This is a genomic window from [Collinsella] massiliensis (assembly GCF_002161605.1).
In the GTDB taxonomy this organism is placed as follows: Bacteria; Actinomycetota; Coriobacteriia; order Coriobacteriales; family Coriobacteriaceae; genus Enorma.
Genome location: NZ_NFIE01000011.1, coordinates 1 through 88,358, shown reverse-complemented (window position 1 = coordinate 88,358; position 88,358 = coordinate 1). Strand labels below are relative to the sequence as shown.

Here is an 88,358-nt window from a genome sequence, read left to right as displayed (position 1 = left end):
TCTCCTTCCGGTAAGGGCACCGGTAGAACACCGGTTCGATAGGCGGCAGGTGCAAGCGCGGCGACGCGCTCAGCCGAGCCGTACTAATCGCCCGAGCTCTTTCCGCATCCCGGCCGGCGCCGGCGCCATACGAAGCGCTCCGGTCGCCGTCGCGATTGCCCCCACGCAGGTCTGAGCGGGATCGCATCCGCGCTGTGCGGCCCTGAGGGCACGCGGGGGACTCACCCCGCCCGGCGGGCGCCGCCCACCGGTCAGCGGCCATGGCAGGGGGGGCACGCCCGGACCCGTTCCGAACCCGGAAGCTAAGCCCCCGAGCGCCGAGAGTACTGCGGGGTCAGCCCGTGGGAGGGCAGGGCGCCGCTGACCGGTGGACGGCACCGAGCCGTGCACGAAATGAAGAGGGCTTCTGACGTATGTCAGGAGCCCTTTTTGCTATCGGTCGATTGCTGACCGCGGTATATACTTTCTATGGCAGGTACACGGGTACGTTCCTAGGAGGGAGGCGCGCATGGCCGAGGCGGGCATCGGTGTCGACATCGTCGAGATAGCTCGAATGAGCCGCGTTCTCGAGAAGACCCCTTCGTTTGCTCGAAAGATGTTCACGGAGGAAGAGCAGCGCTACTGTGACCAGGCGCCTCGCCGGGCTGCGCATTACGCCGCCCGCTTCGCTGCACGCGAGGCCGTGCTCAAAGCGCTCGGTACCGGGTTCGCGAAGGGGGTTGGGCGCAAGGACGTCTCCGTTTCCCGCGACGACCACGGAAGGCCCATCGCTGTCCTTCAGGGCAAGGCGCTGCAGATAGCCCAAGAGCAGGAGATCGTCGAGGTGGCGCTCTCGTTAAGCCTCACGAGCGATCTTGCCGTCGCGAACGCCATGGCCATTTCGGATGACGCGCGCCCGCGGCCCAAGCAGCAGCGCGAGGACGAGCGCGCCCGCGTGGCCCGCTCCTTCCGGGAGGCTCGATCGATCCTAGATGAGCTCGAGCGCGTGCAGGACGAATCCCTTGCCTCGCTCACAGGAGAAACGCTCATAGAGCATGGAGGTTCAGATGAAACCCATTCTGAGCTGTGAAGAAGTCCGGCGTCTAGAAGACTGCATCGAGGCGGAGGGAACCTCCAAGGCGACGCTCATGGAGCTCGCCGGCGAGTTCGCGGCCTCGGTCGTCGCCGCATCGGACCCCAAGCGCGTGCTCATCCTCGTCGGCTTCGGCAACAACGGCGGCGACGGGTGGGTCGCAGCCGACATCCTCGCCCATAAGGGCATCGATGTCGACGTGGTGAGCCCGGTCGAGCCCGATGAGATCCCTGCCGCGCTCGCCCGGCACGTCGCCCGTCGCACGGCGGGGCGCGATGTGAACATCGTCATCGGGCCTTCGCGCGACGAGCTCGCGGAGCTCGTCTCCCGTGCGGACGTCGTGGTCGACGCCATTCTGGGCACCGGCTTCCATGGGAGCCTGCGTTCGCCCTTCTCCATCTGGATTCCCACCGTCAACGAGCTCGCCGCCGAGGTCGTCGCCATCGACGTGCCCTCAGGCCTCGATGCCGAGACGGGCACGGTCGAGGAGGACGCCATCCGCGCGGCGCGCACGGCCACGATGCTCGCGCCCAAGATCGGCCTGTATAGCGCCGACGGCCCGGATTACACCGGTGAGATTCTCTGCGGCGGGCTGTATGACCGTCTGGACGAGGTCATCGACGACGTCGACCATGCGGCTGAGATGGTGGAGCCCATCGACCTCATCGACTTCCTCGAGCCGCTGCCCTCGAACATCGATAAATATTCGCGCGGATCCGTGCTCGTCGTAGCGGGTTCGAGCAGCTATCCGGGCGCCGCGATTATGGCCGCGAAAGCCGCTGCCCGCGCCGGAGCCGGATACGTCGCGGTCGCCACCCCCGCCACCTGCGCGAACCTCATCCGCATGGCGCTGCCCTCCGTGCCCGTCATCGACATCCCGGCAGATTCGCGCGGAGCCTTCGGCGCGGCCGCGCGGCGCGCGGTGTGCGATGCGGCGAAGAAGTTCTCGTGCGTGCTGTGCGGCCCGGGCATCACCACGGCCGCCGGCTGCATCGACGTGGTGTCCGGCCTCCTCAAGCTCGATGTGCCGCTCGTGCTCGACGCCGATGCGCTCAACTGCCTCTCCAAGCTCTCGATCGGCGGTCTCGACGAGACGCCGGAGCTGTACCGTCGCGAGGCACCACTCATCCTGACGCCGCACTACCGCGAGCTGTCCCGCTTGGTGGACGAGGAGGCGGTGCGCGATCTGGGGGGCGCCATCGAGGCTGCCCAGCGCCTGTTGTGGGCTGCTGGTTCCGACAACTTCATCGTTATCGCGAAAGGCCCGGTCACGGCCGTCGCCGGCGTCGAGAAGGTCCTGCTGCCGGTCTCCGGCCCGGCATCGATGGCCACGGCGGGGACGGGGGATGTGCTCTCGGGCATCGTTGCGGGAACCGTCGCGCTCAACCATGCCTACGAGGGGCCGTGGGAGCTGCTGTGCTCCTATGCCGTCTCGCTCCATTCCTATACCGGCTTCATCGCCGCCGACCGCTACGGCGAGAAGAGCGTCATCGCCACCGACCTGATCGATGTCATCGGCGATGCCATGGCGCTTGCATCCGAAGAGGCGCTCAAGGGGCTCGAAGACGTGCCCGCGACGACCGCGAAGGGGGCGTGAGCGGCATGCCCATGGAGAAGGTGCCCCAGACGCGCTGGGCGTGGGTCGAGATCGATCGCGGAGCGCTGCGCAGGAACGTGCGCGCGTTCAGGGGGCTGCTCGGGCCGCGTCAGCGCCTGTGCTGCGTGGTCAAGGCAGACGCCTACGGCCACGGCGCGGCGGAGTGCGCGCGCGTGATGCAGTCCGCCGGGGCGGACATGTTCGCCGTGGCGACGGTCATGGAGGGCGTGCGGCTGCGCGAGAGCGGCATCACCCTTCCCATCCTGCTGCTGAGCGAGCCGCCGATCGGCGCGATCCCGCTCTTGCTCGAGCACGAGATCATGCCCACGGTCTACACGATGGAGTTCGCGCTCGCCTATGGCGAGGGCGCCGTGCAGGCCGGGACGGTGGGCAAGTACCACCTCGCTATCGAGACGGGCATGAACCGCATCGGAGTGCACTACACCGAGGTGCTCGAGTTCCGCCGCGGCATCGATTTCCATCGCGGCCTGGCATGCGACGGCGTGTTCACGCACTTCGCCACCGCCGACGACGTGGACGGCTGGGACTATCGGCTGCAGTGCAAGCGCTTCGACGAGGCGGTCCGGGCGATGCAGGACGCTGGGTTCTCGTGCGGCACGGTGCACTGCGACAACACCCCCGCGACGATGCTCGACACCACCACGCGCTACGATATGGTGCGCGTGGGCATCGGTCTGTACGGCTTGCAGCCGTGCGAGGCGGCCGCGGCGCGCATGCCGCTCGAGCCGGTCATGAGCGTGCGGGCGCGCATCACCCGCACGACGCATCCGGCCATGGGCGAGGGCGTGAGCTACGGCTTCACGTACCGCGTCCCGCGCACCGCCGTCCAGATCTGTACGATTCCCCTGGGATACGCGGACGGCCTCTCGCGCACGCTCTCCAACCGGATGGACGTGCTCTATCGCGGCGAGCGCGCGCATCAGGTGGGCAACATCTGCATGGACCAGTGCATGTTCGCCATCCAGCAAACCCCGATCCACCAGATTCCGGAAGCGGAGCACGGCGACATGGTGACCATCATCGGCCGCGACGGGGACGCGGAGATCACCATGGACGAGATGGCGCGCCTGCGCGGCACCATCAACTACGAGGTCGCCTGCGACTTCGGCATGCGGTTGGAGAAGGTGTACCTCTAGGTCGCGCCGGCTCGGCCGCGCCATACCACAGGTCTCGACGCCAGGGCGCCCATGCCGTGGCGGGAAGCGAAGCGAGGAGTCCACGATGGGCATCATGCATATTCCCGGGCACACGCACCAGAAACCGCGCGAGGTGTCGCTGGAGGAGATTCGCGCCGTGATGGGCGATTGCCGCCTGTGCGAGCTCTGCCAGACGCGCACGAACATCGTGTTCGGCGTGGGCAACCCCCATGCGCGCGTCATGTTCGTGGGGGAGGCGCCGGGGCGCAATGAAGATCTCCAGGGCGAGCCGTTCGTGGGGCGCGCCGGCGAGAACCTCAACGCGATCCTCTCGCTCGCCGGCCTTACGCGCGAGGAAATCTATATCGCGAACGTGCTGAAATGCCGCCCGCCGGGAAACCGCGACCCCAAGCCCGACGAGGTTCTGGCCTGCTCGCCGTTCCTGCGCGAGCAGATCCGCAGCATCTGGCCGGACGTGATCGTGACGCTCGGCAACCCCGCCACGCATTTCGTGCTCAAGACCGAGACGGGCATCACCCGCCTGCGCGGCCGCTTCCACCAGACGGGCCACTTCACCGTCATGCCGACGTTCCACCCGGCTGCGGCGCTGCGCAACCCTGCCTGGCAGGAGCTGCTCGAGGCGGACTTCCGCATGCTCGGCGACTGGCTCGCGCGTCATCCCGCTGGCGCCGAGGCTGCTGCGCAAGGCGATGCTGCGAGCCCGGTGACGAGTCCGGCGGATTCCCCGCTCCCTTCGATCGAGGAGCCGCGATGACGCTGCGCAGGGAGGGCCCGCGCCGGTATCTCAGCGCGTCGCAGGAGGATACCGAGCGCTTCGGCGAGCTCGTGGCGCCCTTGCTCGCGGACGGCGACGTGCTCGTGCTCACGGGCGGCCTCGGCGTGGGGAAGACGCATTTCACCAAGGGCGTGGCGCGCGGCTTAGGCGACGCGCATCCGGTGACGAGCCCCACGTTCGCGCTCATGGCCGTGCACGACGGCGGCCGGATCCCGCTTTTCCACTTCGACTTGTACCGCCTGGAGCATGCCTACGAGCTCGAGGACACGGGCATCTTCGACGTGCTCGGATACGAGGGCGCGTGCCTGTTGGAATGGGGCGAGCAGTTCCAAGATGAGCTGACGGATGAGTTTTTGGGCGTCGTGATCGCGCACACGGGCGAGTCGACGCGCACCATCTCGCTGGAGGCGCACGGCGGGCGCGCAGAGGAGCTTGCGGAGGCGATCGACGCGGCGGTCGGTGCGGCTGCGGGCGCCTAGCGCGCCGTGCGGGCGGGTTTTTTGAGCGGAGCGGGCAAAACGTGGTGCTGGAATTCAGATATGCACGATTCCGGCACCCCACGAGCCCCGCTCACGCGGGAGTCGCGCGACCCGCGAGCGCTTCGCGCGACAAAACCGCAGGATTGCTTCGCGCGGGGCGCTCCGCGACCGGCGACGAGCGCCGACGGGGCGACGCGAATCGTGCATATCTGAATTTTTCCACCACAAAAGGACGCGAGAGATGAAAAACTGGGCCGAGACACACACCATTGCCGCGATCGACACCTCGACGGACATGCTCGCATGCGCGGTCGCGCGGGTCGGCGGCGCGGAGGACGCCGTCGAGGTGCTCGCCTCGGGCGACCATCTGTGCCGGCGGCACGCGAACATCGAGCTCATCAAGACGCTCGACGCCGCGCTCGCCGAGGCGGGGGTCGCGCGCGAGGGCGTGGATGCGTACCTCGTCGGTCGCGGCCCGGGCTCGTTCACGGGGGTGCGCATCGGCATCTCGACGGCGAAGGGCTTGGCGCGGGGCGCGAACGTGCCGCTCTACGGCGTGTCGACGCTCGACGCGACCGCGTGGACGGCGTGGCGCGCCGGCGTGCGCGGGCTCCTCGGCGTGGCGGCGGACGCGATGCGCGGCGAGGTGTACCCCGCGCTCTATACGCTGGACGATGAGGGCGCGCACCGGCTCTTCGACCGGGAGCGTGTGGTCAAGGCTGCGCAGGCGGTGGAGGAGTGGGCCGCACGGGACGATGCCGACCGGCTGCAGCTCACGGGCGACGGCCTCGTGCGCTACGGCGACCGCTTCGATGCCGCAGGGCTCACGACGCGCATCGACCGCGCGCTGTGGTGGCCGAGCGGCGAGGGGCTGGCGCTCGCATGGCGCGCCGCGTGCGAGCGCGCAGGCGGCGTGGAGGGCACGGGCGATCCCGCGGTCGTGCTGCCCATCTACACGCGGCTCTCGGATGCCGAGGAGAACGAGCGCAAGCGCCTGGGGCTCCAGCAGAGCGCGCGCAGCGAGGTGACAGGCGTCGCCGAGGAGCTGGCCGGTCGGCACCTGCAGTTCCGTCCCATGGGGCCTGCGGACGCCGAGGCGGCGGCGCACTTGGAGCGTGCCTGCTTCGAGGGTGCGGGGCACACCCCGTGGACTGCCGAGCAGTTCCTAGGGGAATTCAGCGAGCCGGCAGTCCCGCGGAGCTGGTGGGTCGCGCACGATGACGGCGAGCTCGTGGGATTCGCGGGCGGCATGGTCGTCGAACACGACATCGAGATCCTCGACGTGGCGGTCGCGGACGGGCACCGGCGCCAGGGCATCGCGCGCAAGCTGCTCTCCCATGTGAGCTACGACGTTCAGATGCTCGGGTGCACGACCGCCTCGCTCGAGGTCGAGGCGGCAAACGTGGGCGCGCGCTCGCTATATCGCGCGCTCGGGTTCGCGCAGGCCGGCGTGCGTCCGGGGTACTACGGGCAGGGTGCCGATGCCATCATCATGAAGGCGCAGCTCCCGCTCGTGCTGCCCGTCGACGCGGCCTCGCCCGAGCCAACCGCCGCCGCGATGCGCGCCTGGCCGCTCGCCGCTCCCGCTCGTTCCGACGAGGAGCGCGCGGAGATCGCGCGCCGCAAGCTCGTGCTCGCCATCGAGAGCTCGTGCGACGAGACGGCGGCGGCGATCATCGATTCCGAGGGCGCGCTGCTTGCGAACCAGGTTTCGACGCAGATCGACTTCCACGCGCGCTTCGGCGGCGTCGTGCCCGAGATCGCGTCTCGCAAGCACGTCGAGGCTATCGTGGGGGTGATCGACGCCGCGCTCGAGGAGGCGGCCGCCGCGCTCGGCCTTACGGGCGGCGCACTCGAGCCGCGCGAACTCGCCGCGGTCGGCGTCACGCAGGGGCCGGGTCTCGTGGGCGCGCTCGTGGTGGGCGTGGCCTTCGCGAAGGGCCTGGCGTACGCGGCGGACGTGCCGCTCATCGCCGTCAACCACCTCGAAGGGCACCTCTTTGCGAATCTGCTCGCCGAGCCCACCCTCAAGCCGCCCTTCATCTTCACACTCGTTTCCGGCGGGCACACCATGCTCGTGCACGTGCGCGATTGGGGCGACTACCGCGTGCTGGGCGAGACACTCGACGACGCGGTGGGCGAGGCGTTCGACAAGGTGGCGAAGGCGCTCGGCCTGGGATACCCGGGCGGCCCCATCATCTCCCGCCTGGCCGAGACGGGCAACCCCAAGGCCATCGACTTCCCGCGTGCGCTCAACCGCAAGGGCGACTACCGTTTCTCGCTCTCCGGGCTCAAGACCGCGGTGGTGAACTACATCGAGCAGGAGACGGAGGCGGGCCGCACCATCCACCTGCCCGACCTCGCCGCCTCGTTCGAGGCCGCGGTGTTCGACGTGCAGTATAAGAAGGCCTGGGGCGCCCTGCGCGAGACCGGGGCGCGTGAGTACTGCATCGGGGGCGGCGTGGCGGCGAATCCGCACCTGCGCGAGATGATGGTGAAGAAGCTCGGCCGCCAAGGCGTGCGCGTCACGCTGCCGCCGCGCAACGCATGCACGGACAACGCGGCGATGATCGCCGAGGTCGCGCGGCGAAAGCTCGAGCGCGGCGAGTTCGCCCCGCTCGATATCGACGCGGAACCGAACATGACGCTGTAGAGGCAGGGCAGCCCGGGAATGTAAATTTACCCCAGGGGTTATTTGACGTCCCCGACAGATTTGTGTGACGAGAAACCCCTGCGGGAATGTCAAATAACCCCTGGGGTAAATTTACATTCCCGGGACGTCAAAACGCTGGGGCAAATGTTCGCCGGCTCCCTAGAGCTCGATGGTGAGGGTGACGGGGCAGTGGTCGCTGCCGAAGATGTCGGAGCGGATGTCCGCCTCACGCACCTGGCCGGCGATCGAGTCGCTCACCAGGAAGTAGTCGATGCGCCAGCCCGCGTTGTTCTTGCGGGCATTGAAGCGGTAGCTCCACCAGCTGTAGGCGCCCGTCTCGTCGGGGTGGAGCAGGCGGAACGTATCGGTGAACCCGGCGGCGACGAGTTCGCTGAACTTGCCGCGCTCCTCGTCCGAGAAGCCGGCGTTGCCGCGGTTGCTCTTGGGGTTCTTGAGGTCGATTTCCTCGTGTGCCACGTTGAAGTCGCCGCAGGTGATCACGGGCTTGCCCGTCTCGTCCTCCAGGCCCTTCAGGAACGCGCGGTACGCGTCGTCCCAGGCCATGCGGCACTCGATGCGCGCGAGGCCCTCCTTGGCGTTCGGGGTGTAGACGTCCACGAACCAGAAGCGCTCGAACTCGAGGGCGCACACGCGGCCCTCCGTGGCGGCCTCGGCCACGAGCTGCGCGGCGTCGCCCTCGCCCGCGAAGGGCAGCAAGCTGTCCGCGTGGCGCACGGAGAGGGGCTCGCCGAGCGCCTCGGTGCGCGCGAACACGGCGGTGCCGGAGTAGCCCTTGCGCTCGGCGTAGCTCCACACCTGGGTGTACCCGGGGAGCTCGAGGGAGACCTGGCCGTCCTGGAGCTTCGTCTCCTGCAGGGCGAGGATGTCGGCGTCGAGCTCGCGCGCGATCTCTTCGAAGCTCGGTTCCTTCTTCAGCACGGCGCGCAGGCCGTTCACGTTCCATGAGGCGAACGAATAGGTTTCCATGGTCGCTCCAATGCGCGGGGGTCGGGTGGGCTGCCGCGGCGGCTCCGGGGTGCCCGGGGCGCCGCCCGGCGCGTTCAGACGGGTATCATGATACCGTGCGCGTTTGCGCGGCTTGGCGAGCGAGGGAGGAAGCCATGGCCCATCACGCAGAACCCATCACCGACGCTGCCCGTGCGGCGCAGACGCTCGAGCGCCTGTTCGACGAGCACGAGCACGCCGTCTTCTTCGGCGGCGCGGGCGTGTCCACCGCGAGCGGCATCCCGGATTTCCGCAGCGTCGACGGCTTGTATCGGCAGCACTTCGACTATCCGCCCGAGACGATGCTCTCGCATTCGTTCTACGTCGAGCACCCGGCCGAGTTCTTCCGCTTCTACCGCGAGCGCATGGTGGCGCTCGACGCGCAGCCCAACGCGTGCCACCGGACGCTCGCCGCGCTCGAGCACGTGGGGAAGCTCGATGCCGTGGTGACGCAGAACATCGACGGCCTGCACCAGGCGGCGGGGTCGCGGCGCGTCTGGGAGCTCCACGGGTCGGTGCACCGCAACATCTGCCAGGGTTGCGGGGCGGTCTACGACGCCCGATGGGTGTGCTCGCGCGAGCACGAGGACGGCCGCGGCGTGCCCGTGTGCCCGGTGTGCGGCGGCACGGTGAAGCCCGACGTGGTGCTCTACGAGGAGCCGCTCGACGAGCGCGTGCTCGAGGGGGCGGTGCGCGCCATCGCCCAGGCCGACCTGCTCGTGATCGGCGGGACGTCGCTCGTGGTCTACCCGGCGGCGGGGCTCACCCGCTATTTCCAGGGGGATAAGCTCGTTATCGTGAACCGCGACCCCACGCCGCAGGATGCGGCCGCCGACGTGCTCATCTCGTGCGAGATCGCCCAGGCGTTCTCGTTCTAAAGGCTGGGGAAGTGATAAAACCCAGACAGGCTGGTTTTTATCATTTTGGCGGAAGGCGGCGCGGCGTTTCGCGTGTGGATACAATAGGGGAACGCGTCTTTTCGAAAGGACTTCCTCATGGCTCAAGACATCAAGGCATGGAGCTGCGGAAAGTACACCCTCACGTTCGATCGCCCGCGCATTATGGGCGTGCTCAACGTCACCCCCGACTCGTTCAGCGACGGTGGTGAGCACTTCGATGCCGATGCGGCGATCGCCCATGGCGTGGCGATGCTCGATGCCGGTGCCGACATCATCGACGTGGGCGGCGAGTCGACGCGCCCCGGGTTCCATCCGGTCGATGCGGACGAGGAGGCGCGCCGCGTCCTGCCCGTCGTGCGGGCGCTCGCGCAGAAGGGCGCGATTGTGTCCATCGACACGCGCCACGTGGAGGTCGCGAAGGCGGCCGTGCGCGTGGGCGCGTCGATCGTGAACGACGTGACGGGCTTCACCGACCCCAAGATGGTCGATTTCGTGCAGTCGAGCACCTGCGGCGTCATCATCGTGCATGCGGGCGAGGTGTCCGACCAGCCCACGCATGCGCGCACGGCGGTGCAGCTCGACACCTCCGCCGCGGCCTACATGGCGGAGCGCGCCCGCGAGGCCGAGGAGGAGGCCGCCGCGGCGAAGAGCGGCAGGGGTCAGAAGCGCTCGCGCACGCGCCTGCTGGGCACGCCGAAGCTCTCGAGCGGGTACACGCAGCAGCAGCTTCCGTTCGCCGATGCCTTCGCGGCGGCGCCCGCGCACGATGGCGCCGAGGCCGAAGGGGAGGCGCCCGCCGCCCCGGACGCGCTGGAGGCGGCCGAGGGCGCCGCGGGCGGCGCCTCGCCGATCATGACCGACGAGCTCGCCGCCATGATGAACCGCGCGTCTCGCCAGGCGCAGGCGTACGTGAGCACCTCGCAGCTGCGCCGGTTCACCCTGCCGGACTCCGCGCCCATCATGCGCCACATCATGGGCTTCCTGTCCGACCAGGCGCGCGCCCTCATGCGCGCGGGCGTGGCGCGCGAGCGCATCTGCATCGACCCGGGCGCCGGCTTCGGCAAGTCGACGAACGAGGACATCATCATCCAGCGCGAGACGGTCAAGATGGCCTCGCTCGGCTACCCGCTGCTGTGCGCGGTCTCGCGCAAGCGCTTCGTGGGCGCGATCTCGGGCGTCGAGGAGGCGGCCGACCGCGACGCCGCGACGTTCGGCGTGTGCCTGGGCGCCATCGAGAACGGCGCGAACATCGTCCGCGTGCACAACGTCGCGGGGTTCGCGCAGTTCCTCAACGGCTTCTGGGCGGTGGCGCGCCCCAACCCGCGCCGCGCCTTCGTGGCGCTCGGCTCCAACAAGGGGCAGCGCCTGGACAACATCCGCGCCGCCCGCGACCTCATCGCCGAGATCCCGCTCACCTGCGTCTCGAACTGCTCGCGCATCTACGAGAGCGAGCCGGCCTACGAGACACGGCAGGCGCCCTTCGCGAACGCGGTCATCGAGATCAAGACCGAGCTCGCGCCGACGGTGCTGCTCGACAAGCTGCTCGAGGTCGAGGACAAGCTGGGGAGGAACCGCACGCGCAGCGCCCGACGCAACGGGCCGCGCGTCATCGATTGCGACCTGCTCTGGATGGACGGCGAGACGCATGGCGGCGATAAGCTGCGCCTACCGCATCCCAAGCTCGGCGAGCGCGACTTCGTGCTCGTGCCGCTCGAGGACCTCATGCATGATCCGGCGCGCTTCTTCCGCTACGAGGGCGTGCCCGTGCTCGATACCGAGGAGCGCGTGGGCCATGTGGTCGGCGAGCTCGGCTCCATGTAGCGCGGCGCGCGTGGAACGGGTTTCGGTGAGGCGCTGCGCGGGCGAGGGACGCGCATGACGCGGGACGAGGCGCTGAGCGTGCTGGGCGTGGAGCCCGGCGCGTCGCGCGAGGAGATAGCCGCCGCGCACCGCGAGCTCGCGCAGATGCTCCATCCCGACAAGTTCGGCGAGAACAAGCGCCTCCGCGCCCGCGCCGAGCAGCAGATGAAGCGCATCAACGAGGCGCGCGACGTGCTGCTGAACGGTGCGGGCAGGGGCTCGGCCGCTCGCGCCGGGGCTCACGGGCGCACGGCGGGCGCGGCGTCCGCCCGGGGCGCGGGCGCTCCGGGGAGCTCGCCGGAGGCCATCCGGTTCGAGGCGGAGGCCCGGGCGCGCGCGGCCGAGACGGCGCGGCTCGCAGTGGTCGCGCAGCTGCGGACGCTCGTCGAGCGCCGGCGCGCCATGGCGGGCATGGCGGCCGTCGCCGCGGCGGCGACGCTGCTGTTCTCCCGCGCGCGCGGGACGCTGGGCGTGCTCGTCGTCTCCGTGGCGTCCATGCTCACGGTGTGGGGCATCGTGGACGCGGTCATGCTGTCCGGCCAGGTGTCGGTGCTGCGGAGGCGCAACGCGGAGCTCGTGCGCCTGCGCGATGCGGCGCGCCGCGTGGCGCAGGAGGCCGCGCGGCTCTAGGGCGGGCCCCGGCGTCACGGCAGCCCGGCGCGACGCCGGGGCCTGGCAGCTCGCCGGCGCTGTGGCCGCCGCGATTCGCCGTTTCAAGGCCGTTTCGATATACTCGCTTCAGACGAAGGCGATGGGGGCGATTGACGATGCCGAGGGATTCTCACGATGCACGGGACGCGGCCACGGGGGCGGTCTCGCCCGAACTCGACGCGATGGTCTGCGATGTGATCGGTTACATGCTCGACGAGCTCGCGGAGGGGCGCGACCCCGGCGTGCTCGCGTGCGCCGAGGACGCCGGCCAGGGGCGCATCGAGGCGGCGTTCGCCGAGGACGGCATGGATGCCTGCCTCGAGGCGGCGCAGGCGCTCATCAAGGAGAACGCGCGCGGCAACCGCGACGAGGGGCTCGGGCGCATCGAGCGCTACGCCGTCGCGTACGCGGGCGTCGTCCGCCTGGAGAGCTGCTACCAGGATGCCGTGCTCGTGAGCTTCTATGAGCGCGGCCTCACGGACGAGGAGGGCGCCCCGGTGGGCTATTCGGCCTATGTGGCCTATGAGAACGCCGGCGCCGGCGATGAATTTGTATGGAGCGACCCCGCGCCCGCGGGAGAAGAGCCGCCGTTCATCTAGAAATCGTTTACAATTTCTAACGTTTGCGCTAGGAGACGCCGCGAGTTCGGTGCCCTGTCGTTCATCAGCCCAAAGGCTTCTCGCCGCGCATTCCGTTTGCATCATGTACGAGCATGTCGGTTCGGGAACCGCCTCGCCTGCGCGCTCCATTCGCTGCGCTCACCAGTCGCGCGCAGGCGAGGCGGTTCCCGAACCGGCTTCCAGATAGAACGAGGCAAGGAGCTGCACTATGCGCGTCGAGAATCTGAGAAACATCGCCATCATCGCCCACGTCGACCACGGCAAGACCACGCTCGTGGACAAGCTGCTGCGCGCGACGGACGCCTTCCGCGCGAACCAGCAGGTCGAGGACCGCGTGCTGGACTCCAACGACCAGGAGCGCGAGCGTGGCATCACCATCCTCGCCAAGAACTGCTCGATCGAGTACAAGGGCGTCAAGATTAACATCATCGACACCCCCGGCCACGCCGACTTCGGCGGCGAGGTGGAGCGCGTGCTCAAGATGGCCGACGGGGCGCTGCTGCTCGTGGACGCCTTCGAGGGCCCCATGCCGCAGACGCGCTTCGTGCTGCGCCACGCCATCGACACCGGCCTCAAGATCATGATCGTGCTCAACAAGATCGACCGCCCGGGCGCCGACCCCGACCGCGCCTACAACGACTGCCTCGACCTTATGGCCGACCTCGGCGCCACCGACGAGCAGCTCGACTTCGCCATGGAGCACGTGGTGTACGCGAGCGCGGTGAACGGCTACGCGCGCCTCGACCCGGCGGCCGACGGCGACGACATGTACCCGCTGCTCGACATGATCATCCACGAGATGCCCGCGCCCGAGGTCGACGAGACCGCGCCGCTCGCCATGCAGTGCATGACCATCGACCACTCGAGCTACGTGGGTCGCATCGGCATCGGCCGCGTGTTCTCGGGCACCATCCACGACGGCGACCAGATCCTCGTGGTGAAGAACGACGGTTCGAGCTCCACCGCCACGGTGAAGCAGCTCTACACCTTCGACTACCTCGGCCGCACCGAGTGCACCGAGGTGCAGGCGGGCGACATCGCCGCCGTGGTGGGCATCGACCGCACGGACATCGGCGACGTGTACACCGACCCGGAGCACCCCGTGCACCTCGATCCCATCGAGATCGACCCGCCCACGCTCTCCGTCGTGTTCGAGGCCTCGACCTCGCCGCTCGTCGGCCGCGACGGCGACATCGTGGGCGCGCGCCAGCTCAAGGAGCGCCTGGAGCGCGAGGGCGAGAACAACGTGACCATGCGCATCGAGGAGCTCGAGGACAAGAGCGGCGTGGAGGTTTCCGGCCGCGGCATCCTGCACCTCTCCGTGCTCATGGAGACCATGCGCCGCGAGGGCTACGAGTTCCAGGTGGGCCGCCCGCGCGTGCTCATCAAGACCGACGAGCACGGCAACAAGCTCGAGCCCGTCGAGCAGGCCGTGGTGGAGTGCCCGGATGAGTACTCCGGCAAGGTCATCGAGGTCTTCGGCAACGCTGGCGGCACCATGGTGAGCATGCACGCGGGCAGCACCGTCACGCACCTGGAGTTCCGCATCCCCACGCGCGGCGTCATGGGCCTCAAGAACCGCATCCTGAACGTCTCCCACGGCGAGGCCGTGTTCTACCACACGTTCCTGGAGTACGGCCCCTATGCGGGCGAGCTCGGCGGTCGCAACAACGGCGCCATGATCTCCATGACCACCGAGAAGGCCGTGGCCTACGCGCTCGGCACGCTGCAGGAGCGCGGCCAGCTCTTCGTGGAGCCGGGCACCGAGTGCTATGAGGGCATGATCGTGGGCGAGCGCAGCAAGCCGGGCGACATGGTGGTGAACGTGGCGCGCACGAAGAACCTGGGCAACCAGCGCTCCTCCACCGCCGACATCGCCGTGCAGCTCACGCCGCCGCGCACATTCACGCTCGAGGAGGCGCTCGAGTACATCACCGACGACGAGCTCGTCGAGGTCACGCCGAAGAACATCCGCCTGCGCAAGCGCATCCTGAACGCGACCGACCGCAAGAAGGCGGCCGTGCGCGCGGGCCTCGTGAAAAAGTAGGACACGGGAACAGAGGCGGCGCGGCCGGCGCGCTGCCGTATGCGATAGGGGATGGGCGCTCCACGGGGCGCTCGTCCCTTTTTTTGTTGAGCTGAGGCTGGGCTCGAGCGCGGGCAGGTCTCGCGGGCGGCTACACGTCGATGCGGCGCTGGGCGCGCTTGCGGCGGCTGCGGGCGATGCGGGAGAGCGCCTCGCTGCGGCGCTCCTGCTCGCGGCGCTCCTCGATGTCGGCGAGGGTGCGCTCGCGCCGCTCGGCGAGCGCGTCGGGCGAGCGGCCCGTGCTGCCGCGCCGTGCGGGGGCGCCTCCGCCCTCGGCCGAGCGCCGGCGCCGCGGCACCACGCGGGCGAGGTTGACCTCGGTGGGGGTCTGGATGTTGTAGTGGAGCGACGCCCAGCGCAGCACCATGGCGACGGCGGTGCCGGCCACAAGGGCGATCATGCTGTTCACGCCGAGCGCCTCGACGAGCAGGATGTAGGCGCCGGCGCCGGCGATGGCGCAGATGGCGTAGAAGTTGCTGCGTTGGAAGATGCCTGGGGTCTCCGCGAGGCAGATGTCGCGGAGCATCCCGCCGCCGACGGCCGTGAAGAAGCCCATCATGATGCAGACCGTGGGCTCGAAACCGTAGGCGTGCGCCTTGTCCGCGCCCAGCACGGCGTAGAGGCCCACGGCGAAGATGTCGAGCACCGCGATGAGGCGGTTCTGGTTCTCGATGATCATGGGGAAGACGAACACCACCGTCGCGGCGATGAGCGCGACGGGGATGGCGAGCGGCTGCTTCAGGATGTAGACGTCGCCCACCTGCAGGATGATGTCGCGCAGCAGGCCGCCGCCGAGGCCCACGAGCAGGGCGAGCCACAGCGCGCCCACGTAATCGAGCTTGTGCTGGCGCGCCGAGAGCACGCCCGTGGTCGCGGATACCACGACGACGAACATCTCGATGCCGATGGGGATGGTCGCCGGCTGGGCGAGCGAGCCGCCCGCGCTGGAGGCGGCGGCGATGACGGGGAGCTGTGTGGCGAGCGCTTCGGGCATCTGCGATCCTTTCCAGGGGCGGTGCGGGGCACCGCGCACCAGTATGACAGGGGCCGCGCCATCGCTGCCACATGTGCACATAAAATAGACGTTTGCAATATGGGGGAGATACGGTACAATTTCGTGTGCTAACAACGGAGAGTTGTCCGAGTGGCCGAAGGAGCACGATTGGAAATCGTGTAGGCGTCAAAAGCGTCTCCAGGGTTCAAATCCCTGACTCTCCGCCAGTTGCTTTCCCCGGCGCGCCCTCACCCTGGGCGCGCCGATGCACCCCATGCGGAGGGGTGGCAGAGTGGTTGAATGCGGCGGTCTCGAAAACCGTTTATCCGGTAACCCCGGGTACGAGGGTTCGAATCCCTCCTCCTCCGCCAGCAGATCGTGAAGCCCGTTGCCCGTGCGGCAGCGGGCTTTTTTGCATTTCGGGCGGCTTGCGGCGCCGCGCGCGGGGAGGCGTGCGGCGCGAGCTCGTGGAATCGGCGTGGTGATTTCGCCTGGGTGGTTCTCACTGGTATGGCCGCCTGCACGCGATGGGCGGCCTGCCAGCTGGGCGGATGCGCGCGTGCCAGATCGGAGACAAGGTTTCTGCCAGGTTCGTGCAAGGTTCGCCGGGAAATCTGTCGGGTCGGCATGAGATGCTTGCGGTGCATGGAAGGGACGCGGGGGAGCCGCTCCCGCCTGGCGCATCTTGCAGGCGTGACCTGCGGGGATTTGTGAAACTCATGAGGTGGTAGCTGCGCCTCCTTGAGATTCGCCGGGCAAGCGGCTATAGTAGCTGAGTCCTTTCCTGCTTCGGGCGCACCTTCACGACCCGAAGCCGTTTGTCCAGAGGAGGTGACCACATGAAGGCCTATGAACTGCTGTTCTTCGTCAACCCTTCCCTCGACCCCGAGACCCGTCTCGCGGTGATGAAGCGCATCGACACCACGATCGCCGAGGCGAACGGCAAGGTTGACAACGTTGAGGAGTGGGGTAAGCGCAAGCTCGCTTACGAGATCAACAACCTCACCGAAGGTGACTACACCCTCATCAACTTCCATGCAGATCCCGCGTCGATCGCCGAGCTCGATCGCGTTCTCCGCATCACCGATGCGGTGGAGCGCCACATGATCGTCCGTCGTGACGACAAGGAGTAGATCCGTATGGAAGGGGCGCGCCACCATGCGGACGGCCTGGCCGCCGCGCGCGTCCCGAAACATGAGAGGTAGTGAGCACGTATGAGCATCAACCGAGTGAATATCTCCGGCAACCTCACCCGAGACCCGGAACTGCGCATGACGAGCGGCGGCACGCAGGTGCTCTCGTTCGGCGTGGCGGTGAACGACCGTCGCCGCAACCCGCAGACCGGCGAATGGGAGGATTACCCCAACTTCGTGGACTGCACCATGTTCGGCGCGCGCGCGGAGGCGGTGAGCCGCTACCTCAGCAAGGGATCCAAGGTCGCCATCGAGGGCAAGCTGCGCTACAGCTCGTGGGAGCGCGACGGCCAGCGTCGCAGCAAGCTCGAGGTCATCGTCGATGAGATCGAGTTCATGAGCCGCTCCAACCAGGGTGACGGCGGGTATGCCCACGCGCCCCAGCAGGCTTCCCATGGCTACGCGCCGCAGCCCCAGCCCCGACCCCAGGCTCCCGTCCAGACCCCGCCGGCAGCGGATTTCTTCGATCAGGATATCCCGTTCTAGGCGGGCTGGCTTGCACGAACGCACGGAGGCGTGAGCCCCCGTGTCACACGAAAGGTATTTTGACATGGCTAATGATTACTCAGCACGTCAGCCGCGTCGTAAGTACTGCCAGTTCTGCAAGGAGAACACCGAGTACATCGATTACAAGGATACTCAGCTTCTCCGTAAGTACATGACCGACCGCGGCAAGATCAAGCCGCGTCGCGTCACTGGCGCTTGCACGCAACACCAGCATGACATCGCGAACGCCATCAAGCGCGCTCGCGAGATGGCGCTTCTGCCGTATGCGGTTCCCGTGGTTTCCTCCCGCGGCGGCCGCAACCGCGACTAGCAGCCGGCTCTTCGCTTCATGATGACACCCGGCGAGCGACATGACGTGACGGGAACCGACCTGGTTCCGGCCGCCACCCGCCCCGACGGTTCCCGCTCGGGACTGCTCTGGTACGTGGGCGTGGCCGCTTCCGTCGCCATCATGGCGCGCTACCCCATGCTCGGGCTTCCGTGCCTGGCGATGGGGCTGCGGACGCAGGCGGAGCGCTTCGGGCTCAAGGGCTTCGGATGCTCCATCGGCATCGCGTGCGGCGTGCTCGCCGCCTGGTGCCTCGCGTTCGGGCTCGAGAGCATGGTGTACGCCGCCACCCTCACGGGGGTGTGCATCGCCGTTTCCGGCCTCATGTGGAAGCGGCGGGCGAGCGTCCTCGCCATCTCGCTCGTGGTTGTGGCCTGCGCCGCCGTGTCGATGGGAATCGACGCGGTGTCGCTTGCCCGCGCGGGCTACGGGCTCGCCGAGGCGATGTGCGCGATGCTCGCGGAAGCGGCGCGCGCATATACGGGAGGCGGGATCGAGGCCGAGCTCACGCTCACGGCCCTCGAGCCCGTGTTCGAGAGCATCTGGCCGATCGTCTACGTCACCACGGCGCTCGTGAACGTCGGGGCGGCGGGCTTGGGCTCGATGCTGGGCGGCATCTCGCCCGTGCGGCCGGGATCGCGCCCGTCCCCTGCGGATGCGCGCGGGCACATCCCGCAGCCCTCCTCGTTCGACGCGCCCCTGTGGGCGGTGGGGCTCCTCGTCCTCGCGGTGCTCGGCATCGCGGCGTCGACGCTCTCGTTCCCCTCTGCGGGGATCGTCCGGACGGCCTCGTGGACGCTGCTCCTGAGCGTGAGGTACATCTTCACGATCCAGGGGCTCGCCGTCGTCCTCGCGCTTCTCGCGCGCTGGCGCACCGGGTGCTTCCTGCGCGTGGTCGTCATCATGTTCGCGATCTCGCTCGAGACGATGTTCGTCTTGAGCATCATCGGCCTCGTCGACGTGTGGGCCAATTTCCGCAAGCTACCGCGGGATGGCGCGCACGCAGGGACCCAAGCGTAAATGTGCGCCGCTCCGGCGGCGTGTAGGTTAGGAGATCTCATGAAAGTCATTCTTCTTGGTGAGATCAAGGGCAAGGGTGGCGAGGGCGACATCGTCGATGTCGCTCAGGGCTATGCCGAGAACTACCTCTTCCCGAAGAAGCTCGCCGTTGCGGCGACGAAGGGCGAGCTGAAGCAGCTCGAGCAGCGCCGCAACAACATCGCGAAGCGCGAGGAGAAGCGCCTCGCCGATGCCAACGCGCTCAAGGCGGCGCTCGATGGCCAGCAGGTCACCGTCGACGTCAAGGTGGGCGACGAGGGCATCCTGTTCGGCTCGGTGACCGCCGCCATGGTCGCCGACGCCATCAAGGCCCAGCTCGGCATCGACATCGACCGCAAGCGCGTGGAGCTCGGCAAGCCCATCAAGGTTGCCGGCGCCCACACCGTGCCCGTCTCGCTGTACCGCGACATCCGCGCTGAGGTTGTCGTGCTCGTCGGCGTGACCGCGGAGGAGGCGGCCGAGGAGGCTGCTGAGGAGATCGTCGAGGAGGCCGCCGAGGCGGTTGCCGCCGAGGAGATCATCGAGGAAGTCGTCGAGGAGGCCGTCGAGGCCGCTGAGTAGCGCTTCCGCCCATCTCATCGCATTGAGTGAAGGCCCGTGCCCTCGGGGGTGCGGGCCTTCTTCATGTAAAAATACCCCAGGGGTAATTTGACGTGTAAAAATACCCCTGGGGTGTTTTTACATCTGCCGGGGGCGTGGGGGAGAGCGATGCGCGGCGCGCGAGGCGGTGCAAAGTTAAAGCTCATCTTGAAAGTTATGCTTGACAAATCGAGTGCTGAAGAAATCCACAGGTAGCATGTGGAGTACGTGAAAAACCGTCCCCGTCGGGCGCGCCAAAGCCGTCGCGATGAGCTCCCTGAGCGCATGATGCATAGCCCCGTTTTCCTGCGCAATGAATAAGATAGGAGCAAATACCTGCGGTTTCACGAAATGCACAAATCTATATATCAAGAATACTGGTAAAAGAATCATGCAAAATGAATAGTACCAGTTAAGGCGTGGTGGTGTGGAAAACGAGTACCAGCGGCGGCTTCACATTGTGGAAAGTGTGGAAAACTCCCGTTTACGCAGAAGCGCGGCGCGCGGTTATGAACAGGCGCCTGTGGAAAGAAATTGACCTGCTGCGACCCCTAATCTGGGCATCCTCCGCACGTGGATGCACTAAGATGATGCTCCCAGAGCAAAGTCCCCGCATCCGGCCGGGGCAGGTCGGCGAATGAAAGGAACGCGCGTGACGCCGAACGATTTCGTCCCCGAAGCCATCGATCGCGGTGCGCGCCAGGGCCTTCCCAATAACTCCGAGGCGGAGGCGAACGTCCTCTCCGCCATGCTCCTGTCGCCCGACGTGGTGGACGACGCCATCTCCGAGCTCCGCATCGACGACTTCTATCGTCCCGCGCACCGCGAGCTCTTCAACGTGATGGTCTCCATGAACGAGCGCGGCATCCCCATCGACTCCATCTCGGTGGTGGACCACCTCGCGTCCGAGAACAAGCTCGCCGCCGTGGGCGGGGAGGCCTACATCCTGGAGCTCGTGGGCAACACGATCCCCCTGGCGAACTGGGAGCACCATGCCGAGATCGTCCGGCGCGACTCCCTGCTGCGCGAGCTCATCAAGGCCTCCGACCAGATCAGCCGGCTCGCCTACGACGCCCCGCTCGACGCGAAGGAAGCGGTCGAGCAGGCCGAGGGGCTCATCCTCAAGATCACCGACCGCGAGGTCTCGAACGCCTACCGCACGCTCACCGACTTCATGATCGAGGCCTACGACGAGGCGGCTGAGGTCGCGGCGGCCGGTGGCCAGGCGCACGGCGTCGCCACGGGCTACCCGAGCCTCGACCGCCTGCTGCTCGGCCTGCGCGAGGGCCAGCTCGTCATCCTGGGCGCGCGCCCGGCGGTCGGTAAGACCTCCTTCGCGCTCAACCTCGCGCTCAACGCCGCGGCCGACGGCTACACGGTGGGCTTCTTCTCGCTCGAGATGTCGGGCAAGGAAATCGCCCAGCGCCTCATCTGCGCGCATGCCATGGTTTCCATCTCCGATTTCCGCACCGGCCGCATCGAGCCGGCGCAGTGGGCGAACATCACCGAGGCCACCCAGGAGCTCGCCAAGCTCGACATCCTCATCGACGACACCCCCGGCACCACGGTGACGGAGATTCGCGCGAAGGCGCGCCGCATGCTCCACAACAAGGAGAAGTCGCTCATCATCCTGGACTACCTGCAGCTCGTGAGCCCGCCGGCCGGCCGCCGCGCCGAGAACCGCTCCGTCGAGGTGTCGGAGATGAGCCGCGCCCTCAAGATCTTGGCGAAGGAGCTCGGCGTGCCGGTCATCGCGCTCTCGCAGCTCAGCCGTGCCGTGGAGAGCCGTACCGGCAAGCGCCCGCAGCTCTCCGACCTGCGCGAATCGGGCTCGATTGAGCAGGACGCCGACATCGTGCTCTTCCTCGACCGCTCCTCCGACGAGCAGGAGGCCTCGCGCGACGACCGGCCGGATCTGGGCGTGACGCGCGTGATCGTGGCGAAGAACCGCTCCGGCCCGGTGGGCGACGTGGACCTGGCCTTCGTGCCCGCGTCGACGAAGTTCTACGAGCTCGACGGGATCCACGGGGAAGGGTAGCGCACCGGCAGGGCGTTCCGCGGATCGCCTGCGCGACGCCCGCCGCCCGCCGGCTATGGCAGCCGCCCCGTCACCCGCTGTGTATCATTCGCGATCGGGCCGTGGCCGTCGCGCGATGCGGATATAATGGAACCTGTTGTGTTGTGCGCCCGGTGCGCCGGGTACGGGGAGCTCATCTGGGAGCCTCCCTGCGTGTGAGGAGTAGTTCATGGGCTCGACAGTGCTGGTGGGAACCCAGTGGGGCGACGAGGGCAAGGGCAAGATCTGCGACCTGATCGCCCGCGACTTCGATTGCGTCGTGCGCTACCAGGGCGGTAACAACGCCGGCCATACCATCGTGGTGGGCGACCGCACCTACGGCCTGCATCAGGTGCCCTCGGGCATCATGTACCCGGAGTGCATCTCGGTCATCGGCAACGGCTGCGTGGTGAACCCGAAGGTCCTGCTCGAAGAGATCGACACGTTCGAGGCGGACGGCATCTCCACGGCCAATCTCAAGGTGTCCGGCAACGCGCACATCATCATGCCGTACCACATGGACCTGGACGGCGCCTTCGAGCAGCTGCTCGGCGACCACAACATCGGCACCACGAAGCGCGGTATCGGCCCCTGCTACCAGGACAAGATGGCGCGCATCGGCCTGCGCATGCAGGACATGCTCGACGAGGGCGTGTTCCGCGAGAAGCTCGCCCGCGCGCTCGACCGCGTGAACCCGCAGCTCGAGAAGGTCTTCGGCATGCCCACCTACACCGTGGAGCAGATCTGCGCCGAGTACCTCCCCATGGCGGAGCGCCTGCGCCCCTACATCTGCGAGAGCTCGCGCATGCTCAACGACCTCATCGACGAGGGCAAGTCCATCCTGTTCGAGGGCGCGCAGGCCACGCTCCTCGACATCGACCACGGCACGTACCCCTACGTCACGTCCTCCAACTGCACCGCCGGTGGCGCCGTGACCGGCTCCGGCGTGGGCATGAAGCACATCGACCGCGTGCTGGGCATCATGAAGGCCTACATCACGCGCGTGGGGTCCGGCCCCATGCCCACGGAGCTCGACTACACCCAGGGCCCGGGCAAGGAGCTCACCGAGGGCGGCCACGAGTACGGCGTCACGACCGGGCGTCGCCGCCGCTGCGGCTGGTTCGACGGCCCCATCGCCAACTACGCCGCGCGCGTGAACGGCCTCACGCACATCGCGCTCACCAAGCTCGACGTGCTCTCAGCGTTCGACACCATCCCCGTGTGCGTGGCCTACGACTGCGACGGCGAGCGCTACACCACCGTGCCCGAGCACGAGCGCGCGTTCGCGAGCGCCGTGCCCGTGTACGAGGAGCTGCCGGGCTGGAAGTGCGACATCTCCGCGTGCCGCACGTTCGAGGAGCTGCCGAAGAACGCCCAGGACTACGTGGCGCGGCTCGAGGAGCTCGCCCACACGCCCATCGCGTTCGTCTCGGTTGGCCCCGACCGCGAGCAGACCATCAACCGCTCGTGGCGCTAAGCGGGCGCCGCGCCCCGCACGCCGCGTGAAGGATACGCGTTCCAAGGAGTGAGCATGAGCAAGTTCGCCATCGTGTTGGATAGCGCCGCCGACCTCCCGGCGCGCCTCGTGGAGAAGTACGACCTGCACGTCGTGCCGCTCCACGTGACGTTCGGGACGACGGAGTACTCCGACGGCGTGGACATCCAGATCGGCGAGTTCCTGGACCGGCTCGAGACCGTCTCGGAGCTGCCCATCACCTCGCAGCCCGCGCCGGCCGACTTCATCAACGTCTACAACGCGCTCGCCGACGAGGGCTACACCGAGATCCTCTCGATCCACCTCTCCGCGGCGCTCTCCGGGACCTACGAGTGCGCGCGCACCGTGGCCGCCGCGGTGGCCGAGGAGCGCGGCATCCGCATCGAGGCGATCGATTCGCGCTCGGCGACGGTGGGGCAGGGCGCGATGGTGCTCGAGGCCGCGTGCATCGCGCAGGCCGGCGGCACCATGGACGAGGCCATCGAGCGCGTGAAGAACATCCGCCGCACGCACAAGATCTACTTCATCCCCGATTCGCTCACCAACCTCGTGAAGGGCGGCCGCGCGAGCAAGTTCCAGGGGCTCGCGACCTCCGTGCTCAACCTGAAGATCGTCGTGTCGCTCACCGAGACGGGCGCCATCGAGGTGCTCCACAAGGCGAAGGGCATGAAGAACGCCGTGAACTACATCGTGAAGCTCATGGCGGAGCGCACGCGCGAGGTCGGCCCCTCGGTGTACTACAAGCTGCACACCAAGGCGTACAAGGCGCTCGAGTACATGGACCGCGCGCTCGAGAAGGTCGACGCACCGGTGCGCTTCCTCACGGTGGCGACGATCGGCCCCACGATCGCGACGCACGTGGGCCTGCATGCCGTGGGGCTCTTCACCTACCCCGAGGAGTACCACAACCCCGAGCTCGACGACATCGCCGAGTACCTGACCCCGGAATTCTGATGCATGAGGACGGGCACCCCACGAAGCGGTGCCCGTTTCTGTTGCGCTCGCTAAGGAGGAGCCATGACCGATACCACCCAGACCATCGACATCCTGCTGTTGGGGAGCGGCGGCCGTGAGCACGCGCTCGCGATGAAGCTCGCCGAGTCGCCGCGCTGCGGGACGCTCTACATCGCGCCGGGCAACGGCGGCACCGCCCAGGTGGGCGAGAACGTGGCGATCGCCGAGGACGACCCGCAGGCCGTGGCGGACTTCGCGCGCGGCGCGGGCGTGGGCCTCGTGGTCGTGGGGCCGGAGGCACCGCTCGTGGCGGGCGTCGCCGACGCGGTGCGCGCGGCGGGCATCCCCTGCTTCGGCCCGGGCGCCGCGGGCGCGCAGATGGAGGGCTCGAAGAAGTTCTCCAAGGAGCTCATGGAGCGCGCGGGCATCCCCACGGCGGCATACGGCTCGTTCACCGACGAGGAGGCCGCGCTCGCGTACGTGCGCGCGCAGGGGGCGCCCATCGTCGTGAAGGCCGACGGCCTCGCGGCGGGCAAGGGCGTCATCGTGGCGGAGACCCTCGAGGAGGCCGAGGAGGCGGTGCGCGAGTGCTTCTCGGGCGCGTTCGGCGCGGCCGGCTCGACGGTGGTCGTGGAGGAGTGCCTCACCGGCCCGGAGTGCTCGCTGCTGGCGTTCACCGACGGCAAGACCGTGCGCCCCATGGCGACGGCGCAGGACCACAAGCGCGCGCTCGAGGGCGATATGGGCCCCAACACGGGCGGCATGGGTGTCTACAGCCCCGTGCCCATCGTGACCGACGACGAGCTCGCGGCGATGAAGCAGGTCATGGCCGATGCCGTGGCCGAGCTCGCGGCCGAGGGCATCGACTACCGCGGCTGCCTGTACGGCGGCTTCATGCTCACGCCGGAGGGGCCGAAGGTGCTCGAGTTCAACGCGCGCTTCGGCGACCCGGAGACGCAGGTCATCCTGCCGCGGCTTGAGAACGACCTCGTGGACGTCATGCTCGCGTGCGCGGAGCAGCGCCTGGACGAGGTCGAGCTCGCGTGGCGCGACGCGTGGGCGGTGGCCGTGGTGCTCACGAGCGCCGGCTACCCGGGCAGCTACGAGAAGGGCAAGGTCATCACCGGCATCGAGGACGCCGAAGCCATGGACGGCGTGACCGTCTACCATGCGGGCACGGCGGTGCGCGAGGACGGCGAGCTCGTGACGAGCGGCGGCCGCGTGCTCGCGGTGACGGCGTTGGGCGAGACGTTCGAGGCCGCCCGCGACCTGGCCTACGCGGCGTGCGAGAAGATCGACTTCGAGGGTAAGACGCTCCGCCACGACATCGGCCTGCGCGCGCTGCGCGGCCGCGAGGCCTGGGCGTAGCCAGGCATTGGAAAGGATGTGCGCATGAGCCGAATGCGCTTCTACCCGGCCCTGTGGGCCTCGAAGGCCGCCGCGCTCGCGCTGAAGGTCGCGGGCCGCACCGGCGGCCAGCTCCCGGGCGTGGTGGCCCATGCCATCGACCCGATGTTCCTCGACGATATCGAGAAGCCTGAGCGCGTGGTCTTCCTGTCCGGCACGAACGGCAAGACCACCACGACGAACGTGCTCTCGGATATCCTGCTCGACAACGGCATCCAGCACGTGTCGAACCGCTCGGGCGCGAACATCGTGAACGGCGTCGAGACCACGCTGCTCAAGAACGCCACGCTCACCGGCAAGCAGCGCGTCCCGTTCGCGGTCATGGAACTCGACGAGGTGTCGTACCGCACGGTCATGCCGTACGTGACGCCGGACATCTCGGTGGTGACGAACCTCTACGGCGACACGTTCACGCGCAGCGCCGACCCGGCCTACGTCTTCGACATCATGACGAAGTACACCCCGGCCTCGTCCAAGCTCGTGCTCAACGCCGACGACCTCATCAGCTGCCGCATCGCACCGCAGGCAAACGACCGCGTCTATTTCTCGATCGCCCACCTGCCGGAGGACACGCCGGGGCCGCAGGGGATCGTCTGCGACCTCACGGCCTGCCCCGAGTGCGGCGGCAAGCTCGAGTACGACTGGTGCCACCTGCGCCACCTGGGCCACGCGCGCTGCACGCGCTGCGGCTTCACGAACCCCGAGGCCGACTACGTGGTGACGGCCATCGACCACGAGGCGAAGACGTTCACCGTGCAGGAGCGCCGCGCGGAGGGCGCGCCGGAGTACCGCTACCCCTTCAGCCTGTACTCCGTCGCGAACATCTACAACCTGCTCACCGTCGTCGTGACGGCCCGCGAGCTGGGGCTCTCGCCCGAGCAGATCGCGGCGTCGCTCGGCCGCGTGAGCCTGCCCTCGGAGCGCTTCGTGGAGCGCACGGCGGGCGGCAAGCGCATCGTGACCATCGCGGCGAAGGGCGAGAACGCGACGGCGAACTCCGTGGCGTTCGATACGATTCGCAAGGAGCCGGGCACCAAGGCGGTGTTCATCGTCATCTCGGATGCGCACATGGCCGAGGTTCCCGAGGACACGGAGTACACCGGCTGGTACTGGCAGGCGGACTTCGAGTACCTCAACGACCCGGACATCAAGCAGATCGTGCTCTACGGCTGTACGGCGGACGACATCAAGCTCCGCCTGCTCATGGCCGGCATCGACCCGGGCATCATCGAGATCGTGGACGATGCCTCGAAGATCGCCGACGCCATCGACATCGAACATGTGGACGGCGCGTACATCGCGCACTGCGTGACCGATGTCGAGATCGCGCATGAGACGGCGGACAAGCTGATCGACCGGATCCAGGAGGTGCGCGATGCGCGATAACACGGCGATCGAGATCCTGTTTCCGGAATACGGCAACCAGGGCGGCGACAACGGCAACGCGATGATCCTGCGCGAGAGCCTACCCGAGGCGACGTTCATCGAGACGTCCTACGGCGATATGCCGTACTTCGTGGACCATGAGCCGTCGCTCATCATGATGAACAGCATGCCCGAGATGCAGCAGGAAAACGCCATCAAGGCGCTCATGCCGCACAGGGCGCGCCTTCAGGAGCTCGTCGACGCGGGCACGCCTGTGCTCTTCACGGGCATCGCGGGCGAGGTGCTCGCGCGCTCCATCGCGAACCCCGACGGCTCGGTCGTCGAGGGGCTGGGCATCCTCGACGCGACGGTGGAGCGCCGGGAGCCGCAGCGCTTCCGCGACGTGAACCTCGGCGTGTTCGATCCCGGCGACGGCAGCGCGCCCATCGAGCTCGTGGGCTACAAGATCCAGTTCACGCAGGTGCGCGGCGACAACAGCCGGGACTATTTCTGCAAGAACGAGGTCGGGTTCGGCCTGAACGAGGGCACGAAGCTCGAGGGCTTCCGCATGAAGAACCTCATGGTCACGTGGATGCTCGGGCCCCTGCTTCCGCTCAACCCGGATTTCACGGCGTGGTTGCTGCGCCTCGTGACCGGCGAGGAGGTGCGCCCGGCCTTCGAGGAGGCGTCGCGTGCGTCCTACGAGCGCCGGCTCACGGAGTTCCGCATCCCCGGCGTCGGCATGCACGTGTAGGGGCCGCCGGCGCGCCGTGCGGGTTGCACTGGGCGAGATCGAGGGTCGTCGCATTTGCCGTGGCGACCCTCGTTGTTGTCGCGATGGTGTCATCCTGTGTATACGCGGTGCGTTTGGCGGGGTCGTGTCCGAGATGCGCTAGACTTTTCGCTTTAGTGTAATGGGGTGCGCCCTTCGGGGACGCGTCCCGCCCTGTGTGAGCCGGAAGGCGAGCTGATGACTCAGAACACTTGGGAGCAGGCCGGGGATGGCGCGCAGCGCGCCGCGACGGCCGGGGATGGCGCGCAGCGCGCCGCGACGACCGCGGTGAACGCGACGACCACGTCGACCATGCCGCAGGATACCCCGGCGCTCGAGCGCTCCCTGGGCACGAAGCCCGTGCTCCCGCTCTTTTTGCGCTACGCTTCCGTGTCGCTTCTGGGCGTGATCGCGCAGATCGCCATGGTCGTGTCCGAGGGCATCGTGGTGGGCAACGGTATCGGCGGGCATGGGCTCGCCTGCATGAGCATCGTCATGACCTTCGAGATCGTGAACCTTTCGTTTGGCAGCTCGTTCGGCCAGGGCGTGTCCACGGTGTGCGGCAAGCTGCTCGGCGCGGGCGACGTCGAGGGCGCGCGGCGGGCGTTCGGCCAGGGCTTCTGGTTCACGTTCCTCACGGCGCTCGCGGTGGCCACAGTATTCTTCATCTTCACGCCGGTCATCGTCCCGCACATCGGGGCGACGCCGGACATCCTCGACGACACGATCGTCGCGGTGCGCATCTTCATGGTGGGCTACCCCTTCTGCATCACGGGGCAGATGCTCTGCCAGATGCTCCGCCAGGACGAGCGCCCGGGGCTTGCGAGCGCGATCCAGACGGCGGGCTCGGTCGTCGCGGCGACGTGGCTCGTCGTGTCGGTCTTCGTGTTCAAGCTCGGCGTGGCGGGCGCGGCGGCGTACTACGCCATCTCGACGGGGCTGTGGTTTTTGGCGATCATCCCGTTCCTCAAGCGCCCTGCCCAGGCGAGGGGCGCCGGCCAGAAGGGCGACCGCGGCCTTCTCGCGCTTCACGAGGGCGGCGTGTTCTCCATCAGGCTGAGCGACATCGCCGTGAAGCCGCGCCTCATGCGCGAGGTGTGCGCGTACGGCTGCCCCATCTTCCTCGTGCAGATCTCGAGCGCGATCTACGTGGCGTTCATGAACGGCACGCTCGGCGCGGGCGGCGACTCGGAGGGCGTCGCGTCGTTCGCGGTCATCAACAGCTACTTCATGTACACGCTGAACATCGTGTGCATGGCGCTCGCCTACGCGCTCCAGCCCATCGCGGCGTACAACTGCGGGGCGGGGCATCGCAAGCGGCTCGCGCAGCTTATGGTGGACGCTCTGGTGGTCGAGGTCGTGAGCATCGGGATCCTGTCCACGCTCACGTCCCTGGCGGCGCCGGCACTCTGCCTGGTGTTCTCGGGCGGCAGCCCCGGCCTCGCGGAGATGAGCGCGGGCCACGTGCGGATCGTGCTCATGCTCTGCGCACTCGGCTTCTCGAGCCAGATACTAAGCGCGTACTTCGAGAGCGTGGGAAGCACCGCCCGCGCCGTGGTATTCGGCGTTATGCGCTACGTGATGTTCGCCGTCCCGCTCATCGCGCTCATCCATGCGACGGCCGGCGCCGACTACATCTGGTGGGCGCTGCCCATCGCCGACGGCCTCACGTTCATCCCCGTGGTGATCGTCGCCGCGCTGGAGGCGCGCCGCCTCCTGCGCAGCTAATGGGTTGTTTGGGGACGTGTTCCAACCAACCCCTTTTTGCGCCGATGGGTTGGTTGGGGACGTGTTCCAACCAACCCCTTTTTGCTCCGGGTTCCCAAAGTGAGCGAAACGAGCGGTTTATGCGGGGGTGGCCGAGTAGCCGGGAAAACGGCAACCTCGCTACCTGCGGTTTTGCTGGCATGCAACCCCTTGCTACTTTAGGGGGTGCCAAAAAACCGTTCGTTTCGCGCAGTTTGGGTTCGCGGGCCATCTGCGGCGCGAAAATAGCCACCCGATACCGAGGCGCCAGGCGGCTTGAGGGACCCCAACGCTCTGAAAAAGGGGTTGGTTGGAACACGTCCCCAACCAACCCATTCGGCCGGACGAGGATGGCCGGGTGATTAAACCTTTTTGCTGAGAGCGTGGAAATTGCTCGGCGTGGGAGGGTATGCCGTATCCTAAAACCTCGCATACGCTGCGCGCTCCCCGTTGGGGGACTGCGCCCTCGCCCCTGGCTACGCGTCGGGCGGTGGAGTATAAGAAGGGAGTGCCGGATGTCCAAGCCCTTGCGGTTCCACGTTGCCCTGTGGGCGTCCAAGGCGACCGCGTTCGCGCTGAAGGTCGCGCATCGATCCGGCGGCCAGCTTCCCGGCGTCGTGGCGCTGCGCCTCTGTCCCGATTTCCTCTCGTACGTGGGCGTGCCCGCGCATACGGTGTTCGTGACGGGCACGAACGGCAAGACCACCACGACGAGCCTCATCGCGGACCTGCTCGGCGCCTCCGGCAAGCAGCCGCTCATCAACCGCGCGGGCGGCAACGTGACGGCGGGCATCGCGAGCACCCTGTTCAAGGACGCCACGATCGGCGGCCGGGCACGGCGCGACCATGCCGTGCTCGAGCTCGACGAGCGTTGCGCCAAGCAGGTGTTCTCCCATATCACGCCCGAGCTCATCGTGGTCACGAACCTCTACCGCGACACCTTCACACGCAACGCGCACGTGGGCTATGTGGCCGACATCCTCTCCAAGAGCCTGCCCGCAGCGTCGAAGCTCGTGCTCAACGCCGATGACCTCATCAGCGGTCGCCTGGCGCCCCAGTGCGAGCGGCGCGTTTACTTCTCCCTCGACGAGCTGCCGGGGGATACCCGCGCGCCCGAGGGCATCGTCAACGACCTCAACGCCTGCCCCGTCTGCGGTGGCCGTCTCGTCTACGACTACTGTCACCTGGGCCATGTGGGGCGCGTTCGGTGCGCGTCCTGCGGCCTCGAGAATCCTCCGGCGGCATACGAGGCGGTCGACGTGGACCCAGACGCGCAGCTTATCACGGTGCGCGAGAACGCCGCGCCCGGTACGCCGAGCTCGCGCTACCACTTCAGCGCCGGCTCGGTAAGCGATCTGTACAACCTGCTCGCCGCCATCACCGCGGCGCGCGAGCTGGGTCTTTCCGCCCAGGAGATCGCGTCGGCGCTCGAAGGGGGCGTGGGCGTCGTGGCATCGCGCTACAGCGAGGTCGTCGCCGGCGGCAAGCGGCTCGTCCGTATCGCGTCGAAGGGCGAGAACGGCATGGCGTGTTCCCGCGGCTTCGCCAACATTCGCCGCGAGCCGGGCAGCAAGGCCGTCGTGCTCATGCTCGAAGACTACTACATGGCGAAGGACCCGACATCGACGGAGTTCATCGGCTGGTTCTACGAGACCGATTTCGAGTATCTCGCCGACCCGAGCATCGCACAGGTGGTCATCACCGGCGTGCGCTCGGAGGACATGATGCTGCGGGCGCTGCTCGCGGGCATCGATCCGGCCAAGATCGCCCGGGCGAAGGACGGCATCGAGGCCGCCCAGGTGGTGGACTGGCAGCACGTGGACGCGGTGTACTACTCCCATGCCATCCATAACGAGCACGTGGCCGAAGAGAGTCGCAACCACCTCGCCCGGCTCATCGAGGGTAAGGAGGCCGCGTGATGGCGCGCCCGGTGATCGAGAGCCTGTTCCCTGAGTTCTGCAACCAGGGCGGCGACAACGGCAACATGATGTATCTGCGCGCAAGCCTGCCCGAGGCCGAGGTCATCGAGACCGGCTTCACGGATGAGCCGGCGTTCGCCACGCGCGACGTCGACTTTATCTACCTGGGCTACATGACCGAGGAGGAGCAGGAGCTCGTCGCAGCGAAGCTCATGCCGCTGCGCGATCGGCTCATCGAGCTCGTGAACGCCGGCTGCACCATGCTCTTCACGGGCAACGCGGCAGAGCTCTTGGGCGAGGGAATCACCATAGCCGACGGCCATGTGGTGCCGGGGCTGCGGCTGTTCGATTTCACCTGCACGCAGGATCTCTCCGACCGCATCGTGGAGGTGTTCCTCGGGCGCTTCGAGGGGGAGCAGGATGCATCCGCGCGGGTGCCTGCCGAGGAGAGCGCCGCGGCTCAGGGCGCTCTCGAGATCGTGGGCTACAAGATTCAGTTCACCCGCGCGCGGACCGGTGGCGGCACGGCGGCGTTCGCCGGGGCGCAGCCGTTCTGCACGGCCGAGGTGGGCTTCGGCCTGAACCGGGAGAGCCGCCTCGAGGGCTTCAGGTACAAGAACCTCTTCGCCACCTGGCTATGCGGTCCGCTGCTGCCCTTGAACCCGCTGTTTACCGAATACCTCATGGCACGTATGGGGTGTCGCTCCGAGGCCGCCTTCCGCAGCGAGGCCCTGGCGGCGTACGCCAAGCGGCTCGAGGAGTTCCGGACGCCGGGCATCACGATGCCCATCTAGCCGCGTATCGCGCATTTGCCCGGCAGGGCACGCGTCAGCAGCGCGCTTCTGCGGGCGCTGGAAACCCAAACGGCGCGAAACGAGCGGTTTATAGGCACCCCCGGAAGTAGCGAGGGGTTGCGTACCAATAAAAGCCCAGGTAACGAGGTTGCCGTTTTGCCGGCTACTTGGCTACCCCCGTATAAAACGCTCGTTTCGCTCACTTTGGGTTTGAGGGGCCTAAACACCTTGGGAATGGGTTGGTTGGGGACGTGTTCCTTTCAACCCATCTAAGGCGTTTGAGAAAAAGGGGTTGAAAGGAACACGTCCCCAACCAACCCATCCATCCAGGAGAGGGCGGCGCGGTAGGCTTCCATCCCAGCGGGGTTGGTGAGGTCGCGGTCGAAATCGTGCGGCAGGTAGTACACCGTCTTCATGGTCGCTCGGGGCGCGGTGCGCGCGAGGGTCTTTGAGGCGCGAAGCGGCACGTCTTCGTCGCCCGTGCTCGCCGCGATGAAGAGCGGAGGTAGCTGGGCGATGTCCTCGGCGGAAAGCGACCAGGCCTCCGCCGTGCGCTCGGGCGTGCTCCTGTCGAGCCCCATGAGCTCGAGCCAGGCGCCCTCGTGCTGACGGGAGTACACGTAGAGGCTGTAGCGCAGTGGCTTCGGGCCCGAGGTGAGTGGCGCGGGCCGCACCATGGCCTCCGCCGTCGCGCGCGTGACCTCGGGCAGCGCGGTATAGGCGCGCGCGGGCTCGCGAAACGCGCGGTCGGTGAGGTCGTAATACCCATAGAAGTCGAGGATGCCGAGGGGTTGCGGCAGCGCGCGGACATTGGGGGCGCCGTCGTCGCCCGTCCCGCGCTCAATCCCACCCCGGCGCAGCTCGCGCGCGAGCACGAGCGAGAGGTACGCCCCCGCGGACCGGCCGAAGAGGAAGTACCCCGTAAGCTCGCCCGCCTCGACGCGCCTGCCCACGGCCTCGTACCAGGTGCGCGCGATCGCATCGACCACCTCGGGCAACGCGGCCTCGGGGCAGAGCGGGTAGTCGGCGCACACGAGGGTGTAGCCTGCGTCGGTGATCGCGCGGACGTACGGCGCGGGGAGGTCGTCGCGCTCGCCGTAGAGGAGCCCGCCGCCGTGCAGGTAGAAGACCGCGATATGGCGGTCGCGCCCTGCGGCGGGTTCGTGGATGGTGACGAGGTCCGCGAGCGTGCTCGCGGCGTCTGCGGCCGTGGCCATGGCTACCCCTTCCGGCTCAGCGCGATGATCTTGTCCGCGAGGATCACCTGCAGGAAATCGTCGGAGTTGCGCACGTCGACGCCGTAGACCTCGCGGACGCGGTCGATGCGGTAGCGCACGGTCTTGGGATGCAGGAAGAGCTCCTCGGCGGTCTCGTGGAAGTTCAGGCTGTGCTCGCAGAGCGTCACGGCGGTGCGGAAGAGGTCCGGGTTCTCGTCGTGCAGCCGCTGCAGCCGCGGGTCGATGAGGCCGTTCAGGCGCGAGGGGTCGTCCGCCGCGAGCAGCAGCTTGTAGATGCCCAGGTCATCGAAGCGCAGCGTCACGTTCTCGAAGCTCGAGTCATCGAAGAACCGGTAGGCGTTCATGATCTCGTTGTTGGTCACGGGGAGGTTGTAGCGGTCCACCGTGCTCGAGAGCACCGCGAAGTGCTTGAAGAGCGGCAGCGTGGAAGAGGCGTGCAGGTCCTCGAGGATGCGCTGCACCTCGTTCACGTCGATGCCCGAGAGCTCGCTGCGGAAGTTGTGCAGGATCACGAGGCGGTCGCCGTTGACGTACCACACGATGCCGGGGTAGGCCGAGCGCAGCCGCCGGCGGATCGCCTGGTGCAGCTCGTCTTGGCGGTCGGTGTCGCTCGGGTCCTCGAGCATGGCGCGCACGAGCAGCAGCTGGTAGCAGGGGCAACGGTCGACGCCGAGCAGCGTGAGGGCGCTGTCGATGCGCTCGCGCGTGGTGAAGCGTCCCAGCAGCAGGTCGTGCACCGTGTTGTTGTTCTGGTAGAACAGCTTCTGCTTCACGGCGTTCTGCTTCAGGATCTCGATCTGCAGAAGGCTCACGATGTTCTCGACGAACATGGTGTCGACGAGCGAGAGCTGCGAGGCGCTGCCGTGGATGATGAGGTAGTAGTCCACCCCGTCCGAGCTGGGGATGCGGATGGCGAGCGCGTCGCGGGTCTCCTCGGTATACAGGAGCTTCGCGTCGAAGTAGGCGTGCGTCTGGTAGGGGCTCGGGTCGCGCCGCGTGAACGAGTAACCCGTGAACTCCGCGAGCGCGGCGTCCGTGCCGATGCGCCGGTCGCGCCGGGCGTCGAGGTAGGTGGCCTCGGTGTGCAGCGAGTTCTTGATGGTGTTCAGGATGTAGGGGATGGACGGCTGCTTGAGCGCGAGCGCCATGACGTGCTGGTGCGATTCGTAGAAGCGGTTGAGCAGCGTGAGGTTCGAATCGAGCACGTGCCCGAGCACGTCTGAGAGGATCGCCTCGTACTTCACGGAGGGCGAGAGCCGTATGAGCGGCAGGTCGAAGTCGTCGCAGAGCTCCACGATCTTGTGCGGCACCTCGTCCACGGCGCGGCCCGGCTTGATGGCGAAGGCGCCGATGCCGATGGTGCTCATGGTGCGGAAGAACTTCCCCAGGCCGTTCTCGTCGAGGTTCATGAGGGCGAAGTAGCTCGAGATGATGAGTTGGCCGCGCTTGCCCCAGTTCTGGATGTCGGCACCCTCGAGGATCATGGCGCTCGAGATCTCGTTATCGAGGTAGTCCTCGCCGGCTATGACATCGGAGCCGGCGAACGAGGGAAGCGTGAGCATCTCCTTGACGTTCACCGGGGCCTCCTGTCATGCACGCGTGCGGTCGGGACAACGGTATCCAGCCTAGCGGGAGCACGCGGCGCCCGGCGAGCCGTCGCGTCTCGAAACGCGATAGATGCCGGCCGGTTACCGCGAGGATACCGTCTCGTTATCCATTCGATACATAAATAAGTATATCGGCGCCGTTGACGTGCTCATTTCCCGTTTGGACAAAGTGTTCCGACAAATCCTAGCCTGCCAGCGCATCAAGCCCCGGCGACGGAATGGTTCAATTCGAGGCAATCGCACGGTGCGGCTGCGTCCCGGGATCGCCGCACGAGCGCCCCGCAGCGGCGTGTCTGTATCCAACGCACGAACAGGAGGAACGCGATGCTGCAAACGGTAATCAAGCCGAATTCCTACCAGGATTCCATCAACTTGATGCTCCTCACCAACAAGATCAACACCCTCGACGGCGTCATCCAGAGCCAGATCATGATGGGCACGGATGCCAACAAGGACATCTACAAGGCGGCCGGCCTCCTCACCGACGAGGCCGCGGCCGCGAACCCGTCCGACATGGTCATCGTCGTGGAGAGCGACGACGCGGCCATCCTGGACACCGTGCTCGCCGAGACCGAGGCCTTCCTCGCGGACCTCTCGGTGAAGAAGGAGGCCGCCGGCGGCCCCGCCGAGGCCACGAGCTGGGAAGAGGCCATCGCGCAGCTCCCCGACGCCAACATGGCGCTCTTCTCCATCCCCGGCGAGTACGCCGCGCCCGAGCTCGAGCGCGCCCTCGACCTGGGCCTCAACGTCTTCTCCTTCACGGATAACGTGCCGCTCGAGGACGAGGTGCGCCTGAAGCAGAAGGCGCACGAGAAGGGTCTCCTCTTCATGGGCCCGGACTGCGGCACCGGCGTCATCTCGAGCGTGCCCATCGCCTTCACGAACGTCATCAACCCCGGCAACATCGGCATCGTGGGCGCCTCCGGCACGGGCATCCAGGAGGTCACGTGCATGATCGACCGCCTGGGCGGCGGCTGCGTGCACGCCATCGGCACCGGCGGCCGCGACCTCAACGAGAAGGTCGGCGCCGTGACGGTGAAGGACGCCATCGTGGCGCTCGAGAACCATGAGCCCACCGACGTCATCTGCGTCATCTCGAAGCCGCCCGCGCCCGAGGTCCGCGACGAGGTCGTCGATTTGCTCGAGAAGTGCACCAAGCCCGTCGTCGCCATCTTCATCGGCGAGAAGCCCGAGGCGCACCAGGGCAAGGTCTACCTCGCGCACACGCTCGAGGAGACCGCGCGCATCGCCGTCGACCTCGCGAACGGCAACCCCGTCAAGAAGAACTACCTCGAGCCGCTCGACTTCACCTGCGACGAGCCGCTGCCCGAGGACAAGACCGTCACCGGCCTGTACTCCGGCGGCACGCTTGCCGGCGAGGCCGCGATGATGATCACCGAGGCGCTCAACCTCGGCTCCATCATCAAGGAGGACGGCTACATGCTGCGCCACGGCGGCTACGACGTCATCGACCTCGGTGACGACGTGTACACCCAGGGCCGCCCGCACCCCATGATCGACCCGGAGGTCCGCATCAAGATGATGCGCGACTACTGCGACATGGACACCACCGGCGTCATCGTGTTCGACTGCGTGCTCGGCTACGGCTGCCATCCCGACATGGCCTCCGCGCTCGCGCCCGTCATCGCCGAGTGCAAGGCGAAGGCTGCCGCCGAGGGCCGCACGATCCAGTTCGTGGGCACCGTCGTGGGCACGAGCCACGACCCGCAGGACTACGAGCGCTCCATCAAGATCCTCGAGGACGCCGGCGCCATCATGGAGCCGTCGAACGCCATGGCCGTGCGCGCCGCGCTCGAGTTCAAGGGCGTCCACTTCACCGAGGAGGACCGCGAGGTCGTGCCGTACGAGGTGAAGGACACCTCGCCCCTGCCCGAGCCGAGCGAGGCTGTCATGGAGCTCCTCACCACCAAGCCGCGCGTGATCAACGTGGGCGTCGAGAGCTTCAACGACCCGCTGCGCGCCTACGGCGCCGAGAGCGTCCAGTACACCTGGAAGCCCATGGCCGGCGGTAACAAGCGCATGATCCACCTGCTCACCGAGCTCGCCAAGGTCGAGGGCATCGACGAGGCCAACGAGCGCATCTGCCAGCGCTTCAAGGAGAGCCAGCCGCAGCTCGTGGACGTCGTGGTGGCCAAGGACGTCATCCCCGAGCTCAACCGCGAGAAGAAGACCCTCCTGCATGCCGGCCCGCCCATCACCTGGGAGAACATGCAGGGCCCCATGCGCGGCTCGTGCATCGGCGCGGCGCTCTTCGAGGGCTGGGCTGAGACGGAGGAAGAGGCCGTCAAGATGCTCGAGGCCGGCGAGGTCGAGTTCATCCCCTGCCACCACTGCCACGCCGTGGGCCCCATGGGCGGCATCACCTCGGCGAACATGGCCGTGCTCAAGGTCGTGAACCAGGCCGACGGCACCACCGCCTACTGCACCATGAACGAGGGCATCGGCAAGGTGCTGCGCTTCGGCGCCTACAGCCAGGAGGTCGTCGACCGCCTGCACTGGATGGCCGACGAGCTCGGCCCGGTGCTCGCCAAGGCGCTCAAGCTCTCCGACGGCGGCATCAACCTCAACGTGCTCATCGCGCGCGCCATCACCCAGGGCGACGAGTTCCACCAGCGCAACATGGCCGCGACGCTCAACTTCCTGAAGGAGGTCGCGCCGCTCATCGTGAAGACCGACGTGCCCGAGGACGCCAAGGAGCGCGTGATCCAGTTCCTCGCCGACACCGACCAGTTCTTCCTGAACATCATGATGGCCATGGGCAAGTCCATCGTGGACTACGTGCGCAAGGACGAGGAGGGCTGCGTGGTCTCCACCATGACTCGCAACGGCTACGAGTTCGGCGTGCGCGTCACGGGCCTCGGCGACCAGTGGTTCTGCGCGCCCGTGAACACGCCCATCGGCCTGTACTTCACCGGCTTCACCGCCGAGGACGGCTGCCCGGACAACGGCGACTCCGCGATCTGCGAGACCGTGGGCGTGGGCGGCATGGCCATGGTGGCCGCGCCCGGCGTGACCCGCTTCGTGGGCGCCGGCGGCTTCGAGGACGCGCTCAACATCTCCAATGAGATGGAGAAGATCTGCGTCGAGCACAACCCCAACTGGTCCATCCCCACGTGGGACTTCAAGGGTACGTGCCTGGGCATCGACATCCGCAAGGTCGTCGCCACGGGCATCACCCCGCTCATCAACACCGGCATCGCGCACAAGAACGCCGGCGTGGGCCAGGTGGGCGCCGGCACCGTCCGCGCACCGCTCGCCTGCTTCGAGCAGGCGCTCGAGGCCTACTGCGCCAAGCTCGGCATCGAGTAGGAAGCGGGGCGTGACCGCATGAACGTCTCCTCCGTCAGCGACTATGCGCTCAAGCTCCTGGGCGAGCGCGCCCAGGGGAGCGTGCACAGCGTCTTTGCCACAAGCTTCAACGTGGAGCTCGCGGGCGAGCTGATCCATATCGGCTCCGAGGACGCGCCGCTCTCGTGCCTGGGCGCCACGGTCGCGGCGGGGGAGGCTTCGCTTGCCGTGCGCGCGATCGAGGCGGGCGATCCCGCGGAGTGGGACGGCCGGAGCCTCGTGGTGCACGGCCGCGCCCGCACGCTCGCGTTCGACCTCGCGCACGCGCCGCGGCGCGGCATGCGCGTCCCGCACGCGCTCGCGGCGGAGGGCATGGGCCTCGACGCCGAGCTCTACCGCGCGCTCGACAGCCTGCACCTGGCGGAGCGCATCGGGCTGCCCTGGGAGGGGGAGGAGCGCTCGCACACGGCGCTCATGAGCCTCGCCCGGTTCTCCTCGATGTGCCTCGCCCACGCGCTGGGCTACGAGAACCCCGTGCGCGTCGAGGCGGCGAGCCGCGCCATGAGCGGGGCCGTGGGCTACCTCGTGGGACGGGGGCTCGGCCTCACGCCCTCGGGGGACGACGTGCTCTGCGGCTTCGGCTGCGGCCTGCGCTTCCTCTACGGGGTGGACCCGCTCGCGCAGCGCTTCTTCGACGACGTGGCCGCCGCGGTGCTCGGTCGGGGGAAGACCACGGCGGTCTCGGAGGCCTACCTCGCGGCGATATGCGAGGGGTATGCCAACGCGGACTACCTCGAGCTCTGCGAGACCCTGCGAAGCCATGAGGTGGCGATGCTGCCCACCCGGCTTTCCCGCGTGCTCGAGGTCGGCCACACCTCGGGCGCGGACGGGCTCTTCGGGTTCGCGGCGGCATTCTGCTGCCTTATGTAATGTCCCAGAACACAGAAAGGAAAAGGGCACATGGCAACTGCTGAAGTAACAAAGAAGAAGGGGCCGGATATTACCATCCTGCTGCTCGTCTCGATGGTGCTCGCCGTCATCGTCGGCCTCATCGCCGGCCCCGTGATGTCGAACATCCAGTTCATCGGCGACATCTTCTTCGCGCTCATCCAGATGTGCATCCCGGTCTTCGTGCTGTGCACCGTGGTGAAGTCGGTGGGCGGCCTCACGCCGCAGATGCTCACGGGCATCGGCCTCAAGGGCCTCGTCGTCTTCATGGTGACCACCGGCCTCGCCGCCGCGCTGGGCATCTCGCTCGGCGTGCTGCTCCAGCCGGGCGCCGGCCTCGAGGGCTCCTCGATCGTGGCGAACGCCACCTACGAGGGCGAGGCCACGGCCATGATGAGCATCACCGAGACCATCAAGGGCTTCTTCGGCACGAACATCATGAACTCGCTCGCCAACGGCACCATGATCCAGATCATCATCTTCGCCGTGGCGTTCGGCCTGGTCATCAGCTACTGGCGCCACAGCCACAACGGTGAGTGCCTCGTCTACGACGTGTGCTGCGAGGTCTCCGAGCTGCTGCTCAACATCATCCGCGGCGTCATGCAGATCGCGCCCATCGGCATCTTCTGCTACGTTTCCGCCATGGTGGGCACCCTCGGCATCCCCGTGCTCGTGCCGCTGGCCAAGTACTTCGGCGTCATGATCCTCGGCATGGTCATCATGTTCGTGGCGTACTTCATCGTGTGCGGCGCGTACTGCCGCGTGAGCCCCTTCAAGCTCGCCGCCAAGCTCGCCCGCACGTTCGTGACCGCCTTCACCACCATCTCCTCTGCGGTGACGCTGCCCACCGCCATGGAGGACGCCAAGGGCAAGATCGGCATCCGCGAGGACGTCGTGGACGTGCTCCTGCCGCTCGGCATGCCGCTCAACTCCAACGGCGTGGCCATCCACATGACCGTCGACGCCCTGTGCATCTCCCAGATGTTCGGCGTGCACTTCGGCATGAACGAGCTGCTCACCGTGTGGGTCATCTGCACCATGATCTCGTTCGTGAACGCCGCCACCCCGGGCGCCTCGCTCGTGTCCCTCACCATGATGGTCCCGGCGCTCGGCCTGCCCATGTCCGCCATCGGCATCTTCGGCGGCCTCGAGTATCCCACCGGCGCCTCCCGCACCCCGCTCAACGTGTGCGGTGACGTGTTCGCGGCCATGCTCGTCGCAGGCCCCAACGGCATCGACCACGACATCTTCGACGGTAAGAAGCAATACCAGGAAGCTGTCTAACCGCATGGCGCGGGCCGTGCGCCCGTCGCCGTAGCATCTCCCTTCGGGAGCCGCCGCTTGCAACCATCTGTCTCCTCTTGGGCGGCGGCTCCCCTCATATCGCGAGCTCGCGCTCGCAACCAGTTCGCTCTCAGGCGGGTCCCCACTCGGACCTAAAAGCCTTGTGCTGCGCGCCCACGGGCCGCAGCCGCCCCGCCGCGCGGGGTGTGTCTCATCCACCTACGAGGGGAAGAGTGGTTTCCCCGGGGGAATCAGTGATCAATCATGAGCAATGAAGGTACGCTACGCACCCGTAAGTTCACGTACAACGCGACGCTCGCCATCGTGATCGCGATGGTGGCAGGCTATATCGTCGGCGCCATCGGCGGCAAGCCGCTCGCCCAGATCCAGTTCATCGGCGACATCTTCTTCCGCCTGGTGCAGATGGGCATCGTGCCCTTCGTGATGTGCACCATCATCGAGGCCGTGGGCGGGCTCACGGCGCGCGACCTCTCGGGCATCGGGCTCAAGGGCATCGCCTGGTTCGCGGGCTCGTCGGTCCTGGCCTCGGCCTGCGGCGTCGCGGCGGCGACGATCTTCCAGCCGGGCGCCGGCCTTGCGGGGACCGCCCTCGTCCAGGAGGCCGCCTACGACGCCACCGGGACCACGGCCGTGACCGTCCAGGACACGCTCACCAACTTCTTCAGCAGCAACATCGTCTCGTCCATGGCGGCGGGCGCCATGGTGCCCTGCATCGTGTTCTCCATCGCGCTCGGCCTGGCCATCAGCTTCTGGCGCACCACGCACGAGGGCGAGCCCTGCCCCGTGCTCGACGTGACGAAGCATCTCGGCGAGCTGCTGCTCATCGTGATCCGCGGCGTCATGACCGTCGCGCCCATCGGCATCTTCTGCTACGTCTCGTCGATGGTGGGCCAGCTCGGCCCCGAGGTGCTCATCCCGCTCCTCAAGTACTTGCTCGTGCTCGGCGGCACGGTGTTCGCGTTCCTCGTGCTGTGGATCGTCGTGGTGTGCGTGCGCTGCGCGCTCAGCCCGATCGTGCTCATCCGGCACATCTGGCGCATGTCGTTCATGGCGATCGCGACCATCTCCTCGGCGGTGACGCTGCCCGTCGAGATGGACGACGCCAAGAACAAGATCGGCGTGCGCGACGACATCGCCGACCTCGTGCTGCCGCTCGGCATGCCGCTCAACTCCAACGGCGCATCCATCCACCTCGCCGTGACGGCCATCACGATCGCCCAGATCTACGGCATGTCGTTCGGTGGATTCGATTTCGTGTACCTGACCGTCATCTCGACGCTGCTGTCGCTGGCGAACGCGGTGGCGCCGGGCGCGGACATCGTGTCGCTCACGATGATCGTGCCCCAGCTGGGGCTTCCGCTCTCGAGCATCGGCATCTTTGCGGGGCTCACGTACCCGGTGGGCGCCATCCGCACCATCCTGAACGTGGACTCCGACGTGTTCTGCGCCATGATGGTCGCCGCGGGCGAGAAGGACGGCATCGACCGCGATGTGTTCTATGGGAAGAAGGCGCTCGACGCATAGTGCGGCGGCGCTTGGTAGAAGGAGGTTTTCATGCTCGTTTCACGTGACGAACTCAAGCAGCTCATGAAGAAGAAGTTCATGGCCGCCGGCATGCACGAGGACCATGCCGACGACATGGCCGAGGTGCTTGCCTGGTCGAGCGAGCGCGGCCTGCACAGCCACGGCGAGGTGCGCGTGGAATACTACACCGAGCGCATCTCCAAGGGCGGCATGACCATCGACCCCAAGGTCACCTGGACGCAGACCGGCCCGTGCTCCGGCATCCTCGACGCCGATAACGGCTGCGGCTACCCGTTCGCCATCCAGGGCATGCAGAAGGCCATCGACATGGCCAAGGAGAACGGCATCGGCTTCGTGGGCGTGGCGAACGTCTCGCACACGGGCGCCATCGGCTACTACACCGAGATGGCGGCCAAACAGGGCATGATCGGCCTCTCCTGCACCCAGTCCGACCCCATGGTCATCCCCTACGGCGGCGCTGAGCCCTTCTACGGCACGAACCCCATCGCGCTCGCCGCGCCCACGGCCGACGGCCGCATCGTGAGCTTCGACATGGCCACGACCGTGCAGGCCTGGGGTAAGATCCTCGACGCGAAGAGCGCCGGCCGCTCCATCCCCGAGGGCTGGGCGGTCGACGAGGAAGGGCGCCCCGTCACCGACCCGCACAAGGTGAACGCGCTCGTGGCCATCGCCGGCCCCAAGGGCTACGGCCTCATGATGATGGTCGACATCCTCTCCGGCGTGCTGCTGGGCGTGCCCGCGGGCAAGCATGTGTCGTCCATGTACCACGACCTCTCCGAGGGCCGTCGCCTGGGGCACCTGAACGTGGCCATCAACCCCGAGTTCTTCTGCGGCGCCGACGCCTTCCGCGCGCACATGTCCGAGGTCCTCGACGAGCTCAACGCCGTGAAGCCGGGCGTGGGCTTCGACAAGGTGTACTGGCCGGGCGAGCGCGCGCAGCTGCGCATCCAGGCCACCAAGGACGCCGGCGGCATCGAGATCGTGGACGACATCTACGACTACCTCGTCTCCGACGACCTGTATCGCAACAGCTGGGATCACAAGAACCGCTTCGCGGAGTAAGACGCGACCATCCCGCGGCGCCGTGCGCTCCGGTGGCGGCGCCGCGGACGCAAACGTATCGGAAAGGAAACCACACCTATGTCCAAGCCCCTTGGCAAGCCCGACCGCATCGTCGTCGTCCTGGGCGGAAACGCCCTCGGCAACACCCCCGAAGAGCAGATCGAGCGCGTGAACAATGCGGCCCATGCGCTCCTCGGCCTCATCGAGCAGGGCAACGAGATCATCATCACGCACGGCAACGGCCCGCAGGTCGGCATGATCCAGAACGCCTTCGCGGCGGCGCACGACGCGATCGGCACCCCGGCGATGGACCTGCCCGAGTGCGGTGCCATGAGCCAGGGCTACATCGGCTACCACCTGCAGCAGGGCATCGGCCGCGAGATGCACAAGCGCTACAAGCGCTGGCATGTTGCCACCGTGGTGACCCAGATCGAGGTCGACTCGGACGACCCGAGCTTCCAGAACCCCACGAAGCCCATCGGGCCGTTCTATACCGAGGAGCAGGCCAAGGAGATCATGGCCGCCGAGCCCGACAAGGTGTTCGTGGACGATTCCGGCCGCGGTTGGCGCCGTGTGGTGGCGAGCCCCGAGCCCAAGAAGATCGTCGAGGCGCCCTCGATCCTGAACCTGCTCGACAACGAGTTCATCGTCATCGCCTGCGGCGGCGGTGGGATTCCCGTGGTGCGCGACTATGACGACAAGGGCTGCTACAAGGGCGTCGCGGCCGTGATCGACAAGGACGCCGGCGGCGAGCTTTTGGCCGAGGACTGCCAGGCGGACGTGCTGTTCCTGCTCACCGCGGTGGAGCACGTGGCCATCAACTTCGGCAAGCCCGACCAGCAGGAGCTGACCGACATCACCGCCGACGAGGCCGAGCGCCTGGCCGACGAGGGCCAGTTCGGAAAGGGCTCCATGGAGCCGAAGGTCCGCGCCGCCATCAAGTTCGCGCGCAGCCGCAAGGGCCGCGTGTGCATCATCGGCGCGCTCGACAAGGCCTCCGAGACCATGGCCGGCCTCTCCGGCACGAGGATCCACTGCTAAGGCGTCCATTCGCTGAAGCAGCGGAACGGAGCGGATACCGGAAGGGGTTTCGGGCACAGCCCGGAGCCCCTTCTCACTCAAATGGGTTCGTTGGGGACGTGTTCCTTTCAACCCATTTCCTAGAACGCCTCAGATGGGTTGAACGAAAGAGGCGAGTCGCGTCGGCCAAGTTGTCGCGGCAGCTCTGAAGGAGGCAGCATATGGACAAGAAGAAGATCGTCATCCTGGATGCATGGGCGACGGTTCCCGGTGACATTTCGTGGGAGCCCATCGCGCAGATGGGCGACCTTACCATCTACGATCGCACTCCGCCCGAGCTCATCGCTGAGCGCATCGGCGACGCGCAGATCGTCATCTCAAGCAAGGTGGAGATCGGTCGGGACGTGTTCGAGCAATGTCCGAACCTCGAGTATATCGGGTTGCTCTCCACCGGCTTCAACGTCATCGATATCGATGCCGCACGGGAGTTCGGCATCACCGTCTGCAACGTTCCGGGCTACGGCACCATGGCAGTGGCCCAGATGGCCATGGCGCTCCTGCTCGAGATAACGAACATGGTCGGCCTGCACGCCAAGGCGGTCAACGAGGGCAAATGGGTCGAGAGCCCGGATTGGTGTTTCTGGCTCAAGGATCACATGGAGCTCGACGGCAAGACCATGGGCATCATCGGCTACGGCGCGATCGGGCAGGCTGCGGGAAGGATGGCAAACGCATTCGGCATGCGGGTCGTCGGGTACTCGCCTGTGCCGCAAACCGAGCTGGATAGCGAGATGGTGCGCACCACCCTCGACATCGAGGACGTGTTCCGCGAGGCCGATGTCGTGCTCGTTTCCGCGCCGCTCAACGAGGGAAGCCGCAACGTGATCCGTGCGGAGACCATTGCGAAGATGAAGGACGGCGTCATCATCATCAACATCGCGCGGCCGGGTCATGTTGTGGAGGAAGACGTGGTCGCGGCGCTCGAGAGCGGGAAGATCCGCGGGTTTGGGGCGGACGCCTCGTCGACGGAGCTCACGAACGGGCACACGGTGCTGGAGAATCGGGAGAACTGCTACCTTACCCCGCATATTGCCTGGTGCCCGTATGAGACGCGCGTGCGCCTCATCGATATGGTCGTCGATAACCTGCGCAGGTACCTTGATGGGAATCCGATTCACGTGGTGAACCCGTAGGGAATCGGCAGCCTCCCTTGATTGATAGGATGGGTTGGATGGGGACGTGTTCCTTTCAACCCATTTGCAGCGCTCCGGAAAATGGGTTGAAAGGAACACGTCCCCAACCAACCCATTGCTTAAATTGCATAGATCGTTTTGTGATGTTCTATTATTTGCATAAGGTCAGCTCGGCGGCGAATTGCCATGCGAGCGTGGCCACTTTACCGCGATGACGTGCGATACAAGAAACATTCACAGCGCATCGCGTTGGGCGGCAAGAATCGACCGTTCGCCCGATTAGCCGAAATCCACGGGCTAAAATGAATGAAATCGCCTCAATAGAGAATATAATCACTAGCCTACTCACGCGATGGCGCGTGGGGAGCTTCCAGTTTCCGCACCAGATATAGAAAGGAACCGCCATGTCCAAGCCCCTTGGCAAGCCCGACCGCATCGTCGTCGCCCTGGGCGGCAACGCCCTCGGCAACACCCCCGAAGAGCAGATCGAGCGCGTGAACAACACCGCGAAGGCGCTCCTCGGCCTCATCGAGCAGGGCAACGAGATCATCATCACGCACGGCAACGGCCCGCAGGTCGGCATGATCCAGAACGCGTTCGCCGCCGCCCACGAGGCCATCGGCACCCCCGCCATGGACCTGCCCGAATGCGGCGCCATGAGCCAGGGCTACATCGGCTACCACCTGCAGCAGGGCATCGGCCGCGAGATGCACCGCCGTTACAAGCGCTGGCACGCCGCCACGGTCGTGACCCAGATCGAGTGCGACCCGGACGACCCGGCGTTCCAGAACCCCACGAAGCCCATCGGCCCCTTCCTCACCAAGGAGCAGGCCGATGAGCAGAAGGCCGAGCACCCCGAGATGACCTTCGTCGAGGACTCCGGCCGCGGCTGGCGTCGCGTCGTCGCCTCGCCCGAGCCCAAGAAGATTGTCGAGGCCGACTCGATTCTGAACCTGCTCGACAACGAGTTCATCGTCATCGCCTGCGGCGGCGGCGGTATCCCGGTCGTCCGCGACTACAGCGACAAGGGCTGCTACAAGGGCGTCGCGGCCGTCATCGACAAGGACCTGGGCGGCGAGCTGCTCGCCGAGGACTGCGACGCGGACGTGCTGTTCCTGCTCACCGCCGTCGAGCACGTGGCCATCAACTTCGGCAAGCCCGACCAGAAGGACCTCGAGGAGATCACCGCCGACGAGGCCGAGAAGCTCGCCGACGAGGGCCAGTTCGGCAAGGGCTCCATGGAGCCGAAGGTCCGCGCTGCGATCAAGTTCGCGCGCAGCCGCAAGGGCCGCGTGTGCATCATCGGCGCGCTCGACAAGGCCTCCGAGACCATGGCCGGCCTCTCCGGCACGCGCATCGTCGACGCGTAAGGTTCTCGCGCAACACATTGTCTGCTGAGTAGGCGGCCCTCTGCATCCAAGGCGGAGGGTCGCCGCTTCATGTAAAAATACCCCTGGGGTAAATGTACGCGATCCCAAATGAAGCGAAACGAGCGGTTTATGGGCGAGTGCCCAAGTAGCCAGCGAAGGTACAGGCTTGTTACCTGCGCTTTTGTTGGTGCTCAGCCCCTTGCTACTTCCGGGGGTTCCCATAAACCGCTCGTTTCGCGCACTTTGGGATGAGGAGAGCCCCAAATCGGCCGCGGCGGGCATGCTGGATGGGGTTTGGGCCGGGCGCCGCGTTAATCTTTCGCTTACCGGAGCGTTCTTGAGGCATGCGTCCTTTCGCGATACAACAGAATAGTGTTGGTTGGTGCCATGTGGGATGGGCGCCGTCGGGGATGGTGGTTCTATGGCTGGGGATGTGCTGTTCTGCAGGTCATGCGGCAAGCAATTGAAACCCGATGCCGCATTCTGCCCGTACTGCGGCGAGCGCGTCGTGGCGCCTGCCCCCGCCGATCAGCCGCCTGCCAAAGAGGCTCCCACCGTTTCCCCGGGCACGCGCACGCGCGTGTTCGACCCGGCGCGGACGCCCGTGCGCGCGTCGCAGCGCCTCGGCACCTCGTCGTTCGCCTCACTCGGCGTGTGGGTCGTCGCGGGCGTGGGGATTGTCTGCGCCGCCGTCGCGCTCGTCAGCTTTCTGGGCTCGCTCTCGCAAGCGGCGTCCGAGCTCTCGGTCTATGCGCTTCCGCAGGCGGCGCTCGGCGCGGGCATCTATGCCCTAATCTCGCTCGCGCTCATCTACCTCATCGGCAGCCTGGGCACGGGGCTCCTCCGCCGCCATCTTGCGGGGCGCCCGTTCAGGCCGGGGTCGTTCACGGCGCCGTTTGTCCGCGCTCTCCTCGTCATCATCGTTATCGCTGCGGGGATGCTTCTCGTCGCGCCCGCGCTCGACGACCCCGCGCTGCGGCATCCGCTCGCGGGCTTCCTCTTGGGCACCTCATCGGGTGCGGGGAAGGGCTGCTACCTGCTCGTTACCTATATGTGGCCGATGCTGTCCGGCATGCTGCCGGCGCTCGTGGCCGAAGCCGCGCTGCTCATGGGGCTCCGCGCCCTCGTCGCGCGCGATCAGAAGCCGCATGCTTCCGCCGCGCCCACGGCGCCGGCCCCCGCTACGGGCGCTTCCGCTCCCCGCTCGACCGATCCGACGAAATGAGGCCCCATGAAACGCTGCCGGAATTGCAAGGCCAAGCTCGACAGGCACGCGCGCGTGTGCCCGCAGTGCGGAACCCCCGTGCGCCGCATGCGCCTGCGCCATAAGCTGCTCATCGCGCTCGCGGCGTTCGTCCTGGTCGTGGGCGGGGCGGTGGGTGCGCTTTTCGCCACGGGGCACGGCGACCTCATCGCGGGGTTGCCCGCGCGCCTCGGGCTCGTGCCGGGTAGCACGCAGGAGGGCGCGTCCGGCCCAGGCGGCGCGCCTTCCGGCGGAGACGGCTCCGGGCAGGACGCTGACTTCCTGCTGCTCGGCAGCGCGTTCACCGACCGCACCATCGTGGGCGAGGATGACGCACGCGCTGCGGTGGCGGATGCGGCGCCCGCCCTCGGCATGGACGATCCCGCCTCCGAGCTGGGGGAATGCGCCGCAAACGAGGTGCTCGGCAACAGCTACTACCGCTTCGCCCAGCAGCACGACGGCATCCCCGTCTACGGCCGCAGCGTCGTGGTGAGCGCCGACGGCGCGGGCGCCCCGCTCAGCCTCACGAGCAACTACGCCGCCGTGGGCGACATCGAGACGGAGCCTGCGATCGATGCGGCGTCGGCAGAAGATGCTGCCATGGCAGAAGTCGACGGAGCGCTCTGGACGCTACCCGAGGGGCTTACCATCTACTCGCTGTACGACACTGACCCGACGACCGCGTGGCAGGTGCTCGTGGTCACGGACGACGGGGCGCATCGCTGCTTCGTTGCTTCGGATACGGGTAAGGTTGTTGCGACCGAGACCGCGCTCAACACCGCTTCGGGCAAGGGGCTCGATGGCAAGACGTACACCTTTGAGACCACGCCGAACGTTGGTGGCGGGTATGCGATGGTCGACGAAGGCCGCAGCATCACCGTCTTCGATGCGGAAGGCGACGATCGCGCGGAGATCATCTCGCATATCGAGCTCATGGGGGAGCGCGGTACGACTCTGCGCTTCATTCCGAACCCTGATAAGGACGAAGGGGGCTATGTGTGGTCTGCTGACGGAAGCACCCGGGCGGATGTGACCAACGAGGGCGCGGTGAGCTCGTGGTACATCACGCATGACGACGGCAGCACCGAGCGCATTCTGGGTTCGAATTACGGCTACTTCGATCACCTGGTTACGAGCGACGACAACGAGACATGGGACAACCGCGCAGCGGTTTCGGCCATGGATTCAGTCGTGAACGTGTACGACTACTACAACGAGGTACTGGGCTGGAAGAGCTATGACGGGGCGGGAGGCCCTGTCTACGTCGTTGCGGATTTGCCGGAGAACAATGCGTTCGCATGGGCGCCCACAGGCGAGTTCGCGCACGTAGCGGCGGGCGGATCCGAGTACTTCTCGAGCCGCGTCGTGGTCGGGCATGAGTACACGCATGCGGTGGTCAGGGCGACGTGCAACCTATCGGGCGATAAAACGGAGGACGCCGACGCCCTCAATGAGGCCGTTTCCGATCTCATGGGCATCGCGGCGACCGATATGGGTGACGATGGCCTCGCCAACAACTCGGCGACGTGGAACTTGGACGAGATCAGCCGAAACCTGGAAGACCCAGTAAAGTCGAAAAGCCCTAATCGCGTTGATGGAACCTACTGGTGGGACGAGAACCGCAGCCCGGAGAAGGACTCCGAGGGCAACGACCAGTACGACGAGCATCACAACGCGACGGTCATCGGGCACGCGGGCTACCTCATGTGCGCGGAGGGCTCCGAGGCGGCGACGGTCGACGGCGACGCGCTCAGCACCGAGGAGCTCGCGAAGCTCGTATTCGTCTCGTTCTTCACGATGCCGAGCGACTGTACGTTCAACGAGTTCGCGACCATCATGCAAAACGTCGCGGAGACCTTCGCCTCGCAGGGCACGCTCACGGAGGCGCAGGTCGAGCGCGTGGAATCGGCGTTCATCGGCGTCGGGCTGTACGGATACGACCGAGGGATCGACCTCACGCGCGACGCCACGCTCACGGTGCTCGACGTGAACGGCGAGCCGTACGACAACTTCACCGTCACGCTCGAGGCCGTTGTCATGCGCACGCCCGGCGACCCCGTCGCGTTCAACGAGAGCGGGGACACCATGCGCACCGCGACCTCGACGGAGCCGCTCGCGCTCGCGTTTCCCACCGACGGGGTCTACCGCATGACCGTGACGGATACCGCGAACCCGTCGCGGTCGGAGGAGTTCAGCGTGGGCGTGTCTCCGGCGGGCGACGACACGTGCGAGATCCAGACGAACTTCGGCGGTGTCGACCAGGGCTCCGAGCAGGCGGAACACACGCGCGTCGTGACGGGCGAGCAGGACATCTCGCTTGTGCTCGACGTGTCGAGCAGCATGAGCGGCAGTCGCATCGAGCAGCTGCGGAGCGCGGCGCAGGGCTTCGTGGACACGGCGTTCGAGGACGCGACGAGCCAGGTGCGCGTGGGCATGGTCGCCTACAACCACGAGGTGAGCGTGCGCGTGCCGCTCGCGGTGGAGCCGGGGAGCCTCGAGAGCGAGATCGCGTCGCTCGGCGCGAGCGGCAGCACGAACATCGAGCTCGCTCTGCAGACGGCGCGCTCGCAGCTCGAGACCGGGACGGCCGACCGCAAGATCATCGTGCTCATGTCCGACGGCGAGCCCACGGACGGCGCGCAGGGCGACGACCTCATCGCCATCGCGGACGAGCTCAAGGATTCCGGCTTCAAGATCTACACGGTGGGCGTCGAGCAGGGCGCGTCGGGCGAGGCGCTGCTGCGCGCCATGGCGAGCGAGGGCTGCTACTACTCGGTGGACGCCGACAGCCTGAACGCGTTCTTCGCCCAGATCGCCACCGAGATCAGCGGCGTGCCCTACATGTACGTGCGCGTGGAGTGCCCGGTCGAGGTGACGGTGAGCTACAACGGCGAGACGCTGTCGAGCGCCGGCGAGGACCCGAGCACGCTGGCGTCCTTCGGCTCGCTCGCGTTCGAGGAGGTTGAGGGCGCGGACGACGCGTCGGCGGCATCGGCCGAGGGGGCGGACACCATCAAGATCCTGCGCTTGCGCGAGGGCGTACCGTACACGGTCGAGATCGAGGGCACCGGCACGGGCACGATGGACTACACGATCGCCTTCGTGGACGAGCACGGCGATTACGCTGATTTCCGCACGTTCGGTGGGATCGACGTCGCCGAGGGCACGAAGGTCGAGACGGTGGCCGAGTACGCGCCCGAGACGCTGCTCGAGGTGGACGAGGATGGCGACGGCGTGGTGGATGCGGCGTACCGCGCGGGCGTGAACGAGGAAGCGAAGCCCGTGGACAACGGCTGGGCGCCCCTGGCGGTGTTCGGCGCGTGCCTCGTCGCGTTCGCCGCGGTGGTCGTCCTGCGCGCCCGCTCCCTCGTGCGCGTCGCCGCGCGCCGCAGATAGTTTCGTTCTCGGACGCTAGCGGAAAAGACCCGCGTGATGTGCGCGGACGCCGCTACACTGTAGGCATCGCAGGTCGCAAGCGATTCACGCGGCAGCGGTCGCATGGATGCCCGACGGTTCGGGCTCGGCGTTGACCGGGTCGTGCGAGGAAGAGGAGGTCCCCATGTTTTGTCCGTATTGCGGCACCAAGTTGCCGGACGGCGCCGCCTTCTGCGGCAGTTGCGGAAGGCCGCTGACCCAGCAGCCCGCGGCGGAGCCGAAGCCGGCCGCTGCCGATGTCCCGCCCGCGGCTACGGCTGCACCGACGACCCCGGCGCCTGCCCCGACCGCCCCGGCTCCTGCGCCCGCAGCCGCCCCGACGACGCCCGCTCCTGCCCCGGCGCCCGCGCCGCAGGCCACCGGTGTTCCCCCGGCGCCGCCCACCACGCCGCCGGACTTCAACCAGGCTCCGTTCGACGGGAAACAGCCCAAGAAGCCGTTCCACGTGTCGCGCGGCATGACCATCGGCATCCTCGCCCTGGCCGTGATCGCCGTCGTGGTCATCGTGCTCTCGTTGACGGGCGTCTTCGGCGGTGGTTCCACCAACAGCCCCGAGGGCATCGCCGATCGCACCGAGACGCTGTACAACGACCTCATGAACAGCGATTTCGACGCCGATGCGTTCACCCAGTTCGGCACGGGGCTCCTCGACATGATGCCGAGCGAGGTCGTCGACGAGATGGTGGATGTCCAAGGGTACAGCAGCCGGCAGGAGCTTGCCGAGTACGTTGGAGACACCATCGGCGGGACGCTTTCCTCGTACGGCTCGATGATCTCGGCGTACCTCGACTACTTCACGATCTCGGTCGACGTCAGCCTGGGAGACCAGCTCGATGCATCCGAGATCGATGACCTGAACAGTGAGTTCTCGTACAACGGCTTCGATCTGACCGTGACCGAGGGCTACGAGCTCGACGGCTCGGTCACCGTCACGCTGAACGAGGACATCGCGGGCTACAGCGCGGGCGAGGAGATCAGCCAGGATATGGGCTCGCTGGGCATGTACGCCGTCAAGATCGGCAACAGCTGGTACATCTGGGGCTAACGGCACCATTTGATAAAAGCCAGACAGGCTGGTTTTTATCATTTCGCGGCGGGGTGGGGACGCGTTCCCTGCCCCGCCTTCGCGTGCCGCGTCCTCGTTCGCGTGCAAACCCGTCAGTTTTATGCACGAAGGCTCTTCTGAAGACGCCTTCGCGTGTAAATCCGTCAACTCTATGCTCGAACGTGCGCCCCTATCAGCGCGGGCGGCATGTGATAAAAACCAGCCTGTCTGCTTTTTATCATTTAGAGGCTGAACGTCCAGCACACGGCGGTCTGGCTGAGCACGCGTTGCAGGTCCCACTTCTGCGCGCTGCGATAGCTGCTGTTGGGGTCGTGGACGGAGACCATGTTCGCGTCGTCGATACCGTAGAGGATGATGAAGTGGCCGTTGGGGGTGAAGTCCCCGGGTCGCACAGCGCACACGACCGGTTCGCCCGCGCGCAGGGCGGATGCGACCTCGGAGGTCTGCTGCGGGTTGACGGCGGTTCCCGTGATGCCCAGGAGCGCTGCGCCGTCGGTCATGAACGCGTGCTCGGTGGCGCCTGTGGGCGCGAAGCCGTGCGCGTCGGCGAGGGCGCACATGTCTGCCGGGGTCATGTCGGTGTTTCCGGTGAGGTAGACGTAGATCATGGTGAGGCAGGTGGGGCCGCAGCCGTTGCGGGCGACGGTTCCTCCTGCGTAGGGTTTGGACGACCACGCCGGATCGGTCTGGTACAGGTACGGTAGGCTGCCTGCGTCCCATTCCTCGCGCGGGGTGGAGACGGGAACCTGGCCGGCGGCTTTGACGGGCATGTTGAGCAGCGACGCTTCCGCCGCAGTTCCTACGCCGATGCCGTCAACGAAGAAGATGCTTGAGAGCAGGGTGAGCACGACGGCTCCAACCGCGGCGGTCCTGAGCACCACGGCGGGGCGCACCGCGGGTTGCCGCCCATAGCCGTGCACGCGCCTGCCCGTGCCATAACCCGACCGCAGTGCATAGCCCGTCCCGCGCCTGTGCCCCCGGTGCCCGGAGCGGGAGAAGACGGCGTCGTTCCGCCATCCGCCGAAGAGCCGGCCGAAGAGGCCGCCGATGGCCGAGGCGATGGCGAGCACGACGGCGACGACCGCGCCCGCGATGCGCAGCGCTGCATCGGCCGCGCGCCGGGGCTTGGCCGGGCGGGTTCCCGCGGCGCCCCGTCCCGCGTGGCCGTCTCGTCCGACGCTGGCTGGCCGCCCGTTCGCCGCTTGCCGCCCGCGGTCTGCCGGCGCACGGCCCGTCGGCCCTGCTGTCCCAGTCGGCGCGCTCGTCCGCCTCCTCGGATGCGGCCGGGAGGCCTCGGTTCGCGGCGCCTGCTCGCGCCGCCGGGACTGGGGTGGTGGCTCCTGTCTTGGCGCCTCCTGTCCGGGTTGCGCATGAATCGAGGCGAGCCGTGCGGAGCGCGGCACGGGCTGCCCGGCGCCGGTGTAGCTACCGCGTCCTGTGGGAGGGTTGACATAACGCCTACCCCGAGCAACGTCCTGCGATGTGCCCCACTCCCGAGCCACGGCGGATCCCTTCACCGGCATGTAGCATATTGGTATAATCCTACCGCATTTCCCTGGTGCCGATGCGCGTCGCCGCGCTCGTTTCGCGGCGGATGATTCGCGGGGTGACGGTAAGGGCATAATGAACCCGGCACACGCGACGCGAAGGGAGCATCATGCCCGCTCTGATCACGCATCATCTATTCGGCGAGGAAAGCATCGACTGCCTTCCCGCAGGCATCATCGGCACCGACGAGGAGCGCACGGCGTTCCTCATCGCGAACCAAGGCCCCGACCCCTACTTCTTTCGCGTGCGCACGCCGCGCATGGCATCATGCATGAGCCTGGCGCGCTCGCTGCACCGCTGCCGCATCTCCCGGCAGTTCGAGGCGCTGAGCACCGGCGTCGAGCACCTGTACCCGCGCGACGCGCATGTGGGGCGGGCGTTCGTGCTCGGCCTGTTCTCGCACTACGCGCTCGACCGCGCGGCGCATCCGTTCGTCTACGCCCAGCAGTGGGGCGCGCAGGAGGTTGACCCGAGCCTCGAGCCCGCCGCGAGCCAGGTGCACGCTATCATCGAGTCCGACATCGACGTGCTCATGCTGCAGCTCAAGCGCCACGGGGCCACGGTGGAGGACTGCCCGCCGGAGCGCGAGCTCGCCACGTCGGCGCGCGTCGACAAGGTCGCGGGCGCGCTCATGAGCTACGTCGCCTCGAGCGTGTACGGCATCGAGATCGGCGCCCAGGAGTACGGTGGCGCCGTCGCGGACATGCAGCTCGCCTACCGCGTGATCGAGCCGGCGGATTCGCCCGCCTGCCAGCTGCTGGGCGCGCTGGAGGGCGCCGTGCGCGGCAACTCCATCCTGGCCGCGCTCGCGCACCGCGTGACCGCGGAGCCGCCGCTGCGCGCGGGCAACATGGGGCATCTCGCCTGGAAGAACCCCTTCACGGACGTCGAGAGCCACGAGAGCTTCCCGGAGGTGTTCGACCGCGCGCTCGACGAGTACGAGCGGGACATCGCGTGCCTGATCGCCGGCGACCCGCTCGAGCAGGCCACGCACCATCTGAACTACTCCGGCCGCCCGCTCGGCGAGGCCGAGGAGCTCGACCAGGACGATTAGCCGTCCGGCGCCAAGGCGTCACGTACATCCGAGAGCTGACGAGTGCGGATGGCCCTCGCGCGCCGTCCGCGCACGCGGTGCCCATCCCCTCGCTCGGCTTCGCGCCTGCTCGCCCGCCCGCTTGCACGCCGTGTGTTACAAAACGCGTTCGCTCGGTGCGCCAGGTGTAAGATGCACCCAACGAGCTTGTATGGGCAGAGGGTGATCGCATGGCGTTCGGCGCGGGCGGCGGCAAGTCGGGACGATCAGATTCGAAGACGGCCCGCGTATGGCGAGGCCCGAGCAGCGGCACCGCGTTCCGTGCGGAAGGCCCGTTCGGGCTGGTGCGGCGTCCGGGTGCTACCTCCGAGAAGCAACCGTTCTACCATTTGTCCTTCACGGCGGGCGAGTGGGCGAAGTCCATCCTGCTGCGCGTAGGCGTTCCCGCGGCCCTCATCGCGTTCCTCCTGTATTCGTCACGGTACGAGATGGGCAGCCTGGCCTGGCTTCAGAAGATGGGCATCGCCGTGTCCCTGGCGTGCTTCGCCGCATGGTGGCTCGTCCACTGGTACTTCGCGATATGGCGGAAATCGAACGCGGACAACGACCGCAGCGCCCCCATCGTCACCGTATGCCGCGCGGCGCTCGCGCTCGCGCTGCTGTTCGTCGCCTGCATCGTCGCCGTCAGCGTGTCCGGGGCGAACCTCCTGTCCCCGACGGGCGACGTCGGGTCGCTCTTGACCATCATCGCCTCGGCATGGGGGATGTTCTGGGAGTCGGGGATGCTGCCCGCGGTGGCCCTGCTCACCGCGGTGCGGTTGGCCTCCTGCTTCTACAAGCGCTGGGCGGCCGGCTTCGAGGCCACCGAGACCCTGTGGTGGATCGACGCCGCGGCGCGCGCCTGCTCCATCGTGCTGCACATCATCGCCGTTCTAGGACTGGTGGTGGCGGCGTGCAAGTTCTCGCCGCTTCTGCTGGCGCTTGCGATGAGCGGGCTGTACGGCGGCGATGTGGTGTTCTACGTAGCGTTGGAAGGCCCATGGGCAGCCGAGCTCGCCGCCGCCCTGGGGCAGCTCGCCGCAGCCGACGCCTGGTGGGTGCTGGCGATCGCGCTCGTGGTGAACACCGCGTGGCGCCGGTTCCGCCTGTGGCGCGACGTCAGCTCCGAGGCCGAGAAACAGCGGCTCAAGCAAGAGCGGGCGAACGCGCCCGCCTCGACGGGGGCTGCGTCGGAGGAAAACGCGAAGGTGCCCTCCCTGCGCACCTACCTGCTGAGGCGCGTTTCGGTCGTCGTGGCCGGCGCGGGCTGGGTCGTGCTGGTCTTTGCAGTGGTCGCGGTGTTCTTGTCGCTCGTCAACCCGGCTATGGGGCCGGGCCTCGGGCTTATCGGCCCGCTGATGGTATCCGTGTTCGGGACCGACACCGCCCTTCCCATGGCGGTCATCGCCTTCATCGTGATCCAGGCGCTGTTGGCAGTGGAGGAGCGCTGGAACGATGCGACGCGCGAGCGGCACGGCTGCCTGAACGGCCTGGCGAAGCTCGTCCTGTATGCGAGCGAGGTGGGGCTCGCGGGGCTGGTGATCTACGGCATCGTGCTGGCGCAGGGCCGCTATGACGCGCTGGGGCTCGTGATGAGCCAGGTGACGAGCGGGTTCACGAGCCCCACCCTGTGGACGTTCCTCGCGCAGGTCGTCGCCAGGACGGTGTTCATCGTCGTGGTGGCGTGCCTCGGTCTGGCCCTCCTGATCTTCGTCCTCTCCGCGCTCGCCGGCGGCGGTGGCGGCAGCAGCGGTGGCGGCGGCTACGGTGGAGGCTCCGGAGGCGGCGGTGGCGGCGCGTTCGCGGGTGGCGGCTTCGGCGGCTCGGGGTCGAAGGTGCAGACCGTCAACGACCGCTATGGGCGGCGGCTCGCCAGCGTCGCGGATGAGGGCATCTTCGGCACGGCGGTGCGCGACCGGCATGGCGGCAAGATTGGCGAGGTGACGACGAACTGGGACGGCAGCACCCGCGTGCGCGTGGGCAACGACGAGTACCGGGTGCGCGACGCGGCGTTCGGCAGCGATAAGATCGTCTCGAAGGACGGCGAGGACATCGGCCGCGTGAGCGAGAGCGGCTGGGGCGATGACCGCTTCCGCGAGAACTAGCGTCCCTGCGCCTCCCCGCGCCCGCGTCTTTACGAAACCATGACCCCCATGCCGGCCGTTCTGCCGTACCATTGAAGGGTATGCGCATCGCGCCCGCCCGGGCGCCGGCAGGAAGAGGGTTCGGGATGAAGTACACCAAGCAGGAGCGCGACTGGGTCATGTACGACGTGGGCAATTCCGCGCTCGTGCTGTTCAACACCTCGGTCGTGCCCATCTACTTCAACGCCATCAACACGGCGGCGGATTCGGCCGAGCTCGTCACGGCGTGGGCGAATGCGCAGACGGTGGCGTCGCTCGTGGTGGCCCTGCTCATGCCCATCCTGGGCTCGCTCGCCGACTTCGCCGGCAACAAGATCAAGTTCTTCCTGGGCTTCTTCCTCACGGGGCTCGTGCTGTGCTTCGCGCAGGCCATCCCCATGGGGGCGATGCCCTTCCTCGTGGTTTACGTCGTCTGCACCATCGGCCTCAACTCGTCCATGACGTTCTACGACGCCATGCTGCCCGATGTCACCACCGACGAGCGCATGGACACCGTCTCGAGCTCGGGCTACGCCTGGGGTTACATCGGCTCGTGCGTCCCGTTCATCGTGTGCATCGCGCTCATCCTGGGCGGCCCCGCGGCGCTCGGCCTCGACATGCTGCTATGCGTGCGCGTCTCGTTCGTCATCATCGGCGTCTGGTGGCTCGCGTTCACGGTGCCGCTCGTGCGCGCCTACAAGCAGCGCTACGCCAAGGCGCTCGCGCCCGGCGAGACCATGGGCGGCGAGATCGCCAAGACCATCCGCGGCCTCGGCGACACCATGCGCCGCATCGCGCACGACAAGGCCATCCTCCTCTACATGGTTGCCTTCTTCTTCTACATCGACGGCGTGCACACGGTCATCTCCATGGCGACGACCTACGGCACCTCGCTCGGGCTCGATTCCACCGCGCTCATCCTGGCGCTGCTCGTCACGCAGTTCGTGGCCTTCCCCTCGGCCATCGCGTACGGCCGGCTCGCCGGCAAGTACGGGACGCTCCGCATGATCATCATCGCGGTGGTGGCCTACGTGTGCATCGTGCTCTTCGCCGCGTTCTACCTCAAGACGGAGGTGGAGTTCTGGATCCTCGCCGTGGCGGTGGGGCTGTTCCAGGGCGGCATCCAGGCGCTCAGCCGCAGCTACTTCGGCAAGCTCATCCCCAAGGAGCGCGCGAACGAGTACTACGGCTTCTTCGACATCTTCGGCCGCTACGCCTCCGTCATGGGAACTCTGCTAGTATCTGTCGTGACATCGCTCACGGGGGATGCTTCTTTAGGAGTGCTTTCCATCGGGATCCTGCTCATCGTGGGCCTTGTTATGCTCATCAGGCTTTCCCGCATCAAGGGCATGGCATAGGAGGCCGGGCGCGACGGCTTGCGTGCCATGTGCGGCGGGGTGCCCTCGGGTGCCCCGCCGTTTTTCATCGCCTTCGGGAGGGCGGATGGGCATGAAGTAAAGCCCTCCAAACAAGAAGGTGTATGCTCATGAAATCGAATGAAATCGCCCAGGTGGGCGTCATCGCCGCGGTGTACGCGGCGTGCACGCTCATCGCCATCCTCTTCCTGGGGAGCCTCGCATGGGGCCCCATCCAGTTCCGCGTCTCCGAGGCGCTCTGCGCGATCGCCCTGTTCACGCCGGCGGCCATCCCGGGCCTCACGCTCGGCTGCGCGATCGCCAACATCGCAAACATCGTCCTCTCGGGCACGGGCGCGCTCGGCCTGCTCGACGTGGTGTTCGGCTCGCTCGCTACGTGCCTGGGCGCGGCGTTCACCTGGGAGATGCGCCGCCACCCGCTCGTCGCGCTCGCGGGGCCGGTGGTGGCCAACGCGCTCATCGTCCCGGCGTACCTGCCCATCCTGCTCACGGCGACGGGCTTTTACACCATCCCCTTCACCTCGATCTCGCTCGACGGGGCATGGCCGCTCATGTATCTCTTCGGGGTCGTGACGACGGGTATCGGCGAAGCGGTTATCATGTATGTACTGGGATATCCGTTGAGCAAGTCGCTTGCCCGCACGCCGTACTTCAAGGGCTCGTCGCCCTTCAAGCGCGAACGCGAGGCCGCGCGCTAGCCCACGCCGCGATCGCGCGCGGGCGGCGCTGCCGCATCGTCCGTGCGACGGGGCGGGCAGCGAGTGGATGATCGCGAACGAGGGGCGTGATTGGCGTGGGATCGGTCATCGTGATTCCTACGTATTGGGCAGATGAATATGCCGAGCCGCATGCGCCCGGCGCCTACGACCACTCCACGCCGCTCACGGCGCCCAAGCCCGAACTCGACCGCTGCCTCGCATCGCTCGAGCAGGTGCGCGATGTCGCGCCCATCGTCCTGCTCGTCGTGTGCCCCATCTCCGCCACCGTCGAGGTCGAGCGCCGCGTCCGCATGATCGCCGCGGCGCACGCGGCGCTCGACATCACGGTCGTCACGAACACGCAGGCTGCGCGCATCATGGAGCGCGTGGAGGAGCTCGCCCCGGGCAACGTGGGCGAGTGCGTGTCGCTGCGCGGGTACGGCGCCATCCGCAACATGGGGCTCGTGGTGGCGGCCGTCATGGGCGCGGACGAGGTGATCTTCCTCGACGACGACGAGGTCGTGCTGGGCAGCGACTACATGGCGCGGGCGCGCTACGCGCTCGGCCAGCAGAACCGCCAGGGGCTCCCGATCCTGGCCAAGAGCGGCTACTTCTTCGACGCGAAGGGCTCCGCGCTCGCGAGCGACGCCAAGCCGGGCATCACCACGCGGTGGTGGACGAAGCGCGCCGAGTTCAACGCGTGGATGCGCCCGCACCTCACCGGCTCGCGCATCTCGCGGTCGAATTACCTGTGCGGCGGCTGCTTCGCCGTGCACGCCCGCGCCTACATGCGCGTGTCGTTCGACCCGTTCATCACGCGCGGCGAGGACCTCGACTACCTGTTCAACCTCCGCCTGCACGGGCTCGACGTCTGGTTCGACAACGCCTGGGCGGTGCGGCACCTCCCGCCGCCGTCCGCGCAGCGCGCGCCGCGCTTCATGCAGGATGTGTACCGCTGGTATTATGAGCGGGCGAAGCTCATGTTCGCGAACCGCCGCAACGACCTCGTCTCGGTGACCGCCGCCTCGCTCATGCCCTATCCCGGCCCGTGGATCTCGAGCGAGCTCGACGGCCGCGTGGGCAAGACCGCGCTCGCCCGCGCCCTCTTTACGCACGAGCATCGCGCGTACTGGAACATCTGGCGCCACGGACGCTCCCGCGCCCAGCGCTACGCCGACGAGCACCGCGACCGGTACCTGCGGTTCCAGAGCTTCTGGCCCACGGTGATGGATGGACTCTGGCGCGATGGGCGCCTTTCGAGATTGCTCAAGGAGGCTCGATGAGCTCGCGCTCCCCGCTCACGACCCGCACCGACCGCCTTTCCACCCTGTGGGGGGTCATCGTTTCCGGTGGTGTCATCGTCGCCGGCGTCCTGCTCGTCAGCCTGGCGAGCAACGCGAACCCCACGCCGCTCGCGGTCGCCTGCACGCTGCTCGCGGTGTCCCTCGCCATCGCGGTGTTCCGCCTGTTCAACCCCGACCGGCTGCGCTCGCAGTACACCGAGGAGACGCTCTCGCTCGCCTCGGATATGCTCGAGGACATCAAGGGCGGCCTCACCCCGGAGAGCGCCGAGGCCATCTGCCGCCACCTCATGCCCGAGACGCACGCGAGCACCATCGCCGTGACGGATGAGACCCACGTGCTCGCGTGCGTGGGCGATATGTACGACGACTTCCCGCCCGGCTCGCTCATCCACACGCCCGCGACGCGCTACGTGATCGAGCACGGCATCGTGCAGTCGTTCACGCAAGCCATCGCGGTCAAGGGCGAGCGCGGGTTCAAGCGCGAGATCCCCGCGGGCATCATCGCGCCGCTCAAGGTGCGCGACCGCACCGTGGGCGCGCTCAAGTTCTACTTCACGAACACGCACGAGGTGAACCGCACGCAGTACGCGCTCGTGGCGGGCTTCTCCGAGCTCATCTCCACGCAGCTCGCCATCCACGAGCTCGAGCTGCAGGAGGAGCTCACGGCCCGCGCCGAGGTGCGCGCGCTGCAGGCGCAGATCAACCCGCACTTCCTGTTCAACACGCTGAACACCATCGCCTCCTTCACCCGGACCGACCCGGCGCGCGCCCGCGAGCTTTTGCGCGAGTTCTCGTCGTTCTACCGCTCCACGCTCGACAACTCCGGCTCGCTCATCCCCGTGATGCGCGAGGTTCAGCAGACGAAGCGCTACCTCACCTTCGAGCAGGCGCGCTTCGGGGACGACCGCATCGACGCGGAGTTCACCGTGGACGAGGACGTGCAGGACGCGCCCGTGCCGGCGTTCATCATCCAGCCGCTCGTCGAGAACGCGGTGCGCCACGCGATGCGCGACGAGGGCACGTTGCACATCCGGGTCTCGGTGCGCGCGGCGGACGAGAACGCGCTCGCCATCGAGGTGTCGGACGACGGCGTGGGCATGGACAAGGCCACGGCGGCGCGCCTCTTCAGCGAGACGGCGCTCGCGGGGGTCTCCGCGCCCCAGGGCGGCGGCGCCGGGGTGGCCATGCACAACATCTCGGAGCGCATCAAGCGCTTCTACGGGCCGCGGTCGTTCGCGCACGTGGAATCAGCTCCGGGGAAGGGCACGACCATAACCTTGCATCTAGATTTATTGGGAAGTATCTTCGTTGACGGTTAGAATAGACGCAGTGGCTCCATGGGGCGTTCCGGTGCGGCGCGCCGCCGTGGGGCGGTGATTGCTCTTGCGCGGCCGCTTCGGCTGATCGATTCTGTGTAGGGACGAAGGGAACACAAGGTATGCTACGTGCGATGATCGTTGATGACGAGGCGCCTGCCCGATCTGAATTGCGATTCTTGCTCGAGCAGACGGGTAAGATCTCGTCGATCTCCGAGGCGTCGAGCGTGCGGGTCGCCATCGAGATGCTCATGGAGAACCGCGTGGACGTGGTGTTCCTCGACATCTCGATGCCGGGCGCGTCCGGCCTCCAGCTCGCCGAGGCGCTCCACAAGCTCAAGAATCCGCCCGCCATCGTGTTCGTGACGGCCTACAGCGACCACGCCGTCGAGGCGTTCGACGTGGACGCCGTCGACTACCTGCTCAAGCCTGTGGAGGAGGCGCGGCTCGACCGTGCCATCGAGAAGGTGCTCGCGCGCACGAAGCCGCAGGCCGAGAGCAAGGTGGCCATCGAGCGCATCCCCGTGGAGAAGGGCGGCCGCAAGGTGCTCATCCCCGTGGACCAGATCCGCTACATCATGGCGAAGGACGACTACTCCTGCATCTTCACCGATGACGACCGCTTCCTCTCCACCACGTCGCTCGCGCAGTTTGAGGCGAAGCTCTGCGACTTCGGCTTCTTCCGCGTGCATCGCCGCTACATCGTGAACCTGGCGTGCGTGGAGGACGTCGAGACCATCCCCTCCGGCGCTATCCAGCTGGGCATCGCCGGCATGGAGGACCGCGTGCCGGTCTCGCGCCGCCGCGTCGTGCCGCTCAAGAAAGCCCTGAGCCTCTAGGGGTCACCATGGCGAAGCGCGTAGACATCATCTCCGATACGCACGGCTGGCTCTCGGACGCGCTGCTCGCGCAGCTCGAGGGGGCGGACCTCATCATCCATGCCGGAGACATCACCTCGGAGACGGATTACGAGCACCTGAAGACCATCGCGCCGGTGCGGGCGGTGCTGGGCAACAACGACTATTACCGCGATTACGGGCGCGACGTGGGGCGCATCCTGCGCTTCACCTACGAGGGGCTGCGCTTTGTGGTGGCGCACTATCACTCCGACCTGCTGCTCGACGAGGCCGATGTGGCCGTGTGCGGGCACACGCATCGCGCGCAGATCACCGAGGAGGCGGGCTGCCTCGTGGTGAACCCGGGCTCGCCCACGTTCCCGCGCGGGGCACGCGGCGCGACGATGGCGCGGCTGATGGTCGACGAGGGGCGCGTGCTCTCGGCGGAGATCCTCGACCTGGAGCGATGATACATTCAGACTGATAAAATCCAGACAGGCTGGTTTTTATCATGTTTGGACGGAAACGGCAGAGAGCATCTTTTTTGAAAATTGTTCTTGCGCGCTCCGTTCGGTCTTGGTACACTAGCTACCGCAGCATTTGCTGAGGGGAGTTAGCTCAGTTTGGTTAGAGCGCCGGCCTGTCACGTCGGAGGTCGCGGGTTCGAGCCCCGTACTTCCCGCCATTGCTACGCAACAGTCCATCCGCTTTGCGGGTGGGCTGTTTTGCTTTGTATGGGGTTTCCAACATGCCGGGTTCTCGCCTGAAAATCCTTTGCACCCCCCGCAGGTTCCCTTCTGCTGCCCCTGCTTGTGAAATGCTACTGGGTTTACGTGATTTCGTGTGCGCCCGGGCAGGAACATGCGTAGCATAGGGGGAACGATTTGGCCGGACAATTGGCAACAAGGTGGACCCATGGACATCTCCCGCAAGACAGACTACGCCCTGCGCATTCTCTCGATGCTCGTGGAGGAGGGCGATGAGCTGCTCTCGGTGCGCATCGCGGCCGAGCGCGTGGGCGTGCCTTATTCGTTCGCCCGCTCCATCCAGCACGGGCTCTCCCATGCGGGCATCATCGAGAGCGTGCGCGGCGTGCGGGGCGGTATGCGGCTCAAGGTCGATCCCGAGGAGATCTCGGTCTACGACGTGATCGTGGCCGTTCAGGGGCCGCTGTGCATCAACGATTGCACCGCGCCGAACGGCGAGTGCGGGCGCATGGGTTCGTGTTGCTTCCATCCCCTGTGGGTGGGAACCGAGGCGCTCGTCCGCGACTACCTGAGTTCGGTATCGCTCGCGGATGCCGTCTCGCGCCGCCGCTTCCCCGCGGTGGATGCACGCTTCACCGACCGCGCCGCGTTCGCGGAGTATGCGGACTGCTCGGCGCTTCGGGGGCCGAGGTGCGCGTGACGGCGCAGGGGGCGACTCCGGGGCCGGCGGCCGCCTCTCCCGCTTCGGGGGCTTCCAGCATGACGCCCGCTGCGTCGACGGGCATGGAGGGGTTCCGCGCGTTCGTGCGCGCGGAGGGCGAGCGCCTGTATCGCGACCTGCCCTGGCGGCGCACGCGCGACCCGTACATCGTCTGGCTTTCCGAGGTCATGCTGCAGCAGACACAGGTCGTGCGCGTCGAGGCGCGCATGCCGGAGTGGCTCGACCGCTTCCCGAGCGTCGAGGCGCTCGCCGCCGCGTCCACCGCGGACGTTCTGGCTGCTTGGCAGGGCATGGGTTACAACCGTCGAGCGCTGGCGCTCCAGGCGGCCGCGCGCGAGATCGTGGAGCGGCACGGCGGCGCCTTCCCGCACGACACGCGCTCGCTTGTGGCGCTGCCCGGCATCGGCCCCGCCACCGCGCAGGGGATCCGCGCGTTCGCCTTCGATCTGCCCGGCGTCTACCTCGAGACGAACGTGCGCACCGTCTTTCTGCACCACTTCTTCCCCGATGTCCCGGCCGTGCCGGATCGCGAGCTCGTGCCGCTCGTGCGCGCCGCGTGCCCGTGCGCTCCCACCGGTGCGGCTGCGCGCGTGGAGGCCGAGGAGGATGAGGCGCTGCCGTACGCGGCCCCCATCGACGAGCACGACACGCCGCGTGCCTGGTACTATGCGCTCCTCGATTACGGCGCGCAGCTCAAGAAGGAGATCCCCAACCCGTCGCGCCGCTCGGCCGGCTACACCAAGCAGTCGCGTTTCGAGGGGTCGCGCCGGCAGAAGCGGGCGCAGATCGTGCGCATCCTGCTCGGGGCGGGCGAGCGCGGCGAGGGCGCGCTGACGAGCACCGCCGTGCATGCGGCGCTCGATGAGGCCGAGCGCGCCGCCGGCAGGCCTCCCGTGGAGCTCGGGTTCGTGGAGGGCATCCTGGAAGATCTTGAGCGCGAGGGCTTTTGTGCGCGCCTTGATGCCGCCGAGGGCGACGAGGCGTGCTGGGCGATCCGGTGAGGCGGCGCGGCTGAGGGACTGCGGCACGGCGCTTGATGGAGGGGCTTTCAGCAGGGTGGATGCCCGTTCGGGGGTTCTCCCGCCGCTGCTTTGTTTGCTCCTTATTGAAAATAATTCTCAATAAGGATGATTGTGAAGCACGCACCCGGGTATAATCGATACACCTGGCTCTATGCTGCTGGGTACCGTGTCGTTCGCACAGAAGAGAAAGGGACGCGACCATGGATTTCGAGACCTCTCAAACTAAGAAGAACCTTGAGACCGCGTTTGCCGGCGAGTCGCAGGCGCACACCAAGTACCGCTATTACTCCTCCAAGGCCAAGAAGGACGGCTACGTGCAGATCTCCAACATCTTCATGGAGACCGCGCTGAACGAGTCCGAGCACGCCAAGCTCTGGTTCAAGTATCTTCATGGTGGCGAGATCCCCGGTACCCTCGACAACCTGAAGGACGCGGCCGCCGGCGAGAACTACGAGTGGACGACCATGTACGCGGAGTTCGCGAAGACCGCCGAGGAGGAGGGCTTCAAGGAGATCGCCGCGAAGTTCAAGGGCGTCGGCGCGGTCGAGAAGGCGCATGAGGAGCGCTATCTCAAGCTCGCCGAGCGCGTCGAGAAGGGCGAGGTCTTCACGCGCGAGGGCGTGAAGGTGTGGAAGTGCCTCAACTGCGGCCACCTGCATGTCGGCCCCACCGCTCCGCAGATGTGCCCCGTCTGCAACCATCCGCAGAGCTACTTCGAGGAGCAGGTCGTTAACTACTAGGTTGAGCCGAACCTTTCGGTACGTGTGAAACGCACCATATGGAGCCGGGCCTCTTGGGGCTCGGCTCCTTTTTGTTCTGACGGCGTGCGGGGGCTTGCTGCCGGGCGTGCTCGGTGCCGGGCGGGTGTTGCACGCCGGGGCGGGTGTTGCACGCCGGGGCGAGTGCTGCACGCCGCCGAATGTTTCGAAACGTCGCATTTTCGCGCCGCGCCGGGTGCGAACGACCGCTCGCGGGCGGTTCCGTGCGCCCTGGAGCCCTTTATCGAAAATATCTTGCAATCGTTTGGTCCCGGCTGCCCTCGCTGCCACACTGATGCTCATACGCAGGGCGCGGGGAGTGGAGGGCCGGCATGGATCTGTTCATCGAGACGCCTCGGCAGGTTTCCGAGCGCAGGGAACGCGAGCTACGGGTGCAGAGCGATAGGCGTGACGCGCTGCAGGGGGTGCCCGATGTTGCTGCCGCGGCGCCGGGGGTAGTCGACGTTGGCGCGGCGCCGCCGGGCGGCGGGGCGGCATCGGTTGCGGTGGCCAGACGTAGCGGCCAGGCTGGATCCTGGGAGGATGCCGCGGCTGCCGCCGGACGCGCGCAGGGATTCCAGGCGGCCGCTCCCCATGGCGCTGGGTATGCGGGTAACGAGCCGTACTCCGTCGCGCAGGAGGCGTATCGGGAGGAGCTCGCGTTCGACAAGCGGCGAACGCGCCGTCGAAAACGGCTCGCGGTGCTGCGTGTCGTGGGTCTCATCATCGGCATCCCGCTGCTGCTCGCTGTGGTGTTCGTGGGCTCCTACGTCTGCACGTGCATCCTGAACGGAGCCACCCCGGAGGAGGTGGCGGAGCTGCTGGGCGAGATGGCGGGGCACGTTACGAACTTCTTCGCGCAACTGGGATAGCTCAGCCCATCTTCGCGCTGGGACAGATGTCCGCGAGCGGGCACTCACCGCAGCGGGGCTTGCGCGCATCGCAGATCTCGCGGCCGAGCATGATCCACTGGTGGTTCACGTCGTTCCAATACTCTTTCGGCAAGATCTTCAGGAGGTCCTGCTCGGTCTTGAGGGGCTCCTTCGCATGCGTCTTAGGGGAGAGCCCCAGGCGATGGGCGATGCGGTTCACGTGGGTGTCGACGGCGATGCCCTCGACGATGCCGAACCCGACGTTGAGCACGATGTTCGCCGTCTTGCGACCCACGCCGGGGAGCTTGACGAGCTCCTTCATGTCCGCCGGCACCTTGCCGCCGTAGTCCGCGACGATCATCTGTGCGCATTCCACGGCGTGCTTCGCCTTCGTCTTGTAGAAACCGAGCGACTTGATGACCTCGGCGACCTCGGCAGGCGTGGCGCTCGCCATGGCCTCGGGCGTGGGCCAGCGGCGGAAGAGCTCGGGCGTGACCTTGTTGACCTGCGCATCGGTGGTCTGCGCGGAAAGGAGGACGGAGATGACGAGACGGAAGGGGTTGGCGTGGTCGAGGAAGCACTCGACCGGGCCGTAGCGCTCGTTGAGGCGACGGCACACCTCGATGGCGCGTTCGCGCTTGGCGGCATTGGTTTCACGTGGCATGGGCGCCTCTTTCTCTCGAACGGGCACGCTCATTATACCGAGGACACGGCTGCGGGACGTGGGCGGGCGGCGAGTACGACGAGGACGCGGTGGCTGCGGAGGTGGGCGGGCCGCGGGCTTTGACGCGGTGGCTGCGGGGCGCAGGCGGGCTTTGACGCGGTGGCTGCGGGGGTGGGCAGGCCGCGGCGCGGTACGGGGCCAAAACCGTGCGTCGGCGGCGCAGCCGATTGGTGAGGGGCCAAACCCGTGCATCGGCGGCGCAGGCGGTTGGTTAGGGGCCAAAACCGTGCAAGTTTTCCGCGCAAAACGTCCCCATTTTGGCTCCTTTGATCAGCTTGAGGGGTGGGGTGGGGCTCCCCGGGTGAGGCCAGCGCCCCCGGAGCCCGGGTGAGGCCAGCGCCCCTGGGAGCCGCCCGGGCGCCCATGGCGCCGCGCACAGTGTCGTGTGCAGCGCCGCGCGAGACGGTGCGTCATCTGGGCTGCGGTACAATGCATCGGTGAAATCATCGAAGGGCGGGCGCGCCGCATGCGCGGCCGAGACCGCCCGGTTTGTCAGATTCGGGATGCTCCATGCTCATTCATCGTATCGCTGCACAGCTGTATACCGCCGAAGGGCCGCAGGCCATCGAGGAGGCGCTCGCCGCGGGCAAGGACGCCACGCTCGCCGTGTCGCAGTCCGGCCGCGTGCTTGTGCTCGCAGCGCAGTTCGCTCGGCACCCGCGGCCCATGGTGTACCTCGTCTCGGGCGAGGACGCGGCCGAGCGGGCGGCGCGGGGGCTGTCAGCGTACCTGGGGCCGGAGCACGTCGCGCGCTTCCCGGAGCGCACGGACTACCCTTGGCTCGACAAGCAGCCCGACGACGCGGTGGTGGCCGCGCGGTGCGCCGCCCTCGAGCGCCTGGCGCAGGGCGAGGCGTGCATCATGGTCGCCTCGGCGCGCTCGCTGCTGCGCTGCGTCCCGCCGGCGGAGAGCCGCTATTGGGCGAGCGTGACGTTTTCGGTGGGCGAGGAGCGCCCGTTCGAGGACGTGCCGAAGACCCTGGTGGGCATGGGATACACGCGCGCCGACGAGGCGGATGCGCCCGGGCTGTTCCGCGTGCACGGGGATACCATCGACATCTATCCCGCACAGGGCACCGCGCCCGTGCGCATCGAGTTCTTCGGCGACGAGATCGACCGCATCCGCCGCATGGTGACCTCCACGGGCCAGACCATCGGCGACGACGAGCGCGTCCAGATTTTCCCCTGCCGCGAGCTCGCGCTCACCGACGACGCCGTGCATCGCCTGCATGTGGCCTTCTACCAGCCCGCGCAGAGCGACCCGGAGCTCGCCGCGCAGCTGGAGCTCGCGGACGCCCGCGTGGTGACGCCGGAGCTCGACCGGTACCTGCCGTTCATGTACGAGCGCACCGAGAGCCCGCTGGCGCACCTGGCGCCCGAGGCGCTCGTGGTGCTGTCGGAGCCGCGCTCGCTCTTCGACGACTGCACGCGCGCCTATGAGGACATCGAGCGCCGTGCCGGCGAGGCGGGCGTGGCGCACCTCGATGGGCTCTACCTGCGGCCGCAACAGCTCGACTTCGGCAAGCAGCAGCGGCTGAACCTCGTGTCGATCATCCGCGCGGGCGGCGCGGTGACGGCGGAGCTCAAGATCGAGCAGCCCGCGATCGCGGGGTCGGACACGCGCTTCATCTCGCGCGTGCGTGAGCTCGTCTCGAACCGGTTCGCCTGCGTGTTCGCCGTGCCCGACCGCGGCGCGCGCGATTCGCTCGAGCTCTCGCTCGGCGACGAGTCCATCCCGTTCGAGGAATCGCTGCAGACGGCGCCCGAGAACGCGGGCGCGGTGGGCGAGGGCGTGCACGTGACGCTGCTCAAGCGCGATGCCGACCCGCTCAATGCGAGAACCTTGGGGGCTGAGTCATTGGGGACGGGTTCAATTGACTCAGCGCGCTCGGAAGATGCCGGCGGGCGCGGCGATTCCTTCCTGCGCTCGCGTCGTGAGTCAAATGAACCCGTCCCCAATGACTCGGGCGAACCTGCCGCACCGACCGTGCCCACCATCACACGCGGACGGGTCACCTTCGTCGACCTGCCGCTGCCGGCGGGCGTTGTGGTGCCGGAGGCGCACCTCGCCGTGCTCTCGCTCGCCGACCTCAACGCGCGCATGGACGCGCGCCGCGGACGTAAGACGCGCCGCCGCGTGGACATGACCGAGGTCACGTTCCCCTTCAAGCCGGGCGATTACGTGGTGCACGCCACGCACGGCATCGCGCACTTCACCGCCATCGTGCGCCAGGAGGTCGCCGGGCGCGAGCGCGACTACTTCCTCTTGGAATATGCCGACGGCGACAAGCTCTACGTGCCGCTCGAGCAGGTCGACCGCATCACGCGCTACGTAGGGCCGGACGGGCAGAACCCCCGGCTCACGCGGCTCAACACCGCGGACTGGGCGCGCGCTACGAACAAGGCGCGCAAGAGCGCCAAGAAGCTCGCCTTCGATCTCGTCGACCTCTACACGCGGCGCTCGTCGATCACCGGCGTCGCTTGCCCGCCGGACACCCCGGAGCAGATCGAGATGGAGGAAAGCTTTCCCTACGAGCCCACGCACGACCAGCTCGACGCCATCGCTGACATCAAGGCCGATATGGAATCCGCCAAGCCCATGGACCGCCTGCTCTGCGGCGACGTGGGCTTCGGTAAGACGGAGGTGGCGCTACGCGCGGCGTTCAAATGCGTGGACAGCGGCCGGCAGGTGATGGTGCTCTGCCCCACCACGATCCTGGCGCAGCAGCACTACCAGACGTTCTTCGAGCGCTTCGCGCCCTTCGGCGTGGAGGTGGAGGTGCTCAGCCGCTTCCGCACGCCGGGCCAGCAGAAACGCGCGCTCGCGGCCTTCGCCGAGGGCAAGCTCGACGTGCTCGTGGGCACGCACCGGCTCCTCTCCTCGGACGTGAACCCGGCGAACCTCGGGCTCGTCATCATCGACGAGGAGCAGCGCTTCGGCGTGCAGCACAAAGAGCAGCTCAAGAACCTGCGCGAGCAGATCGACGTGCTCACGCTCTCGGCGACGCCCATCCCGCGCACCATGCAGATGGCCATCTCGGGCGTGCGCGACATGAGCCTCATCACCACGCCGCCCACGGGGCGCCGCCCGGTCATCGTGCACGTGGGAGAGTACGACCCGGACGTGGTGAGCTCGGCCATCCGCCTCGAGCTCTCGCGCAAGGGGCAGGTGTATTACGTGAGCAACCGCGTGAAGACGATCGACGACGCCGTCGACCGCGTGCACGAGGCCGTGCCCGAGGCGCGTGTGGGGGTGGCGCACGGGCAGATGAGCCCGCGCGAGGTCGAGGACGTGATGATCGACTTCGCCATGGGGCGCATCGACGTGCTCGTGGCGACGACCATCATCGAGAGCGGCATCGACAACCCGCACACGAACACGCTCATCATCGAGGACTCGCAGCGGCTGGGCCTCGCCCAGCTCTACCAGCTCAAAGGCCGTGTGGGTCGCAGCGCCACGCAGGCCTACGCGTACTTCATGTTCCCGGGCGAGCTGCCGCTCACCGAGGAGGCGACGGAGCGCCTGACCGCGCTCTCGGAGTTCCAGGAGCTGGGGAGCGGCATGCGCATCGCCATGCGCGACCTGGAGATCCGCGGCGCGGGTTCGCTCGTGGGCGCGGAGCAGCACGGCAACCTCTCGAGCGTGGGCTTCGACCTGTTCACGCAGATGCTGGGCCAGGCGGTGGCCGAGGCGCGCGGCGAGGTGTCCGGCGACGTCGAGGCCGCGGGGGTGGCGATCAACCTGCCGGCCGACTTCTACCTGGACGAGGAGTACATCCCCGAGGTCGACCGGCGCGTGCTCGTGTACCGCAAGCTCGCCGCTGCCGACGAGCTCTCTGCGGTGGACGAGGTACAGCAGGAGTGCGAGGAGCGCTTCGGCGAGGCACCGCTCGCCGCGCGGAACCTGTTCGACCGCGCGCGGCTGCGCATCCGTGCCGACCGGCTGGGGCTCGAGAGCGTGTCGCTCACGGGCGGGCGCCTCGTGTTCCAGGGGATCGATGTGCCGAAGGACGTGGCGTTCGACCTGCGCTCGCGGCTGGGGGCGACGAACTTCCCCAAGAGCCGCAAGCTTTCCGTGCCGTGCCGCGCGGGTGCCGGCGCGGGCAGCGGCGTGGGACGCGGGCTCGATGCGGGCGAGGGCAACTCGGGTGTGGTCGCCGCTGCGCTCTCCGTGCTCGCGCAGCTCGGCGCCAGTGACGACGAGTAACCTGCGCGGCCGATGCGAGGATGCGAGCGATAATTTGGTGTCAGTCACCTTTTTATCAAGGCGTATGAGGTGATATGGCCCATTGGGATTGAGCCGAATGCCTCAAGGCTGATGAAGAGGCATCTGGCGCTACTAATCATTGAAGAGTTTATTCGATCCGAACTCAATGGCGTGTTTTCGGTTTGGCATACCTTGCTTGGCAAGCGGGGTTGTCAGATTTTGTTGCTGCTTACTAGAGAGTCATGGTTTATGAACGGGATTAATGATGCGCGCAAAGCGCTGTAACCCGTATGAGCGGTGGCTCCATGCGAGAGCGTTTGAAGGTGCTGCTTGACGGAGGCTCATCTCATTCGAGGAGTTGCAGAATCTCTACGTTCGCCAAATTATGCTGGCTGCTCCCATCGCTTGATGGTCAGTTATTCTAAATAAATATGCAAAGGTATATTAAATTTTATACAGTTACTGTACACATACCGAATTGAGTTATCCAACCAAATCGGAACAATTTGTATATCGATTTCAATTTAGTTACCGTTTACCGAAGATTAATTGCAGTAAATCTTCTGGTATTTAGTGCATTTATCAGCTAATTCTTTTCATCATTTGAAATCCTGTCTCATTTGATGCCGTTTGCCGATAGAAATCTAAGTTCAAATTAATATATGTAGGTTATGTGATAGAATATCTAATAATATTCATTTCTGAAATTACAAAGGAGGTGAATTAACGTGAATATGAAAGCCGATTCTTTTCCAACGGTGACAGTTATTGCACGGGGTCTTTCCTTTACTCAGCTACGTCTAATTGCTGAGCAGATGGCATTAACGGGCATTCATTCGATGGAAGTCTCTCTTGTTGGAGAGCGCGCGTGTGAGGACATTTGCAGCCTGAGAGCTGAATTTGGAAACCGATTGCTTATAGGCGCGGGCACAATCCTATCGCTTGAAGATGCCAAACGGGCTATTGCTGCAGGTGCCTCATTTCTTCTATCGCCCGTTCAGTTTACTGAGGAGATTATTGATTTCGCCCACAAAAATGGTGTGTTGGCGATACCGTCGGGGCTTACTCCAACAGAGATTCATGAGCAGCTGGTTCGTGGCGCAGATATTATCAAAGTGTTTCCTGCTGCGCGCATGACTCCAGCGTATTTGAAGGACATTCGGGCTCCTTTGGGCAATATACCGATCATGGCCGTCGGAGGCATCAATGCTCAAAACATAAAAAGCTACCTCGATGCTGGAGCTCGCCATGTTGGGTTGGGGGCAGGATGTTTCCAATCCGAAGATCTCGAGAGTCTTAATGCCAAAGGCATTAAACATTCGCTTGAGAGGCTCGTTCAGTATGAGCGGATTGATTCAGTTGTCTAGATTATCTGGATTGAAAGGAGCTCAATATGAATTCCGCGAAACAGCCAATTCACAAGCTCCTCACTCCTAAAGCCGTTGCCCTGGGTGCGAACGCAAGGGATGCGGAGGAGGCAATACATCTTGCTGGCGAATTGCTTGTTGCCTCAGGTAATGCTGAGGAAGCGTATGTTGAAGCAATGGTCGATGCTTACCATTCGTTGGGGCCATACATGGTGATAGCCCCTGGGCTCGCAATGCCGCACGCACGGCCTTCCGGATTTGTGGCCCACCCCTGCATATCGCTGCTTACGCTGGCAAATCCGGTTGCCTTCGGACATCCGACCAATGATCCGGTTTCTGTTGTAATCGCTTTGGGTGGAACGACAAATGAAGGGCACCTAGAACTGCTGCAAGCACTCTCGTCAATATTTGTAATACCTGATTTGGTAAGGCGATTACATGATGCCCAGAGTTACGAGGACGTTCTTGAGATTTTGAAAGAAGGTGAATGAGATGAAAGTATTGACCGTATGCGGCATGGGCTTTGGAACAAGTCTGATGATGCTTATGACCATCCAGGAGATTGCGTCCAAGCATGGTAAAAAAGTTGAGGGCGAGGCAACCGACCTTGGATCGTATAAGGGTAAACCTTGCGATTTGATTGTCGCGTCCTCTGAGATTGCAAAGCAGATCGAGGCAGAAGTTCCGGTACTTGCCATTGACAACATGCTCGATAAGGCAGCAATGGAAGCTCAAATTCTGCCATACCTTGAACAATAAAAGGAGGGAATCATGGTAGATTTCCTGGTCAACTTTCTCAGTACACCAGCCATTGTTATGGGGCTCGTTGCTCTAATTGGTTTGGTAGCGATGAAGAATTCGCCTTCGACCATTGTCATGGGAACGTTCAAGACCATGCTTGGTTTTCTTGTCTTAAGCGCAGGGTCAACAGTAATCAGCAGCGCCTTGACACCATTCAGCACAATGTTTAATGCTGCTTTTGGCATGAGTGGTGTTGTTCCTGAAGACAATGCTCTTGTTGCTGGCGTTCAGACCGTACTCGGCTTCGAGACGCCCATGATCATGCTGATCTCATTTGCAATTAACATCATTCTCGCTCGTATTACACCGTTCAAATTCATTTTCCTTACCGGGCACATGATGTTCAGCTTCGCTGGAACCATGGCAATTGTTCTCGACATAATGGGGATTAACGGCTGGACAGCCATTGCGATTGGTTCGGTAGTTGAGGGCATCAGCATGGTCGTATTTCCCGCAATTGCACAGCCCTATACGAGGAAGATTCTTAAGACTGACGCGGTTGGCTTTGGTTTCTGGGGTAGTTCACTCATTGTATTTTGTGGCTGGATTGGAAGGCTCGTCGGTAAGAAGAACCGTAATGAGGAAGAAGACACTTGGGAAAACGTGCATGTTCCTGAGAGCCTCGGTTTTCTGAAGGACATGAGCGTCCTTATGGGCATCATTATGGTGGTCGTATTTGTTATTGTTGCTATTGCCGCCGGTCCAGAGGTTGTTGGTGAGCTCGCTGCTGGCCAGAACATGTTCGTGTATGCCATTGTTCAGGGCCTTACCTTTGTTGCAGGCGTTCTTGTGCTACTCCAGGGTGTACGCATGTTCCTCGGGGAGATCATCCCGGCTTTCAAGGGCATCAGTGAAAAGCTTGTTCCTGGTGCACGTCCTGCGCTTGATGTTCCCATCTTTTATGGCGCTGCTCCCGTGGCAACCACGATCGGATTTCTCTGCGCTTTCGTAGGCGGCATTCTTGCAACATTTGTTAGCACTCAAATGTCTGTTGTCGTACTGCCTGGCGTTATTGGCCTGTTCTTTATGGGTGGCGCTGCGGGCGTGTTTGGTGACAAGCTCGGTGGTAAGCGCGGAGCGATCGTCTCATCATTCCTTCTGGGCTTTCTGTTCAGCATCATAGTTGCGCTGGCTTATCCGCTTATCAATGTCACGCAGTATGGTGTTGAGGGCCTCTGGTTTGCTTCAACTGATGCCATTATCGTTGCCGTCATCATGCGTTTAATTGGCATGCTGTTTGGCTTGTAGTGTTTGATTAGGCAGGACGAGCGAGGGCTCTGGTTGGCGCCTTCTGCCCTCGCCGTCCCCACTCCGCATTGTGATTGCGGGGCTGTTTACCATCATAGCGAAAGGTTGATGCTCTATGGGAAAAGCAAGAACGGTTACTGGCGATATCCCCGGCGACGAGATGGGCTTCACCTATCCTCATGAACATCTATGGGCAGTGCCTCCTGCTAGTCAGAAGGATCGAGACCTTGAGCTTTCAAGTTTTGAAGGCAGCGTGCATGAGCTTAATAATTTCCGTTCAGTTGGCGGACAGACGCTCGTTGAAGCTTCGACGCTCGATTATGGTCGTGATTTAAGCAAGCTTCGCGCCATGTCTGAAATAACAGGCGTGCACGTTATTGGGACAACAGGCTTCAATAAACATATCTACTATCCCGACTGGGTGACCTATCTCAGCACGGAAGAAATCGCCTCCATTCTTTCTCGGGATATTGAGGTTGGCCGTAATGGGATTCGCGCTGGGTTTCTCAAGATCGGCACCTGGTACAATCTTATCCACCCTCTCGAAGAAAAGACAACTGTTGCGGCGGCCATTGCGCACAAGCGAACAGGAGCACCTATATGGGGCCATACTGAGTGTGGAACCATGGGGCTTGAAGTCTGCGACTTGCTAGAGCGTGAAGGAATTGATCTTACCAAGGTTGCCCTCGGCCACCTCGATCGCAACCCAGATGAATACTACTTCCTTAAGCTTTGTGATCGCGGTATTTACGTACAACTCGACGGTCCTGGTAAGGCAAAATACTATCCCGACAGTATTCGCGTGAAGCTTATCAAATCTGTTATTGAGCATGGTTACATTAACCAACTTCTCATTTCAGGAGATATGGGACGCGCCTCTTATTTGGAGGGGTATGGCGGCGGCCCCGGGTTTAAGTATATTAAGACGAAGTTTATTCCTCGACTTTTGGACGAAGGCGTCAGTCAAGAAGACATCGATAAGATTTTTATCGAAAACCCCAAGCGCTGGCTGGCGGTGTTCTAAAACAGGCTCCTGCAGCCCTCGAGTAATTGGGGGCTGTTTTTATTTTCGCTGATGGGAGGTTATATGGCTTTTATTTTGAATGAGCACACCTGGACTGAGATTGCCGAACAGGTCAAGCGAGCACCGATTGCACTCTTGCCGCTGGGCTCTACCGAGCAGCATGGGTATCACCTTCCGTTGGGAACCGATATCTTTTTAGCTCGTCATCTGGCATGTTCGGTTTCTGATCGTACGGATGCCATCGTGCTGCCTGATCTTAACTTTGGTTACTCATGGGTTTGGCGCGACCGCATCGGTACAGTTGCCCTTCGGCAGCCGGTGCTTCAGGAGGTGCTGAAAGACATTGCTCATTCCGTCGAGCGCTGGGGCATTCGCGTTCTGCTTATCATTAACGGTCATGAGGCAAATGGGGCTACGATGAAATACGCCGTCCGGGAAGTTTCTGATGAGACTCCGATTAAGGTGATGGCTTGTTTCTATCCCGGGCTTTCGGCATCGCTTGAGGCGCATGTAGAATCGACTACGTGGGGCGGGATGTTCCACGCAGATGAATTTGAAACCTCGCTTATGCTCGCCGCTCGTCCCGAGCTCGTTCATCAGGATCGTGCTGTATCGGAATATCCCGAACGCCCAGTGCTGTACGGTTATGACAACACTTCAATAGGAGATTTAAGCGTCTCGGGCGTGTATGGTAATCCCGTAATCGCGGATGCTGATAAGGGCAGGCGTATGTTTGAAGAGTTTATTGAACGAATCTGCACACTGCTTTCAACGGCCCTCAATGAGTTTGAAGAGCAGTAGAGTCTCTTGTACACCCCTTTATATCAGCATATAATTCCATCAAGGCGTGTCGCTGGATGCGACGCGCCTTTTTATTTCCCCGCCCGCTTCCGTTCTTGTAAAAAAAGGAATGTTTGATGTCAAGCTGGATTGTCGCTTCGAGCGCTGTCACCTTCGGTCGTTTTGCTACCGAACCTTTGCATAGACTCGAAGAAGCGGGATGTAGTGTCAGGCTCAACCCTTATGGGAGACCTCTCAGTGGAAGGGAAATGGTCGAATTTGCTCAGGATGCCGATGCCCTTATCCTGGGTAATGACTCTCTTTCTGCAGCCACCATTCGGAGGTTGCACAAGTTAAAGATAATCGCTCGTTACGGAGTTGGCTTTGATGGAGTTGATCTCATTGAAGCACGTGCAAACAACATCCAGGTAACATATGCTCCCGCGGCGAATCGTGAGGAAACTGCCGATTTTACTTTCGGTCTTATTCTTGACCTGGCGCGTCGCATCACCCCTATGGCTAATAGTACACGCGGAGGGGATTGGAACAAGCTCGTCGGCATGAGCCTTTACGGCAAAACTGTAGGCATAATCGGTGTCGGTCAGATTGGTACTGCGGTAGCGCGTCGTGCAATGGGATTTGGTATGGACGTGCTTGGCTATGATATTGTTCAGCGCACTGAGCCTACTATTTACGGGTTGATATACACGACGCTCAACGACCTTCTAAGGCGTTCTGACATTGTGACTCTCCATGTACCCTTGACTTCTGCGACACGCAATATGATTGGCACGAAAGAGCTGAAGATAATGAAGTCCTCTGCCATTCTCATCAATACGGCGCGAAGCAATGTTATTAGGCAGGATGCTCTCTGTAAGGCGCTTGAGTCGGGTCAAATTTCAGCATTTGCGACCGACGTCTTTGAACGTGAGCCGCCGAAGCACATGCCATACTTCGATTACGATAACGTGCTCGTTACCCCACATGTTGCCGGTTCGACAAAGGAGTCGGGAGAGCGAATGGGCAACATTGTAGTTGACAATATCCTTGCTGCAAAAGGCGGCGTCGAGCCGCCCGATCTTGTTTCTGCTCAAACGCTATATACAACCGCGTTTGATGCGGCCGCTATCGCTGCGGCCTCCGGCTAGCGGCCGTCGTCCTGCATGAGGGAGTTGCGGCGCTGGCGGGCCGCCTCGCGCGCGGGGCGCTTCGAGGGGTCGGGCACGGCGGTGGGAACCGGCTCGTCCACATGCCCGTGCCACCAGCCGCCGATGAAGTTGTCCGTGCGGAACACGTTGATCACCGCACCGGGGTCGACCTCACGCACGAGGCGCACGATGTCCTCGCTCTCGTACGTCGAGACCACGGTGTGCAGCAGGTACATGCGCTCGCGGCTGTACCCGCCGATCACCTCCGCGCAGCTGATGCCGTGCTGGAAGCTCGCGATATAGGCATCCATGACCTCGTCGGCGCGCTTCGTGGTTATCTGCAGCGTCACGCGGTCGTAGCGGTGGTAGAAGCTGTCGATGGTCTTCGTCGAGATGAACTGGAACACGATGGAGTACGCCGCGCTCTCCCAGCCGAAGATCGCGCCCGACACGAGGATGAGCGCGCAGTTGCCGGCGAAGATGAAGCCCCAGATGGTCTTGCCGGTGCTGTTGGCCACGAGCAGCGAGATAAAGTCCGTGCCGCCCGTGGACGCGCCTGCCTTGAGCGCGATGGCAATCGAGATGCCCGAGATGAACCCGCCGAACACCACGAGCATAATCTGGTCGTCGAGCAGCGGCTTGAAATCGCAGAAACGCAGAAACGCCGCCGAGAGCACGACCTGCAGGCTCGAGAACAGCACGAAGCGCTTGGAGATGCGGTTCCAGCAGATGAGCGCGAGCGGGATGTTGAGCGCGAGCATGCCGAGGTCCGTGGGGATGCGCACCCCCCAGAGCGCCGTCACGCGGTCGACGAGCACGGCGATACCGGTGAAGCCGCTCGGCAGCAGGCCCGCGGGGTTCACGAAGGCTTGGATGAGGAACGCCTGCACCAGGGCGGAGACCAGGACCGCGACGCCCGTGATGATGCGTCGGATGACGGCCAGGCGCGCGAGCTCGAGCGCGCGCTCGGTGATGGTGTCGGCGGCGTGTGCCATGGTGCTCCCCTCGGGATGGTCGTGCGCCTGGGGCGCTTCGGGTGCGGTGGCCATCATTGTAGCAACCTGCGCAGCGGGTGCCCGACGCATGTTGCTACCATAGGTGCCGACACCGATTCACCATCATGCGGAGGAGGCGGACGTGAAGGAGGCGGACGTGGCAGACCGGCCGACCATGGCAGACCAGCCGGACGCGACGGGGCAGCACGAACATCCCGAGGCGCACGCGACGCTCAAACGCTATTTCGGATACGGCTCCTTCCGCCCGGGGCAGGAGGCGCTCATCGACGCGATCCTCGACGGCCGCGATGCGTTCGGCGTCATGCCCACCGGCGCCGGCAAGTCCATCTGCTACCAGGTTCCGGCGCTCATGCTGCCGGGGCTCACGCTCGTGGTGAGCCCGCTCGTCTCGCTCATGGCCGACCAGGTGTTCTCGCTCAAGGCCGCGGGCGCGCGCCCGGCGTACCTCAACTCCACGCTCACGCCGGGGCAGCAGAACACCGTGCTCAAGCGCGCGAGCGAGGGCTGGTACCAGATCATGTACGTCGCGCCGGAACGGCTGTCGAGCCCGCAGTTCCAAGCGTTCGCGCGCGCCGCGGCAGCGCCGGGCGGGGTGGGCATCCCGCTCGTGGCGGTGGACGAGGCGCATTGCGTGTCGCAGTGGGGGCAGGATTTCCGCCCGTCGTACCTCTCGATCGCCGAGTTCGTGGCGTCGCTGCCAAAGCGCCCGGTGCTCGCTGCGTTCACGGCGACGGCGACCGAGCGCGTGCGGCGGGACATCGTGCAGATGCTCGGTCTGGAGCGGCCGGCGTTCCAGGTCACGGGCTTCGACCGCCCGAACCTCTACTACGAGGTGCGCGAGCTGGGCGAGAAGGACAAGCGCGCGTGGGTCGCGCGGTACGTGCGCGAGCACGCGTCCGAGAGCGGGATCATCTACTGCGCGACGCGCCGTGCCGTGGACGAGCTCGCGACCGACCTGCAGCTCGAGCTCATGCCCGAGGGCGTGCGCGTGGGGCGCTACCACGGCGGGCATACGCCGCAGGAGCGTCACGAGAACCAGGAGGGTTTCATCCGCGACGCGATCCCCGTCATGGTGGCGACGAACGCGTTCGGTATGGGGATCGATAAGCCGAACGTCCGGTACGTGATCCATCTGAACGTGCCCGAGAGCATCGAGGCGTACTACCAGGAGGCGGGGCGCGCGGGGCGCGACGGCGACCCGGCGAGCTGCATCCTTTTGTGGAACGGCAACGACTTCCGCCTGCGGCGCTTCCTCATCGATAGGGGCGACGCGGCGGAGGAGGCACTCGACCCCGAGCAGCTCGAGCGCGCGCGGCGGAACCGCTACCGGCTGCTTGGGCAGATGGAGGGCTATTGCCAGACGACGGGCTGCTTGCGGGCGTACATCCTGCGGTACTTCGACGACGCCGGCGCGCTCGGCGCGGAGGGTGCGGGAGCGGAAGCTGCCGCGGGCGCAGGCACCGCCGCGCCGCATGGCTGCGGGAACTGCTCGAACTGCCTCACGGAGTTCGAGGCCGAGGATGTGACCGCGGCGGCGCTCGCCATCATGTGCTTCGTGGCGGCGCGGCCGGGGCGCTTCGGCAAGACCGTCATCGCGGAGGCGCTCCACGGTGCGAACAACGAGAAGCTGAGGAAGTTTCGCCTGGTAGACGCTCCAGGGTATGGCGAGCTCGCCGAGATGCCGCTCGGCCGCGTGAAGGATGTGATCGACCAGCTCGCGGGGCGGGGCTACCTGGAGGTTGCGCAGGGACAGTACCCGGTGATCGGGTTGGGGCCGCGCGCGGGCGAGGCGCTCGGCGGCGCGCCGTTCGGGGACGGCAGCGGCGAGGGTCTGCCGGACACCGCTCCGGGCTTCACCTTCACCATCAAGTGGAGGGCGTCGAAGGGCCGCTCGGGCGCGCGGGTGCGTCGGGCGGTCGACCTGCTGCGCGACGAGGCGGGCGCGCTTGCCGATGCCGGGCGCGATTGTCCGGGCGACGACGCGGAGCTCTTCGAGCGGCTGCGTGCCCTGCGTCGCTCGCTCGCGCAGGAACGCGGGGTGCCTCCGTATATCGTATGCAGCGACAAGACGCTGCGCGGGCTGTGCCGCCGCCGTCCCGCAACGCGCGAGGAGCTGCTCGACGTCCCGGGCATCGGCGAGGCCAAGGCGAGCGAGTACGGCGAGGCGTTTCTGCAGGCCATCGCTGAGTTCGAGGACGAGCAGCGCGCGGGATGAGCCGGCGGTCGCGGTCGCGTGGGTAGAATGGGAAAGTGCATGCCGAGAACGCGTGCCTGCCAAACGCTTTAGGGAGGGTTATATGTCCGTCGAGGTTTCCGCAGCTTCAATCGACTCCGCTACCGCCGCTCGCGCGGCTTGCGCCGCAGCGCAGGACAAGCCGTTCCCCCAGGACATCTTCACGGCGCCGCAGCTGCGCTGGGCGGTCGTGGGGTGCGGGGCCATCGCGAACCAGATGGCGCAGACCCTCGCGCTCGCGGGCCGGCGCATCCAGGGCGTCGCCAACCGCACCCATGAGAAGGCGGTCGCGTTCGCCGAGACCTATGGGATCCCGCGCGTGTACGCGTCGTTCGACGAGCTGTGGGCGGATACCGACATCGATGCCGTCTACATCGCCACCCCGCATAACACGCACATCACCTACCTGCGCGCGGCGCTCGCGGCGGGCAAGCACGTGCTCTGCGAGAAGGCCATCACCCTCAACGCGGCCGAGCTCGCCGAGGCGCGCGCCCTCGCGGACGCCCACGGCGTCGTCCTCATGGATGCGACCACCATCTTGCATATGCCGCTCTACCATGAGCTGCGGCGCCGCATGCTGGCGGGCGCGTTCGGCGCGTTCAACCTGGCGCAGGTGAATTTCGGCAGCTACAAGGAGTACGGCGACCTCACGAATCGTTTCTACAGCCTGCAGCTCGCGGGCGGTGCTATGCTGGACATCGGCGTGTACGCGCTTTCCATCGCGCGCCTGTTCATGGCGAGCAAGCCGGACGAGGTCGTGTCGCTCGCCAACCGCGCCGTGACGGGCGTGGACCAGACGAGCGGGTTCGTGACGCGCAATGCCGAGGGGCAGATCGGCGTCTTCTCGCTCTCGCTCCATTCGAAGCAGCCGAAGCGCGCGGTGCTGAGCTTCGACCGCTGCTACATCGAGGTGAACGAGTACCCGCGCGCCGACACGGCGACGATCGTGTGGACGGAGGGCGGTCGGCGCGAGGACGTGACGGCGGGCGAGGAGGCCTATGCGCTCGCTTACGAGGTCGCCGACCTCGAGGCTGCCGTCGCGGGCGATGCATCCAAGGCGTGGCTTCTGGAGTACGCGGCGGACGTCATGGACATCATGACGCGCCTGCGCTACGACTGGGGCGTGTACTACCCGGAGGAAGCTGAGGTCGCCGCAGCCGCGGGAGCGACGGTGGCGGGGACGGCGTAGCGGTTCAGGTGGGGCCGCGGAGCTGCCCAGCGGGGACGGCGACACCGTTCGGCGGGGCGGCGGCGCGCTTGACGTGCTCCGGCGGGCGTGAAAAGATGGAAGCTCGCGGGCGCCCGGAAAGCTGCAGCCGGGAGGTACGCCCGCTAGAGAAGGAGCCCCCATGCCCATCCGCATCCCCGACGCGCTGCCCGCGACCGCTGACCTCGAGCGCGAGAACATCTTCGTCATGACCGAGTACCGCGCGCTGCACCAGGATATCCGTCCCCTGCGCGTGCTCATCTTGAACCTCATGCCCACGAAGATCGCCACCGAGACGCAGATTATGCGCAAGCTCTCGAACACGCCGCTGCAGATCGAGGTCGAGCTCCTGCGCACGGTGAGCCACGAGGCGACGCATGTCTCCGAGGATCACCTCGAGACGTTCTACCGCACGTTCGAGGAGGTCGAGCACGAGCACTTCGACGGCCTCATCATCACGGGCGCGCCGGTGGAGCAGCTCGACTTCGAGGATGTGGACTACTGGCCGGAGCTCCAGCGCATCATGGACTGGTCGGTCGAGAACGTGCACTCCACGCTGCATATCTGCTGGGGCGCGCAGGCGGGGCTGTACCACCATTACGGCATCAACAAGCGCGCGCTGCCCGCGAAGCTCTCCGGCGTGTACGAGCACCGGCTCGTCAAGCGCTCCTCGCCGCTCGTGCGCGGCTTCGACGACCGGTTCTACGCGGTGCATTCGCGCTACACCGAGTCGTGCCGCGAGGAGATCGAGGCGTGCCGCGAGCTCGAGGTGGTCGCGGAGTCCGACGAGGCGGGGCTGTATATCGTGAAGAGCGCGGACAGCCGGCAGTTCTTCGTGTTCGGGCACCCCGAGTACGACACGGACACTCTGCGCTTGGAGTACGAGCGCGACGTGGCACGCGGCATCGACCCCGATGTCCCGGCGCACTACTTCCCCGACGACGACCCGGCGCGCGAGCCGCTCAATATCTGGTGCAGCCAGGCGCAGCTGCTCTACACGAACTGGCTGAACTACTACGTCTACCAGACCACGCCGTATGACATCCGGCTCGCAGGCCGTCTCGCCCGCCGCCGCGCCGGCCTCGTGTGAGTCATTGGGGACGGGTTCATTTGACTCACTGACCGCAAGTACCCCAGGGGCTATGTAAAATAACCCCTGGGGTAATTTTACATGCCGTTTCATGTACAGCGTGTACACAAAATTATATAATTTCGTGTACAGCTTGTACGCGAAATTGGTTTAGGTGATGCGCATGCCGAATTTGGTGCTCGAAAGGAAAATTGAGCAGGCCATCGAGCGATGGTTCTCGAGCGGCGACAGCAAGCCCTTGCTCATTCAAGGCGCCCGGCGGACGGGCAAGACCTTTACCGTCGAGCACGTGGGGCGACGACTCGCGGGCGATCGCTTCGTCAAGCTCGACTTCCAAACCGACCTCGCGGCTATTGAGCGCATATTCTCGGGGGCAAGCGACGACGTCGACGCGATCGTGGCGCGCATCGCCGAGTACAAGCGCGTCGACCTCACGCCCGGGGATTCCCTGATCTTTTTCGATGAGGTGCAGCTGCACGAGAAGGCGCTCAACGCCCTCCGCTTCTTCTCGGACTCCTGGTGGCGCATCATCGCGAGCGGCAGCTTGCTCGGCGTCACGACGAAGAAACGCTCGCTGCCGTTCCCTTCCGGCGTGCGCCAGCTCACGATGACCCCGCTCGATTTCGAGGAGTTCCTTTGGGCGCAAGGGGAGCGCCGCATGGCCGATGACATTCGAACCCATGTCGAGACGCTCGAGCCCTACATGCTCCACGAGCAGGCGCTCGGCTGGTATCGGAGGTACCTGGTGGTCGGCGGTATGCCGCTGCCGGTACGTCGTTGGTGCGAGACGCGGAGCATGGAGGCGGTCGCAGAGGAGCAGCGCGAGATCGACGCCACGTACACGGCGGACATGACCGACCCCCAGAACGGCATCTCGGGCATCTCTGCCAAGCGAATCTGGGAAAGCCTGCCGCGCCAGCTGCTGCGCGCTTCGACCAAAAAGTTCAAGTACGCCGACGTCGTGCGCGGTGGAAGGCGCGCCCGCTTGCTTGAGCCACTCGAATGGCTGGCGGCGGCGGGCATCGTTTCCATCCACGAGCGGACGTCCGACACCCAGGCCCCGCTCACGCCGTACAACGACGAGGAAGGCAGCTTCTTCAAGGTGTATGTGGCGGACACGGGCATCATGTTCCAGAAATTTGGCATCGACCCCGCGCTCGTGCTCGATGTGGATGCGCGCGGAGCCATATCTCCGGAGTTTCGCGGCGCGCTCGCGGAAAACGCTGTCATGCAGGCGCTGCGCGCGCGTGGCATCGCGAGCTACTATTGGATGCCCGAGGGATCTGGCGCGCAAGGTGAGGTTGATTTCGTTTACCAGACCCCTCAGGCGGAAGTCATCCCCGTCGAGGTGAAGTCGGCACGGAACGTGACGGCGAAGAGCCTGCGGCGCTTGATGCGCGAGGGGAGTTCCCCGTATGCGATACGCCTATCCGAGCAGGAGTTCGGACGGACGGTCGACGCGGACGGCAACGAGCTGCGCAGCATTCCGCTCTACGCTGCCCACTGCATGTAAAATTACCCCAGGGGTATTTTTACATGACCCCTGGGGTTTCTCTACACGCAGTACGCTGTATCAATGTAAAAATACCCCTGGGGTAATTTTACATTCAGGCGAGGAGATCGACGACGTTCCAGTCGGCGTCGCTCGCCTCGATGATGCCGCGGCCGCCGAAGACGCACGCGGGCGCCTGCTCGGCGACGAGCTCGACGGCATCGCCCAGCTCGCGCAGACGCTCGGGCGTGGTCGCGAGCATGTCCGCGCGCAGCTGCTCGCGCCAGCCCGCCGGCCTGCCGGAGAAGTACTCCCCGTTGCGGCGCTTCGTGAGCGCGTACGGCTTCACAGGCGCGTCCTGGCCGGCGACGGTGCTCACGATGAAGCCCTCGAACGTCTCGCGGTCCGCGTCGAGCCCACGCAGCCAGGCCCCGCTGCGCGCGATGCGCTCGATCGACGGGTCGATGGCCGGGTCGCGATAGGTGTAGAACGAGAGCTGGCGGTCGGGGATGGCGCGGAACCCGCAACCGTACGCGCCGCCCTTCACGCGGATCTCGTTCCACAGGAAGCCGTAAGAGAGCGCGTTGGCGGCGACGCCCCAGCTGCCGTCGGTGGCAAGACCGAGCACACGCGGGTCGGTCGCCTTGCCCAGGTAGCACACGTCGCTCGGGATGATGAAGGCCTCGCGCTGCGGCTCGGGCATGGGCACGAAGAGCTCTTTGGCGCGCGCGGTGCGCGGCTCGAGCCCCAGGGTGCCCGCGGCCTCCCAGTAGCGCCGGTAGTCCTCGTCCGAGCCGGTGAAGCTCGCGATGGTGCCGCTCGAGGTGAAGATGCGGTCGCGCAGGCCGCGCAGGGTGTCGCAGAGGGCGTCCGCGCGCTCGTCGAAGTGGTCGAGCAGGTCGCGCAGGAAGCGGTAGAAGTCCACGCCGCCCAGCTGCTCGGAGATGACCGCGGCGGGCGAGACGTAGGAGAGCGCGCGTCCGAGCGCCGCCTGGTGCCCGGCGGTGATGAAGGTCTGCTCCATGGCGATGCGCATCTGCGTGAGCACGTCGCGCATGCGCTCGGTGTCCTCGAACAGCGTCTCCGCCCACACCTCGCGCGGGATGGTCGCGAGCGCGTCGATCTTCTCGGAGAGCGCGCCGGCGGAAACGAGGAGCACCGGGCGGGCGAGGCGCCAGTCCTCCTGCTGGTAGACCTCGGTGGTGAACGAGAGGAAGCCGAGGTTGGAGCCGATGTAGCTATCGAGCTCCGCGGCGGTGCGGCGCGCGGTGGGGAGCTGCTGCATCAGGCGGCAGAGCACCTTCACGTAGGGCAGCTCGACGTAGCTCACGTGGCTCAGGTCGAAATACGTAAGCGCGTACGCCAGGCGATGCGTGGGGATGTCGTGCCGCAGGCAGGGGATGGGCGCGGACTCGTCGAGCTCGGCGGGCTCGTCGGGGCGCGCGGGACCGATGTCCGCGACGCGCAGGCGCGGCAGCTTCGCGCGGTCCTCGGGCGCATCCTCCGCCTCCTGCTGGCGGCGCAGCTCCGCCACGCCATCGACCACCTGTTGCAGGTCGGCGTCGGACATGGCGTCCTTGCGCGCGGCGAGCTCGGCGGCCTCGCCGGGATCGGTCACGGCGTCCCCGGCGGCGGTGTCCGCGGCGTCGGCCTCGGTGGGCACGAGCTCCACGAGGGCGGCGTGGTCGGTCTCGAGCACGAGCTCGTGCAGGAGGGTCTCGAAGAAGTCGCCCTTGAGCGCGTCGCGCAGCTCGGCGTAGATGTCGCCGCACGTGAGCGCGGACGTGGCGGCCTCGTCGTCGTAGAGCCACGTGGAGAGCGCGTCGCAGGCGAGCGCCACGCCGTCGGCCACGCCGTAATCGCGCTGGCGCAGGGCGTATTCGTTGTTCGAGATCACGGCCTCCAGGCGGTCGCGCGGCACGCCCTGCTCCACGAGCCCGCGGCAGGTGTCCTCGATGACGCCGCGGAACGCGCGCGCGACCTCGGGCTGGGCGTTCTGCAGGATGATCATCTCGTAGGGCTGCTGGCAGGCGGTGGAGGTGTAGCTCACTACGTTGCCGCCGAGGCCCGCCTCGATGATGGCCTTCTTCACCGGCGCCTCGTTGGACCCCAGGATTGCCTCGAAGAGCACGTCGGCGGCGATGACACGGAACGTGTCGAGCGCCTGGCCGATGACATAGCCCATGCCCACGAGCGCGTTCTCGGGGGTCGTGTCCATGGTGACGCGGCGGTGCGCGCAGACCGTGGGCTCCTGCATGGGGAGCGGGTTCGGCGCGAGGGCCTCCGCGGGCGCTCCGGCCGCGCGCTGCCGCTCGATGCGCTCCGCGGCTGCATAGGGCTGCGAGAGGTAGCGCTCGTCCAGGAACGTGAGTTCGCGGCGGACGTCCGCGAAGTCGCCGTACAGCGTGATGTAGCTGTTGGCGAGGTTGTAGTGGCGCGCGTGCGTGTCCAGGAACTCGTCATAGGTGAGCTGCGGGATCGCGCGCGGGTCGCCGCCCGATTCGAACGCGTAGGGGGTTTTCGGGAAGAGCGCGGCGTTCACGGCGTCGTCGAGCACGTTCATGGGGTCGGAGAGCGCGCCCTTCATCTCGTTGAACACCACGCCGTTGTAGCGCAGGGTGCCGTCGCGCAGGCTTCCGCCCTCGGGCACATCGAGCTCGTAGTGCCAGCCCTCCTGCTGGAAGATGGTCGGCTTGGTGTAGATGGCCGGGTTGAGCACGGCGTCCATGTAGACGTCCATGAGGTTGAGCAGGTCCTGCTCGTTGGTGGACGCCACCGGGTAGATGGTCTTGTCCGGGTAGGTCATGGCGTTCAGAAACGTCTGCATGGAGCTCTTGATGAGGTCGACGAACGGTTCCTTCACGGGGAACTTCGCGCTGCCACAGAGCACCGAGTGCTCGAGGATGTGGAACACGCCCGTGCTGTTCGCCGGGGGCGTCTTGAAGGCGATGGCGAAGGCCTTGTTCTCGTCCTCGCAGGCGAGGTAGAGCAGGCGCGCCCCCGAGGCCTCGTGGCGCAGCACGTAGGCGTCGGCGTCGAGCTCGGCGATGGTTTGCGTTCGCTCGACGGAGAATCCGCAGGTAGCGCTTCCGGGGACGAGCGCCTCGCGGGCGCTTGCGCGGGCGGACGGCGTGGAGGGGGCGGACGGTGCGGCTTCGGGCGCGCGGGTGGTGCTCATACGGCTCCTTTTCGTTGGGCGGATAGTCTGAGCCTTGTTATACCCGCTTGTCCGTGGCCGGGGTGCGGGAATCTGTGGGGGTGTTGGCGGCACGGGCGGAGGGGGGA

At 66.1% G+C, this 88,358-nt stretch carries 68 protein-coding genes, 3 tRNA genes and 2 rRNA genes; 65 read left to right on the top strand and 8 right to left on the bottom strand.

Annotation, left to right across the window (positions count from 1 at the left end):
- From B5G02_RS06015 to tsaD, 8 genes are all read left to right on the top strand, one after another.
- A 23S ribosomal RNA gene (locus B5G02_RS06015) occupies positions 1 to 108 on the top strand; the annotation flags it as partial.
- A gap of 142 nt (positions 109 to 250) precedes the next feature.
- Positions 251 to 366: ribosomal RNA gene (gene rrf, locus B5G02_RS06010) — 5S ribosomal RNA — on the top strand.
- A gap of 142 nt (positions 367 to 508) precedes the next feature.
- Complete coding sequence (acpS, locus tag B5G02_RS06005) at positions 509 to 1,069, top strand: holo-ACP synthase (protein WP_094335567.1); 561 nt, start codon at positions 509 to 511, stop codon at positions 1,067 to 1,069.
- Positions 1,047 to 2,669: an NAD(P)H-hydrate dehydratase gene (locus B5G02_RS06000; protein ID WP_094335566.1), complete on the top strand. Its 1,623-nt coding sequence runs from the start codon at positions 1,047 to 1,049 to the stop codon at positions 2,667 to 2,669. Before acpS ends, B5G02_RS06000 begins: the two co-directional genes overlap by 23 nt.
- Before the next feature lie 5 nt (positions 2,670 to 2,674).
- Complete coding sequence (gene alr, locus B5G02_RS05995; protein WP_094335565.1) at positions 2,675 to 3,826, top strand: alanine racemase; 1,152 nt, start codon at positions 2,675 to 2,677, stop codon at positions 3,824 to 3,826.
- An 85-nt stretch (positions 3,827 to 3,911) separates the two neighbouring features.
- Positions 3,912 to 4,601, top strand: a complete 690-nt coding sequence (locus B5G02_RS05990; protein ID WP_094335564.1) for a uracil-DNA glycosylase — start codon at positions 3,912 to 3,914, stop codon at positions 4,599 to 4,601.
- Positions 4,598 to 5,101 carry a tRNA (adenosine(37)-N6)-threonylcarbamoyltransferase complex ATPase subunit type 1 TsaE gene (gene tsaE, locus B5G02_RS05985; protein WP_094335563.1) on the top strand — a complete coding sequence of 168 codons (504 nt, stop codon included), beginning with the start codon at positions 4,598 to 4,600 and terminating at the stop codon, positions 5,099 to 5,101. The genes B5G02_RS05990 and tsaE overlap by 4 nt, the downstream gene beginning before the upstream one ends.
- 241 nt (positions 5,102 to 5,342) lie before the next feature.
- On the top strand, positions 5,343 to 7,754 hold the full coding sequence (gene tsaD, locus B5G02_RS05980) for a tRNA (adenosine(37)-N6)-threonylcarbamoyltransferase complex transferase subunit TsaD (protein ID WP_094335562.1): 2,412 nt from the start codon (positions 5,343 to 5,345) through the stop codon (positions 7,752 to 7,754).
- 159 nt (positions 7,755 to 7,913) lie between these two features.
- Here the strand turns inward: tsaD and B5G02_RS05975 are convergent, their stop codons facing one another.
- Complete coding sequence (locus B5G02_RS05975; RefSeq protein WP_094335561.1) at positions 7,914 to 8,741, bottom strand: exodeoxyribonuclease III; 828 nt, start codon at positions 8,739 to 8,741, stop codon at positions 7,914 to 7,916.
- 134 nt (positions 8,742 to 8,875) lie between these two features.
- On the opposite strand from B5G02_RS05975, the gene B5G02_RS05970 reads away from it, so the two are divergent.
- The 5 genes from B5G02_RS05970 to typA all read left to right on the top strand — a co-directional run bounded on the left by B5G02_RS05970 (position 8,876) and on the right by typA (position 14,836).
- Positions 8,876 to 9,637 carry an NAD-dependent protein deacylase gene (locus B5G02_RS05970; protein ID WP_094335560.1) on the top strand — a complete coding sequence of 254 codons (762 nt, stop codon included), beginning with the start codon at positions 8,876 to 8,878 and terminating at the stop codon, positions 9,635 to 9,637.
- 117 nt (positions 9,638 to 9,754) lie between these two features.
- On the top strand, positions 9,755 to 11,479 hold the full coding sequence (gene folP, locus B5G02_RS05965; RefSeq protein WP_094335559.1) for a dihydropteroate synthase: 1,725 nt from the start codon (positions 9,755 to 9,757) through the stop codon (positions 11,477 to 11,479).
- Between the two features lie 54 nt (positions 11,480 to 11,533).
- On the top strand, positions 11,534 to 12,148 hold the full coding sequence (locus B5G02_RS05960; RefSeq protein WP_094335558.1) for a J domain-containing protein: 615 nt from the start codon (positions 11,534 to 11,536) through the stop codon (positions 12,146 to 12,148).
- 137 nt (positions 12,149 to 12,285) lie between these two features.
- Positions 12,286 to 12,768 (top strand): hypothetical protein, encoded by a 483-nt coding sequence (locus B5G02_RS05955; protein ID WP_094335557.1) that lies wholly within the window; start codon positions 12,286 to 12,288, stop codon positions 12,766 to 12,768.
- A gap of 229 nt (positions 12,769 to 12,997) precedes the next feature.
- Positions 12,998 to 14,836, top strand: a complete 1,839-nt coding sequence (typA, locus tag B5G02_RS05950) for a translational GTPase TypA (protein ID WP_019239444.1) — start codon at positions 12,998 to 13,000, stop codon at positions 14,834 to 14,836.
- Between the two features lie 130 nt (positions 14,837 to 14,966).
- Here the strand turns inward: typA and B5G02_RS05945 are convergent, their stop codons facing one another.
- Complete coding sequence (locus tag B5G02_RS05945; protein ID WP_019239443.1) at positions 14,967 to 15,869, bottom strand: trimeric intracellular cation channel family protein; 903 nt, start codon at positions 15,867 to 15,869, stop codon at positions 14,967 to 14,969.
- 136 nt (positions 15,870 to 16,005) lie between these two features.
- Between B5G02_RS05945 and B5G02_RS05940 the strand changes: the two genes are divergently transcribed.
- From B5G02_RS05940 to B5G02_RS05865, 16 genes are all read left to right on the top strand, one after another.
- Positions 16,006 to 16,096, top strand: a tRNA-Ser gene (locus tag B5G02_RS05940).
- A 51-nt stretch (positions 16,097 to 16,147) separates the two neighbouring features.
- Positions 16,148 to 16,240: transfer RNA gene (locus B5G02_RS05935), tRNA-Ser, on the top strand.
- 468 nt (positions 16,241 to 16,708) lie between these two features.
- Positions 16,709 to 17,002: a 30S ribosomal protein S6 gene (gene rpsF, locus B5G02_RS05930; protein ID WP_094335556.1), complete on the top strand. Its 294-nt coding sequence runs from the start codon at positions 16,709 to 16,711 to the stop codon at positions 17,000 to 17,002.
- A gap of 81 nt (positions 17,003 to 17,083) precedes the next feature.
- Positions 17,084 to 17,548, top strand: coding sequence for a single-stranded DNA-binding protein (locus B5G02_RS05925; RefSeq protein ID WP_019239441.1), 465 nt, complete (start codon positions 17,084 to 17,086; stop codon positions 17,546 to 17,548).
- Between the two features lie 64 nt (positions 17,549 to 17,612).
- Positions 17,613 to 17,879, top strand: coding sequence for a 30S ribosomal protein S18 (rpsR, locus tag B5G02_RS05920; protein WP_019239440.1), 267 nt, complete (start codon positions 17,613 to 17,615; stop codon positions 17,877 to 17,879).
- A gap of 45 nt (positions 17,880 to 17,924) precedes the next feature.
- Positions 17,925 to 18,917 (top strand): DUF2232 domain-containing protein, encoded by a 993-nt coding sequence (locus B5G02_RS05915; RefSeq protein ID WP_241146179.1) that lies wholly within the window; start codon positions 17,925 to 17,927, stop codon positions 18,915 to 18,917.
- A 39-nt stretch (positions 18,918 to 18,956) separates the two neighbouring features.
- On the top strand, positions 18,957 to 19,517 hold the full coding sequence (gene rplI / locus B5G02_RS05910) for a 50S ribosomal protein L9 (protein WP_019239438.1): 561 nt from the start codon (positions 18,957 to 18,959) through the stop codon (positions 19,515 to 19,517).
- A gap of 670 nt (positions 19,518 to 20,187) precedes the next feature.
- Positions 20,188 to 21,573, top strand: coding sequence for a replicative DNA helicase (gene dnaB, locus B5G02_RS05905; protein WP_019239436.1), 1,386 nt, complete (start codon positions 20,188 to 20,190; stop codon positions 21,571 to 21,573).
- A 208-nt stretch (positions 21,574 to 21,781) separates the two neighbouring features.
- On the top strand, positions 21,782 to 23,068 hold the full coding sequence (locus B5G02_RS05900) for an adenylosuccinate synthase (RefSeq protein ID WP_094335554.1): 1,287 nt from the start codon (positions 21,782 to 21,784) through the stop codon (positions 23,066 to 23,068).
- A 54-nt stretch (positions 23,069 to 23,122) separates the two neighbouring features.
- Positions 23,123 to 24,040, top strand: a complete 918-nt coding sequence (locus B5G02_RS05895) for a DegV family protein (protein WP_094335553.1) — start codon at positions 23,123 to 23,125, stop codon at positions 24,038 to 24,040.
- A 63-nt stretch (positions 24,041 to 24,103) separates the two neighbouring features.
- On the top strand, positions 24,104 to 25,408 hold the full coding sequence (gene purD, locus B5G02_RS05890; protein WP_094335552.1) for a phosphoribosylamine--glycine ligase: 1,305 nt from the start codon (positions 24,104 to 24,106) through the stop codon (positions 25,406 to 25,408).
- A 24-nt stretch (positions 25,409 to 25,432) separates the two neighbouring features.
- Positions 25,433 to 26,833: a Mur ligase family protein gene (locus tag B5G02_RS05885; protein ID WP_094335551.1), complete on the top strand. Its 1,401-nt coding sequence runs from the start codon at positions 25,433 to 25,435 to the stop codon at positions 26,831 to 26,833.
- Entirely contained in the window at positions 26,823 to 27,566 is a 744-nt protein-coding gene (locus B5G02_RS05880) for a glutamine amidotransferase (protein WP_094335550.1), read from the top strand. Before B5G02_RS05885 ends, B5G02_RS05880 begins: the two co-directional genes overlap by 11 nt.
- Positions 27,567 to 27,782: 216 nt before the next feature.
- Positions 27,783 to 29,312 carry an MATE family efflux transporter gene (locus B5G02_RS05875; protein ID WP_094335549.1) on the top strand — a complete coding sequence of 510 codons (1,530 nt, stop codon included), beginning with the start codon at positions 27,783 to 27,785 and terminating at the stop codon, positions 29,310 to 29,312.
- 533 nt (positions 29,313 to 29,845) lie between these two features.
- Complete coding sequence (locus B5G02_RS05870) at positions 29,846 to 31,249, top strand: MurT ligase domain-containing protein (protein ID WP_094335548.1); 1,404 nt, start codon at positions 29,846 to 29,848, stop codon at positions 31,247 to 31,249.
- Entirely contained in the window at positions 31,249 to 32,043 is a 795-nt protein-coding gene (locus B5G02_RS05865) for a hypothetical protein (protein ID WP_241146178.1), read from the top strand. Before B5G02_RS05870 ends, B5G02_RS05865 begins: the two co-directional genes overlap by 1 nt.
- Before the next feature lie 269 nt (positions 32,044 to 32,312).
- Here B5G02_RS05865 and B5G02_RS05860 read toward each other — a convergent pair whose 3' ends face one another.
- Both B5G02_RS05860 and B5G02_RS05855 read right to left on the bottom strand, forming a co-directional pair.
- Entirely contained in the window at positions 32,313 to 33,260 is a 948-nt protein-coding gene (locus tag B5G02_RS05860; RefSeq protein ID WP_094335546.1) for an alpha/beta hydrolase, read from the bottom strand.
- A gap of 2 nt (positions 33,261 to 33,262) precedes the next feature.
- The gene (locus B5G02_RS05855) at positions 33,263 to 34,858 is read right to left on the bottom strand and encodes a PucR family transcriptional regulator (protein WP_094335545.1); all 1,596 of its coding nucleotides are present in this window, start codon (positions 34,856 to 34,858) and stop codon (positions 33,263 to 33,265) included.
- Between the two features lie 354 nt (positions 34,859 to 35,212).
- Here B5G02_RS05855 and fdrA point away from each other — a divergent pair, with 354 nt between their 5' ends.
- The 11 genes from fdrA (at position 35,213) to B5G02_RS05795 (ending at position 52,363) form a co-directional block, all read left to right on the top strand.
- Positions 35,213 to 38,218 carry a DUF1116 domain-containing protein gene (gene fdrA, locus B5G02_RS05850; protein ID WP_094335544.1) on the top strand — a complete coding sequence of 1,002 codons (3,006 nt, stop codon included), beginning with the start codon at positions 35,213 to 35,215 and terminating at the stop codon, positions 38,216 to 38,218.
- Between the two features lie 18 nt (positions 38,219 to 38,236).
- The gene (locus B5G02_RS05845; protein WP_094335543.1) at positions 38,237 to 39,127 is read left to right on the top strand and encodes a DUF2877 domain-containing protein; all 891 of its coding nucleotides are present in this window, start codon (positions 38,237 to 38,239) and stop codon (positions 39,125 to 39,127) included.
- A gap of 30 nt (positions 39,128 to 39,157) precedes the next feature.
- The gene (locus tag B5G02_RS05840) at positions 39,158 to 40,429 is read left to right on the top strand and encodes a dicarboxylate/amino acid:cation symporter (protein ID WP_019239423.1); all 1,272 of its coding nucleotides are present in this window, start codon (positions 39,158 to 39,160) and stop codon (positions 40,427 to 40,429) included.
- A 264-nt stretch (positions 40,430 to 40,693) separates the two neighbouring features.
- Positions 40,694 to 41,974: a dicarboxylate/amino acid:cation symporter gene (locus B5G02_RS05835; RefSeq protein ID WP_019239422.1), complete on the top strand. Its 1,281-nt coding sequence runs from the start codon at positions 40,694 to 40,696 to the stop codon at positions 41,972 to 41,974.
- Between the two features lie 30 nt (positions 41,975 to 42,004).
- A complete protein-coding gene (gene allD / locus B5G02_RS05830) occupies positions 42,005 to 43,057 on the top strand; it encodes an ureidoglycolate dehydrogenase (RefSeq protein WP_094335542.1) in 1,053 nt (350 codons plus the stop codon).
- Positions 43,058 to 43,135: 78 nt separating this feature from the next.
- Positions 43,136 to 44,098 carry a carbamate kinase gene (gene arcC / locus B5G02_RS05825; protein WP_094335541.1) on the top strand — a complete coding sequence of 321 codons (963 nt, stop codon included), beginning with the start codon at positions 43,136 to 43,138 and terminating at the stop codon, positions 44,096 to 44,098.
- A gap of 200 nt (positions 44,099 to 44,298) precedes the next feature.
- On the top strand, positions 44,299 to 45,270 hold the full coding sequence (locus tag B5G02_RS05820; RefSeq protein WP_094335540.1) for a D-2-hydroxyacid dehydrogenase: 972 nt from the start codon (positions 44,299 to 44,301) through the stop codon (positions 45,268 to 45,270).
- Positions 45,271 to 45,674: 404 nt separating this feature from the next.
- The gene (arcC, locus tag B5G02_RS05815; protein ID WP_094335539.1) at positions 45,675 to 46,640 is read left to right on the top strand and encodes a carbamate kinase; all 966 of its coding nucleotides are present in this window, start codon (positions 45,675 to 45,677) and stop codon (positions 46,638 to 46,640) included.
- Between the two features lie 421 nt (positions 46,641 to 47,061).
- Complete coding sequence (locus B5G02_RS05810) at positions 47,062 to 47,865, top strand: zinc ribbon domain-containing protein (RefSeq protein ID WP_094335538.1); 804 nt, start codon at positions 47,062 to 47,064, stop codon at positions 47,863 to 47,865.
- Positions 47,866 to 47,871: 6 nt separating this feature from the next.
- A complete protein-coding gene (locus tag B5G02_RS05805; protein ID WP_094335537.1) occupies positions 47,872 to 51,279 on the top strand; it encodes a VWA domain-containing protein in 3,408 nt (1,135 codons plus the stop codon).
- A gap of 163 nt (positions 51,280 to 51,442) precedes the next feature.
- Positions 51,443 to 52,363 carry a zinc ribbon domain-containing protein gene (locus B5G02_RS05795; RefSeq protein WP_162609753.1) on the top strand — a complete coding sequence of 307 codons (921 nt, stop codon included), beginning with the start codon at positions 51,443 to 51,445 and terminating at the stop codon, positions 52,361 to 52,363.
- A 242-nt stretch (positions 52,364 to 52,605) separates the two neighbouring features.
- Here the strand turns inward: B5G02_RS05795 and B5G02_RS05790 are convergent, their stop codons facing one another.
- Positions 52,606 to 53,454 (bottom strand): C39 family peptidase, encoded by an 849-nt coding sequence (locus tag B5G02_RS05790; protein WP_094335536.1) that lies wholly within the window; start codon positions 53,452 to 53,454, stop codon positions 52,606 to 52,608.
- A gap of 587 nt (positions 53,455 to 54,041) precedes the next feature.
- Here B5G02_RS05790 and B5G02_RS05785 point away from each other — a divergent pair.
- The 13 genes from B5G02_RS05785 to B5G02_RS05725 all read left to right on the top strand — a co-directional run bounded on the left by B5G02_RS05785 (position 54,042) and on the right by B5G02_RS05725 (position 66,737).
- A complete protein-coding gene (locus tag B5G02_RS05785) occupies positions 54,042 to 54,986 on the top strand; it encodes a hypothetical protein (RefSeq protein WP_094335535.1) in 945 nt (314 codons plus the stop codon).
- 368 nt (positions 54,987 to 55,354) lie between these two features.
- Positions 55,355 to 57,109 carry a hypothetical protein gene (locus B5G02_RS10145; RefSeq protein ID WP_206383743.1) on the top strand — a complete coding sequence of 585 codons (1,755 nt, stop codon included), beginning with the start codon at positions 55,355 to 55,357 and terminating at the stop codon, positions 57,107 to 57,109.
- A 125-nt stretch (positions 57,110 to 57,234) separates the two neighbouring features.
- Positions 57,235 to 58,485, top strand: a complete 1,251-nt coding sequence (locus B5G02_RS05775) for an MFS transporter (protein WP_094335534.1) — start codon at positions 57,235 to 57,237, stop codon at positions 58,483 to 58,485.
- Positions 58,486 to 58,607: 122 nt separating this feature from the next.
- The gene (locus tag B5G02_RS05770; RefSeq protein WP_094335533.1) at positions 58,608 to 59,201 is read left to right on the top strand and encodes a QueT transporter family protein; all 594 of its coding nucleotides are present in this window, start codon (positions 58,608 to 58,610) and stop codon (positions 59,199 to 59,201) included.
- A gap of 86 nt (positions 59,202 to 59,287) precedes the next feature.
- On the top strand, positions 59,288 to 60,484 hold the full coding sequence (locus B5G02_RS05765) for a glycosyltransferase (RefSeq protein WP_094335532.1): 1,197 nt from the start codon (positions 59,288 to 59,290) through the stop codon (positions 60,482 to 60,484).
- The gene (locus B5G02_RS05760; RefSeq protein ID WP_094335531.1) at positions 60,481 to 61,824 is read left to right on the top strand and encodes a sensor histidine kinase; all 1,344 of its coding nucleotides are present in this window, start codon (positions 60,481 to 60,483) and stop codon (positions 61,822 to 61,824) included. Before B5G02_RS05765 ends, B5G02_RS05760 begins: the two co-directional genes overlap by 4 nt.
- A gap of 119 nt (positions 61,825 to 61,943) precedes the next feature.
- Positions 61,944 to 62,660 (top strand): LytR/AlgR family response regulator transcription factor, encoded by a 717-nt coding sequence (locus B5G02_RS05755; protein ID WP_026089025.1) that lies wholly within the window; start codon positions 61,944 to 61,946, stop codon positions 62,658 to 62,660.
- Between the two features lie 8 nt (positions 62,661 to 62,668).
- A complete protein-coding gene (locus B5G02_RS05750; protein WP_094335530.1) occupies positions 62,669 to 63,127 on the top strand; it encodes a metallophosphoesterase family protein in 459 nt (152 codons plus the stop codon).
- Between the two features lie 137 nt (positions 63,128 to 63,264).
- Positions 63,265 to 63,342 (top strand) — tRNA-Asp (locus B5G02_RS05745).
- A 230-nt stretch (positions 63,343 to 63,572) separates the two neighbouring features.
- Complete coding sequence (locus tag B5G02_RS05740; protein WP_094335529.1) at positions 63,573 to 64,064, top strand: RrF2 family transcriptional regulator; 492 nt, start codon at positions 63,573 to 63,575, stop codon at positions 64,062 to 64,064.
- 59 nt (positions 64,065 to 64,123) lie between these two features.
- A complete protein-coding gene (locus B5G02_RS05735; protein ID WP_094335528.1) occupies positions 64,124 to 65,086 on the top strand; it encodes an adenine glycosylase in 963 nt (320 codons plus the stop codon).
- 221 nt (positions 65,087 to 65,307) lie between these two features.
- Positions 65,308 to 65,847 carry a rubrerythrin gene (rbr, locus tag B5G02_RS05730; protein ID WP_094335527.1) on the top strand — a complete coding sequence of 180 codons (540 nt, stop codon included), beginning with the start codon at positions 65,308 to 65,310 and terminating at the stop codon, positions 65,845 to 65,847.
- 350 nt (positions 65,848 to 66,197) lie between these two features.
- Positions 66,198 to 66,737: a hypothetical protein gene (locus B5G02_RS05725; RefSeq protein ID WP_094335526.1), complete on the top strand. Its 540-nt coding sequence runs from the start codon at positions 66,198 to 66,200 to the stop codon at positions 66,735 to 66,737.
- Position 66,738: 1 nt separating this feature from the next.
- Here the strand turns inward: B5G02_RS05725 and nth are convergent, their stop codons facing one another.
- On the bottom strand, positions 66,739 to 67,401 hold the full coding sequence (gene nth / locus B5G02_RS05720) for an endonuclease III (protein WP_094335525.1): 663 nt from the start codon (positions 67,399 to 67,401) through the stop codon (positions 66,739 to 66,741).
- A 570-nt stretch (positions 67,402 to 67,971) separates the two neighbouring features.
- On the opposite strand from nth, the gene mfd reads away from it, so the two are divergent.
- The 8 genes from mfd to B5G02_RS05680 all read left to right on the top strand — a co-directional run bounded on the left by mfd (position 67,972) and on the right by B5G02_RS05680 (position 78,035).
- Positions 67,972 to 71,667, top strand: a complete 3,696-nt coding sequence (gene mfd / locus B5G02_RS05715) for a transcription-repair coupling factor (RefSeq protein WP_094335524.1) — start codon at positions 67,972 to 67,974, stop codon at positions 71,665 to 71,667.
- Positions 71,668 to 72,401: 734 nt separating this feature from the next.
- Positions 72,402 to 73,034 carry a bifunctional 4-hydroxy-2-oxoglutarate aldolase/2-dehydro-3-deoxy-phosphogluconate aldolase gene (locus B5G02_RS05710; RefSeq protein WP_094335523.1) on the top strand — a complete coding sequence of 211 codons (633 nt, stop codon included), beginning with the start codon at positions 72,402 to 72,404 and terminating at the stop codon, positions 73,032 to 73,034.
- A 26-nt stretch (positions 73,035 to 73,060) separates the two neighbouring features.
- On the top strand, positions 73,061 to 73,525 hold the full coding sequence (locus B5G02_RS05705; RefSeq protein ID WP_094335522.1) for a PTS sugar transporter subunit IIA: 465 nt from the start codon (positions 73,061 to 73,063) through the stop codon (positions 73,523 to 73,525).
- A gap of 1 nt (position 73,526) precedes the next feature.
- A complete protein-coding gene (locus B5G02_RS05700) occupies positions 73,527 to 73,793 on the top strand; it encodes a PTS sugar transporter subunit IIB (RefSeq protein ID WP_094335521.1) in 267 nt (88 codons plus the stop codon).
- Between the two features lie 12 nt (positions 73,794 to 73,805).
- Complete coding sequence (locus B5G02_RS05695) at positions 73,806 to 75,083, top strand: PTS ascorbate transporter subunit IIC (protein WP_094335520.1); 1,278 nt, start codon at positions 73,806 to 73,808, stop codon at positions 75,081 to 75,083.
- A gap of 115 nt (positions 75,084 to 75,198) precedes the next feature.
- On the top strand, positions 75,199 to 76,107 hold the full coding sequence (locus B5G02_RS05690; RefSeq protein WP_094335519.1) for a phosphotriesterase family protein: 909 nt from the start codon (positions 75,199 to 75,201) through the stop codon (positions 76,105 to 76,107).
- A 63-nt stretch (positions 76,108 to 76,170) separates the two neighbouring features.
- Complete coding sequence (locus B5G02_RS05685; protein ID WP_094335518.1) at positions 76,171 to 76,908, top strand: creatininase family protein; 738 nt, start codon at positions 76,171 to 76,173, stop codon at positions 76,906 to 76,908.
- A 116-nt stretch (positions 76,909 to 77,024) separates the two neighbouring features.
- Positions 77,025 to 78,035 (top strand): phosphoglycerate dehydrogenase, encoded by a 1,011-nt coding sequence (locus B5G02_RS05680; protein ID WP_164476333.1) that lies wholly within the window; start codon positions 77,025 to 77,027, stop codon positions 78,033 to 78,035.
- On the opposite strand, the gene B5G02_RS05675 is transcribed toward B5G02_RS05680, so the two are convergent.
- Positions 78,032 to 79,030 (bottom strand): YitT family protein, encoded by a 999-nt coding sequence (locus B5G02_RS05675; RefSeq protein WP_094335516.1) that lies wholly within the window; start codon positions 79,028 to 79,030, stop codon positions 78,032 to 78,034. The two genes, B5G02_RS05680 and B5G02_RS05675, sit on opposite strands and share 4 nt — an antisense overlap.
- Before the next feature lie 142 nt (positions 79,031 to 79,172).
- Between B5G02_RS05675 and B5G02_RS05670 the strand changes: the two genes are divergently transcribed.
- The 4 genes from B5G02_RS05670 to B5G02_RS05655 all read left to right on the top strand — a co-directional run bounded on the left by B5G02_RS05670 (position 79,173) and on the right by B5G02_RS05655 (position 85,094).
- Positions 79,173 to 81,266, top strand: coding sequence for a RecQ family ATP-dependent DNA helicase (locus B5G02_RS05670; RefSeq protein ID WP_094335515.1), 2,094 nt, complete (start codon positions 79,173 to 79,175; stop codon positions 81,264 to 81,266).
- 82 nt (positions 81,267 to 81,348) lie between these two features.
- Positions 81,349 to 82,473 carry a Gfo/Idh/MocA family protein gene (locus B5G02_RS05665; protein WP_019239397.1) on the top strand — a complete coding sequence of 375 codons (1,125 nt, stop codon included), beginning with the start codon at positions 81,349 to 81,351 and terminating at the stop codon, positions 82,471 to 82,473.
- A gap of 160 nt (positions 82,474 to 82,633) precedes the next feature.
- Positions 82,634 to 83,581: a homoserine O-acetyltransferase MetA gene (metA, locus tag B5G02_RS05660; RefSeq protein WP_094335514.1), complete on the top strand. Its 948-nt coding sequence runs from the start codon at positions 82,634 to 82,636 to the stop codon at positions 83,579 to 83,581.
- Between the two features lie 163 nt (positions 83,582 to 83,744).
- Complete coding sequence (locus B5G02_RS05655; RefSeq protein ID WP_094335513.1) at positions 83,745 to 85,094, top strand: ATP-binding protein; 1,350 nt, start codon at positions 83,745 to 83,747, stop codon at positions 85,092 to 85,094.
- A gap of 94 nt (positions 85,095 to 85,188) precedes the next feature.
- Here B5G02_RS05655 and B5G02_RS05650 read toward each other — a convergent pair whose 3' ends face one another.
- Positions 85,189 to 88,251 (bottom strand): insulinase family protein, encoded by a 3,063-nt coding sequence (locus tag B5G02_RS05650; RefSeq protein WP_094335512.1) that lies wholly within the window; start codon positions 88,249 to 88,251, stop codon positions 85,189 to 85,191.
- Between the last annotated feature and the right edge of the window lie 107 nt (positions 88,252 to 88,358).

Bases quoted from the DNA above. Each gene is read 5' to 3' on its own strand.
- B5G02_RS05820 (WP_094335540.1), top strand. From the start codon at position 44,299: ATGGACAAGAAGAAGATCGTCATCCTGGATGCATGGGCGACGGTTCCC.
- folP (WP_094335559.1), top strand. From the start codon at position 9,755: ATGGCTCAAGACATCAAGGCATGGAGCTGCGGAAAGTACACCCTCACG.
- rpsF (WP_094335556.1), top strand. From the start codon at position 16,709: ATGAAGGCCTATGAACTGCTGTTCTTCGTCAACCCTTCCCTCGACCCC.
- B5G02_RS05860 (WP_094335546.1), bottom strand. From the start codon at position 33,260: ATGGCCACGGCCGCAGACGCCGCGAGCACGCTCGCGGACCTCGTCACC.
- B5G02_RS05740 (WP_094335529.1), top strand. From the start codon at position 63,573: ATGGACATCTCCCGCAAGACAGACTACGCCCTGCGCATTCTCTCGATG.
- B5G02_RS05675 (WP_094335516.1), bottom strand. From the start codon at position 79,030: ATGGCACACGCCGCCGACACCATCACCGAGCGCGCGCTCGAGCTCGCG.
- B5G02_RS05750 (WP_094335530.1), top strand. From the start codon at position 62,669: ATGGCGAAGCGCGTAGACATCATCTCCGATACGCACGGCTGGCTCTCG.
- B5G02_RS05710 (WP_094335523.1), top strand. From the start codon at position 72,402: ATGAAAGCCGATTCTTTTCCAACGGTGACAGTTATTGCACGGGGTCTT.
- B5G02_RS05805 (WP_094335537.1), top strand. From the start codon at position 47,872: ATGAAACGCTGCCGGAATTGCAAGGCCAAGCTCGACAGGCACGCGCGC.
- B5G02_RS05945 (WP_019239443.1), bottom strand. From the start codon at position 15,869: ATGCCCGAAGCGCTCGCCACACAGCTCCCCGTCATCGCCGCCGCCTCC.
- acpS (WP_094335567.1), top strand. From the start codon at position 509: ATGGCCGAGGCGGGCATCGGTGTCGACATCGTCGAGATAGCTCGAATG.
- B5G02_RS05925 (WP_019239441.1), top strand. From the start codon at position 17,084: ATGAGCATCAACCGAGTGAATATCTCCGGCAACCTCACCCGAGACCCG.
- B5G02_RS05700 (WP_094335521.1), top strand. From the start codon at position 73,527: ATGAAAGTATTGACCGTATGCGGCATGGGCTTTGGAACAAGTCTGATG.
- B5G02_RS05875 (WP_094335549.1), top strand. From the start codon at position 27,783: ATGACTCAGAACACTTGGGAGCAGGCCGGGGATGGCGCGCAGCGCGCC.
- purD (WP_094335552.1), top strand. From the start codon at position 24,104: ATGACCGATACCACCCAGACCATCGACATCCTGCTGTTGGGGAGCGGC.
- B5G02_RS05990 (WP_094335564.1), top strand. From the start codon at position 3,912: ATGGGCATCATGCATATTCCCGGGCACACGCACCAGAAACCGCGCGAG.
- B5G02_RS05840 (WP_019239423.1), top strand. From the start codon at position 39,158: ATGGCAACTGCTGAAGTAACAAAGAAGAAGGGGCCGGATATTACCATC.
- rbr (WP_094335527.1), top strand. From the start codon at position 65,308: ATGGATTTCGAGACCTCTCAAACTAAGAAGAACCTTGAGACCGCGTTT.
- B5G02_RS05835 (WP_019239422.1), top strand. From the start codon at position 40,694: ATGAGCAATGAAGGTACGCTACGCACCCGTAAGTTCACGTACAACGCG.
- B5G02_RS05690 (WP_094335519.1), top strand. From the start codon at position 75,199: ATGGGAAAAGCAAGAACGGTTACTGGCGATATCCCCGGCGACGAGATG.
- B5G02_RS06000 (WP_094335566.1), top strand. From the start codon at position 1,047: ATGAAACCCATTCTGAGCTGTGAAGAAGTCCGGCGTCTAGAAGACTGC.
- allD (WP_094335542.1), top strand. From the start codon at position 42,005: ATGCTCGTTTCACGTGACGAACTCAAGCAGCTCATGAAGAAGAAGTTC.
- mfd (WP_094335524.1), top strand. From the start codon at position 67,972: ATGCTCATTCATCGTATCGCTGCACAGCTGTATACCGCCGAAGGGCCG.
- B5G02_RS05775 (WP_094335534.1), top strand. From the start codon at position 57,235: ATGAAGTACACCAAGCAGGAGCGCGACTGGGTCATGTACGACGTGGGC.
- B5G02_RS05900 (WP_094335554.1), top strand. From the start codon at position 21,782: ATGGGCTCGACAGTGCTGGTGGGAACCCAGTGGGGCGACGAGGGCAAG.
- nth (WP_094335525.1), bottom strand. From the start codon at position 67,401: ATGCCACGTGAAACCAATGCCGCCAAGCGCGAACGCGCCATCGAGGTG.
- B5G02_RS05685 (WP_094335518.1), top strand. From the start codon at position 76,171: ATGGCTTTTATTTTGAATGAGCACACCTGGACTGAGATTGCCGAACAG.
- B5G02_RS05785 (WP_094335535.1), top strand. From the start codon at position 54,042: ATGCCCGCTCTGATCACGCATCATCTATTCGGCGAGGAAAGCATCGAC.
- B5G02_RS05650 (WP_094335512.1), bottom strand. From the start codon at position 88,251: ATGAGCACCACCCGCGCGCCCGAAGCCGCACCGTCCGCCCCCTCCACG.
- B5G02_RS05865 (WP_241146178.1), top strand. From the start codon at position 31,249: ATGGCGCGCCCGGTGATCGAGAGCCTGTTCCCTGAGTTCTGCAACCAG.
- tsaE (WP_094335563.1), top strand. From the start codon at position 4,598: ATGACGCTGCGCAGGGAGGGCCCGCGCCGGTATCTCAGCGCGTCGCAG.
- arcC (WP_094335539.1), top strand. From the start codon at position 45,675: ATGTCCAAGCCCCTTGGCAAGCCCGACCGCATCGTCGTCGCCCTGGGC.
- metA (WP_094335514.1), top strand. From the start codon at position 82,634: ATGCCCATCCGCATCCCCGACGCGCTGCCCGCGACCGCTGACCTCGAG.
- B5G02_RS05810 (WP_094335538.1), top strand. From the start codon at position 47,062: ATGGCTGGGGATGTGCTGTTCTGCAGGTCATGCGGCAAGCAATTGAAA.
- B5G02_RS05795 (WP_162609753.1), top strand. From the start codon at position 51,443: ATGTTTTGTCCGTATTGCGGCACCAAGTTGCCGGACGGCGCCGCCTTC.
- typA (WP_019239444.1), top strand. From the start codon at position 12,998: ATGCGCGTCGAGAATCTGAGAAACATCGCCATCATCGCCCACGTCGAC.
- B5G02_RS05755 (WP_026089025.1), top strand. From the start codon at position 61,944: ATGCTACGTGCGATGATCGTTGATGACGAGGCGCCTGCCCGATCTGAA.
- B5G02_RS05880 (WP_094335550.1), top strand. From the start codon at position 26,823: ATGCGCGATAACACGGCGATCGAGATCCTGTTTCCGGAATACGGCAAC.
- arcC (WP_094335541.1), top strand. From the start codon at position 43,136: ATGTCCAAGCCCCTTGGCAAGCCCGACCGCATCGTCGTCGTCCTGGGC.
- B5G02_RS05975 (WP_094335561.1), bottom strand. From the start codon at position 8,741: ATGGAAACCTATTCGTTCGCCTCATGGAACGTGAACGGCCTGCGCGCC.
- B5G02_RS05970 (WP_094335560.1), top strand. From the start codon at position 8,876: ATGGCCCATCACGCAGAACCCATCACCGACGCTGCCCGTGCGGCGCAG.
- B5G02_RS05845 (WP_094335543.1), top strand. From the start codon at position 38,237: ATGAACGTCTCCTCCGTCAGCGACTATGCGCTCAAGCTCCTGGGCGAG.
- alr (WP_094335565.1), top strand. From the start codon at position 2,675: ATGCCCATGGAGAAGGTGCCCCAGACGCGCTGGGCGTGGGTCGAGATC.
- B5G02_RS05870 (WP_094335548.1), top strand. From the start codon at position 29,846: ATGTCCAAGCCCTTGCGGTTCCACGTTGCCCTGTGGGCGTCCAAGGCG.
- rplI (WP_019239438.1), top strand. From the start codon at position 18,957: ATGAAAGTCATTCTTCTTGGTGAGATCAAGGGCAAGGGTGGCGAGGGC.
- B5G02_RS05760 (WP_094335531.1), top strand. From the start codon at position 60,481: ATGAGCTCGCGCTCCCCGCTCACGACCCGCACCGACCGCCTTTCCACC.
- B5G02_RS05705 (WP_094335522.1), top strand. From the start codon at position 73,061: ATGAATTCCGCGAAACAGCCAATTCACAAGCTCCTCACTCCTAAAGCC.
- B5G02_RS05735 (WP_094335528.1), top strand. From the start codon at position 64,124: ATGACGCCCGCTGCGTCGACGGGCATGGAGGGGTTCCGCGCGTTCGTG.
- B5G02_RS05655 (WP_094335513.1), top strand. From the start codon at position 83,745: ATGCCGAATTTGGTGCTCGAAAGGAAAATTGAGCAGGCCATCGAGCGA.
- fdrA (WP_094335544.1), top strand. From the start codon at position 35,213: ATGCTGCAAACGGTAATCAAGCCGAATTCCTACCAGGATTCCATCAAC.
- B5G02_RS05955 (WP_094335557.1), top strand. From the start codon at position 12,286: ATGCCGAGGGATTCTCACGATGCACGGGACGCGGCCACGGGGGCGGTC.
- B5G02_RS05695 (WP_094335520.1), top strand. From the start codon at position 73,806: ATGGTAGATTTCCTGGTCAACTTTCTCAGTACACCAGCCATTGTTATG.
- B5G02_RS05885 (WP_094335551.1), top strand. From the start codon at position 25,433: ATGAGCCGAATGCGCTTCTACCCGGCCCTGTGGGCCTCGAAGGCCGCC.
- B5G02_RS05895 (WP_094335553.1), top strand. From the start codon at position 23,123: ATGAGCAAGTTCGCCATCGTGTTGGATAGCGCCGCCGACCTCCCGGCG.
- B5G02_RS05680 (WP_164476333.1), top strand. From the start codon at position 77,025: ATGTCAAGCTGGATTGTCGCTTCGAGCGCTGTCACCTTCGGTCGTTTT.
- B5G02_RS05725 (WP_094335526.1), top strand. From the start codon at position 66,198: ATGGATCTGTTCATCGAGACGCCTCGGCAGGTTTCCGAGCGCAGGGAA.
- B5G02_RS05665 (WP_019239397.1), top strand. From the start codon at position 81,349: ATGTCCGTCGAGGTTTCCGCAGCTTCAATCGACTCCGCTACCGCCGCT.
- tsaD (WP_094335562.1), top strand. From the start codon at position 5,343: ATGAAAAACTGGGCCGAGACACACACCATTGCCGCGATCGACACCTCG.
- B5G02_RS05770 (WP_094335533.1), top strand. From the start codon at position 58,608: ATGCTCATGAAATCGAATGAAATCGCCCAGGTGGGCGTCATCGCCGCG.
- rpsR (WP_019239440.1), top strand. From the start codon at position 17,613: ATGGCTAATGATTACTCAGCACGTCAGCCGCGTCGTAAGTACTGCCAG.
- B5G02_RS05960 (WP_094335558.1), top strand. From the start codon at position 11,534: ATGACGCGGGACGAGGCGCTGAGCGTGCTGGGCGTGGAGCCCGGCGCG.